Origin of the sequence: Bradyrhizobium sp. BTAi1, from assembly GCF_000015165.1 — a bacterium.
GTDB classification, from domain to species: domain Bacteria; phylum Pseudomonadota; class Alphaproteobacteria; order Rhizobiales; family Xanthobacteraceae; genus Bradyrhizobium; species Bradyrhizobium denitrificans.
This window is the reverse complement of record NC_009485.1, coordinates 7,005,606-7,120,948: the sequence shown is the minus strand read 5'-3', so window position 1 is coordinate 7,120,948 and position 115,343 is coordinate 7,005,606. Positions and strand designations below refer to the sequence as shown.

Genomic DNA, 115,343 nt, shown 5'->3' with positions numbered 1-115,343 from the left:
GGAGCGGACGCCGGATGCGGTGGCGGTGGTGCATGAGGAGCGCCGGCTGAGCTATGCGGAGCTGAACACCCAGGCGAACCGGTTGGCGCATCATCTGCGCGGACTTGGTGTCAAGCCCGATGACCGTGTTGCGATCTGCATCGCGCGCAGCCCGGAGATGATCGTGGGTCTGCTGGCGATCCTGAAGGCGGGCGGGGCCTATGTGCCGCTGGACCCGGCCTATCCGCCTGAGCGGCTGGCGTTCATGGTTCGGGACAGCGCGCCGGCGGCGCTGCTGGTGGGCGGCGGCGCGCAGGCGGCGCTGTCGGTTGTTAAGGCCGAGCTAGCGGCCGCCCGTATGCCGGTGGTCGATATCGGCGCGGATGCGGCGCAATGGGCGGAGGCGCCGGCGCGCAATCCGGCGCGGAGCGAGGTCGGTCTCACGCCGGACCATCTCGCTTATGTGATCCACACATCCGGATCGACCGGTCAGCCCAAGGGGGTCGCCGTTGAACATGGCAATGTCGTCAACTTCATCGCGTGGGCTGCACCGGCCTTTGTCGGTGAGGCCTTGGCGCGGACCTTGTCGTCGACCTCGCTGAATTTCGATATCTCGATCTGTGAATGGTTTGTCCCCCTGACGGTCGGCGGAGCGGTCGATGTCGTGCGGAACGTGCTTGAGCTGACGAAGCAGTCGAACGTGACATTTCTCAATACCGTTCCGTCCGCACTGGATGCGCTGTTGAAGAACGAGAGTTTTCCAGAGACGGTACGGACGGTCAATGTTGGGGGCGAGCCGCTAAAACGATCATTGGCAGAGCAACTGTTCGCAACGACGCAGGTGGAGCTGCTACGCAATCTATATGGTCCGACGGAGACGACGGTCTATTCAACCTCGGTGTTGATGCGTCGTGGCGAGCCATTCGCTGCGCATATCGGTCGACCGATTTCGAACACGCAGATCTACATCCTGGATGAGCATGGCGAGCCGGCACCGATCGGTGTTGCCGGCGAGATCTACATCGGCGGGGCGGGCGTTGCGCGGGGCTATCTGAACCGTCCCGCGCTGACGGCGGAGCGGTTCGTGGAGGACCGGTTCTCGGGCGAGGCGGGCGCGCTGCTGTACCGGACCGGGGATCTCGGGCGGTGGCTTGGCGACGGGACGATCGCCTATCTCGGGCGCAACGACTTCCAGGTGAAGATCCGCGGCTTTCGGATCGAGCTCGGGGAGATCGAGGCGCGGCTGTCGGAGCATGCGGATGTGCGCGATGCCGCGGTGATCGCGCGTGAGGATGTCGCGGGCGACAAGCGCCTGGTGGCCTACTATGTGAGCGACGCGGCGATCGGAGCCGAGGAGCTGCGGGGCCATCTTGCGGCGCGGCTGCCGGACTACATGGTGCCGTCGGCCTATGTGCATCTTCAGCGCCTGCCGCTGACGCTGAACGGCAAGCTGGACCGCAAGGCGCTGCCGGCGCCGGAGGGGGCTGCGTTTGCTGTGCAGGCCTACGAGCCGCCGCAGGGCAAGATCGAGGAAGAGTTGGCTCGTATATGGGAGGAGCTGCTGGGCGTGGCGCGCGTCGGGCGCCACGACAACTTCTTCGCGCTCGGCGGGCACTCGCTGCTGGCGGTGCAGTTAGTGTCGCGCCTGCGGCAGGCTCTGGGTGTGGAGCTAGCGCTGGCCGTATTGTTTGCACGCCCAGTGATCTCGGAGCTGGCGGCCAGCCTTGCGGGGGCGGCGCGCAGCACGCTGCCGGAGATCACGCCAGCGGGACGTGAGGGGGCGCTGCCATTATCGTTTGCGCAGCAGCGGCTGTGGTTCTTGTCTCGCTTCGAGGAAGCGAGCACGGCCTATCACATTGCCGGTGGATTGCGGCTGATCGGGCGGTTGGAGCGAGAGGCTCTGGTGCGGGCGCTGGACCGGATCGTGGCGCGGCACGAGGCGCTGCGAACGGTGTTCGTGCAAGGTGATGATGGCATGCCGGTGCAGCGGATTGCTGCGGCGGCGGGCTTTGCCTTGAGCGCGCACGACCTATGTGGCGCGGCGGAAGCGGCAGGCGAGTTGCAGCGACTGGTGGCTGTGGAAGCGACAGCGTCATTCCATCTTGAGCGTGGTCCGCTGATCCGAGGCCGGCTGGTGCGGCTGGCGTCGGACGAGCACGTGTTGCTGTTGACGATGCATCACATCGTCTCGGACGGCTGGTCGATGGGGGTGCTGACGCGCGAACTTGGTGCGCTGTATCGGGCGTTTGCGCACGGCGAGGCAGATCCTCTGCCGCCGCTCGCGATCCAATATGGGGACTATGCGGTCTGGCAGCGGCGCTGGCTGTCGAGCGAAGTTCTGGCGCGCCGGGGGGCGTATTGGAAGGAGGCGTTGTCGGGCGCGCCTGCGCTTCTGGAACTGCCCTGGGACCGGCCGCGTCCGGCGGAGCAGGACCATGCCGGGGCCGTGGTGCCGATCCGGTTGGATGCGAGGCTGACCGAGGCATTGAAGGCGCTGAGCCATCGTCACAGCACGACATTGTACATGACGCTGCTGGCAGGCTGGGCGGCGCTGCTGTCGCGGCTGTCGGGGCAGAAGGATGTGGTGATCGGTAGCCCGGTTGCGAACCGTGGACGAGCCGAGATCGACGGGCTGATCGGGTTCTTCGTGAACACGTTGGCGGTGCGCGTCGATCTGTCCGGCCCGCCGTCGGTGAGTGAGCTTCTGGCACGGGTGAAGGCGCAGACGGTGGCGGCGCAGGAGCACCAGGATCTGCCGTTCGAGCAGGTGGTTGAACTGGTGCAGCCGTCGCGGAGCCTGAGTCACGCGCCGCTGTTCCAGGCGGTGCTGGTCTGGCAGAACCTGCCGGCAGGACGTCTTGACCTTGGGGAGTTGCGGCTGGAAGCGGTGGAGGTGCCGCGTGTGAGCGCGCAGTTCGACCTGACGCTGAGCCTGGCTGAGACAGGTGGGACGATCAGCGGCGGGCTGGAATATGCGACCGCGCTGTTCGATCGCGGGACGATCGAGCGCTGGGTCGGGTACTTTGTCCGGCTGCTGGAAGGCATGGTGGCGGACGAGCATGCGGAGGTGGATCGTCTGCCGCTGCAGGGCGAGGCGGAGCGTCATCGCGTCCTGGTGGAGTGGAACGCGACGGCGGCGGATTATCCGCAGGATGTGTGCGTGCACGAGTTGTTCGAGGCGCAGGCGGAGCGGACGCCGGATGCGGTGGCGGTGGTGCATGAGGAGCGCCGGCTGAGCTATGCGGAGCTGAACACCCAGGCGAACCGGCTGGCGCATCATCTGCGCAAGCTCGGCGTCAAGCCGGATGACCGTGTTGCGATCTGCATCGCGCGCAGCCCGGAGATGATCGTAGGTCTGCTGGCGATCCTGAAGGCGGGCGGGGCCTATGTGCCGCTGGATCCGGCCTATCCGCCGGAGCGGCTGGCGTTCATGCTGCAGGACAGCGCGCCGGTGGCGCTGCTGGTGGGCGGCAGCGCGCAGGCAGCGTTGTCGGTGGTGGAGGCCGAGCTTGCGGCCAGCGGCGTGCCGGTGCTCGACATCGGCGCGGATGCGGCGCAGTGGGCGGAGGCGCCCGCGCGCAATCCGGCGCGGAGCGAGGTCGGTCTCACGCCGGACCATCTGGCTTATGTGATCTACACCTCTGGATCCACCGGCACGCCCAAGGGCGCGATGAACGGTCATCGCGCGGTGGTGAACCGCCTGCTGTGGATGCAGGACGCCTACGCTCTCGATGGTGGCGATGCGGTGCTACAGAAGACGCCGTTCAGCTTCGATGTGTCGGTGTGGGAGTTCTTCTGGCCGTTGCTCGCGGGAGCGCGGCTGGTGATGGCGCGGCCGGAGGGCCACAAGGATCCAGCCTATCTGGTGGAGGTGATCCGGCGGGAGCGGATCACGACGCTGCACTTCGTGCCATCGATGCTGCAGATATTCGTGGAGTATGCGGAGGCCGGTAGCTGCACGAGCGTGAAGCGGGTGATGTGCAGCGGCGAGGCGCTGTCCCCGGTCTTGGCGGCGAGGTTGCTGGAGCGGCTTGAAGGAACAGAGCTGCATAACCTTTACGGTCCGACGGAAGCTGCGGTGGACGTGACGGCGTGGCGCTGTGCAAAGGAAGCGTCGGATGCGAGCGTTCCAATCGGCCGTCCGATCTCGAACACGCAGATCTACATCCTGGATCAGCATGGCGATCCCGTGCCGATCGGTGTTGCGGGCGAGATCCATATCGGTGGCGTCCAGGTGGGGCGGGGCTATCTGAACCGTCCTGAGCTGACGGCGGAGCGGTTCGTGGAGGACCGGTTTTCGGGAGAAGCCGGAGCGCGGCTATATCGGACCGGGGATCTCGGGCGCTGGCTTGAAGACGGAACGATCGCGTATCTCGGGCGCAACGACTTCCAGGTGAAGATCCGCGGCTTCCGGATCGAGCTCGGAGAGATCGAGGCGCGGCTGTCGGAGCATGCGGATGTGCGCGATGCCGCGGTGATCGCGCGGGAGGATGTCGCGGGCGACAAGCGCCTGGTGGCCTACTATGTGAGCGACGCGGCGATCGGGGCGGAGGAGCTGCGGGGCCATCTTGCGGCGCGGCTGCCGGACTACATGGTGCCGTCGGCCTATGTGCATCTTCAGCGTCTGCCGCTGACGCCGAACGGCAAGCTGGACCGCAAGGCGCTGCCGGCGCCGGAGGGGGCTGCGTTTGCTGTGCAGGCCTACGAGCCGCCGCAGGGCGAGACCGAGATGGCGATCGCCCGGATCTGGGCGGAGCTGCTCGGTGTCGAGCGGATCGGGCGCCACGACAATTTCTTCGCGCTCGGTGGGCACTCGCTGCTGGCGGTGACCTTGGTGGAGCGGATGCGGCGGGCGGGGATCGCGGCTGATATCCGCACCCTGTTCGCGACGCCGAGCCTTGCGGCGCTGGCGGCGGCGGGCGGGGGTGGCGCGGTCATGGTGACCGTACCAGCCAACCTGATCCCTGCGGGCTGCGGGCGGATCACGCCGGAGATGCTGCCGCTGGTGACGCTGAGCCAGGCGGAGATCGATCGCATCGTGGCTGCGGTGCCGGGTGGCTGTGCCAACATCCAGGACATCTATCCGCTGGCGCCGCTGCAGGAAGGCATCCTGTTCCATCACCTGCTGGGGGGAGAGGGGGACGTCTATCTGTTGTCCGGCTTGCTCGGATTCGACAGCCGGGCGCGGCTGGACGGCTTCCTGGCGGCGTTCGATGCGGTGATCGGCCGTCACGACATCCTGCGGACGGCGGTGCTGTGGGAGGAGCTGCCGGAGCCGGTGCAGGTGGTGCTGCGGCATGCGCCGCTGCCGGTGGAAGAGGTCGAGCTCGATGTGGGCGGCGGGGACGGGGCGGCGCAGCTGCGCGCGCGTTTCGATGCGCGGCACGATCGGCTGGATGTGCGTCAGGCGCCGCTGCTGCGGGTCGTGATCGCGCATGATCCGCGGAGCGGAGGCTGGCTGCTGCTGCTGCAGTTCCATCATCTGGTGATGGACCATACCACGCTGGAGATCGTGCTGGAGGAGATCGCGTCGCATCTCCGTGGCGAGGCGGAGCGGCTTGCGGCACCGCTGCCGTTCCGGAGTTTTGTGGCGCAGGCGCGGCTGGGCGTGAGCCGTGAGCAGCACGAGACGTTCTTCCGCGAGATGCTGGGCAAGGTCGAGGAGCCGACCGCGCCGTTCGGGCTGCTGGACGTGCAGGGCGACGGGTCTGAGATCGCGGAGGCACATCTCGAACTGGCGCCTGAGCTTGCGGAGCGGCTGCGGTCGCAGGCGCGCGCGCTGGGTGTGAGCGCGGCGAGCCTGTTCCATGTGGCGTTTGCGCAACTGCTGGCGCGCAGCTGTGGACGCAGCGATGTGGTGTTCGGCACCGTGCTGTTCGGGCGGCTGCAGGGCGGCGAAGGGGTGGACCGTGCGCTCGGCCTGTTCATCAACACGCTGCCGCTGCGGGTGGAGGTCGGCGAGCAGGGTGTTGCAGCGAGCGTGCGCGAGGTGCAGCGGCATCTTGCGGAACTGCTGCGTCATGAGCATGCGCCGCTGGCGCTGGCACAGCGTTGCAGCGGGGTGGCGGCCCCGGCGCCGCTGTTCTCGGCACTGCTGAACTACCGGCACAGCGCGGTGGACGGATCTGCGGATCGCAGGGCGTGGGAGGGGATCGAGGTCCTGTACGCGGAGGAGCGGACGAACTATCCGCTGACGCTGTCGGTGGACGATCTGGGCGCGGGCTTTGCGCTGACGGCGCAGGTGGCGGCATCGGTCGCGGCGGCGCGGGTCTGTGCGTTCATGGCGACGGCGCTGGAGGGGCTGGTCGAGGCGCTGGAGCGGACACCGGAGCGGCCGCTGCGGCAGATCGACGTGCTGCCCGAAGCGGAGCGTCATCGCGTCCTGGTGGAGTGGAACGCGACGGCCGCGGACTATCCGCAGGATGTGTGCGTGCACGAGCTGTTCGAGGCGCAGGCCGAGCGGACGCCGGATGCGGTGGCGGTGGTGCATGAGGAGCGCCGGCTGAGCTATGCGGAGCTGAACACCCAGGCGAACCGGCTGGCGCATCATCTGCGCAAGCTCGGCGTCAGGCCGGATGACCGTGTTGCGATCTGCATCGCGCGCAGCCCGGAGATGATCGTGGGTCTGCTGGCGATCCTGAAGGCGGGCGGGGCCTATGTGCCGCTGGACCCGGCCTATCCGCCGGAGCGGCTGGCGTTCATGGTTCGGGACAGCGCGCCGGTGGCGCTGCTGGTGGGCGGCGGCGCGCTGGATGTGCTGCCGGTGGTGCAGGCCGAGCTTGCGGCCGCCCGTATGCCGGTGGTCGACATCGGCGCGGATGCGGCGCAATGGGCGGAGGCGCCCGCGTGCAATCCGGAGCGGAGCGAGGTAGGCCTCAAGGCGAGCCATCTCGCTTACGTGATCTACACCTCCGGATCCACCGGCCAGCCCAAGGGGGTGATGGTCGAGCATCGCAGTCTCGCCAATCTGGTTCATTGGCACTGCGCCGCGTTCAATCTCCAGGCAGAGACGCGCAGCTCCCTGGTGGCTGGTTCAGGATTTGATGCCGCGACTTGGGAAACCTGGCCTCCGCTTTGCTGCGGCGGAACGCTTGCCGTGCCACGGCCGGAGATCGCGCGGGACCCGGAAGCGCTGCTGGCCTGGTGGCAGACGCAGCCGCTGGACGTCAGCTTCCTGCCGACACCCATAGCGGAGTTCGCCTTCTCACAAGGAGCCACAAATCCACATCTTCGAGTTTTGCTCACGGGCGGCGACCGTTTGCGCAAATGTCCGAAAGACCTGCCATTCGCGCTGGTGAACAATTACGGTCCCACGGAAACGACGGTGGTGGCCACGTCCGGTTTGCTCGGGGCTGACGAGGCGGTGCTGCATATCGGCCGTCCGATCTCGAACACGCAGATCTACATTCTTGACGCGTATGGCGAGCCGGCGCCGATCGGTGTTGCCGGCGAGATCTACATCGGCGGGGCGGGCGTTGCGCGGGGCTATCTGAACCGTCCCGAGCTGACGGCGGAGCGGTTCGTGGAGGACCGGTTCTCCGGCGAGGCGGGAGCGCGGCTGTACCGGACCGGGGATCTCGGGCGGTGGCTTGGCGACGGAACGATCGCCTATCTCGGTCGCAACGACTTCCAGGTGAAGATCCGCGGCTTCCGGATCGAGCTCGGGGAGATCGAGGCGCGGCTGTCGGAGCATGCGGCTGTGCGCGATGTCGCGGTGATCGCGCGGGAGGACGGTCCGGGCGACAAGCGTCTTGTGGCCTATTATGTGAGCGACGCGGCGATCGGAGCGGAGGAGCTGCGGGGCCATCTTGCGGCGCGGCTGCCGGACTACATGGTGCCGTCGGCCTATGTGCATCTTCAGCGCTTGCCGCTGACGCCGAACGGCAAGCTGGACCGCAAGGCGCTGCCGGCGCCGGAGGGGGATGCGTTTGCGGTGCAGGCCTACGAGCCGCCGCAGGGCGAGACCGAGGCGGCGATCGCCCGGATCTGGTCGGAGCTGCTCGGTGTCGAGCGGATCGGTCGTCACGACAACTTCTTCGCGCTCGGCGGGCACTCACTGCTGGCGGTCATGTTGGTCGTCCGGCTCAGGAGAAGCCTTGATGTAGAGCTACCTCTGTCCGAAATCTTCTTAAACGACGGGCTAAGCCAATTGGCCGATAGAGTTGTGAATGCACAACTCGCTCAGTTCGACCAAACCGAACTGACAGTGCTCTTCCAGGATGAAGTGAGTTGCTAAGATGTCAGTCCACACGACAGAGCTATATCGGTCGAGCCTTTCGCAGCGCGAACAGTTGGTTCGGCTGGCACGGTCAAAAGGCTTAAAGAGTCGAAATGCACTGCCGCCGATAATTTCGACCGAACGAATTGGAGTTATCCCTCTGTCGTTTGCGCAGCAGCGGCTGTGGTTTCTGTCTCGTTTCGAGGAAGCGAGCACGGCCTATCACATAGCCGCTGGATTGCGGCTTATCGGGAGGCTTGAGCGAGAGCCGCTGGTGCGCGCGCTGGACCGGATCGTGGCGCGGCATGAGGCGCTGCGAACGGTGTTTGTGCAAGGTGATGATGGCGTGCCGGTGCAGCAGGTTGCTGCGGCGGAGGCGGGCTTTGCCTTGAGCGAGCACGACCTCCGGAGCATGGCGGATGCGGAAGGCGAGTTGCAGCGACTGGTGGCTGTGGAAGCGACCGCGCCGTTCGATCTTGAGCGTGGTCCGCCGATCCGGGGCCGGCTGGTGCGATTGGATGCCGACGAGCACGTGCTGCTGGTGACGATGCACCACATCGTGTCGGATGGCTGGTCGATGAGCGTGCTAACGCGTGAGCTGAGCCTGCTGTATGCGGCGTTCGCGCGTGGCGAGACCGATCCGCTGCCGGCGTTGGCGATCCAATACGGCGACTACGCGGTCTGGCAGCGGCGGTGGCTGTCGGGTGAGGGGCTGGCGCGCCAGGGCGCTTATTGGAAGGAGGCGCTTGCGGGCGCGCCTGCGCTTCTGGAACTGCCCTGGGATCGTCCGCGTCCGCCGGAGCAGGACCATGCCGGGGCCGTGGTGCCGGTGCGGCTGGATGCGAGGCTGACCAGCGCATTGAAGGCGCTGAGCCATCACCACGGCACGACGTTATACATGACGCTGCTGGCAGGTTGGGCAGCACTGCTGTCGCGGTTGTCGGGGCAGGAGGATGTGGTGATCGGCAGCCCGGTTGCGAACCGTGGACGAGCCGAGATCGAGGCGCTGATCGGATTCTTCGTGAACACGCTGGCGCTGCGTGTCGATCTGTCCGGCTCGCCGTCGGTGAGTGAGCTTCTGGCACGGGTGAAGGCGCGGACGGTGGCGGCGCAAGAGCATCAGGATCTGCCGTTCGAGCAGGTGGTGGAGCTGTTGCAGCCGTCGCGGAGCCTGAGCCACGCGCCGCTGTTCCAGGTGGCGCTGGCTTGGCAGGACATGTTGGCAGGACGTCTCGACCTCGGGGAACTGCGGCTGGAAGCGGTGGAGGTGCCGCGTGTGAGCGCGCAGTTCGACCTGACGCTGAGCTTGGCGGAGGCAGGTGGGACGATCAGCGGCGGGCTGGAATATGCGACCGCGCTGTTCGATCGCGAGACGATCGAGCGCTGGGTCGGGTACCTTGTCCGGCTGCTGGACGGGATGGTGACGGACGAGCATGCGGCGGTGGATCGTTTGCCGTTGCAGGATGACGCGGAGCGTCATCGTGTCGTGGTGGAGTGGAACGCGACGGCGGCGGATTATCCGCAGGATGTGTGCGTGCACGAGCTGTTCGAGGCGCAGGCCGAGCGGACGCCGGATGCGATTGCGTTGGTGCATGAGGACGAACGGCTGAGCTATGCGGAGCTGAACACCAAGGCGAACCGGCTGGCGCATCATCTGTGCAAGCTCGGCGTCAGGCCGGACGATCGTGTGGCGAGCTGCATCGCGCGCAGCCCGGAGATGATCGTGGGTCTGCTGGCGATCCTGAAGGCGGGCGGGGCCTATGTGCCGCTGGACCCGGCCTATCCGCCGGAGCGGCTGGCGTTCATGGTTCATGACAGTGCGCCGGCGGCGCTGCTGGTGGGTGGCGGCGCGCTGGATGTGCTGCCGGTCGTGGAGGCCGAGCTTGCGGCCAGCGGCGTGCCGGTGCTCGACATCGGCGCGGATGCGGCGCAGTGGGTCGATGCGCCCGCGCGCAATCCGGAGCGGAGCGAAGTGGGCCTTGCGCCTGATCATCTCGCTTATGTGATCTACACCTCCGGATCGACCGGTCAGCCCAAGGGGGTGATGGTCGAGCACCGCGGTCTCGCCAACCTAGTGCATTGGCACTGCGAGGCCTTCGCGCTGCATCCGGGGACGCACAGCTCCTTGGTAGCTGGTTTGAGCTTTGACGCTTCGAGCTGGGAAGTGTGGCCGGCGCTGTGTTGCGGCGGCGTGCTGGTGGTGCCGCGGCCTGAGACGGCGCGGGATCCCGAAGCGCTGATGGCCTGGTGGCAGACGCAGCCGCTGGACGTGAGCTTCCTGCCGACACCGATGGCGGAGTTTGTGCTGTCGCAGGGGCTCGTGAACCGGCATCTGCGTGTTCTGCTGACGGGGGGCGACCGTTTGCGGAAGCTGCCCAAGGCGCTGCCATTCGCGCTGGTCAACAATTACGGTCCCACGGAAACGACGGTGGTGGCCACGTCCGGTTTGCTCGGGGCTGATGAGGCGGTGCTGCATATCGGCCGTCCGATCTCGAACACGCAGATCTACATCCTGGATGGGCATGGCGAGCCGGTACCGATCGGTGTTGCCGGCGAGATCTACATCGGCGGAGCCGGCGTTGCGCGCGGCTATCTGAACCGTCCCGAGCTGACGGCGGAGCGGTTCGTGGAGGACCGGTTCTCGAGCGAGGCGGGCGCGCGGCTGTACCGGACCGGGGATCTCGGGCGCTGGCTTAGCGACGGGACGATCGCCTATCTCGGGCGCAATGACTTCCAGGTGAAGATCCGCGGCTTCCGGATCGAGCTCGGGGAGATCGAGGCGCGGCTGTCGGAGCATACGGGTGTGCGCGATGTCGCGGTGATCGCGCGTGAGGATGTCGCGGGCGACCAGCGTCTGGTGGCCTACTATGTGAGCGACGCGGCGATCGGAGCCGAGCAGCTGCGGGGCCATCTTGCGGCGCGGCTGCCGGACTACATGGTGCCGTCGGCCTATGTGCATCTGGCGCGTCTGCCGCTGACGCCGAACGGCAAGCTCGACCGCAAGGCGCTGCCGGCCCCGGAGGGCGCTGCGTTCGCGGTGCAGGTCTATGCGCCGCCGCAAGGAGAGACCGAGGCGGCGATCGCCCGGATCTGGTCGGAGCTGCTCGGTGTCGAGCGGATCGGTCGTCACGACAATTTCTTCGCGCTCGGCGGGCACTCGCTGCTGGCGGTGACCTTGGTGGAGCGGATGCGGCGGGCGGGGATCGCGGCAGATATCCGCACCTTGTTCGCGACGCCGAGCCTTGCGGCGCTGGCGGCCGCAGGCGGGGGTGGCGCGGTTACGGTTGCGGTGCCGGCCAACCTGATCCCCGCGGGCTGCGGCCAGATCACGCCGGAGATGCTGCCGCTGGTGACGCTGAGCCAGGCGGAGATCGATCGCATCGCAGCGGCTGTGCCGGGCGGCAGCGCCAACATCCAGGACATCTATCCGCTGGCGCCGCTGCAGGAGGGCATCCTGTTCCACCATCTGCTGGGGGGAGAGGGGGACGTCTATCTGTTGTCCGGCTTGCTCGGCTTCGACAGCCGGGCGCGGCTGGACGGTTTTCTGGCGGCGTTCGATGCGGTGATCGGCCGTCACGACATCCTGCGGACGGCGGTGCTGTGGGAGGATCTGCCGGAGCCGGTGCAGGTGGTGCTGCGGCATGCGCCGCTGCCGGTGGAAGAGGTCGAGCTCGATGTGGGCGGCGGGGACAGGGCGGCGCAGCTGCGCGCGCGGTTCGATGCGCGGCGTTGCCGGCTGGATGTGCGGCGAGCGCCGTTGCTGCGGGGCGTGATCGCGCGTGATCCGCGGAGCGAAGGCTGGCTGCTGCTGCTGCAGTTCCATCATCTGGTGATGGACCATACCGGACTGGAGATTTTGTCGGAGGAGATTGCGTCGCATCTGCGTGGCGAGGCGGAGCGGCTTGCGGCACCGCTGCCGTTCCGGAGTTTTGTGGCGCAGGCACGGCTGGGGATGAGCCGTGAGCAGCACGAGACGTTCTTCCGCGAGATGCTGGGCAAGGTCGAGGAGCCGACGGCCGCGTTCGGGCTGCTGAACGTTCAGGGCGACGGCTCGTCGGTGGAAGAGGCTCGTCAGGTCTTGTCGAGCGAGCTCGCGGAGCGGCTGCGGCGGCAGGCGCGGGTACTGGGCGTGAGCGCGGCGAGCCTGTTCCACGTGGCATTTGCGCAGCTGCTTGCGCGGAGCTGCGGGCGCAGCGAGGTGGTGTTCGGGACGGTGCTGTTCGGGCGGCTGCAGGGCGGAGAGGGTGCGGAGCGTACGCCCGGAGTGTTCATCAACACGTTGCCGGTGCGGATCTGCATCGACGAGACAGGAGCTGCGGATGCGACGCGAGCCGTGCAGATCCGGCTGGCGGAGCTGCTGCGTCACGAGCATGCGCCGCTGGCGCTGGCGCAGCGCTGCAGCAGGGTTACGCCGCCGGCGCCGTTGTTCTCGGCGCTGCTGAACTACCGGCACAGCGGATCGGGTTCGGGGACCGGATCGGGTGGTTTGGAAGGCATCAAGGGGCTCGGGGGTGAGGAGCGGACGAGCTACCCGCTGACGGTGTCGGTGGACGATCTGGGCGCGGGCTTTGCGTTGACGGCGCAGGTCGAGGCGGCGGTCGGTGCGCAGCGGGTCTGTGCGTTCATGGCGACGGCGCTGGAGGGACTGGTCGAAGCGCTGGAGCGGACACCGGAGCGGCCGTTGCGGCAGATCGATGTGCTGCCCGAGGCAGAGCGTCATCGTGTCCTGGTGGAATGGAACGCGACGGCTGCGGCTTATCCGCAGGATGTGTGCGTGCACGAGCTGTTCGAGGCGCAGGCGGAGCGGACGCCGGATGCGGTGGGGGTGGTGCATGAGGAGCGCCGGCTGAGCTATGCGGAGCTGAACATCCAGGCGAACCGGTTGGCGCATCATCTGCGCAAGCTCGGCGTGAAGCCGGATGACCGTGTGGCGATCTGCATCGCGCGCAGCCCGGAGATGATCGTAGGTCTGCTGGCGATCCTGAAGGCGGGCGGGGCCTATGTGCCGCTGGATCCGGCCTATCCGCCGGAGCGGCTGGCGTTCATGCTGCAGGACAGCGCGCCGGTGGCGCTGCTGGTGGGCGGCAGCGCGCAGGCAGCGTTGTCGGTGGTGGAGGCCGAGCTTGCGGCCAGCGGCGTGCCGGTGCTCGACATCGGCGCGGATGCGGCGCAGTGGGCGGAGGCGCCCGCGCGCAATCCGGAGCGGAGCGACATCGGGCTCGCGGCGAGTCACCTCGCTTATGTGATCTACACCTCCGGATCGACCGGTCAGCCCAAGGGGGTGATGGTCGAGCATCGGAACGTTGCCCGGCTCTTCCACGCGACGGAGCATTGGTACCAGTTCGGCCCGGCCGATGTCTGGACCTTGTTTCATTCCTATGCATTCGACTTCTCGGTGTGGGAGATCTGGGGAGCGCTGCTTTATGGCGGTCGGCTGGTGGTGGTGCCGCAGCTGACGGCGCGATCTCCGGACGATTTTTATCATCTCCTCTGCCGCGAGCGGGTGACGGTCCTGAACCAGACGCCGAGCGCGTTCCGGCAATTGATCGCCGCTCAAGCCGAGGCGGTGGAGACACATCATCTGCGCACTGTGATCTTTGGCGGTGAGGCGCTGGAGCCTGCGGCCCTGAAGCCTTGGTACCGCCGCGAGGCCAATCAGGCGACGAGCCTGATCAACATGTACGGGATCACCGAGACGACGGTCCATGTCACATACTATGCGCTCCAGGCAGCCGATGCGGACAGGTACGGCGCGAGCCCGATCGGGCAACCGATCCGGGATCTCAAGGTCTACATTCTTGATGCATATGGTCAGCCTGCGCCGATCGGTGTTGCGGGCGAGATCTGCGTCGGTGGCGCCGGCGTTGCGCGGGGCTATCTGAACCGTCCTGAGCTGACGGCGGAGCGGTTCGTGGAGGACCGGTTCTCTGGCGAGGCGGGCGCGCGGCTATATCGGACCGGGGATCTCGGGCGGTGGCTTGAAGACGGAACGATCGCGTATCTCGGGCGCAACGACTTCCAGGTGAAGATCCGCGGCTTCCGGATCGAGCTCGGCGAGATCGAGGCGCGGCTGTCGGAGCATGCGGCAGTGCGCGATGCCGCGGTGATCGCGCGGGAGGACGTCGCGGGCGACAAGCGTCTGGTGGCCTACTATGTGAGCGACGCGGCGATCGGGGCGGAGGAGCTGCGGGGCCATCTTGCGGCGCGGTTGCCGGACTACATGGTGCCGTCGGCCTATGTGCATCTTCAGCGCCTGCCGCTGACGCCGAACGGCAAGCTGGACCGCAAGGCGCTGCCGGCGCCGGAGGGCGCTGCGTTTGCGGTGCAGGCCTACGAGCCGCCGCACGGCGAGACCGAGGTGGCGATCGCCCGGATCTGGGCGGAGCTGCTCGGTGTCGAGCGGATCGGGCGCCACGACAATTTCTTCGCGCTCGGCGGACACTCGCTGCTGGCGGTGACCTTGGTGGAGCGGATGCGGCGGGCGGGGATCGCGGCTGATATCCGCACCCTGTTCGCGACGGCGAGCCTTGCGGCGCTGGCGGCAGCAGGCGGTGGTGGCGCGGTTACGGTTGCGGTGCCGGCCAACCTGATCCCGGCGGGCTGCGAGCGGATCACGCCGGAGATGCTGCCGCTGGTGGCGCTGAGCCAGGCGGAGATCGATCGCATCGCGGCGGCTGTGCCGGGCGGCAGCGCCAACATCCAGGACATCTATCCGCTGGCGCCGCTGCAGAAGGGCATCCTGTTCCACCATCTGCTGGGCGGGGAGGGGGACGTCTATCTGTTGTCCGGCTTACTCGGATTCGACAGCCGGGCGCGGCTGGACGGTTTCCTGGCGGCGTTCGATGCGGTGATCGGCCGTCACGACATCCTGCGGACGGCGGTGCTGTGGGAGGAGCTGCCGGAGCCGGTGCAGGTGGTGTTGCGGCATGCGCCGCTGCCGGTGGAAGAGGTCGAGCTGGATGCGGGCGGCGGGGACGGGGTAGCGCAACTGCAAGCGCGGTTCGATCCCCGGCATGACCGGCTGGATGTGCGTCAGGCGCCGCTGCTGCGGGTCGTGATCGCGCGTGATCCGCGGAGCGGAGGCTGGTTGCTGCTGCTGCAGTTCCATCATCTGGTGATGGACCATACCACGCTGGAGATCGTGCTGGAGGAGATCCAGGCGCATCTCGCGGGAGAGGAAGCGTCGCTTGCGGCGCCGCTGCCGTTCCGGAGTTTTGTGGCGCAGGCGCGGCTGGGCGTGAGCCGTGAGCAGCACGAGACGTTCTTCCGCGAGATGCTGGGCAAGGTCGAGGAGCCGACCGCGCCGTTCGGGCTGCTGGACGTGCAGGGCGACGGGTCTGAGATCGCGGAGGCACATCTCGAACTGGCGCCTGAGCTTGCGGAGCGGCTGCGGTCGCAGGCGCGCGCGCTGGGTGTGAGCGCGGCGAGCCTGTTCCATGTGGCGTTTGCGCAACTGCTGGCGCGCAGCTGTGGACGCAGCGATGTGGTGTTCGGCACCGTGCTGTTCGGGCGGCTGCAGGGCGGCGAAGGGGTGGACCGTGCGCTCGGCCTGTTCATCAACACGCTGCCGCTGCGGGTGGAGGTCGGCGAGCAGGGTGTTGCAGCGAGCGTGCGCGAGGTGCAGCGGCATCTTGCGGAACTGCTGCGTCATGAGCATGCGCCGCTGGCGCTGGCACAGCGTTGCAGCGGGGTGGCGGCCCCGGCGCCGCTGTTCTCGGCACTGCTGAACTACCGGCACAGCGCGGTGGACGGATCTGCGGATCGCAGGGCGTGGGAGGGGATCGAGGTCCTGTACGCGGAGGAGCGGACGAACTATCCGCTGACGCTGTCGGTGGACGATCTGGGCGCGGGCTTTGCGCTGACGGCGCAGGTGGCGGCATCGGTCGCGGCGGCGCGGGTCTGTGCGTTCATGGCGACGGCGCTGGAGGGGCTGGTCGAGGCGCTGGAGCGGACACCGGAGCGGCCGCTGCGGCAGATCGACGTGCTGCCCGAAGCGGAGCGTCATCGCGTCCTGGTGGAGTGGAACGCGACGGCGGCGGATTATCCGCAGGATGTGTGCGTGCACGAGTTGTTCGAGGCGCAGGCGGAGCGGACGCCGGATGCGGTGGCGGTGGTGCATGAGGAGCGCCGGCTGAGCTATGCGGAGCTGAACACCCAGGCGAACCGGCTGGCGCATCATCTGCGCAAGCTCGGCGTCAAGCCGGATGACCGTGTTGCGATCTGCATCGCGCGCAGCCCGGAGATGATCGTAGGTCTGCTGGCGATCCTGAAGGCGGGCGGGGCCTATGTGCCGCTGGACCCGGCCTATCCGCCGGAGCGGCTGGCGTTCATGCTTCAGGACAGCGCGCCGGTGGCGCTGCTGGTGGGCGGCGGCGCGCTGGATGTGCTGCCGGTCGTGGAGGCCGAGCTTGCGGCCAGCGGCGTGCCGGTGCTCGACATCGGCGCGGATGCGGCGCAGTGGGCGGAGGCGCCCGCGCGCAATCCGGCGCGGAGCGAGGTCGGTCTCACGCCGGACCATCTGGCTTATGTGATCTACACCTCTGGATCCACCGGCACGCCCAAGGGCGCGATGAACGGTCATCGCGCGGTGGTGAACCGCCTGCTGTGGATGCAGGACGCCTACGCTCTCGATGGTGGCGATGCGGTGCTACAGAAGACGCCGTTCAGCTTCGATGTGTCGGTGTGGGAGTTCTTCTGGCCGTTGCTCGCGGGAGCGCGGCTGGTGATGGCGCGGCCGGAGGGCCACAAGGATCCAGCCTATCTGGTGGAGGTGATCCGGCGGGAGCGGATCACGACGCTGCACTTCGTGCCATCGATGCTGCAGATATTCGTGGAGTATGCGGAGGCCGGTAGCTGCACGAGCGTGAAGCGGGTGATGTGCAGCGGCGAGGCGCTGTCCCCGGTCTTGGCGGCGAGGTTGCTGGAGCGGCTTGAAGGAACAGAGCTGCATAACCTTTACGGTCCGACGGAAGCTGCGGTGGACGTGACGGCGTGGCGCTGTGCAAAGGAAGCGTCGGATGCGAGCGTTCCAATCGGCCGTCCGATCTCGAACACGCAGATCTACATCCTGGATCAGCATGGCGATCCCGTGCCGATCGGTGTTGCGGGCGAGATCCATATCGGTGGCGTCCAGGTGGGGCGGGGCTATCTGAACCGTCCTGAGCTGACGGCGGAGCGGTTCGTGGAGGACCGGTTTTCGGGAGAAGCCGGAGCGCGGCTATATCGGACCGGGGATCTCGGGCGCTGGCTTGAAGACGGAACGATCGCGTATCTCGGGCGCAACGACTTCCAGGTGAAGATCCGCGGCTTCCGGATCGAGCTCGGAGAGATCGAGGCGCGGCTGTCGGAGCATGCGGATGTGCGCGATGCCGCGGTGATCGCGCGGGAGGATGTCGCGGGCGACAAGCGCCTGGTGGCCTACTATGTGAGCGACGCGGCGATCGGGGCGGAGGAGCTGCGGGGCCATCTTGCGGCGCGGCTGCCGGACTACATGGTGCCGTCGGCCTATGTGCATCTCGAGCGCCTGCCGCTGACGCCGAACGGCAAGCTGGACCGCAAGGCGCTGCCGGCCCCGGAGGGCGCTGCGTTTGCGGTGCAGGCCTACGAGCCGCCGCAGGGCGAGACCGAGGAGGCGATCGCCCGGATCTGGTCGGAGCTGCTCGGTGTCGAGCGGATCGGGCGCCACGACAATTTCTTCGCGCTCGGTGGGCACTCGCTGCTGGCGGTGACCTTGGTGGAGCGGATGCGGCGGGCGGGGATCGCGGCTGATATCCGCACCTTGTTCGCGACGCCGAGCCTTGCGGCGCTGGCGGCCGCAGGCGGGGGTGGCGCGGTTACGGTTGCGGTGCCGGCCAACCTGATCCCCGCGGGCTGCGAGCGGATCACGCCGGAGATGCTGCCGCTGGTGACGCTGAGCCAGGTGGAGATCGATCGCATCGCGGCTGCGGTGCCGGGCGGCTGTGCCAACATCCAGGACATCTATCCGCTGGCGCCGCTGCAGGAAGGCATCCTGTTCCACCATCTGCTGGGGGGAGAGGGCGACGTCTATCTGTTGTCCGGCTTACTCGGATTCGACAGCCGGGCGCGGCTGGACGGTTTTCTGGCGGCGTTCGATGCGGTGATCGGCCGTCACGACATCCTGCGGACGGCGGTGCTGTGGGAGGAGCTGCCGGAGCCGGTGCAGGTGGTGTTGCGGCATGCGCCGCTGCCGGTGGAAGAGGTCGAGCTCGATCCGGCTGGCGACGACGGGGTAGCGCAACTGCAAGCGCGGTTCGATCCCCGGCATGACCGGCTGGATGTGCGTCAGGCGCCGCTGCTGCGGGTCGTGATCGCGCGTGATCCGCGAAGCGGAGGCTGGCTGCTGCTGCTGCAGTTCCATCATCTGGTGATGGACCATACCACGCTGGAGATCGTGCTGGAGGAGATCGCGTCGCATCTCGCGGGAGAGGAAGCGTCGCTTGCGGCGCCGCTGCCGTTCCGGAATTTTGTGGCGCAGGCGCGGCTGGGCGTGAGCCGTGAGCAGCACGAGACGTTCTTCCGCGAGATGCTGGGCAAGGTCGAGGAGCCGACCGCGCCGTTCGGGCTGCTGGACGTGCAGGGCGACGGGTCTGAGATCGCGGAGGCACATCTCGAACTGGCGCCTGAGCTTGCGGAGCGGCTGCGGTCGCAGGCGCGCGCGCTGGGTGTGAGTGCGGCGAGCCTGTTCCATGTGGCGTTTGCGCAGCTGCTGGCACGCAGCTGTGGACGCAGCGAGGTGGTGTTCGGCACGGTGCTGTTCGGGCGGCTGCAGGGCGGCGAAGGGGTGGACCGTGCGCTCGGCCTGTTCATCAACACGCTGCCGCTGCGGGTGGAGGTTGGCGAGCAGGGCGTTGCGGCGGGCGTGCGCGAGGTGCAGCGGCATCTTGCGGAGTTGCTGCGTCACGAGCATGCGCCGCTGGCGCTGGCACAGCGCTGCAGCGGGGTGGCGGCCCCGGCGCCGCTGTTCTCGGCGCTGTTGAACTACCGGCACAGCGCGGTGGACGGATCTGCGGATCGCAGGGCGTGGGAGGGGATCGAGGTCCTGCACGCGGAGGAGCGGACGAACTATCCGCTGACGCTGTCGGTGGACGATCTGGGCGCGGGCTTCACGCTGACGGCGCAGGTGGCGGCATCGGTCGCGCCGGAGCGGATCTGTGCGTTCATGGCGACGGCGCTGGAGGGACTGGTCGAGGCGCTGGAGCGGACACCGGAGCGGCCGCTGCGGCAGATCGACGTGCTGCCCGAAGCGGAGCGTCATCGTGTCCTGGTGGAGTGGAACGCGACGGCGGCGGCGTATCCGCAGGATGTGTGCGTGCACGAGCTGTTCGAGACGCAGGCCGAGCGGACGCCGGATGCGGTGGCGGTGGTGCATGAAGACGAACGGCTGAGCTATGCGGAGCTGAACATCCAGGCGAACCGGTTGGCGCATCATCTGCGCGGACTTGGTGTCAGGCCCGATGACCGTGTTGCAATCTGCATCGCGCGCAGCCCGGAGATGATCGTGGGTCTGCTGGCGATCCTGAAGGCGGGCGGGGCCTATGTGCCGCTGGACCCGGCCTATCCGCCGGAGCGGCTGGCGTTCATGCTTCAGGACAGCGCGCCGGTGGCGCTGCTGGTGGGCGGCGGCGCGCTGGATGTGCTGCCGGTGGTGCAGGCCGAGCTTGCGGCCAGCGGTGTGCCGGTGCTCGACATCGGCGCGGATGCGGCGCAGTGGGCGGAGGCGCCGGCGCGCAATCCGGAGCGGAGCGAAGTGGGCCTTGCGCCGGACCATCTGGCTTATGTGATCTACACCTCTGGATCCACCGGCACGCCCAAGGGCGCGATGAACGGTCATCGCGCGGTGGTGAACCGCCTGCTGTGGATGCAGGACGCCTACGCTCTCGATGGTGGCGATGCGGTGCTACAGAAGACGCCGTTCAGCTTCGACGTGTCGGTGTGGGAGTTCTTCTGGCCGTTGCTCGCGGGAGCGCGCCTGGTGATGGCGCGGCCGGAGGGCCACAAGGATCCAGCCTATCTGGTGGAGGTGATCCGGCGGGAGCGGATCACGACGCTGCACTTCGTGCCATCGATGCTGCAGATATTCGTGAAGTATGCGGAGGCCGGTAGCTGCACGAGCGTGAAGCGGGTGATGTGCAGCGGCGAGGCGCTGTCCCCGGTCTTGGCGGCGAGGTTGCTGGAGCGGCTTGAAGGAACAGAGCTGCATAACCTTTACGGTCCGACGGAAGCTGCGGTGGACGTGACGGCGTGGCGCTGTGCAAAGGAAGCGTCGGATGCGAGCGTTCCAATCGGCCGTCCGATCTCGAACACGCAGATCTACATTCTGGATGAGCATGGCGAGCCGGCACCGATCGGTGTTGCGGGCGAGATCCATATCGGTGGCGTCCAGGTGGGGCGGGGCTATCTGAACCGTCCTGAGCTGACCGCGGAGCGGTTCGTGGAGGACCGGTTTTCGGGAGAAGCGGGAGCGCGGCTGTACCGGACCGGGGATCTCGGGCGCTGGCTTGGCGACGGGACGATCGCGTATCTCGGGCGCAATGACTTCCAGGTGAAGATCCGCGGCTTCCGGATCGAGCTCGGAGAGATCGAGGCGCGGCTGTCGGAGCATGCGGGTGTGCGCGATGCCGCGGTGATCGCGCGGGAGGATGTCGCGGGCGACAAGCGTCTTGTGGCCTATTATGTGAGCGACGGGGCGATCGGGGCGGAGGAGCTGCGGGGCCATCTTGCGGCGCGGCTGCCGGACTACATGGTGCCGTCGGCCTATGTGCATCTTCAGCGTCTGCCGCTGACGCCGAACGGCAAGCTGGACCGCAAGGCGCTGCCGGCCCCGGAGGGCGCTGCGTTTGCTGTGCAGGCCTACGAGCCGCCGCAGGGCAAGATCGAAGAAGAGTTGGCTCGTATATGGGAGGAGCTGCTGGGCGTGGCGCGCGTCGGGCGCCACGACAATTTCTTCGCGCTCGGCGGTCATTCGCTGCTGGCGGTGGCCTTGGTGGAGCGGATAGATCGACAATTCGATCTTCGCATAAGGCTGTCTGCGGTATTTTCGAATGAGAGGCTCCATCAGTTAGCAGAGCTGATTCTAAATAGTCAGTTGAGTCAGTTCGACGTTGCGGAACTGTTGGCGCTTAAAAAATTAGGCCGTGGCTCTTCGGAATGACCGAGCACTGAGATGAATCAGAGCGCAAATACCCTGGAACAGCTGAGCGTTGCCGAGCGACTCGAATTGATTGAGTTGGCGCGGTCTGGCGGCTTGAAAGCTAAGGGCGATCGAAGCCGGTTACCCTCAATCACGCCAGCGGGACGTGAGGGGGCGCTGCCATTATCGTTTGCGCAGCAGCGGCTGTGGTTTTTGTCTCGTTTCGAGGGAACGAGCACGGCGTATCACATCGCGGTCGGATTGCGGCTGATCGGGCGGCTGGAGCGAGAGGCGCTGGTGCGGGCGCTGGACCGGATCGTGGCGCGGCACGAGGCGCTGCGAACGGTGTTCGTGCAAGGTGATGATGGCATGCCGGTGCAGCGGATTGCTGCGGCGGCGGGCTTTGCCTTGAGCGCGCACGACCTATGTGGCGCGGCGGATGCGGCAGGCGAGTTGCAGCGACTGGTGGCTGTGGAAGCGACAGCGTCATTCGATCTTGAGCGTGGTCCGCTGATCCGAGGCCGGCTGGTGCGGCTGGCGGCGGACGAGCACGTGGTGCTGGTGACGATGCACCACATCGTGTCGGACGGCTGGTCGATGGGCGTGCTGACGCGCGAGCTGAGCCAGCTATATGCGGCGTTCGTGCGCGGCGAGGCAGATCCGCTGCCGCCGCTCGCGATCCAATATGGGGACTATGCGGTCTGGCAGCGGCGCTGGCTGTCGGGCGAAGTTCTGGCGCGCCGGGGTGCGTATTGGAAGGAGGCGTTGTCGGGCGCGCCTGCGCTTCTGGAACTGCCCTGGGACCGGCCGCGTCCGGCGGAGCAGGACCATGCCGGGGCCGTGGTGCCGATCCGGTTGGATGCGAGGCTGACCGAGGCATTGAAGGCGCTGAGCCATCGTCACGGCACGACATTGTACATGACGCTGCTGGCAGGCTGGGCGGCGCTGCTGTCGCGGCTGTCGGGGCAGAAGGATGTGGTGATCGGCAGCCCGGTTGCGAACCGTGGACGAGCCGAGATCGACGGGCTGATCGGGTTCTTCGTGAACACGTTGGCGGTGCGCGTCGATCTGTCCGGCCCGCCGTCGGTGAGTGAGCTTCTGGCACGGGTGAAGGCGCAGACGGTGGCGGCGCAGGAGCACCAGGATCTGCCGTTCGAGCAGGTGGTTGAACTGGTGCAGCCGTCGCGGAGCCTGAGTCACGCGCCGCTGTTCCAGGCGGTGCTGGTCTGGCAGAACCTGCCGGCAGGACGTCTTGACCTTGGGGAGTTGCGGCTGGAAGCGGTGGAGGTGCCGCGTGTGAGCGCGCAGTTCGACCTGACGCTGAGCCTGGCTGAGACAGGTGGGACGATCAGCGGCGGGCTGGAATATGCGACCGCGCTGTTCGATCGCGGGACGATCGAGCGCTGGGTCGGGTACTTTGTCCGGCTGCTGGAAGGCATGGTGGCGGACGAGCATGCGGAGGTGGATCGTCTGCCGCTGCAGGGCGAGGCGGAGCGTCATCGCGTCCTGGTGGAGTGGAACGCGACGGCGGCGGATTATCCGCAGGATGTGTGCGTGCACGAGTTGTTCGAGGCGCAGGCGGAGCGGACGCCGGATGCGGTGGCGGTGGTGCATGACGAGCGCCGGCTGAGCTATGCGGAGCTGAACACCCAGGCGAACCGGCTGGCGTATCATCTGCGCAAGCTCGGCGTCAGGCCGGATGACCGTGTTGCGATCTGCATCGAGCGTTCGATCGAACTTGTCGCTGCGGAGCTGGCGATCCTCAAATGCGGCGCAGCCTATGTGCCGCTGGATCGCGACGTCCCGGCGGAACGATTGGCGTTCATGATCAAGGATTGCGAAGCATCCCTCGTGTTGATGGCACGAGGCGCGGTGCTGCCGGAAGGGCTTGAGGCCCACAGGATCGATATCGAGGATATCCTGCGCGGTGCCGGAGACGCCCCCAATCCTGGCTTGTCGCGGGACAGCGGCAGTGATGCCTACATCATGTACACGTCGGGCTCCACGGGAACGCCCAAGGGAGTGGTGATTCCGCATCGAGCGATCGGGCGGCTGGTGATCAACAACGGCTATGCGGACTTCAATGCGTCGGATCGCGTTGCTTTTGCCGCCAATCCTGCGTTTGACGCGACGACGATGGAGGTATGGGGGCCGCTGTTGAACGGCGGATGCGTCGTGGTGATCGACCAGGCGTCGGTGCTGGAGCCCGAGCGGCTGGTCAGCGTCATGGAGCGGGATGGGGTCACGGTTCTGTGGCTCACGGCGGGTCTGTTCCAGCAGTATGCGGAGCTGCTCGGTGGCGTCTTCCGGCGACTGCGTTATCTGTTGGTGGGCGGCGACGTGCTGGATCCACGGAGCATCCGTCATGTTCTCCGGCACAGTCGTCCGCAATATCTGCTGAATGGCTACGGCCCGACGGAGACGACGACGTTTGCCATTACGCATGAGATCACCGAGGTCGACGAACGTGCGAGCAGCATTCCACTGGGCCGTCCGATCTCGAACACGCGGATCTACATTCTTGACGCGTATGGCGATCCTGTGCCGATCGGGGTTGCGGGCGAGATCTACATCGGCGGAGCCGGCGTTGCGCGGGGCTATCTGAACCGTCCCGAGCTGACGGCGGAGCGGTTCGTGGAGGACCGGTTCTCGGGCGAGGCGGGCGCGCGGCTATATCGGACCGGGGATCTCGGGCGGTGGCTTGGCGACGGGACGATCGCGTATCTCGGGCGCAACGACTTCCAGGTGAAGATCCGCGGCTTCCGGATCGAGCTCGGAGAGATCGAGGCGCGGCTGTCGGAGCATACGGGTGTGCGCGATGTCGCGGTGATCGCGCGGGAGGATGTCGCGGGCGACAAGCGTCTGGTGGCCTACTATGTGGGCGACGCGGCGATCGGGGCGGAGGAGCTGCGGGGCCGTCTTGCGGCGCGGCTGCCGGACTACATGGTGCCGTCGGCCTATGTGCATCTCGAGCGCCTGCCGCTGACGCCGAACGGCAAGCTGGACCGCAAGGCGCTGCCGGCGCCGGAGGGGGCTGCGTTTGCTGTGCAGGCCTACGAGCCGCCGCAGGGCGAGACCGAGGCGGCGATCGCCCGGATCTGGGCGGAACTGCTCGGTGTCGAGCGTGTCGGGCGCCACGACAACTTCTTCGCACTCGGCGGACACTCGCTGCTGGCGATGCAGGTGGTGTCACGTTTGCGGCAGGCGCTGGCATTGGAAGTGGCGTTGTCAGGGTTTTTTGCGCGTCCGACAGTGTCAGAACTGGCAAACGGTCTGAAGGATGCGGCCCCAAGCGGGTTGCCGTCGATCACGCCAGCGGGGCGTGAAGGGGCGCAGCCACTGTCGTTTGCGCAGCAGCGGCTGTGGTTTCTGTCACGTTTCGAGGGAGCGAGCGCGGCGTATCACATAGCCGGTGGATTGCGGCTGATCGGGAGGCTTGAGCGAGAGGCGCTGGTGTGCGCGCTGGACCGGATCGTGACGCGGCACGAGGCGCTGCGGACCGTATTTTATCAGGGTGACGACGGCTTGCCGGTGCAGCAGGTTGCTGCGGCGGAGGCGGGCTTTGCCTTGGTGCAGCACGACCTCCGGGGCATGGCGGATACGGCAGGCGAGTTGCAGCGACTGGTGGCTGTGGAAGCGACCGCGCCATTCGATCTTGAGCGTGGTCCGCCGATCCGGGGCCGGCTGGTGCGATTGGATGCCGACGAGCATGTGCTGCTGGTGACGATGCACCACATCGTGTCGGACGGCTGGTCGATGGGCGTGCTGACGCGCGAGCTGAGCCAGCTATATGCGGCGTTCGTGCGCGGCGAGGCTGATCCGCTGCCGGCGCTCGCGATCCAATATGGGGACTACGCGGTCTGGCAGCGGCGGTGGCTGTCGGGCGAGGGTCTGGCGCGCCAGGGCGCGTATTGGAAGGATGCGCTTGGGGGGGCGCCTGCGCTTTTGGAGCTGCCGTGGGACCGGCCGCGTCCGGCGGAGCAGAATTATGCCGGAGCGATGGTGCCGGTGCGGCTGGATGGAGACCTGACGGGGGCCCTGAGGGCACTGAGCCATCGTCACGGCACGACGTTGTACATGACGCTGCTGGCGGGCTGGGCGGCGCTGCTATCGCGGTTGTCGGGGCAGGAGGATGTGGTGATCGGCAGCCCGGTTGCGAACCGTGGACGAGCCGAGATCGAGGGGCTGATCGGGTTCTTCGTGAACATGCTGGCGCTGCGTGTCGATGTATCGGGCTCACCCTCGGTGAGTGAGCTTCTGGCACGGGTGAAGGCGCAGACGGTGGCGGCGCAGGAGCACCAGGATCTGCCGTTCGAGCAGGTTGTGGAGCTGGTGCAGCCGTCGCGGAGCCTGAGCCACGCGCCTCTGTTCCAGGTGGCGCTGGCCTGGCAGACCATGTCGGCAGAGAATTTGGATCTCGGGGAGCTGCGGCTGGCGCCGGTTGAGGTGCCGCGTGTGAGCGCGCAGTTCGACCTGACGCTGAGCCTGGCTGAGACAGGTGGGACGATCAGCGGCGGGCTGGAATATGCGACCGCGCTGTTCGATCGTGAGACGATCGAGCGTTGGGTCGGGTACTTTGTCCGGCTGCTGGAAGGCATGGTGGCGGACGCGCGCGCGCCAGTGGATCGTCTGCCGCTGCAGGGCGAGGCAGAGCGTCATCGTGTCCTGGTGGAATGGAACGCGACGGCTGCGGCTTATCCGCAGGATGTGTGCGTGCACGAGCTGTTCGAGGCGCAGGCCGAGCGGACGCCGGATGCGGTGGCGGTGGTGCATGAGGAGCGCCGGCTGAGCTATGCGGAGCTGAACACCCAGGCGAACCGGCTGGCGCATCATCTGCGCAAGCTCGGCGTCAGGCCGGATGACCGTGTTGCGATCTGCATCGCGCGCAGCCCGGAGATGATCGTGGGTCTGCTGGCGATCCTGAAGGCGGGCGGGGCCTATGTGCCGCTCGATCCGGCCTATCCGCCGGAGCGGCTGGCGTTCATGCTTCAGGACAGCGCGCCGGCGGCGCTGCTGGTGGGCGGCGGCGCGCTGGATGTGCTGCCGGTCGTGGAGGCCGAGCTTGCGGCCAGCGGCGTGCCGGTGCTCGACATCGGCGCGGATGCGGCGCAGTGGGCGGAGGCGCCCGCGCATAATCTGGAGCGGACCGAGACCGGACTTGCGCCTGATCATCTCGCTTATGTGATCTACACGTCCGGATCGACCGGTCAGCCCAAGGGGGTGATGGTCGAGCACCGCGGTCTCGCCAACCTGGTGCATTGGCACTGCGAGGCCTTCGCGCTGCGTCCGGGGACGCACAGCTCCTTAGTAGCTGGTTTGAGCTTTGATGCTTCGAGCTGGGAAGTGTGGCCGGCGCTGTGTTGCGGCGGCGTACTGGTGGTGCCGCGGCCTGAGACGGCGCGGGATCCCGAAGCGCTGATGGCCTGGTGGCAGACGCAGCCGCTGGACGTGAGCTTCCTGCCGACACCGATGGCGGAGTTTGTGCTGTCGCAGGGGCTCGTGAACCGGCATCTGCGTGTTCTGCTGACGGGGGGCGACCGTTTGCGGAAGCTGCCCAAGGCGCTGCCATTCGCGCTGGTGAACAATTACGGTCCCACGGAAACGACGGTGGTGGCCACGTCCGGTTTGCTCGGGGCTGATGAGGCGGTGCTGCATATCGGCCGTCCGATCTCGAACACGCATATCTACATATTGGATGCGTATGGGGAGCCGGCGCCGATCGGTGTCGCGGGCGAGATCTATATCGGCGGGGCCGGAGTTGCGCGGGGCTATCTGAACCGTCCCGAACTGACGGCGGCGCGGTTCGTGGAGGATCGCTTCTCGGGCGAGGCCGGGGCGCGGCTGTACCGGACCGGGGATCTCGGTCGGTGGCTTGGCGACGGGACGATCGCGTATCTCGGTCGTAACGACTTCCAGGTAAAGATCCGCGGCTTCCGGATCGAGCTCGGGGAGATCGAGGCGCGGCTGTCGGAGCATGCGGGTGTGCGCGATGTCGCAGTGGTCGCGCGGGAGGATGCTCCGGGCGACAAGCGCCTGGTGGCTTACTATGTGAGCGACGCGGCGATCGGGGCCGAGCAGCTGCGGGGCCATCTTGCGGCGCGGCTGCCGGACTACATGGTGCCTGCGGCGTATGTCCATCTGGATCGGCTGCCGTTGACGCCGAACGGCAAGCTCGACCGCAAGGCGTTGCCGGCGCCGGAAGGAACAGCGTTCGCGGCGCAGGCCTATGAGCCGCCGCAGGGCGAGACCGAGGAGGTCATCGCCCGGATCTGGTCGGAGCTGCTGGGCGTTGAGCGGATCGGGCGACACGACAATTTCTTCGCGCTCGGCGGACACTCGCTGCTTCTGGCCAAGATGCAGGTGAGATTAAGTCAAGCCGGTTTATCCCTATCGATCCCGCGAATTTTTGCAAATCCAACGATTGCCAGTCTCCTCCAGAACGACGGCAATTCACCCACTCTCGATTTCGAATCGCACGTGGTTGAGCTTCGCTCGCCCGCGGCTACGGAGGCGAAGCCACTCTTCATCATGAGCCAGGGCCAGGGAAGCGTGTTGTACGGAGCTAAGCTGGCAGCACGACTTCCCGATGGCTTTCCGATTTACGGTCTGACAAGCGACGGACAAAGACGGGATCATCTGCGAACTGTGGAAGATATCGCAGCCTGCTTTGTGGCCATCATCAAGCAAATCCAACCCGCCGGTCCTTACCGCCTGGCAGGGTGGTCGTTCGGGGGTAAGCTGGCCTACGAAGTCGCTCGTCAACTTCTGTCGGCCCATAACGACGTTCAATTCGTTGGCCTTATCGATACCTATTACAGGAGACCGACTTGGATTTCCGAAGAGGTGATGGATCGCTTTCTCTCATCGCTCAGTCCGGCGTTAAGGCAGACGACACGCCGGTTGATAAACGCCGATAATGTGTATGAAAGCGAATATATTCCGATCAAGATATGTCTATTTGTGGCAGAGGCCCCGAATGAAGATGCGCATAGAGGATGGAAAGAGGTGTTGCCTGAGCATCAGATTGTTACCATTCAGATACCCGGGGCACATGATGACGTCATGTCTGATGGCAACATTGAGGTGCTGGTGCAGAGTTTGAGCGAGCAATTGCTGACGTGCGATGAGACGGGGCAGATAGGCTGAGCCTTTGAGGAAACTGGCGCGCATCTGCACGAGATGACGCTGCGTTGGATCCGCAAAGAGATTTACGACCACGCCAGATGCTGTTCAATCGGCGCGACATGGCAGGATCAGCAGAGAGCCGTCACCGCTTTATCAAATAGCCGGCGCTTCTTCGTGTTTCGATAATGTGATGGCCGATCTTTCGACGCAAGCGGCTAATCGTGGCCTCGACCGCATTCGTCGTGCGTGACGATTCGTGGAATGTGCTTTCCGCGAGTTCGTGGCTGGATACGATTGTTCCTCGCTTATACATCAGTTGAGAGAGGACGGAGAACTCTCTTGCTGTGAGGTTGACCACCCGCCCGGAGACGGTCACGACCATTTTTCGCCGGTCGAGTTGAACTTCATTGGCTGTGAGCCGCGATGACAGATGCCCATAAGACCGCCGCACAATGGCTTCCAGCCGTGAAAGTAGTTCTTCCCGGACAAAGGGCAGCGGCAGAAAAGTGTCTGCGCCTCGATCAATGACGTCGATCCAAGTGTCCAAGTTGGTGTTTCGACCAAGAGCCAATATAGGAAAATATCGATGAGATCGTCGCCAGCGTTGCAACAGCTCGCGGTACGCTCCACCCGACCGGACACCGAGTATCGTCGCAGAATACTCTTCGGTATCGCCCAAGAACCATGCATCGTCTGGCGTGGAGGCGTTTTCGGCGACAAACCCCGCAGAGTGTAGCGCTGGCGCGAGCAGCCGAGTGGTTGCTGTATCGCAGTCCGCAATGAGAATGCGCATCTTTGGTGCTGGTGTTGGAGGGGAGTTGTTTGATCGTCAGGTCAGGAATGGCATGCTGCGCGAGGCTCGGCGGGGCAAGAGGATCCTGACTGGCGAGAATTCGATGAAATAGACGTGGGGTTCTCGACGACGTAGTAGCCGGAACCTCGTTGCGTCTTGATGAAGTCGTGTCCGACTTTTCGTCTGAGTCGGGCGACAAGCATTTCGGCTGCCCCCGGGGGAGTTCGTGAGTCTTCTCCATATATTTCCTTACGAAGCTCTTTGATCGACAGAACCGAATTTGGTCGCTGCATGAGTGCGAGGAGGAGGCGATATTCGAACGGAGTGACGTGAATATGAATTCCGCTGACGATAACCTGCATTTGATCCTCGTCCACGCTCACGTGGTCGATCGTGCGAATGAGTTTGCGGGCTGATCTGCACCGGCGCAACATTGCGCTCAAGCGCGTCGCCAACTCCATCAATCCGCATGGCAGCGATATGTAGTCGTCAGCGCCATGATCGATCGCATCAACAATCTGTTGCTTGGTGCATGATGTGCCCGCCGCAAGAACGGGATGGCCGATCGATGCGCCTCTCCAGTGATCGATCAGGGCGATACCGTCGGTCGTTTGGTGATCCAGCAGAATGATCAGAGCATCGATGCCTGTCAAAGCAGAGGGCTGGATCGTCCATCCGACGTCGTAGCAGGAGTGATGTATCATGCTGTAACGGAGTGAGTTCAGCTGATCGTGCATGAGGGACGATGTCGAGGTGCTGCTGGAGAGGACCATCACGGCTGGCATCGATTCATTCCATAATGTGGTGAGTCTCGTTGAGTCGGGAGAGCGCCGTGTGCTGAACGCCTTATTGTGAGTGGGGGCTAGTTGGCCAGAGAGCGGAGTGCTTCTGTTTGGGAACCGTTGAGCGGTTGCTGCGTATCTTTGTGCATCTGGTGCAGATCACACGGCGATGCATGTGTTTGGCCGAACGATGCCACTTATGGGACAGAGCATATCCGTCGGCAACCGGTGAAAATTCTATATTGACAGATCGGGCTAGCTGAAGATTGGCGTCTTGCCGCGAATGCAGGCCCTGCATTGCGGTAAGGGGACAGGCTGTTCGAGTGTGATCTTGTGCTAGTTTCGGGCGGTTGTCCGTGAAGATTGTCCTCTTTACGGTCGCGCGCTTGCGACGTTCTTCTACTTGCCCGATCGCGCCGTCTTGCCTCCCGGTGCGTCCGGGCGATGGGCTCGCTCGAACGCGAGCAAGTGCAAGGACATGCAGACCAGATAGAGGGCGAACAGTTGTATCTTCCGTGTTGGTCGAGGGGGTGCCGTTCTGCGTTTGTTGGGCAGGAGCGTCGTGGGGGCCACTATGACGAATAGTCGTTGCGAATAGCATGCGTATTTGGTCGGCTGCGTGCCTTACACAAGGCTTACGTCGATTGTGTGCTGTGGGTGATGAGAGTTCATCAGTAGAGGTTCGTGAATAAGCAGGTCAATGATCGGCGGGTGGCCTGCGTTGATCGAGCGGTGCGTGTTTCTGGCGGGGGCGTGTAGCTGCTGAGTCGACCAGCTCGACGCTGAAAGTCGGAGCTACAGCGGGGGCGATAGTTCAAAGAGGTTCCGGATGCCAAACATTGCCCGTGGCAATCTGCTCAATCATGTTTGTTGGGCGCGTCAAAGGACTTGATATCGACAGGTGATCGGATGGCGCTCGATACAGCGTTCGTCTTTGCGATTGCGCGGATCAGGTCGTCTTGCGACTTGAACCCAGTGCCTTAGGCGCGCGGCGTGTCATCCGCCACGAGCGTCATCCGCCAAGTCGTATCCGGAAGTCGTATTCGGGAGTCGTCCTTGTTGAGCTCGCATGCTTTCATCTGTCGCATCCAGCGCGGTGTACTGCCTCGGCCCCATGCGATCGAGATTGTCGTTAGGAACACCAAGGCGTTTCAGTGCGCGGTATCAAGATGCCGCAAACGTGATGTGCATCCGTATCACCTGGACGTCGTCATGGATCGGAGCGGGATCCCGGTGGTCGGGGTGGTGCTGGAGATCGCGGCGTTCCGGGCCGTTACGGCAACCTGGCACGAAGGCAGGCGCGTGGTCGCCGAAGCGACTTGGCGAGTTGCGTGGCTGGCCTGTCGCGACCATCCCAACGCGGCCATTGCGCCCACCCACGCAGCGCGCGAACCAGGGTCCGCATGTCCTTCGCTGCTCAACTCGCGTCGACGGTCACATGCAACCTCCACGAGATCCGACGGCATTCTGGCTGACATCCGGTGGGAACTCGCCCCGGTTCGGCAAGGCCACCCGATGCGGGGGGAGACCGGCATGCAACTGCATCGGAAAGCAGATGGAACGGATGTCGATGCGCGGACTCGTTCTGTTCACGCGCGATGCATCTTCAAAATGCAAAGACGATCACGGCAGACCTCATGTTGTCACGGCGCGCAGCCCCGGATCCGCTGGAGGGTTGCTCTCGGTGTGACTCAAAAACCAATCCGTTTCGGCAATCAGGAGTTACGCCTTAACAATCGCTAAATTTATCTTCCGCGAATCAGTCCGCTGATTCATTTTCGCTGCCGGGGTCAATCTGGAGGCCAAGGTATGAACGTTATTGTTTTCGCATCGCGTAAGGGCGGTTCAGGCAAGAGCACCCTGGCCGCCCATCTCGCTGCGCAGATCAAGGCGAGCAAGTCTTGTCTGCTCATCGATGCCGACCCTCAGGGGTCGCTGACGCTCTGGCACAAGCTGCGCGGCACCAACGAGCCGCCGATCAAGACGGCGGTAAACTCGGTCAGCGCGATCGTCGCCGCGGCCCGCCGCGACGGCGTCGAATGGGTGCTGATCGATACGCCTCCGACCGTATCGGCCGTCGTCGAAGATGCGATCAAGAACGCGACCATGGTGATCATCCCGGCTCGTCCCGGTGTGTTCGACGTCAATGCGGTCCAGGAAACCATTCAGACCTGCCGCTCGGCGCGCAAGCCCTATGCCGTCGTTCTCAACGGTGCGCCGGCGCGCCGCGACGACGCCGAGAGCCCGATCGTCACCATCGCCCGCGAGGCCCTGGCGAAGTTCAAGGCGCCGGTGTGGGGCGGGCAGATCACCAACCGTGCCGATCTGCTGATGGCGCTGGGGCAGGGTGAAGGCGTGCGCGAATACTACGCCGAAGGGCGGGCTGCTGCCGAGATCGCGCGTCTCTGGGCGGCGATCGAGCGTTCGGTGAAGGCGATTCGCGGCACCGTGTCGGCCAATGGCGCCATGCACAAGCAGGCGGCCTGATCGCGGCCTGTCATCACGCATCGACGCGCGGGCTTCCGCGCGTTTTTCGTTTCGGATGACTTTCGTCCCTTTCGGGGGAATCAGCCGTCTCGCGAGGGCCGACGATGGGCCGCTCAGCGCCGCGAAATGGCGCTCAGGCGATCATCAGCAGATAGAAGGCGATCGCCGGCGTCAGGGTCAGGATGACAGACCAGATCCCGACGGCCCAAAGAATGTCTTCGGTGCTGAACCCCTGCTGCTCAGGGTATGGATGATCCTGCAAAGCCACGACGCCCCCGCGTTCTCTGACGTTTTCAACATCCATAGCCGAACATCTTTAAACATCAGGTTGCCGGCGGCGCGGCATTTGATCGTGACCGTTAGTTCGGATTAACCACGCAAGTCGTCCCCGCTCGTTGTCCGCGGTAGCGCGCGGCTGCGGCCGAGCATCCGGGCCGCGTTCGGGGCAAAGCCGACGAACGCGGCGGAGACGCTTCAGGCGACGCGGCTTTGCGCCATCGCCGTGCGGTGCTGGATCTCCTGGTCCAGCCGGGCGGCGAGCTCGGGGCTCACCTCCACCATCGGCAGCCGCACTTCGGCGCTGGCGATCACGCCTGTCCGCGCCAGCCAGTACTTGGCAGGCGCAGGGCTCGGCTCGGTGAACAGCAGGCGTGTGAGATCCTCGACCTGCGCCCAGCCCGCCGCGGCGTGATCATGTCGACCGTCCTTCACGTGCCGCAGGATCGCAGCAAATGTCTCCGTCTCCAGATGGGCCGAGAGCAGGATGGCGCCGTCCGCGCCGGCCTGTAGCGCATCGAAGCTCTGAGCGTCCTCTCCGGTCAGGATCCGGAACTGCGCTGGCCGGCGCGCGATCAGGTCGCGCGTTTGCGCGCGGTTGGCGCAACAATCCTTCAGGCCCGCGATCATCGGATGTTCGGCGAGCCGCAGCATTGTGTCGTTGTCGATCCCGACCGCCGATCGATAGGGAATGTTGTAGAGGATGATCGGGTGCGCAGCATGATCAGCCAGCGCCGTGAAATGCGCCAGCAGTCCGCGCTGCGATGGGCGCACATAAGGCGGGCTCGAGATCAGATAGAAATCGATCGGCCATGAGGTGGTGCGATCGAGCGCCTCGATCAGATCGGACGTCGCCACCCCGCCAATTCCGAGGCAGAGCGGCAGCGGCCGGCCAGCCGCGGCGACCTCGTCATGGACCACGCTGACCACACACATGCGCTCGTCCCAAGACAGTGTCAGTCCTTCGCCCGAGGTCGCGCCCAGCACCACGCCGTCGATGGGCTTGGCGGCGTAGTGGCGGATCAGGTTGCGCAGCGATGCTTCATCGAGCGCGCCGTTGTGAAACGGCGTGATCAGTGGCAGCCAAAGTCCCTGCAATTGCGTTCGCGTCGTGGTCATGGTCCATCTCCCTGGGTCTGAGTGCCGGAGACGGGACATGAAAAAACCCCGTCTGAGCGGCGGGGCTTGGTGATGCGGCGGTGAAGTTTCGGACGATTCTAGCGCGCGCGTCCACATGTCCCCGGAAGGGGAGCTTTTTTCGACGACAAGGTGGCGCTCGAAAATGTGGACATGCCACCTACATGCGCGGAGCTGCCGATGCTGTCAATGCGGCATTGGCGGACACGCAGAAACAAACAGCAAAACAGCTCGGCAGAAAACCAGCTGAGCAAAAAAATAGCCGGGCCCAATGAGCCCGGCTGGAGGTATTGGCCAACGCGGCCGACACAATCACCTTCCAAGAGGGATTCTGAGCGCTCGCGCCACTGGAGGAGGGGGACAATGCGCAACGCCAACGCTCAGCACAGTTGCAGTATGGGCTTCGACACGGCGTTGCAGCAACCATGTAGGTCGCATGTCAGACATGCACAATTTCAGGCCGGCCAGCGCTGCGCTTTGCTCACGACGAAGTCACGGAACACTTGCACGCGCGCCACCGTTTTCAACTCCTCGGGATAGACGAAGTAGGTGTCGAGCTGGATTGAATCGGACTCGCCGAACAGCTGCACCAGCCGGCTGTTTTCTTCGACCAGATAGTCGGGCAGCGCGGCGATGCCGAGACCCTGTTGGCAGGCGCGCACCAGTCCGAGGATATTGTTGACCCTGAAATAGGCTTCGCGAGGACCAGAGCCGTTACGCCCGGCATCGACAAGCCAGCTGCGGTTCTGCAGATGCGGGGCGACCTGGCCGTCCGCAAGCATGATGATGCGGTGGTCGTCGAGTTCGTCGAGTGTCCTCGGCGTGCCGAACCGCTTCACATATTCCGGGGAGCAGTAAGCGTGGAAGCTGATCGCGAACAGCTTGCGCTGAATCAGGTCGGGCTGCGTCGGCTTGCGGGTACGAATCGCAACGTCGGCCTCGCGCATCGAGAGATCGAGCTCTTCGTCGGTGACGATCAGCGAGATCCGGATCTCCGGATAGAGCGAGGTGAATTCGCCGAGCCGTGGGATCAGCCAGTTGATGCCGACGCCCGGCGTGGTGGTGATCTTGAGATCGCCGCTCGGCCGCTCGCGGCTGTCGGTGAGCTTGGCCCGCGCCGCCTGCAACTGCATGAAGACGTCATGCGCGGTCCGGAACAAGAGGTCGCCTTGCTCGGTGAGGATCAGCCCGCGGGCGTGACGATGAAACAGCGACACCGCCAGTTCCTGCTCGAGCGCGCTGACCTGGCGTGACACTGCCGATTGCGACAGCCCGAGCTGCTCCCCGGCATGCGTGAAGCTGCCAGCTTCCGCCGCTGCGTGAAACACCTTCAGCTTGTCCCAATCCATATCCGTAAATCCATCCCGTGATCGTGGCATCTTCAGTTCATTCAGCAGCGGCGCGTTCGCTCGCGGCGTGGGCGAGGAAGCGTTCGGCCTCGAGCGCGGCCATGCATCCCATGCCGGCGGCGGTGATCGCCTGCCGATAGGTTTCGTCGGCGACGTCGCCGGCCGCGAACACCCCGGGGACGGAGGTCGCCGTCGTGCCTGGCACGACCTCGACATAGCCGGATGGCTTCAGCTTGAGCTGGCCGGCGACGAGCTCCGTCGCCGGTGCATGGCCGATGGCGACGAAGACGCCGTCGGCCGGCAGTTCGGAGACGGCGCCGGTCTTGACGTTTTTGAGCCGGACATGCGTGACCTTGGACGGATTGCTGGCGCCGCAGATCTCGTCCAGCGCGCTGTCCCAGACGACCTTGATCTTGGGATGCTTGAACAGGCGCTCCTGCAGGATCCGCTCGGCGCGGAAATGATCGCGGCGATGCACGACCGTGACGGTCGAGGCAAAGTTGGTCAGGAACAGCGCTTCTTCGACCGCCGTATTGCCGCCGCCGACGACGATGACTTCCTTGCCGCGATAGAAGAAGCCGTCGCAGGTGGCGCAGGCCGAGACGCCGAACCCCTTGAACGTTTCCTCGGAGGGGAGCCCCAGCCAGCGCGCCTGGGCGCCGGTGGCCAGGATGACCGTCTCGGCGAGATAGACGTCGCCGGAATCGCAGGTCAGGCGGAACGGGCGCTGCGCCAGCTCCAGCCTGGTCACGAGGTCGATCTTGATCTGCGCCCCGACATGGGTCGCCTGCTTTTCCATCTGCTCCATCAGCCAGGGGCCCTGGATGACGTCGGCAAATCCCGGATAGTTCTCGACGTCGGTCGTGATGGTCAGCTGACCGCCCGGCTGGATGCCCTGGATGAGCACCGGCTCCAGCATCGCCCGTGCCGCGTAAATCGCCGCCGTGTAGCCGGCAGGGCCGGACCCGATGATGACGACTTTGGCATGGATCGGAGCTTGCATGGGAACGATGACTCGCTGGAAAAAGGGGGAGATTGACGACGCAGCGAGCGGAATGCGCAAAGAACGCCCCCGAAGCCCCATCGAAAATGTCAAATCCAAGTCTAAGCCATCTGGCAAGCTATGCAAGAATTGCAACGCATCTCGGCGAATTTTCCCTTCACGAGCCGGTCAACAGGGGAAATCTAGAGTAATAAAATTGCGCAAATTGACCGGCTTGCGCTAAGAGAGTTGCCACCCACCCGCGGATCACGTCTCCCGCTTGTTCCCGCCAGCCCCCCGCGCCCCGTGTCCAAGAATCTTGACGAAATCGACCTCAAAATCCTGAGCGAGATCCAGGCCGATGGCAGGATCACCAATGTGGAACTGGCCAAGCGCGTCGGAATTTCGCCGCCGCCCTGTCTGCGGCGTGTGCGGACTCTGGAGGAAGAGGGCTACATCACCGGCTATCGAGGTCTGCTCGATCCGCGCAAGCTTGGCTTCGACGTCACCGTCTTCGCTTCGGTGCATCTGTCGAGTCAGGCTGATGCCGACCTGAAGGCCTTCGAGGAGTTCGTTCGCGCCGAGCCCCTGGTGCGGGAATGCTGGATGCTGTCCGGCGAGGTCGATTTCATCCTGAAATGCGTGGCACCTGACATGGCGACCTTTCAGGAGTTCGTAACGCACCTGACTGCGGCGCCGCACGTGCGCAACGTCCGGACCTCGCTGGTGCTGCACAATTCCAAATATGATGCCGCGGTGCCGCTCGAGGTGAAGGTGCGCAGCTAGAGCATGATCCAAAGATCATTCTCAAACAAAGAGATAAGGTCATGATGCGGTTCCGTGAAAACGCATCATGACCTGGACCGGTCTGGCATTCCGGGGACTGCTGTCGCGACGCCCCGGAATGATCATCGACGGAGCGGGAGCTCAGCTCTTCTTGCGCAGCAGCGCATCCAGGCTGATCGGGCCGCCGCCCGCGGTCGCAAGGTAGAGGCAGGAGAAGCAGAACGCGATCGCCGCGGTGCCGTTGTTCAGGAGTGGCAGCCAGACAGGCTCTCCGGTCTTGAACATGTGGCCCATGAAATAGGCGAAGGCCATCTCGCCCGAGAGGATGAACGCGACGGGCCTGGTGAACAGGCCGACGATGAGCAGCGCGCCAAGCACGAGTTCGAGCATGCCTGCCGTGTAAATCAGAGGCGGGATGTTGGCGAAGTACGGGATGACCGGAAACTTGAAGATCTTGGCCACGCCGTATTGAAACAACAGCAGGCCGGTGATGAAGCGAAACAGGCTGAGCACAGCCGGCTGCCATTTCGAGAGCATCTGCTCCATGTGTGATTGTCCCCCAACCAGAAAAATCATGATGTGGCGGCCGGACCGATCGTTGCGGCGGCCGTCTGCCATGAATTAGCCCATTAGCGGTACTGCGTCACGCGGGTGTGTCGCCACCTGCGATGAATTGAACGTGTACTGTCGAACTGACGGTCTCGGTCGTTGCCAGGGCTGAAACGACCCAGCGCCGAAACGACAAAGGGCTGAAACAACAAAGGGCTGAAACAACCAAGGGCCGCGCGATCCGCGCGGCCCTTGGTTTCGTGACCGCGATGCGGCCGCGCCTCAGCGCCATTCGACTTTGGCGATTTCGTAGGACTTGGCGCCGCCGGGCGCCATCACCTCGACCGTGGTGCCCATCTTCTTGCCGATGAGGGCGCGGGCGAGCGGGGAGGTGATGGAGATCTTGCCCTTCTTGGCGTCTGCTTCGACCTCGCCGACGATCTGCCAGACCGTCTTCTTCTCGGTGTCCTCGTCGATCAGGGTCACGGTCGCGCCGAACTTGATCGTCTCGCCGGAGAGCTTCGTGACGTCGATCACGTCGGCGCGCGCGAGCTTGTCCTCAAGCTCCGCAATGCGGCCTTCATTGTGCGACTGCTCTTCCTTGGCGGCGTGATATTCCGCGTTCTCCGACAGGTCGCCATGCGAGCGCGCCTCGGCGATGTGCTCGATGATGCGCGGGCGGTCCACCGATTGGCGCTGCTTCAGCTCGTTCTCAAGCGCGGCGTAGCCGCCCGAGGTCATGGGAACCTTTTCGACCATTTCTTCTCGTCCTTCAGTCGTGCGGGCAAGGGGCGCGCACGATCAGCATCTTCAGAATAGGCCTTTGCGGCCCAATGCAAAGCCCGAAACCCCGATCATACCGGACCACGAAAGGCCGGACCAACATCGAACGGGGCGGCGAGTTCCTGCCGTGAGGCTTTATTGCCGATTATTGCCAATCGCTTAGCCGGCGGTTGCCCGCGCGGCGCGATTAGTTTTCGGAAAAGTAACTCTGCAAGGTGCGGACCTCAAGGTCTCCCCCGAGATAGGCGCGGATGCCTTGCGCGGCCGCCACAGCACCCGAAAGAGTGGTGTAATACGGCACTTTATGCAAGAGGGCAGCGCGCCGCAGCGAGCGGCTGTCCGCGAGCGCCTGCGGGCCTTCCGTGGTGTTGAAGACCAGCTGGATGTCGCCATTGGTGATGGCGTCCACGATATGCGGACGGCCTTCCAGGACCTTGTTGATCTTCTCGGTCGGGACCCCCTGATCGACCAGGTAGCGCTGGGTGCCGGAGGTCGCGACGACCTTGAAGCCGAGTTCGTGCAGCATCCGCACGACCTCGGTGATTCGGGCCTTGTCGCTCTCGCGCACGGAGACGAACACCGTGCCTTTGCGCGGGACCCGCGTGCCTCCGCCAAGCTGGCTTTTGGCGAAGGCCACCTCGAAGGATCGGTCGATGCCCATGACCTCGCCGGTCGAACGCATCTCCGGGCCGAGCACGGTGTCGACGCCGGGGAAGCGGGCGAACGGAAACACCGATTCCTTGACGCCGACATGCTTGAGCGCGCGCTTGGTCAGGCCGAAATCGGCGAGCTTCTCGCCGGCCATGATTCGGGCCGCGATCTTGGCCACGGGCGTACCGACCACCTTGGCGACGAAGGGCACCGTGCGTGACGCGCGCGGGTTCACTTCGAGCACGTAGATCGTGCCGTCCTTGATGGCATACTGCACGTTCATCAGCCCGACCACGTCGAGCCCGAGTGCGAGTTCGCGCGTCTGGCGCTCCAACTCGGCGATCGTGGTCTCGTCGAGCGAATGCGGCGGCAGCGAGCAGGCGGAGTCGCCGGAATGGATGCCGGCCTCCTCGATGTGCTCCATGATGCCGACCACGAAGGTGTCCTTGCCGTCGGAGAGACAGTCGACATCCACTTCGGTGGCATCGGAGAGGTAGCGGTCGAACAGCAGCGGGTTCTTGCCGAGCACCGTGTTGATCTGGCCGGTCTTGTCGTTCGGATAGCGCGCCTTGACATCGGCCGGCACCAGCTCAGGCAGGGTGCCGAGCAGGTAATCGCTGAGCTGGTTGTCTTCGCGGATGATCTGCATCGCGCGGCCGCCGAGCACGTAGGACGGACGCACCACCAGCGGCAGGCCGAGATCGGCGGCGACGAGGCGGGCCTGCTCGACCGAATAGGCGATGCCGTTCTTCGGCTGTTTCAGATGCAGCTTGTCGAGGATGCGCTTGAAACGGTCGCGGTCCTCGGCGAGGTCGATTGCCTCGGGCGAGGTGCCGAGAATCGGCACCTCGGCCGCCTCCAGCGCGCGCGCCAGCTTGAGCGGCGTCTGGCCGCCGAACTGCACGATGACCCCGTGCAAGGTGCCGTTCTTGCGCTCGGTCGCGATGATTTCCAGCACGTCCTCGGCCGTCAGCGGCTCGAAATACAGACGATCGGCGGTGTCGTAGTCGGTCGACACGGTCTCCGGATTGCAGTTGACCATGATGGTCTCGTAGCCGGCGTCGGCCAGCGCGAAACAGGCATGGCAGCAGCAATAGTCGAACTCGATACCTTGGCCGATGCGGTTCGGTCCGCCGCCGAGAATGACAACCTTCTTCTTGTCGGACGGAGCGCTTTCGTCGGCGAGTTGGCCTGCGAACAGCGTCTCGTAGCTCGAATACATGTAGGCCGTCGGCGACGCGAACTCCGCCGCGCAGGTGTCGATGCGCTTGAACGCCGGACGCACGCCGAGCGCGTGCCGCTTGGCCGCGACCTCGGCTTCGGTCGTGTTGGCCAGCACGGCGAGCCGCGCGTCGGAGAAGCCCATCGCCTTCAGGGTGCGCATCCCGTTCGCGTTCGGCGGCAGGCCGTGCCGGCGCACTTTGTCTTCCATTTCGACGATGCCGCGCATCTGCGCCAGGAACCAGGGATCAATCTTGCAGGAGTTGAAGATCTCCTCGTCCGACCAGCCGAGGCGCATGGCCTGGGCCACCTGCAGGATCCGGTTCGGCGTCGGCGTGCCCAGGGCGGCGCGGATCGCGTTCTTGTCGTCGCCGCGGCCGAGCCCGTCGATCTCGATCTCGTCGAGGCCGGTCAGGCCCGTCTCCAGACCGCGGAGCGCCTTTTGCAGGCTCTCCTGGAAGGTCCGTCCGATCGCCATGACCTCGCCGACCGACTTCATCGAGGTGGTCAGCGTGGTCGAGGCGCCCGGGAATTTTTCGAAGGCAAAGCGCGGGATCTTGGTGACGACATAGTCGATGGTCGGCTCGAACGACGCCGGCGTCGCGCCGCCGGTGATGTCGTTGGCGATCTCGTCGAGCGTGTAGCCGACGGCGAGCTTGGCCGCGACCTTGGCGATCGGGAAGCCGGTCGCCTTTGAGGCCAGCGCCGAGGAGCGCGACACCCGCGGATTCATCTCGATCACGACCATGCGGCCGTCAGCCGGGTTGACGCCGAACTGCACGTTGGAGCCGCCGGTCTCGACGCCGATCTCGCGCAGCACCGCCAGCGAGGCGTCGCGCATGATCTGATATTCCTTGTCGGTCAAGGTCAGCGCTGGCGCAACCGTGATGCTGTCGCCGGTGTGCACGCCCATCGGATCGAGGTTCTCGATCGAGCAGATGATGATGCAGTTGTCCTTCTTGTCGCGGACCACCTCCATCTCATACTCCTTCCACCCGAGCACCGATTCTTCGATCAGCACTTCGTTGGTGGGGGACGCGTCGAGGCCACGCTCGATGATGTCGAGGAATTCTTCCTTGTTGTAGGCGATGCCGCCGCCGGTGCCGCCCATGGTGAAGGACGGACGGATGATCGCGGGCAGGCCGATCTCGGACAGCGCCATCATGGCTTCGCCGAGCGCGTATTCCTGATAGCGCTTGCGGCGCTCGTTCTCACCCAAGCTCCATTGCCGGTCGAGCTCGTCGCGCGCGGGTCCCGACAGCTTCTCGCGCTCGGCGAGATATTTGTCGCGAAACTGCTTCTTGAGCGCGGAGGCGTTGGCGAGTCGCGACTTCGGCGTCTGCAGCCCGATCTTCTCCATCGCGTTGCGGAACAGCTGGCGGTCTTCCGCCTTGTCGATCGCGTCAGCCGTGGCGCCGATCATCTCGACGTCGAACTTCTCCAGCGTGCCCTGCCGGCGCAGCGACAGCGCGCAGTTCAGCGCGGTCTGTCCGCCCATCGTGGGCAGCAGCGCAAAGCCGCCGGGGATGACGTGGCGCTCCTTCTCGATGATCCTGGCGACGATCTCGGGCGTGATCGGCTCGATATAGGTCGCATCGGCCAGTTCCGGATCGGTCATGATCGTGGCCGGGTTGGAGTTGACGAGGACGACGCGATAGCCCTCCTCCTTCAGCGCCTTCACCGCCTGCGTGCCCGAATAGTCGAACTCGCAGGCCTGGCCGATGACGATCGGGCCGGCGCCAATGATCAGGATTGTGGAGATGTCGGTGCGTTTCGGCATTCAAGCTCACGGGCAAGAAACGGGCAGGAATTGGGCACAAAAAAAGGGCGCGCGTATCGCGCGTCCCCGTAAGGCCAAGGCGCGACCTGTGCTCGCGCGCGAGCGGTCTTTAGACCAGTTTCCGCTGACCGAAAAGGGTTTTGGGTCGAAATCAACGGCCAATTTGGCGGGGCGGGGCCAAAACGGGCTCTGGGCAGAGGGCAGGATGACGGCTGCGAGATCTGGAGGCCCGGCCTGGACTTGAACCAGGTTCAAGAGCGTTGCACCGCTCTTCGCGTCGTAGCTTCCGCCACCGGGCCGAACGCGATCTTACCTCTCACGGGCCCGTGAGCCAGCCCGTGTTACAGTTAACCCTAACTGCATTGCCGAACTTGGCTGCGTCCCCGGCCGATCGCCGCCGGCGCCGCCAGGTCAGGCCTTGCCAGGGGCTGGTCTGGCCTCGAACGTCATGCGCCAGGGGTTGTAGCCGATATTCTTAGGCGCCCGGACGGCGCTGAGGCCGGCGTTCTTCAGCCGGGCCAGGATGTCGGCCTCGCTGTAGCGCTGCAGGCCGACCTTGGTGCGGAGTTGCCGGTAATCGGACAGCGCCGTTGCGACCAGCCCCACCAGCGCATCCTTCAGGAAACCATTGCGCGCGGCGAACATCAGCAGCGCCAGCACGTCGCGGAGCATGCCGACGTCCGGGCGCAGGACGTCGCCCAGCACGAATTTGCCCGAGGGCTTCAGCAGCCGACGGATCACGGCCAGCGCAGCGTCGAACTCGGCCTCGCTCATATATTGCGCCACCGAGTTCATGACGACGAGGTCGACCGAGCCCTCCTGCATGTTGCGCAGTTCGTCGAGCGAGCGCACGCGGATCTTGGTGTTCGGGGCAAAGCGCGCGATCAGCCGGCCCCGCACGCCCGGCGCCGGCTCTGCCAGGATCAGCGTCATGCAGGATTCGGCGACCTTTGCGGCCGACAGCGCCTCGCCGCAGGAATAATCGAGAACGACGGCGTCGGGCGAGGGGATGTAGCCGACGATATCGCGTGCAATCACCTGGAAATGCAGGTCGCGGTGGAGCTTGCTCGCATAGATCGTGTGCGTGGAATCGTAATAATCGATCCAATCGTCCATGGCGGGGTTCCGGCAAACACAGTTCCTTGAACGGAACTGCAGGGGTCAGCGAGCGTTAACGGGTCCGTTGACCCGTGTCCATTGCTGCTTCTAACAGGAAGGTTAAGCCGTGAGTAAAGCAAAGACCGACAAGACCGCCCCCGAACTCGATACGCCGACCGATCTGTCGCCGGATGCGGTGAACAAGATCTCCACGGCGCTGAACACGCTGCTGGCCGACGCCTTTGCGCTCTACCTCAAGACCAAGAACTTTCATTGGCATGTCAGTGGACGGCATTTTCATGACTATCACGAGATGCTGGACGAGCAATCGGACGCCATCTTCGCCACCACCGACCAGCTCGCCGAACGCGTGCGCAAGCTCGGTGGCACCACGCTGAAATCGATCAGCCAGATCAGCAAGCTGCAGACGATCAAGGACAACAACGAAGAGTATGTGCCGCCGCGCGAGATGCTGCGGGAGTTGATGGAAGACAACAAGCACATCGCCGCGGCGATGCGGAAGGCGCATGGACTGTGCGACGACAATGACGATCCGGCGACCGCGGGCCTGCTGGAGAATTTCATCGACGAGACCGAGCGCCGCACCTGGTTTCTGTTCGAGGCCAGCCGCCAGGAAGGCAGCAACGCCGCCTGAGCTGATCGCCTGGCACGGTCCGAGAGACGCGCTGCGACGACGTGGCGCGTTTCTCAGCTCTGGCCAGAGCCGCTCATCGCGAGCAGGCTGCGATAGATCATGTAGGCCGCCACCGCAAAGACCATCGTCGCGAACACCTTGTTCAAGGTGCCGCGCGTTGCGGACAGGCGCGCCGCGAGCCTGGCGCCGGCAAGACCACCGGCGATGCCGGCGATCAGGAAGATCCCCGCGAGGGTCCAATCCACCAGCCCCGACAGCGCATAATTGGCAGCAGTCGTCAGGCCGAAGGTAGTGACCGAGACCAGCGAAGACCCGATCGCCGAGAGGATCGGCATGCCCGTTGCGAACATCAGGGCCGGCACGATCAGAAAGCCGCCGCCGATGCCGAAGAAGCCCGACAGCGTTCCTGTGCCCAGCCCGAACGCCAGCAGTGGCAGCAGATTGCGGCGTGACAGTCTGACGTCCAATTGGCTGTCAGTGCCGCGCTTGCGCAGCATCAGCAGGCCGATGACGATCATGACCAGGGCGAACAGCAACAGCAGCTTCTGACCGTCGACCATCTTGCCCAGCGTCGAGCCGGCCAGCGCGCCGACCATGCCTGCGGCCGCGAAGATCAGCGCGCAGGGCCATTTGACGTGACCGGAGCGGGCGTGATTGACGAGGTTGGCAGCCGCATTGACGGCCACGGCCACCGCGCTGGTGCCGATCGCGACATGCGGATTGCCAACGCCCACCAGATAGACCATCAGCGGCACGGCCAGCACGGAGCCGCCGCCGCCGATCAGGCCGAGCGTGAATCCGACCAGCGAGCCGGAGAGCGAGCCGAGCGCGAGCTCGGCGGCGGGCAAATTCATCCTGCGATGCTCCGGATTGTCGTGAGGCGTTGCGGGCCGGGCGCCGCGGCGGGTGGCCACGCGGTCCGCGATCGTCTGTGCTTGTGGATCGGCCGGCCGTCGCTCAGAGCGCGTTGAGCGGGACCTTCAGGAAGCGCCGGCCGCTGGCATCCGGAGACGGCAGCTGCCCGGCCTTCATGTTGACCTGCAGTGAGGGAATGATCAGCCGTGGCATGTCCAGGGTGCGGTCGCGCGCTTCCCGCGCCATGACGAACTGGTCCTCGGTGATGCCGTCGCGCGCGTGGATGTTGTGGGCGCGCTGCTCGGCCACCGTCGTCTCCCAGCGAATATCGCGGCCGTTGGGACCGTAATCGTGGCACATCAGCAGCCGTGTCGTCTCCGGCAGCTGCAGGACGCGGCGGATCGAGCGATACAATGTGCGGGCATCGCCGCCGGGAAAATCGGCCCGCGCCGATCCGCCATCGGGCATGAACAGCGTGTCGCCGACGAAGGCGGCGTCGCCGATCACATGGGTCATGCAGGCCGGCGTATGGCCCGGCGTGTGCATCGCGAACGCGGTCATGCCGCCGATCTGGTAGCTGTCGCCGTCGTGAAACAGGCGATCGAACTGGCTGCCGTCACGCTGAAATTCCGTGCCTTCGTTGAAGATCTTGCCGAACGTCTCCTGCACGATCCGGATGCCTGCGCCGATGCCGATCCTGCCGCCCAGCCTGGACTGGATGTAGGGCGCCGCCGACAGATGATCGGCGTGGACATGGGTCTCGATCAGCCATTCCAGAGACCAGCCGCGATCCGCGATCAGGCGAATGATGGTGTCAGCGGAGGTCGGCGCGATCCGGCCGGACGCATAATCGATGTCCATGACGGAATCGATCACCGCGCAGGCCGCCGAGCTCGGATCTTTGACCACATAGCTGACGGTGTTGGTCGCCGGATCGAAGAACGGCGTGATGTCGGGCTTCACCGACAGGTCGACCGCGTGCGGAACGTTGGACATTTGCCCCTCTGGCGCAAGCTGTTTCTGGTTCATTCTGTCAGCGCAGACGCGAGTGATGGCTGTCGGTCCGCGACCCTGCGTGCCGCGGCCATTCCGACCATCATGGCGATCACGAACAGCAGGATCGCGGGCGAGCCGTAGCCGAGCGCCACGAAGGCCGGACCCGGACAGATGCCGGCGAGCCCCCAGCCGATGCCGAAGATCGCCGGTCCGGCCGCGATCCGCCAATCCAGGGTTTGCGACGGTGGCAAGTGAAAGCGCTCGCCAAGAACCGGACGCTGCCGCCGGCGGACGAGCTGGAAGCCCGCGAAGGTCACCCCCACGGCTCCGGCCATCACGAGTAGCAGGCTCGGGTCCCAGCCGCCGGAAGGGATGGCGGCGAGGTCGAGGAAGTTCAGCACCTTCTCCGGATTGGACATGCCGGACAGCAGCAGTCCGAATCCGAACACGAGCCCGACCACGAACTGGATCACGATGATCATCGGCTGCCTCACATCACATGCCGAACGAGAAAAGTGGTTGCGACAGCCGTGGCCATGAAGACGAGTGTGGCGACCATCGAGCGCGGCGACAGGCTGGCGATGCCGCAGACGCCGTGGCCCGAGGTGCAGCCATTGCCCCAGACCGCGCCGAAGCCGACCAGCAGCCCGGCGACGATCAGTGCGATGGGGCCGATGTCCAGCGTGAGCGGCGGCAGGCGTCCGGTCGTGAGACGAACCACCAGGGTCGCGACGATCAGCCCGGCGATGAACGCGATGCGCCCGGCGAGTGCGCCGTCCCAGGGCGGCAGCAGTCTTGCGGCAATCCCGCTCACCCCCGCGATCCGCCCGGTCAGGCCCATCATCATGACCGCCGCCGCGCCGATGAGAGCGCCACCAGCGAGCGCCGCAATGGCTGTATATTCGGTCGTCATGTGCTCCTGATTCCTCGAGGCATCGTTCGTTGCAATCGGCTATCATGTGCATTATTGCTTATGTACGAAAATAGAGAAGTAACGATCATGTCAAGTCGGACAGCGCGGAATCGGCGGGACGCTTCGGTGGCGGGGCTAGAGGACAAGGCGGAGGAGGCGGCCGGCCTGCTCGCGGCCATGGCCAATCCCAAGCGGCTGATGGTGCTTTGCAACCTTATCGATGGCGAGCGCGCCGTCGGCGATCTGGCCGAGCAGGTCGGACTGCGGCAGGCGGCCCTGTCGCAGCATCTCGGCAAGATGCGCGCGCTCGATCTGGTGGCGACGCGCCGCGACGGCCAGACCATCTATTACCGGCTGGCGAGCCACGAGGTTCGCGAGATCCTGCAGACCCTGTACCGGTTGTACTGCGCCTGATCAACTGTCCGGGCGCCACAGCCGGGTCAACGCTCCAGCTTCGCCGAAAACGGGCTTGGTCCGCAGCTCAAAAAAATGCCCGGGACCAGCCCGGGCATCTGCAATCAACTGGGCGGCGTCACGCCGCGCTGCGCTTGTTCTCGCGCATCAGTTCGGCAAAGCGCTGGAACAGATAATGCGAGTCGCGCGGGCCGGGAGAGGCTTCGGGATGGTACTGCACCGAAAACACCGGCTTGCCCTCGAGCGCAATGCCGCAGTTCGAGCCGTCGAACAGCGAGATGTGCGTCTGGGTCGCACCGGCCGGCAGGGTATCCTGGTCGACCGCGAAACCATGGTTCATCGAGGTGATCTCGACCTTGCCCGTGGTCTCGTCCTTGACCGGATGGTTGGCGCCGTGATGGCCCTGGTGCATCTTCTTGGTCTTGGCGCCGACGGCGAGGCCGAGCATCTGGTGACCGAGGCAGATGCCGAAGGTCGGCGTGCCCGAGGCGATCACCTGCTGGATGACAGGCACGGCATATTTGCCGGTCGCGGCCGGATCGCCGGGACCGTTCGACAGGAACACGCCGTCCGGCTTCATCGCCATGATGTCCTCGGCCGACGTCGTCGCCGGAACCACCGTCACCTTGCAGCCGACGCCGGCGAGCAGGCGCAGGATGTTGCGCTTGATGCCGTAATCGATCGCGACGACGTTGAATTCCGGCTTGGTCTGTTGGCCGAAGCCCTCGTTCCACACCCAGGGGGTCTCGTCCCAGGTGAAGCGCTGCGCCGAGGTGACCATCGGCACGAGGTCCATGCCTTCCAGCCCTGGCCACTCCCGCGCCTCCTTCTTCAACGCGTCGAGATCGAATTGGCCATCCTTGGAATAGGCGATCACCGCATTCGGCATGCCCTTGGAGCGGATCAGCGCGGTCAAGGCGCGGGTGTCGATGCCCGACAGGCCGATGATGCCGCGGGCACGCAGCCACTGGTCGAGATGCCGGGTGGCGCGGTAGTTCGACGGGTCCGAGATCGCGGTGCGCAGGATCACCCCACGGGCGCCCGGCGTCGCCGCCATGTTCACCGTCTCAATATCCTCGTCGTTGGTGCCGACATTGCCGATATGCGGGAAGGTGAAGGTGATGAGCTGGCCGGCATAGGACGGATCGGTCAGGATCTCCTCATAGCCGGTCATTGCGGTGTTGAAGCAGACCTCGCCCACGGCGTGGCCTTCGGCGCCGAGGCCGAAGCCTTCCAGCACCGTTCCATCGGCGAGCACGAGGAGCGCGGTCGGTTTATGGTCCGGCCAGGCGGCGTCAGTATCGATGTGTGTCATGAGGCCCCTACATAGAGGGGCGAGGGCTCGGCGTCAAAGCGGGAAGCGGGCGATTCACACGCCATTTCGGTCAATTTGCGCTGAAAATGGGCCAATTTCAGCCCGCAAGGCTGGAACAGATGCGGAACCGAGTTGTTTCGCGGGGACGAACCGCCTAGACCTGCCGCCAACCGAATTCGAAAGGGCGAGATCATGCTGCGCGACGACATCAACAATGCGGTGAAGGAGGCGATGAAGGCCAAGGACGAGCGCAAGCTGTCCACCCTTCGCATGGTGAATTCGACGCTCAAGAACGCCGACATTGCCGCGCGCGGTGAGGGCAAGCCGCCGCTCACCGATGCCGACGTGCTCGCGGTGCTGCAGAAGATGATCAAGCAGCGCCAGGAATCGGTCGAGCTGTATGAAAAGGGCGGCCGCGCCGAGCTCGCCGCCGGCGAGCGCGAGGAGATCGCAGTCATCTCGGCCTATCTGCCGAAGCAGATGAGCGAGGACGAGGTGAAATCGGCCATTTCCGCCGCGGTTTCTGAGACCAGCGCCGCCGGCATGAAGGACATGGGCAAGGTGATCGCCGTGCTGAAGGCCAAGTACACCGGCCAGATGGATTTCGCAAAGGCCAGCGCGCTGGTGAAGGCCGCGCTGTCGGGTTGACCGCTGCTTGTGGTGCGCATCGGCCGGTCGGCACGTCCGGTGAGCTCCCTCTCCCCGTTCTTGCGGGGAGAGGGTTGGGGTGAGGGGCAGCCACGCGCACCGGCCGTGCGGAGAGCCCCCCTCACCCGGATTGCATTTAATGATGCAATCCGAACTCTCCCCGCCCTAGCCGAGCTTCGCTTCGCCCTGGCGGGGCGAAGTGCACCGCGCAAGCGACGGACGCCGTCGCCGTCAGCAGGTGTGCAAGTGATGAACTAACAACCGAGAGGGAAACGCCTCCGCCATGCTCAAGGAAACGTCCGACTACGACCTGCTCTATAGCGACTTCCGCTGGGAGATCCCGGCGCAGTTCAACATTGCGGTTGCGACCTGCGATCGCCATGCGGACGGTTCGGGACGCCTCGCGCTGATCGTCGTCGAGGAAGACGGCACCGCCCGCCGCGTCTCGTTCGATGAATTGCGCGACTTCTCCTGCCGCTTCGCCAATGTGTTGAAGGCCGATGGCCTCGCCCAGGGCGATCGCGTCGCGGTGTTTCTCTCGCAGTCGCTGGAGCTGCCGATCGTCCATCTCGCGGCGTTCCGTGCCGGCCTCGTGTCCGTGCCGTTGTTCACTTTGTTCGGCGAGGACGCGCTGCAATTCCGGCTGCAGAATTCCGGCGCCAAGGTCGTGGTCACCGACGCTGTCGGCCTCGCCAAGCTCGCAACGATCCGCCACCACTTGCCGGAGCTGAAGACGGTCTACGTCATCGACGGCGATGGTGCCGGCGCCCGGCCATTCTGGCCGACGCTCGAGCGGGCCTCCGATCGCTTCCCAACCGTGGCCACGTCGAGCGATGATCCGGCCATCATCATCTACACCTCGGGCACAACGGGAAATCCGAAGGGCGCACTGCACGCCCATCGCGTGCTGCTCGGCCATCTGCCCAATGTCGAGATGGTGCATGGCTTCCTGCCGAAGCCCGGCGACGTGATGTGGACGCCGGCCGATTGGGCCTGGATCGGCGGACTGTTCGATGCGCTGTTTCCGGCCTGGTATCACGCGGTCCCGGTGGTGGGCTATCGCGCCAGGAAGTTCGTGCCGCAGGCCGCGATGCAGTTGATGGCCGACTATGCGATCCGTAACGTCTTTCTGCCGCCGACCGCGCTGAAGCTGATGCGCCAGGCCAATGTCAAACATGACGGCGTCAAGCTGCGCAGCATCCTGACCGGTGGCGAGTCGCTCGGCGCCGAACTGCTCGACTGGGTGCGCACAACCTTCGGCATCGACGCCCACGAGATCTATGGTCAGACCGAATGCAATCTCGTCGTCGGCAACAACGCAAAGCTGTTTCCGATCCGGCCGGGCTCGATGGGCAAGGCCACGCCGGGATTCGACGTTCTGATCGTCAACGACAAGGGCGAGGAGCTGCCGCGCGGCACGAGGGGCATCATCGGCGTGCGCCAGCCCAATCCCTGCACGATGATCGAATATTGGCGCAATCCCGAAGCAACACGGAAGAAGTTCGCCGGCGACGTGCTGCTGACCGGCGATCTTGGCGCCCAGGATGCCGACGGCTATTTCTGGTATGCGAGCCGCGAGGATGACGTCATCACCTCGGCCGGCTATCGCATCGGCCCGGCGGAGATCGAGGACACGCTGCTCAAGCATCCCGCCGTGGCGCTCGCCGCGGTCGTCGGCATTCCCGATCCGGTGCGCACCGAGGCGGTCAAGGCGTGGATCGTGCTGCGGCCGGGGGTCGTTGCGAATGACACGCTGTCGCGGGAGATCCAGGACTTCGTCAAGGTGAAGCTCGCCGCGCATGAATATCCGCGTCACGTGGAATTCACCGACAGCCTGCCGATGACGGCGACAGGCAAGGTGCTGCGGCGCGAGCTGCGGGCGCGGGGGTAGGGCTTTCGTTGGATTGAGCGCGATGGCGCGGCTTTCTGACAGACTGCGCATGTCGCGGCAGATTGTATCGCTCACTGAGGCATTTTGAGACCTCGCAATCGTCCTCTTGCCCACAAGTTGAAATTGAAATCGCGGGCCTCTCACTGTTAGCATCAGGCCAAAGACTAACAGTCAGGAGGGACCGCCGATGACCGCATCCGTATCGGGACGAACAGACCCCGTGGTGCGCCGCATCACCACGGCCGATATTGCCGAGGCCCTGACGCAGGGCCTGCGCGACTTTCAGGCGCAGCCGCTGTTCGGCCTCGCTTTCGGCCTGATCTATGTGCTTGGCGGTATCAGCATCGTGCTGTGTGTCACCGCCTTCGGCATGGTCTATCTCGCTTATCCCTTGGCCGCGGGCTTTGCGTTGATCGGCCCGTTCGTCGCCATCGGCCTCTACGAGGTCAGCCGCCGCCGCGAGCTTGGTCAGCCGATCTCCTATGGAGCGATCCTGCGCACCGTCACCTCGCGTGGCGAGATCGGGTGGATGGCGTTCGTCACGCTGTTCTTCTTCGTCATCTGGATGTACCAGGTGCGCCTCCTGATCGCGCTGCTGCTCGGGCTCAATGCCTCTTTCTCCAGCATCAAGGAGTTCATGACGGTGGTGCTGACGACCAATGAGGGCCTGCTGTTCCTCGTGATCGGCAATCTCGACGGCGCGGCGCTGTCGCTGGTGCTGTTCTCGCTCACCGTGGTGTCGTTTCCGCTCCTGCTCGATCGCGACGTCGATTTCGTCACCGCGATGATCACCAGCGTGCGGGCGGTGGTGGCCAGTCCCGGACCGATGATCGGCTGGGCCGCCATCATCACCGTGCTGCTGATCATCTCGGCGCTGCCTTATTTCCTCGGGCTGCTGGTGACCGTGCCCGTTCTGGGCCATGCGACCTGGCACCTCTATCGCCGCATCGTCGCGCCAGCCTGAGGGGAGATTGCGCCGAGCGGCTGGCTCGGCGCATGATGGTCTGGATCCAGCCGGGGGAAGGGCCGCGCCGGAGCCGTTCGGATCAGGAGGGGCCGCGTGCCGGACAACATCGCGCTGTTTGCCACGATCATCCTGCTGCTGCCGATGTTCTATTTGCTGCTGGCCGCGCCGGCCTTCCTGCTGGTGCGGCTCGACATCGTCCAGGTCACGCAGCTGCTGCGCGGCATGTTCGATTCCTACTTTGTGGCGCTGGCGATCGCCGGCGGCATCGGCACGATCGCCGTCCTGGCGGACGGCCGTCCCGTTCTCGGCCTGGGCATCGGCGCGATCGCCGCCTTCGCGCTGCTCTCGCGCCGCTGGCTTTTGTTGCGGATGGACGCACATATCCGCGAGAGGGATTCCGGTGATGCGGCAGCCGTGCGCCGGCTGCGCTGGCTGCACTGGGTCGGCATGCTCAGTAACGCGGTCCAGGTCGGTGGCGTGCTGGCGTGCATTCCCCAGATTGCGGCGGTGTCGTAAGGCTCGATTAACCGGGCAGCTTGACGCCCAGCGTCTTCAACGCCGCGAGCATGCGCGCCGGCGGCGGCATCTTCACCGCCAGCGGTTTGCCGGTCTCGAGCACGCTCTTGAGGCCGGACAGGATCGCTGGCCAGCCCTGGCGCCCGCCGGATAGGATGTCGTCCGACAGCGGCCGATCATGCGCTTCGGTCATCGTGAGCCGCACGGCGTCGCCGGCCGGTTCGATCTCATAGGTGACGAGCGTGCGCCCGAGCGCCTCGACAAGACCGGGCCAGTTGACGTCCCAGGTGATGGTCAGCCGCTGCGGCGGCTGGCAGACGATCACCTCGCCGCTGATGTGCTCGGAGCCGTCGGGGGCGCGCACGATGAAGGCGCCGCCCGCCCTGAGGTCCGCTTCGACGGCGAAGCCGAAGAAATACTGCCGGCTGAACTTGGCCGAGGTCAGTGCGCGCCAGACCTCGTCCGGTTGGGCCGCGATGTAGATCGTGTAGACGGTCTCCGGCGAGAAGCGCGAGATGTCGAGATCTCGGCTCTTGCTCTTATCAGTCATCGCCATCCTCCAATCGCTTCTTCAATTCGCTGAGCGCGGTCAGCTTGGCGCGCTCGAATTTCCTGATCCAGCGCTCGCCGATCTGGTGGATCGGCACTGGATTGAGGAAATGCAGCTTCTCGCGGCCGTGCCGGAGTGTCGTGACCAGGTTGGCGGTCTCGAGAATCGCCAGATGCTTGGTCACGGCCTGCCGCGTCATTGCGAGGCCGTCGCAGAGCTCGGTCAGGGTCTGGCCGTTGCGCGCATGGAGCCTGTCGAGCAGTGCACGCCGCGAGGCGTCCGCCAGCGCCTTGAAGACCTCGTCCATGCAGCGAAGCATAGGCAACCAAAAGGTTGCATGTCAAGCGGTCACGGTGGTGAGCCGAACACCGCTTCCCTCCGTAGAGATGCCGTGCATTAGTGAGCGCATCATCTGCACCGAGGCGTCTCATGTCCCTGCAAGTCTATCTCGCCTTCGTCGCCGCCTGCATCGCGCTGGCGCTGCTGCCCGGACCCGTCGTCACGCTGCTGATCGCCAACGGGCTGCGTCATGGAACCCGCGCCGCGCTGATCAACATCGCCGGCGTCCAGACCGGGCTGGCGATCGCGATCGGCATCGTCGCGATGGGTCTGACGACACTGATGGCGACGATGGGCTACTGGTTCGAATGGGTACGCCTGATCGGCGCCGCCTATCTGGTCTGGCTCGGCATCCAATTGATCCGCTCGCCGGTCGAGGGTATCGCCGAAGGCGAGGCGCCGCCCCCGCCGCCGCGCGGCGGCTTCTTCCTGCAGGGCCTGCTGGTGCTGCTGTCGAACCCGAAGGTCATGGTGTTCTTCGGGGCCTTCCTGCCGCAGTTCATGGACATGAGCCGCGATCACGTGCCGCAGGTCGCGCTGCTCGGCGTCACCTTCATGGTGGTCGCCGGCCTCACGGATGCGATCTACGCGTTGCTCGCCGGTCGTGCGCGAAAGCTGTTCTCGGCGCGGCGCACCCGGCTGGTCTCCCGCATCTCCGGCGGCTTCATGATCGGCGGTGGCGTGTGGCTGGCCCTGACGCGGGCACGATAGGTCCGCATCCGGTTCTCGGCTCGTCTCTCGCCGTGGCGTCCCGGGCCATTACTCGACGAGGCGTGGTCGTGGACGGAATTCCAGGCCGGCATAGACGTCGTGCAGGCGGAGCGTGACGTTCAGCGTGTCGAGCCGGATGATTGCGTCGAGCCCCTTCAGTACGGCGTCCGTCCAGGCGCTGTCCGGACCGCGCGAATAGAGGTGGACATTGGGGCTGTCAGTGTCGACGAACAGGATGTAGTCGAGGCACGGCAGCGCCTGATACTCGGCCAGTTTGACGGTGACGTCGAAGCCGCCTGTGGTCGGCGACAGCACCTCGACCAGCAGCGCCGGCCGGTCAGCCACCAGCGAGTCCTCGGCAGGCTTGCCGCAATCGACGCCCAGGTCCGGCATGCGGCGGGTCGACGGGGTGGTCACCACGTAGGTGCCGCCGGTGAAGGTCTGACACGGACCGCTCCGGGTTTGTGCGTGCAGCGCCGCCGTCAGGTTCACGACGATGGCATCGTGGCGCCGGCCGGCGCCGGCCATCATCACGACTTCGCCATCGACGAGCTCGTAGCGCCCGTCCTGTGTCGTCACCCAGGAAAAGAATTGCTCGGGCGTGACCGCCGCCGGATCGACCTTGATGTTCATGCAGGAACGCCTGTTCGGCCGAAGTATAGGCGAGCCGGCCAGCCGGCGGAAGCATGGCTCACGGCCGCACCACCGTCGGTCGGTCCGCGCCAGGCCGGGCCTACAGGCTGATCGTCCCTTTCACCACCGGCGCGACGTCGCCGCCGATCCAGATCGTCTCGCCCTCCTGGATGACATGGACACGGCCGGCGCGGCCGAGCACGGTGCCTTGCGCTGCGATGTATTGCTTCGGAGCAATTCCGGCGCCGATCAGCCATTGCGCCAGACTTGCATTGAGGCTGCCCGTGACCGGGTCCTCGGCTCCGCTCCACATGAAGGCGCGGACCTCGAACTGCGCGTCGCCGCCGTCGCGCGTGGGATCCCACGGCGCGACCACGCCGATGGGCTGTTGCGACAGGGCCTGGACGTCGAACTTGATGTTCAGCAGGTCCTGGCGCGAATCCAGGAGCACGCCGATCCAGCCCGGCCCGTTGTCGGCCCATTGCACGGCCCGCATCGCCTCTCGCTTGATGCCGAGCGCGGCTGCGATCTTGGTTGTGAGCTCGGCATCGACCGCGCCGGAGCGGCGCAGCGGCGGCGCGGTGAAGGCGAGACGAGCGCCGTCGCGCTTGATGCGCACGAGGCCCGCGCCGCACTCCTGCACGACATGCTCGCCCTGCGGCCGGCCACCGAGCGCGAGCCAGACATGGCATGAGCCGAGCGTCGGATGGCCCGCAAATGGCAGCTCGCGCTGCGGCGTGAAGATGCGCACGCGATAATCAGCGCCCGGATTCTGGGCACGCGACAGGAACGTCGTCTCGGACAGATTGGTCCAGTTGGCAATCGCCTGCATCGCCGCGTCGTCGAGACCGTCGGCCTCGGCGATCACGGCAAGCGGGTTGCCCTTGAACGGCGCCGTGGAGAACACGTCGACCTGATGAAACGGAAGCGTCGGCATTCGGTGTTCTCCTCGATCGTGATCAGTCGCGCCAGAACGGCTTGTCAGCCTCTTCCCGCACGATTGCCGGATCAAGGCCGCAGTCGCGCATCTGCTCGAGGTCCAGCATCGCGAGGTCGGACCGCCAGAACAGGCGCTGCAGCCACAGCTGCGGGACCTGGAGCAAATTGCTCTTCCGGTGGGCAACTTGCGGAGTTGCCCAACGCTGCGCCAGGGAATAAGCCATGTGTCACCTATTGCTCTTCAATTGCGTTGTTCGAAGAGCAATCGCGCAGTACATATCTCGGTGCAATTGAAACATTGCTCTCGGTGCAATATAGCATGAATGTTTCGTATACGACCCTGGTGGACGACATTGCCGAGGACATCGCCAACGGCAAGCTCAAGGCGGGCGACCGTCTGCCGCCGCAGCGCCAGTTCGCCTATGAGCGGGGAATTGCCGCATCCACGGCAGCCCGCGTCTATGCCGAATTATTGCGCAGGGGGCTTGTGGTGGGCGAGGTGGGGCGGGGCACGTTCGTCGCCGGAGAGGTGGCACCGGTGCTGCCCGCCTTGCGGCTCGAGCCGTTCGACGGGCGCATTGATCTCGAGTTCAATTTTCCGACGCTGCCCGACCAGGCGGCGCTGATTGCCAAGTCGCTGGCGGCCTGGTTGCGGCCGGAGAAGCTCGCGCCGGTGCTGGCGCCGACCACGCAGCGGCGGCTGGTCGAGGCCGGGCGCACCGCGGCTGCCTTCTTTGCGAGCGAGCGCTGGCGTCCACGCCCGGAGAACTTCGTCTTCGCCGGCAGCGGCCGGCAGTCGCTGGCGGCGGCGATTTCGACGCTGGTGCCGGTCGGCGGCCGCCTCGGCGTCGAGGCGGTCACCTATCCGATGATCAAGGGCATCGCGGCGCGGCTCGGCGTCACCCTGGTGCCGCTCGCGATGGACAGCGAAGGCATTCGTCCGGATGCGCTGACCAAGGCGCATCGCGCAAGCGCGCTGAACGCGATCTACATCCAGCCGGTGATGCAGAACCCGCTCGGGCTCACCATGAGCGAAGCCAGGCGTGACGAGATCGTGCGGCTCGTGCGCAAGCACGAACTGATGATCATCGAGGATCTCGTCTACGGTTTCCTCAGCGATCAGGTGTCGCTGGCGGCGCAGGCGGAGGAGCGCGTCGTCATCGTCGACAGCTTGGCCAAGCGCCTCGCGCCGGGCATCGCGGTCGGCTTCCTCTACGTGCCGTCAGCGATGCGTGAGAAATTCGCCGCGACGGTGCGCACCGGGGCCTGGTCGGTCACGTCGCTGGCGCTGGCGGCCGGCATGGGGCTGCTCGCCGATGGCACGGCGGCCGAGATCACGCGGCGCAAGCGCGCCGATGCGTTGGTGCGGCAGGCGATCGTCGCCGAGTGCCTCGCGGGGCTTCGGATCGACGCAGATCCGCGCTCCTATCATGTCTGGCTGCATCTGCCGGAGGGCTGGCGCGCCGAGGCCCTGACCGCGGCGGCGGCGCGGGCCGGCATCGCCATCACCCCGGCGAGTGCCTTTGCGGTGGCGCATGGCCATTCACCCAATGCGGTGCGGCTGGCGCTCGGCCTGCCGAGCCATGACGATCTCCGGACGGCGCTGTGGCGGCTGGCAGGCCTGCTGTCACACCATGATGCCTCGGACATGACGGAGTAGGGTTACACGAGGCCCTTGTTGCGCAGCTCGGCTTCGATGTCGCCGAGGATGCGGATCAGCCGCTCGGCCCAACGCTGCTGCCCCTCGGGGTCGGCAATCTCGTTCTGCCGGATCTCGATGCCGGATGTGATCAGGCCGCGGCCCTCGCCATGGACGGGAATGGTGTAGTCGGTGCCGTTGCCGACCGCGTAAGGCTGGTTGTCGCCGACCACGAGATCCGGCTCGGCGCGCAGCGCCTTCAAGAGCAGCGGCGGCAGCACGCGGTCGTGCTGATACAGCGTGCCGATGTGCCAGGGCCGCGCAATGCCGGCATAGACCGGCGTGAAGCTGTGCAGGGCGACCAGCACGGTCGGCCGCCCGGCGGCCTTGCGGGCATCGAGCACGGCGGTGATGCGGTCGTGGTAGGGATCGAAGATCGCGCGCCGCCGCAACGCGGCGTCCTCATGCGTCAGGCCCTCATTGCCCGGAATCGTGGTCCGCTCGCTGATCATCGGAATCGCGTTCGGTGCGCCGGGCGAGCGGTTGCAGTCGATCACCAGGCGCGAATAGCGTTGCGCCACCAGATGCGCATCCAGCGCGCGCGACACGGCTTCCGCCACCCCGGCGATGCCGATGTCCCAGGCGATGTGCCGCTCCAGCTCGCTCGCATCGAGGCCGAGATCGCCGAGCGCGCGCGGCAGCAGCCGGCCGTAATGGTCGCAGGTGAACAGGAAGGCCGACGTGCCGCCGGCATTCTGCTCGAGCACCGGGGGAACTTCGTCCGGCTGAAGGAGTAGAGGAAGGTCGATCATGCTCGAAACGCTCATACGGCCACTCGTTGCTTCATGAAGCAGCAGACCGATCTCCGATTGAGCACAAACAAATGGAGACGCGGCTACTGCAAATCACGATAATGACCGGGAACGATGCCGATCCCGGCGATCGACCACAAGACCGAATCTCGCGCTGGTCATGCCGTCCACCGCGATCGTTGGGCCAGCGCGCCATGCTGCGCGGAGAAGGCGAGAGGCTGTGATGTTGATCAAGGTCGGATTCGAGATTGTCTATTCGGCCCCCGCGGCCACGCCGATGGTCATCATGCTGTCGATCCACCCGTCGCGCTTTCCGGACATTGTCGGCACCGAGACCATCACGACCGAGCCCAATGTGCCGATCAAGTTCTATAATGACAGCTTCGGCAATCTGTGCGGGCGGCTGGTGGCGCCCGCCGGCGGCGTCACCTTCCACGGCAGTGCCATCGTCCGCGACAGCGGAAAGCCGGATGCAACCGATCCCGCCGCCCAGCAGCTGCCGATCGAGGAGCTGCCCGACGAGTTGCTGCTCTATCTGATGCCGAGCCGCTATTGCGAGACCGACAAGCTCACCGACATCGCCTGGTCGCTGTTCGGCAGCGCGCCGGCCGGGTGGGCGCGCGTGCAGGCGATCTGCGACTTCGTGCACCGTCACGTCACGTTCGGCTATGAGCACGCGCATGCGATGAAATCGGCGCATGACGTCTATCAGCAGCGCGCCGGCGTGTGCCGCGATTTTGCGCATCTGGCGCTGACCTTCTGCCGCTGCATGGGCATCCCGGCGCGCTATTGCACCGGCTATCTCGGCGATATCGGCGTGCCGCCGGACCCCGCGCCGATGGATTTCTCGGGCTGGTTCGAAGTCTATCTCTCCGGCCGCTGGTATACGTTCGACGCCCGCCACAACATCCCGCGGATCGGACGCATCCTGATGGCGACCGGACGCGACGCCGCCGACGTCGCGCTGTCGACCTCGTTCGGGCGCATGATCCTGACCAAATTCCAGGTCGTCAGCGACGAGATCGTGGCGGCCCGCGGCGCGGCGTGAGCCCGGGGGCGGCGCGACCGACGCGGCGCTGGCCTCGTGCGGCGCGCGGGGCTATGCAGGGGCCATGACCTCCGACCTGCTCTTCGTCTACGGCACGCTCATGCGCGGCTTCGACCATCCGATGGCGCGGCTGCTCGCCGCCAATGCCGATTTCGTCGGTGAAGCCAGCTGCCGCGGCCGGCTCTACCGCATCCAGCATTATCCCGGCCTGGTGCTGTCGGATGACGCGGCCGACCTCGTCCATGGCGAGCTGTTCCGGCTGCGTCAGCCTGCGCCGATGCTGCGCGAATTCGACATGTACGAGGCCTGCGGCGAGGGCTTTGCGCCGCCGACCGAATATCTGCGGCAGCGCCTCGAGGTCACGCTCGCCGACGGCACGGCCCGCGAGGCCTGGACCTATGTCTATAATTGGCCGGTCGACGCGGCCGCCCGCATCGCCTCGGGCCGCTTTCTGGCGCCGTGAGCCTGTGCATAGGGCGGATAAGCCCGGACCAAGGCAGCGATTGCCGGACAGGCCGGGCTCGCCCATATAAGCCTACCCGTTTGGCACAGGACGATCACCCCGCTGATGGCCCGCTTCACGCCGCAATTTCTCGATGAGCTGCGCGCCCGGCTTCCGGTCTCGGATGTCGTCGGCAAGCGCGTGAAGCTCAAAAAGGCCGGGCGCGAGTGGAAGGGGCTGTCGCCGTTCCAGCAGGAGAAGACGCCGTCCTTCTACGTCAACGACCAGAAGGGCTTCTACCACGACTTCTCCTCCGGCAAGCACGGCAACATCTTCGACTTCGTGATGGAGACCGAGGGCTGCTCGTTCCCCGAGGCCGTCGAGCGGCTCGCCTCGCTCGCCGGCCTGCCGCTGCCGGCGGTGACGCCAGACGCCGCGCGCCAGGAGCGGCAGCGCAAGACGCTGTATGACGTGATGGAGCTGGCGGCGAAGTTCTTCACCGACACCCTGGCCTCGCGCCACGGCGCGCGGGCGCGAGGCTATCTCGCCGATCGCGCGATCCTGCCCCAGACACAGCTGCAGTTCCGCCTCGGCTATGCGCCGCCGGACCGCTTCGGCCTGAAGGAATTTCTCGGCGCCCAGGGCGTGCCGGTGAACGACATGGTCGAAGCCGGGCTGCTGGTCGGCGGCGACGACATCCCGGTGCCCTATGACCGCTTCCGCGACCGCGTGATGTTCCCGATCGCCGATCTCCGCGGCCGCGTCATCGCCTTCGGTGGCCGCGCGCTGCAGAAGGACGTGCCGGCGAAATATCTGAACTCGCCGGAGACGCCGCTCTTTCACAAGGGCGACAATCTCTACAACCTGCAGAGCGCCCGCCAGGCCGCGCATAATGGCGCGCCGATGATCGTGGTCGAGGGCTATGTCGACGTCATCGCGCTGGTGGCGGCCGGCTTTGCCGGCGCCGTGGCGCCGCTCGGCACCGCGCTGACCGAGAGCCAATTGGCGCTGATCTGGAAAATGGTCGACGAGCCGATCCTGTGCTTCGACGGCGACCGCGCCGGCCAGAAGGCCGCCTATCGTGCCGCCGACCTCGCGCTGCCGCATCTGCAGCCCGGCAAGAGCCTGCGCTTCGCGCTGCTGCCGGAGGGCCAGGACCCCGACGACCTCGTCCGCACCGGCGGCCGTGGCGCGGTCGAGGAGGTGCTGGCGGTGGCCAAGCCGCTCGCCGAGGTGATCTGGTCGCGGGAGATCGAAGGCGGCAGTTTCACCACGCCGGAGCGCCGCGCCGCGCTGGAGGCGCGTATCGGCGAGCTCACCAACAGCATCCGCGACGAGGTGGTGCGCCGCTACTACAAGCAGGACCTCACCGAGCGGCTGTACCGGGCGTTCGCCCCCGAGGGCGGACGGGGCTTCGGCCGCGGCTATGGTGCCGAATCAGGACGCCGTTTCGGCGTCCGCAGTCCCGGTTCCGGACAGCCGGGCCGGTTATCCACAGGGGGCGGCGGCAAGGGCCGGCGCGGCGGAGCGCCATCCACAGGCCCTGCGATGGCCCGCGGCCCCTATATGGCGGCGAGCCCGCAGCTCGCCATGAGCCCGATCATGCGCGGCCAGCGCTCGGCGATCTCGCGCCGCGAGGCGCTGATCCTGCAATGCCTGATTAACCATCCCTGGCTGCTGCACGACCATCTCGAGGAGGTCGCCGCGCTGGAGCTCGCCCATCCCGAGGCGCACAAGCTGCGGGCTGCGATCATCGCCGCCTTCGCCCATGATCATCACCATTCGCCGGACCCGGACGAGCAGGCCGAGAAGATGCGCGCCGATCTGGAGAACTCCGGTTTTTCAGAGCTTCTTCAACGGGTTGAGCGGGCGATCACGACCGCTGCGGTGTGGGCGGCGCGGCCCGGCGCGGCGCGCGATGACGTTCTTGCGACATGGCATCAGCTCGTTACCTTGCATCGGCAATGGCACTCATTACTTAGGGAATTGAAGGATGCCGAGCTGGCGCTGGGCGAGGAGCCGAGCGAGCCGAATATGGGCTGGTTGAGGGACGTGAAGGCCAGGATGGCCGAGATCGACGGCACCGAGGCGCTGGTCGAGGGCTTCGGGGAGCTGTCCGGACGCACCAACCGCAACGTGTAGAGCTGGCGCGCAGCGCGCTCGCGTCGAGGAGCACATTCCGGTCCGGTCCGCGCGAGCGGGTTCCGGGCCATGCGAAAAGACTCGCCAAATCCATGGTTTGGCTGCAAAAACAGGGTTAATCGAAGTTTAAGAGGTCCAGGGCATTTTGTGCAAGTGAGGGGTCGGTTGGCCGTCGGACGCCGCGTCGTAAAGTTTACGCGCCGCATGCGATTGCAAAACCGGTATCGCTTTTGCAAGAAACGCGCGCCGGTCCAGAACGGGACGACACCAGCGACAGAGATAGGGGGTGGCGACTTCAAATGTGCGCCGCCCTTTCCGCGTCGAGAACAGTTTGAGTAGAGCAGGCGGGCGCCGCGATGCCAAGGGCGAAGATGCCACAGGCGGAGCGGGCGCGTTTCGGGAGCAATGAATGGCCACGAAGGCAAAGACGCTGCAGGTGAAGGACAAGGAAAAGGACGACAAGGCCGCGGATGCTCCCGAAAAGGACTCTGCCGACGCGCCCTCGCCGTTGCTCGACCTGTCGGACGCTGCCGTCAAGAAGATGATCAAGCAGGCCAAGAAGCGCGGCTTCGTGACCTTTGATCAGCTGAACGAAGTGCTGCCTTCCGACACCACCTCGCCGGAACAGATCGAAGACATCATGTCGATGCTGTCCGACATGGGGATCAACGTCACCGAGGCCGAAGAGGCCGACGAGTCCGAGGAGAAGGACGACGGCGACGACGAGACCGACAACGAGCTCGTCGAGATCACCCAGAAGGCCGTCACCGAGGTCAAGAAGTCCGAGCCCGGCGAGCGCACCGACGATCCCGTGCGCATGTATCTGCGCGAGATGGGCACCGTCGAACTGCTCTCGCGCGAGGGCGAGATCGCGATCGCCAAGCGCATCGAGGCCGGCCGCGAGGCGATGATCGCGGGCCTCTGCGAGAGCCCGCTGACCTTCCAGGCCATCATCATCTGGCGCGACGAGCTCAACGAAGGCAAGATCTTCCTTCGCGACATCATCGATCTCGAAGCGACCTATGCCGGCCCCGAGTCCAAGGGCGGCATGAACCCGCAGATCGCGGCCCCCGCCAATGGCGAGGGTGAGGCCGCCGATGGCGGCGAGATCCAGGCGGCGGTCGCGCCGCCGGCCGCGCCGCAGCAGCCGACCCCGTTCCGTGCCGCGCCCAACGGCGCGCCTGTCGAGGAGAAGGATCCCGGCGAGGCGGCGGCCGAAGCCGACATGGACGACGACGAGTTCGAGAACCAGATGTCGCTCGCCGCCATCGAGGCCGAGCTGAAGCCGAAGGTGGTCGAGACCTTCGACAAGATCGCGTCCGAGTACAAGAAGCTGCGCCGCCTGCAGGAGCAGGACATCGCCAACCAGCTGCAGAGCGAGTCGCTGTCGCCCTCGCAGGAGCGCAAGTACAAGAAGCTCAAGGACGAAATCATCGTCGAGGTGAAGTCGCTGCGCCTCAACCAGGCCCGCATCGACTCGCTGGTCGAGCAGCTCTACGACATCAACAAGAAGCTGGTCTCGTTCGAGAGCCGGCTGATGCGCCTCGCCGACTCCCACGGCGTCGCGCGCGAGGACTTCCTGCGCAACTACCAGGGCTCGGAGCTCGATCCGCGCTGGCTGAACCGCGTCTCCAAGCTGTCGGCCAAGGGCTGGAAGAACTTCGTCCACTACGAGAAGGACCGCATCAAGGATTTGCGCCAGGAGGTGCAGTCGCTCGCCGCCCTCACGGGTCTGGAGATCGGCGAATTCCGCAAGATCGTCCACTCGGTGCAGAAGGGCGAGCGCGAGGCCCGTCAGGCCAAGAAGGAGATGGTGGAAGCCAACCTCCGTCTCGTGATCTCGATCGCCAAGAAGTACACCAACCGCGGCCTGCAGTTCCTCGACCTGATCCAGGAAGGCAACATCGGCCTGATGAAGGCGGTCGACAAGTTCGAGTACCGCCGCGGCTACAAGTTCTCGACCTACGCCACGTGGTGGATCCGGCAGGCGATCACCCGCTCGATCGCCGACCAGGCCCGCACCATCCGCATCCCCGTGCACATGATCGAGACGATCAACAAGATCGTCCGCACCTCGCGCCAGATGCTGAACGAGATCGGCCGCGAGCCGACCCCGGAGGAACTCGCCGAAAAGCTCGGCATGCCCCTGGAGAAGGTGCGCAAGGTCCTCAAGATCGCCAAGGAGCCGCTCTCGCTCGAGACGCCCGTCGGCGACGAGGAGGATTCACACCTCGGCGACTTCATCGAGGACAAGAACGCCATCCTGCCGATCGACGCCGCGATCCAGTCCAACCTGCGCGAAACCACGACGCGCGTGTTGGCCTCGCTCACCCCGCGCGAAGAACGCGTGCTGCGCATGCGCTTCGGCATCGGCATGAACACCGACCACACGCTGGAAGAAGTCGGCCAGCAGTTCTCGGTGACCAGAGAGCGTATCCGTCAGATCGAGGCGAAGGCGCTGCGCAAGCTGAAGCACCCGTCGCGGTCGCGGAAGCTGCGGAGCTTCTTGGATAACTGATTGACGCGCGATCTTAGTCGTAATTCCTGGGCTTGACCCGGACCACCGTCAATATAAAGCAGCGGGCCGAAAGGTCCGCTTTTTTATTTCGGTGATTTTTTAATCGAGCCGCTTCAGCTGCTTCTATTTCGGAAACTAAGATCTGTCAGTTCAGGCAGCGGCTGATCTCCTTCCCTCATGGCTTTTAGTCGGGACCAAATTTCTTGAAGAGTTGAGTTGGCATCTACGACGTACTCTGAACGGATCTGTATCCCTTTGAACGAAAACAGATCTCCCTTTACATTATCGTATTCGAACAGCTCGGGTTCTTCATGTTGATTCAAGTCATTCAGTCCCCAGATAAATAGTGGTGACAAGCTCAGCGCCGTTCCCGCTTCTGGGTCAACAAGGAAAACATCTGCGTCTGCGAACGCTTCGTGTCCTTCGTATTCTAGAACATTGATAAATGTGCGTGAGGGCCCATTCAGTATCCGAAAAATTCCGTGAAACTGCCCTCGCGAAAATCGCTTCGGCGTAACTGATTCGAACACTCCAATGAATGAGTGTGAAAGCATTCGCTTGAGGATGTTGCCTAGATGTCCGAGGAGGGAGACAAAATCGATCTGAAAATCCTTGCCATGTTTCGCCTTCGCGATTTCATCGATCCAAGTGTTGAACTGGGAGTAATTTGGTCCGGAGAATAGATCGCGAATGGGAGTCGAGATTTTTAACTCGGTCTGGGAAAGGTTTCGGAGTAACCCCCAAAGCGGACCAGCAGAGCGGTGAGCAAAGCCCTTGAAGTGACCGGATCTCTGAGAAGAAACCGCGCAATATTCGGCGTATGCAGTATACGCGGCGACAGTAAGCAAGGCCTCCACGGCTTCCCGCCCTCGGTCGTTCCGCTTTTGATTGTCCATTTCTGAGAGATACTTCGCGAGAGGTGCTGCTGCGGCATAGGGAAGATCGTTGATTAGTTCGCTGAGCTCGCGCCAGCCAGAGTAGGTGCTCCGTTCCTCTATCTCAACTATCTCCTTGTTGCTTACATAGGAGAAAGAAGACGTACTTGTTCCAAAGTCAAATCCGAGATATGTCTCTCCGACTGCTTCATTAGCGGCGAATGTCATATCGAGAAAGAATGGACGTCCGGACACCGACGTTTCTGATGCAGCTCCCTTGTGGTATATAAATCGAGGTTCGGCTGTTCCATCTTCGCGGATCGTTAGCTCAACCTCTATGTTTTGCTGAAACGTTGTTTTATTGGGCGTGAAGACCTTCTTATTCTCGACGTTAAAGAGAGCGACGTGATCATCGATGTCAAACGATGATCGCAGGAAGTAGTATTCTAGGTGACGCTTGGGCGGTCTATCGAGGTGAACTTTCCATCTTATAGGCTGTCCAATTAAACCTCTCAGGCTGCTGGCTGAAGGTAGAAGGACGCCCTCGTCCGACAATTCTAGTCGGTTGGACAAGTGCCCGGCAGGGCGAAAACGCTTGATCTGCATTTCCGAGTCGTCCGGCCTCAGTACCAAGCATAATCGGTTGTAAGTGACTGCTCGGAAATCGCCTTGGCCGCCATTGTGAAATCGTCGCGCGCATTCTGTCGCAAGACCTTTGGCAACAATTTCCTGGAAGCTCTCGGTCAGTTCGAGAACTTGAGCGTCGGGCAGCTCTTTTATGAGATCTCGTTCAATTAGAGGGCGAAGCCACCTAATGTTGGATGAGCCGCCTGACAGCAGAACAATGTTGATTTCCTGTCCTTTCAACTCGGACCGTGCGCCAGCAATAGTGCTCGTTATTGCTTGTTTAAGCTTCGGAGACCAGATTTTCTCTTCGTACTTGCTTCTGAGGTCGCTGGCATCGAGTCTAAGCGTTGCAATCGGTCCGTCCCGAGTAAAAGGATCGGTAGGTACAGATATTGGGTATGTTCCAACACCGACTAGATTTGCATTGAGAGACCAGTTCGCGATGCTCTTGCAGATCGCGACCTTCGCCCGCTCGACATCTTGCAATAAAATCTTGTGGTTTCTAAAGAAGGCCCGTTGCCGCTCATTATATATCGAGAGGTGTTCATCGTCTGCATTTTTTATGTCGGAGTAAAGTGTAAGTGCCTTTGAAAGATCGGCCTTGTGGTTTTTATTAGCAAGAGCGCTGTATAAGAGATCGCTGGCAATTATTCTATTGATATAGAAGCCTCCAACGGGGATTGAGCGTGCCGCAAGCGGTCGAGCGTTTGTTCCGGTTTGGCTTATGTCTCCAGCCTTGGTGCTCTCGACCACTGAGACGTCGAAGGTTCCTCCGCCAAAATCGAGAACGAGAGCTACGTTCTTTCGTCTTTCTGCGACAACGGGGTGGCGACACCCGTACCGGTAATACTGATAGACCGCGAAGGGCTCTGGTAAGAAGTCGAGCTCTGTAAATCTGCTCTGCAGAACTTTTCGGATTGCGCGCCGATAATTCGAGAGCCATGCTTCGGTAGCTTTGTCGCTGTCCGCCAATGATAGGGGTTCGGCAATCAAGATCTTGGTAGGACGCTCGAGGCCTTGAAGGGCCAGAGCTCGCTCGACTTTCTTAAGAGTCTCTTCAAAAAAATCTTTGGCTAAGCCCAGTGCGGTGCGCCGAGGTGATTTATCGGCCGAGGCAGAGCGTTTGGTGGGGTTGTCGGGATCAATCTTTCCTAGTTCAACTTTGAAGTCTTCAATTAGTGCTTCGGGGGAGGTGCACCTTTCGATTGCCTCCCGACCAACCAATGCTCGACCATTGTCATAGAAAAGGGCAGTCGGGATCACTTCGCTTTCATCAATGTTTGCGAGCTTAACAGATTGAATGAATGGTAGTCGCTGTACAGGCATTGCAGCCTTTCAATTTGTCCGTTTGAGCAACTTAAAGTATGAGTCGATCAAAGATGCAAGAAAACTAAGACATGTATCCCTCGCTGCAGTGCAAACGTGATCCGGGCATGCAATCTGCGGCATCCTCACCTGCGGGTGGGGTTCGGGATTGTTCGCTTGGCCGCCCCTCCACCCCTTCATCGCTGCCGAGGCACGTCTCGCTGCCCGCGCCGCGCAAACGCCCTGGACCGCCTTCCTCTACGAATTCCTCCGCTTCGGTGTGAAGCAGGCTTGGGCCTGCCTTTTCGGCGGCATCGCGGTGGCGCTGATGCTGCTGACATGGCGGCTCTATCCGGCGAATGCGCCGCTCGCGCGCTATGACTTTCTCTTCCTCTGCATGCTCGCCGTCCAGGCCACGCTGCTGGCTGCGGGCCTGGAGACCTGGGAGGAGGCCAAGATCATCCTGATCTATCATCTCGTCGGCACGGCCATGGAGCTGTTCAAGACCGCGACCGGCTCGTGGATCTATCCCGAGCCGAGCCTGATCCGGATCAGTGGCGTGCCGCTGTTTTCCGGCTTCATGTATTCTTGCATCGGCAGCTATCTCTGCCGCGTCTGGCGGCTGTTCGATTTCCGCTTCACCGGCCATCCGTCGCGGCGCTGGCTGATCGGTTTGAGTGCAGCGATCTATCTCAACTTCTTCACCGACCACTATGGGCTCGACGGCAGGCTGCTGCTGTTCGGCTGGGCCGCGCTGCTGTTCGCGCTCGCCACGGTCCATTTCAAGGTCTGGCGCGTGCATCGCTCGATGCCGTTGCTGCTCGGGCTGATCCTGGTGTCGCTGTTCGTCTGGCTGTCGGAGAACGTCGGCACTTTCACACGGGTCTGGCTCTATCCGCAGCAGGCGCATGGCTGGACCATGGTGTCGCCGGCCAAGCTCGGCTCATGGTTCCTGCTGCTGATCATCAGCTACACGCTGGTCAGCCTGATCAACCGGCCGAGGGAGATGGGGCGAGGCAGGTCGGCCGCTCCGCCTGTCAGGGAGCCGGATCGTGAGGCGGCGTGATCGGCGGTAGGTGAAGATCTACCCACGTTGCCATGACCGGGCTCGTCCCGGGCATCCAAATCGTGCCGCGTCCGAAGACGTGGATGGCCGGGACAAGCCCGGCCATGACGCGTCACCCGATTGAGAGCATGCTTCGCGGAAGGCTGCTGCCGTAGGGTGGGCAAAGGCGCTGGCATGATGGCCGTGCTGGGGATGCTGTCGCGCGCCGTGCCCACCGCGCCTCGCGGCCGGCAGCTTATGGTGGGCACGCGCTGCGCGCTTTGCCCACCCTATGGCCGCTCGTGAAGTTACTTCTTCTTCGCCCCGACGCGCTCCAGCGACTTGATCTGCAGTGGCGGGCGGCCGGATTTTTCGGCGATGTCGCGGTCCTGCTCCATGATGAAGCCGCGCGCGGGCTCGTCGCCGTCGAGGCCGCCGAGCAGCTCGGCCGGGACGCGCCGGTTGGAGCGCTGCGAGCCGTCCTCATAGGTCACGTTGAAGAAGGCGAATTCGCCTTTGGGATTGGAGCCGGGTTTCTTTGCCATGGGGGGCTTTTCCAGGATCAGAAGCGCCGCGTCAACGTGAACGGACGCCGGTCTGCTCATCGATTTTGCGGAAGAGAATGGTTAAGGACGCAGCCGGCGACGGTCGCCGCCGTGGCGGCGATGCCTTGCCGCAACCGGCACCGTCACGAGAGCATCGCGCGGCGCGGTGCGGGCCCGCTGAGACCCCGTCGATATGGTGATCACGGGCCGGATTTTCGACCCTGCGGCCGCATGCGGACTCCTCGATTTTGCCGGATCGGCATGCCCCCATGCGCCCGATTCCATGTCAGCTTGATGAACGCCAACCTGAGATCCCCAAGCCTGAGAACGCCAAGCCTGGATCCTGCAAACCTTGGACCCCGATGTCGATGCCGCAACTCACCATCTGGTACAACACGCGCTGCCCGGTCTGCGACGCCGGCATCGACTGGCAGCGCAACAAGCTGCTGGCGCTGGTGAAGTCGGGACGGGTCGCGTTCAGGGACATTAACGCGGAGCCGGAGGCGCTGCGCGGCTTCGGCGCCGATGTCGACGACGTCCGCCGTCGGCTGCATGCGACCGACGAGGACGGCCAGCTGATCACCGGCGCCGACGTCGCGCTGCTGCTGTGGAAGCTGACGCCGGGTGAAGGCTGGCTGGCGACTCTGTTCGGCAACCCGCTGGTGCGCCCGCTGACCCGGTTCGGCTACGACCGCTTCGCCGACGTGCTGTTCGCCTGGAACAAGCGCAAGGGGCATTGGTGAGGCGCGTGCGCGCTTGAGCCAAGGCCGTCGCGGCGATGCAAGGGGGAGGGAGGCGCAGCGCCGTTGCGGCGACAGCTCGCCTCTATCGCCTCCGCACCTTCACCCGTGCTGGTACGCGCGGGCCGCCTTGCGGACCGTCATCCTCGTCGCTGCCGCCGAGCGCCATGATCGCCGTGCCCATCGCGGTCGAGCCGAAGGTGACGAAGAACGAGCCGAGCAGCAGGCCGATGGCGACGCCAGGCGAATGGTCGGCGAAGATCAGGTGACGCAGGCCCCAGGGATCGAGCGCCAGGAGGCCGCCGACCAGCACCACGGCCATGACGAGGCCGAGCGCGAGGTTGATCGCGAGCAGGCGGAACAGGGGGACCTGGAGCAATCGGCGCTGGCGGGGCGGCATCGGCGATCTCCCTTGGGATCGGAAACGACGGCGGAATCGTAGCACCGATCCCGGCGGGCTCAAGGCCGGAGCCGCCCGGAACAGGCATGGCTGAACCGACCTGGGCGTGCTTCCCTGGCCGTGCTTCGTTTTGGGACAAGCGCGGCATCAATCGCTGCGCCGTGCCGCCTCACGCCGCCTCGCCCTCGGCCACGCCATGCTGCTTGGCGATGACGCTCTGCCAGACGCTGGCAATCGCGCGCTGGGTTTCCGGGGCGATCAGGCAGTGGCCTTCATGGTCGAAGCCGCAGAACCGTGCTGACGGATCGTTCCTGGCGTCGATCAGCGCCTTGTTGATCATCTCCAGCGAGGCCATCACCTGGCCGATGTTCTGCAGCCGGGTATGATGCAGGATGTCGATCAGGCGGAACATCATGATCGGCGGCTGCCCGAGCGAGATGCCGGGACGGCTGAACTCGAAGAACACGTTGACCGCCGGCAGCACGCCCTCGATCTGCGCCAGGATCTTGGCCGCGTCATCGGCGGTGCAGGCGACGAGATGCGCACCCGGCACCGGCAGTGCGGGCGTCGCCGGCGCTGCCTCCGCGCCGAGCCCGAGGCTGGCGAGCACCTGATGCTCGATCCAGCGCCGCACCTCCGGCGGGGCCGAGCGGATCTGGTCGGCGGTCAGCGTAATCCCGATCATGGCGTCGTCTCCTTTTGCCGGTCAGCTTAGAAAGCGGACGGTGGCCGGATGTTGACGAGGATCAAGCGGGTATGGGGAAGCTGCAGACCGCGGGAGTCATTCATCGTGCCGCTCGCTCGGTCTGCGCCTCCGCCGCGTGCGGGGAAGGTCGCATCGCATTTGACCAATGGGACAAGCCGCAGCACGAACGCCTGCCAATCTGTTACTCCGTCATGCCGGGACAAGTCCGGCCATGACGACGTGGAAACAGACGGGCACACTCTGTCGAGCGCCATAGGCGATAGCGCTGCACACGCGGGGGAGAGGGCGCACCGGTTGTGGGGTGAGCGCCTTGTCTGAACCGCCGCAGTTTTGACGCCAGCATTTCGCTCATGCCATGATCGGGGCAATCTGGAATCAACAAGGATCCCGCATGCTCTTGCGTCGTCTTGCCGTGCTGCTCGCGGCCTCGCTCTCGGCCCTCTCGGCGGCCAGCTCCGCGCAGGCCGCGCGCTGCGGCGGTGATTTCAACACGTTCGTTGCCAGCTTCTCCGCAGAGGCGCAGAGCGCCGGCGTCTCGTCCGCAACGATCAGCCAGGCGCTGTCGGGCGTGACGCTCGATCCGGCCGTGCTCGCCTTCGACCGCCGCCAGCGTTACACCTTCAACAAGAGCTTCGAGCAGTATGTCGCGACCCGCGTCGGCCCCGGCCGCATCAATGGCGGCCGCGCGATGCTGCAGCGGCATGCGGCGCTGCTGTCGCGCATCGAGCAGCAATATGGCGTGCCGCGCCAGATCCTGATCGCGATCTGGGGGCTGGAAACCGATTTCGGCAAGGGCGACATGGGCAAGCTGCCGGTGATCCGTACGTTGGCGACCCTGGCGCATGATTGCCGCCGCACCGAGCTGTTCCAGACCGAGCTGATGGCGGCGCTGAAGATCGTCGAGCGCGGCGATCTCACTTTGCGCGATCTGATCGGTGCCTTCGCCGGCGAGATCGGCCAGACCCAGTTCCTGCCGTCCTCCTACATCAAATACGGCGTCGATTTCGATGGCGACGGCCGCGTCGATCTGCGTCACTCCACCGCCGACGTGCTGGCCTCGACCGCCAATCTGCTCCACAGCAACGGCTTCAAGATGGGCGCGCCCTATGACGAGGGCTCGGCGAATTTCGACGCGATGCGCGAGTGGAACAGGGCTGTGATCTATCGCAAGACCATCGGCTATTTCGCCGATCAGCTGGTGGGGCGATAGGGCAGGGGATCGCCTCCCCCTCGCTGTCATGCCCGCGAAGGCGGGCATCCAGTACGCCGTGACCTCTCAGCTCGACAATGATTGGCTGTGAATACGGGATCGCCCGGGCGAGCCGGGCGATGACAGCTTCGGGTCTGGCCACAGCGCTCAACCCCACCCACGCCGTCATTTTGGGGCGGCCCTCCGGGCTCGCGGCTCACGCACGTCCCGGAATGACACGCCGAGAGATCTCGGCACATGCTCGTCATGCGCAAACTGCCCGTCGTGTTGCTTTGTCGCACCAACACCTATTGTGTCGTCGGGCAAATCAGCCGCACATTTGCCGCCGTCCCGGCCCGCCGGAGGGGCGTTTCGCGATCGTCACGAGGCGCGGGCTGATAGGATGCGATGGGCGTAGAGCTCCGCAGCGTGGCTTGGCCGCGCCGACGAACGAAGCGCTGCGCACGCCGAAATCGTGGCGTCCCGATACCCCGATGCTGGTATCACGTTGGTCGCGATGCTCGAGCATCGCACTGACAATGGTGGCCAACACGCCGGCGCACCAGGGAGACCACGTATAACGCGTCAGACCATCGCGCAGGGAGGGCCGGGTCGTTCCGGCTGAACCTGTGGTAACCGCCGCGTGCATTTTCTTATCGCACGCGGGCCGCAGGCCTCAGCCGAGGCCTGGCTCTCCCTGCGCCCTCCATCCTGCTGAGGGCGGCGAATGCACAAGACTCGGACGCGTGACGCGCCGCGAGGCCTTATGCGTTCGACCGACGCATCAGCCTTGCTTCGCGGCCGCCTTCTCCAGGCGCTTGGCCATCACCTTCCAATAGGTGCCCGGCATGAACCGCTGCAGCAGATCCATGATTCGCGCGTCGCCGCCGATCAGGATGCGCGGCTCGTTGCGTTCGATGCCCTGGATGATGCGCTGGGCCGCCTCGCGCGGGGTGGTCCTGGCCAGCCGCTCGAAGCGCTCGATCGCCTGCACGCGGCGCGCATTGTCGGTCATGCCGTGGCCGGCGCGGGCATTGCGCGCGATCGCGGTGGCGACGCCGCCGGGATGCACGACCGACAGCCTGATTGGGCTGTTGGCGGTGGCAAGCTCATGACGCAGGCTCTCGGAGAAACCGCGCACCGCGAATTTGGCTGCCGCATAGGCCGACTGGCCGGGCGGGGCGATGATGCCGAAGATCGAGGACAGATTGACGATGTGCGCCGCGCGCTGCCGCGCAAGATGCGGCAGGAAGGCCCGGGTGCCGTGCACGACGCCCCAGAAATTGATGTTGAACAGCCACTCCATCTCGGCCTGGTCGATCTCGTTGAAACCGCCGAACAGCGCGACGCCGGCATTGTTGATGACGATGTTGAGGCTGGGATGCGCGCGCGTCGCATCCTCGGCGAACTGGCCGATCGCCTGGCCGTCACTGACATCGAGGCGATGCGTGGTGACCTTGCGGCCTGTCGTGGCGAGCTCGCTTGCAACGCTGGCCAGGCCCGCCTCATCGCGATCGGCCAGAGCGAGATCGCAGCCGCGCGCCGCGAGTTCCTGTGCCAAGGCGCGGCCGATGCCGCTGGATGCTCCCGTCACGGCCGCCGCCGCGCCGCTGATTGCCGTCATCGCCGCTGTCCCTCCCTCGCTCGTTCGCGTCGCCGTTCCAAAGCGGGCTGGATTTTCTGCCAGTTTTTCGCATTGGAACCGAACCATCCTGCTGTTCCGCTTTTAACTCACATTGCAATGGGCCGTGGCACATTTCGTGGAGGTACAGGCATGGGACAGTCGCAGCCGTTTCGCGCGACCGTACTGATCGTCGAGGACGATCCGACCCAGCGCGAGATGATCGCGCTGCTGCTGGAGGAGAGCGACTACGACGTGATCGCGTGCGAGAGCGCCGAGGCTGCGGAACTGGTGCTCAACAAGCCCGGTCACCGCATCGTACTGATGATGACGGACGTCAATCTCGCCGGTCGCATGAGCGGCGTGGAGCTCGCGCACATCGCGCGGGCGCGCCATCCCCATATCAACGTGGTCGTGACATCGGGACGGCCGCTGTCGCAGCCGCTGCCGGGCGGCACGAAGTTCTGGAGCAAGCCGTGGGCGCCGCTCGACGTGCTGCGCGAGGCCGAAGTGACGCTGGAGCGTGCGCCGGAGATGGCCCGCAGATGGGGGGAGTGAGCCGGCGGGCCGGATCGCCTTGACGGATCGGCTCGGGCGCACCATTTCTGGAAATGCGAAGGCGTAGGCCGGAGTGGCGAGGGAGATGAAGGCGGGCGATGAAGGATTGGCGATCGGCAGCGCGACGGCGGTGACACCGGGTGGAAGCCGCGCTCCCACCCGGGGGAGTACGACTACTTCTTCTTGGCGGCCTTCTTGGTCTTCTTCGCCGCTTTCTTGGTCGCCTTCGCGGCCTTCTTCGCTTTCTTCGCCATGGAATCCTCGTCAGGAGTGGATGGATTGCAACGCGACTTCGAGGCCTCGCTGGCGCAGAGGAGCCATGCATCAGCCTCGGGAGACGATCCCAGCAGATTCGCGAAGCTCTGCCTCACCCTGTCACCTGGGCAACTTGCCCTTATCCACAGCTCGATGGAGGCCGCAGCCCGTTGCGGCGTTCGCGCGGGCTTCGCGAGAGGGTTAACAGCGGACTAATCGTGTCTTCATTGTTTCAAAACCAAGGCGCAATCTTGGTTCCGGATTTGAGGAAACGTTAAGCGCATCGCGCTCATGGTGCCCGTAAAAGACAGGGATGGTCATGAGCGTGGCGTTGCGAGACAGTGAGGGCAGGATCGATCGCATCCGGCAATCGGGATGTTGAACGTTCCGACGCTGTGGACCGCCTTCGTGGTCAACTTCCTCGCACTGGGCCTGATCTGGGCCTATGTGATGCGGAGCTACCCCAATCTGGCATCGGCGCGCTACTGGACAGCCTCTGCGTTCATGTGCGCGCCGGCCGCCTTGTGCGCGCTGGGCCAATTCTATTTCGGCTCCTTCATGCCCCTGCTCGCCGGCGCCTCGCTGATGACGCTCGCGATCTGCCTCGCGGCGATGGGCGTGCAGCGCTTCTATGGCCGTGCAGCCTCGTGGCGACTGAGCCTCTCCGTGGTCGCGCTGACCTGCACGTCGATCGCCTTCTTTCTCTATGTCTACGACCACGGACCGCTACGGATCCTGTGCTACTCGCTCGGGCAGGCGGTCCCGATGGCGGTGATCGCGCGGCTGGTGCTGGACGCCAGAAACGGACCCATCAATCCAGGGGCGCGACTCGCCGGATTGCTGTCGGTCCTGATCATCGCCGTGTTCGCGGCGCGGACGATCGGCGCCTTTATTGGCGCGGACTTCAATTTCAGTCATTCCACCAGCGGCCAGGCCGCTGCGGTGCTGTTGCTGATCTTTCTGTCGATGTCGCTCAATTTCGGTTTTCTGCTGATGGCCGTCGACCGCCTGCGCAACGAGGTCGCCGATCTCGCGCTGCTCGACGATCTCACCGGCGTCGCCAATCGGCGCCATCTGATGCAGCGGCTCGGCGAGGAGTGCGCGCGCGCAGAGCGGTCGGGAAAACCGTTCGCGCTGCTGGTGATCGATCTCGACGGCTTCAAGCTCATCAACGACAATCACGGTCATGCGGCGGGCGATGCCTGCCTGCAGCACTTCACGCTGATGGCGCAGACCCGGCTCAGGCCGGGTGACATGCTTGCGCGCACCGGCGGCGACGAGTTCTGCATCCTGCTGCCGTCGTCCTCTTTGCGGGAGGGCGCGATGATCGCGCGACGGATCCTGCAGGTCTGCCGCGACGATGCAGAGGCCTGCGCCGGAGCCGACGTGCCGATCGAGGTGTCGATCGGCGTGGCCGAGTGGACGCGGGACCTCGGTGCATTCCCGGACCGGGTGATGGCGCGGGCGGACCAGGCGCTGTATGCGGCCAAGAAGGATGGCAAGAACCGTTATGCCGTTTACCAAAACGAGGTCGATGCGCCCAGCTTGGCCCCGGAGCAGATCGCCGCGTTGGCCCTGCATCACCCGCGCCAGGATGCTGCCGCCGAATAGCGGTGCTAATGTTCGGCCATGAGGCCGATCCTGTTCTCCCGCCACGCAGCGCTTGCGCTGCTCTTCCTCTCACGGCCGGCCGCGGCGGACGACCTCGCCGCAATGGCCCGCGCATCCGGCACGCCGGATATTCCGGGCCTCAGAATCGTCTGGCTGGCGCCGTGGGGCGACCCGGCCAAGGCGCATCCCTGGACCAACATCATCGTCCACCAGACCGAGGGGCCGGCGGGGTCGGCGCGGGCGGGGGCGCTGGCGCAGGCCAAGACCCCGAAACGGCGCGGCGTGACCCTGTGGGTGGAAACCGACGGCACGGTGTATTGGGCGGTGCCTGAAACCATGGTCACGCTGCATGGCGACGGCGCCAATCGCAACGACAACCGCTATATCGACAACGCATCCACCTATCGCAAGGTCGTGCGCGACAATTCCATCGGCGTGGAGTTCGCCGGCAACTATCCGGACGTCACCGCGCCGGCCACCGAAGCCCAGATCGCCGCATGGCGCGTGCTCTCCAAGCTGCTCCGGCTGCGCTACCGGATTCCGCGGGAGCGGATCTATGCGCATAATTGGATCGACTACAAGGACGCCCGCTATTGCGAGGGCTGCGCGCTCGCCGAGCTCGCCCGCGCCGCGCCTGACTAACGAGCCTCACCTAACAAGAAGCCGGCGTCTCCGCCGGCTCCGATCGCATCAAAACCACCTTAAGCTAGGAAGCCGCGCCGTTAATGCGCGGCCTCCAGGGCCGCCGCCTCCTGCTTGGCGATGGCGCCCTTGACGGCGGACTGCACCTTCTCGAATGCGCGCACCTCGATCTGGCGCACGCGCTCGCGCGACACGCCGAACTCGGCGGCGAGGTCCTCGAGCGTCATCGGCTCGTCGGCCAGACGCCGCGCCTCGAAGATGCGGCGCTCGCGCGCGTTGAGCACGCCGATCGCGCCGTTCAACGCCTGCCGGCGGTGGTCGTATTCCTCGTGCTCGGCCATGATGGCTTCCTGGTTGGGCGAGGTATCGACCAGCCAGTCCTGCCATTCGCCCGCTTCGCCGTCGTCGCGGATCGGCGCGTTCAGCGAGGCGTCGCCGCCGAGGCGGCGGTTCATGTCGACCACGTCCTGATCGGTCACGCCGAGGCGCTTTGCGATCAGCTTGACCTGATCCGGATGCAGATCGCCTTCATCCAGCGCGGAGATCCGGCTCTTCGCCTTGCGCAGGTTGAAGAACAGCTTCTTCTGGTTCGCGGTGGTGCCCATTTTCACGAGCGACCAGGAACGCAGGATGTACTCTTGTATCGACGCCTTGATCCACCACATGGCGTAGGTGGCGAGGCGGAAGCCCTTCTCGGGCTCGAACCTCTTCACCGCCTGCATCAGGCCGACATTGCCTTCCGACACGACTTCGGATATCGGCAAGCCGTAGCCGCGATAGCCCATGGCGATCTTGGCCACGAGCCTGAGATGGCTGGTGACGAGTTTCTGCGCTGCGTCGCTGTCGTCATGCTCACGCCAACGCTTGGCGAGCATGTACTCCTCCTGCGGTTCCAGCATCGGGAACTTGCGGATCTCAGCGAGGTAGCGTGCAAGTCCGGATTCTCCGTTGAGAACCGGTAGTGTAGCTGTACGGGCCATTGAGCGCCCTCCAGTTGGTTCAGGCCCCCGATAGCGGCGGGCCAGGCAAAGCGGTCGCTTGGTTAAAGCCAACCGGTTTGCGACGTTCCACGCGTCGACCATTCGACGCAGGCGCAACATACACCATTTTCAGCCCGAGGTGGAAGGATTCCGGGGGTCACGTCCCCGTGTCCCTGCTATAACCTCTTGGCATGCTTGCGCTTTTCTGAAGGTCCTGCGTCATAGCGCCGCTCGCAGCGCCTCCCGCAAGAGGGAAAGATCCTCCGGCAGCTCCGATTCCCAGCGCAGAATTTCTCCCGTCCGGGGGTGCTCGATCACCAGCAGATAGGCATGCAGCGCCTGCCGTCCGAGCGCCTCCAGCGCCGCCCGCGCGCCTGGCGCCAGCTGGTTCGCCTTGGTCTTGAAGTGCGGGCCATAGACGGCATCGCCGAGCAGGGTATGGCCGAGATGCGCCAGATGCACCCGGATCTGGTGGGTGCGCCCGGTCTCGAGATGGCAGGCGATCAGCGACGCCACCGGCTTGCCGTCGCGGCCGACAAAGCTCTCCTGCACCTCGTAATGGGTGATGGCCTCGCGGCCCCGTGGCCGCACCGCCATCTTGTCGCGGGCATGCGGATGCCGGTCAAGCGGGGCGTTGATGGTGCCATGCGGCCGGTGCGGCAGCCCCCAGGAAAACGCCAGATAGCCGCGCTCCATCGCGCCGGTGCGGCCGTGATCGGCGAACTGCGCGCTCAGCGAGGCGTGCGCGTGATCGTTCTTGGCGACCACCATCAGCCCGGTGGTATCCTTGTCCAGCCGGTGGACGATGCCGGGCCGCTTGACGCCGCCGATCCCGGACAGGCTGGCGCCGCAATGCGCGATCAGCGCGTTCACCAGGGTCCCGGTTTCGTGCCCGGCGGCGGGATGCACCACGAGGCCGGCCGGCTTGTCGAGGACGACGATATCGTCGTCCTCGTAGACGACGTGGAGCGGGATCGCCTCGGCCTTCGGCTCGGGCGGGGCCGCTTCGGGCACGTCGATTGTGATCGTGTCGCCGCTGGCGACGTGATAAGCGGGGTCGCGCACCGCCCCGGTGCTGAGGCTGACCTGGCCGGCCAGGATCAGCGCCTTCAGCCGGGACCGCGACAGCTCCGGCAGCCGGGCCGCGAGCACGCGATCGAGCCGCGGCGAGCCTTCGTCGCCGGCGACAATGACCGTCATCAGACCGTGGGAATGTGAAGTCGAGATGTCCATGAACTCTACCGTTGCGCCCGAGCCGTCCTCGCCCGAGCAGGCCCAGCTGATGGCGCGGCTGCGGCGCATGATGATGATCGCGGGCGTGACCACCTCGGTCGCGATCGCAGTGCTTCTGGTCGCCATCGGCTATCGCCTTTTCCGCGGCGATGGAAGCACAGCTTCAGGCCCGGACCTCACCGCGATGCTGCCCAAGGGCGCCCGCATCGTCGCAACCGGCACCGCCGGTGACCGCCTGGCGGTCACGCTCGACATCGCCGGCACCACCGAGATCCGTACTTTCGACGCCAAAACCCTGAAACCCACCGGCCGCCTCCGCTTCGCCGTGGAGCCGTAAGGGCAGGCGATGCGGACGCCTCCACGTCGAGCGGGACTCGTGGCCCCCACCCCCGACCCCTCCCCGCAAGAGGGGGAGGTGAGGGGTCGGGGGTGGGGGTCCCCGCGGGGACTCTCTCCTCCACCGCCCCCACAAAAATCCCATCCCCCGTCTTGCGGCGCGGCGATTTCGAGGCTATGCGGTTCACCTCACGCTCCCTTCGTCTAGCGGTTAGGACGCGGCCCTCTCAAGGCTGAAACAGGGGTTCGATTCCCCTAGGGAGCGCCAGCAGCTCTAGAAGCGCTGAGAATTCAAAAACATCACGCAAATCATGGCTTTGACTGCGCTCGGGTGGTAGCACTTGGACGTAGCTTTGATGCGTGTGCTGATGGGACTGATCAAAGACCGGCACGGTACGTACTATGCCCAGCGCAGGGTGCCCGAACGGCTGCAAGAAGCCGTCGCCCTTGTGCTCAACTCTGGCCGCCCCAGGCAGGTGTTCCTAAAGAAGTCGCTCGGGACCAAGAGCGTCAAGGAAGCCAACGTAGCCGCAACCCACGTTCTCGCAGATTTCAATCGGACCTTAGCCGCGGCGGAGGCGCTCCTTGAACAGCGGCCAACCGTGTCCGTGCTCACCGATGCGCAAATAAAGCGGATGGCGGAGAGCTACTACGCGAGCAAGCTGGCGGAGGACGAGGAGCAGCGTCGGGAAGGTACAGGGTCTGAGCCGCTGTTTCAAAGCATCGCTGCCCAGCTGGCCGCGGCAGGCGTGGAATTCAACACGCCGTTTGCAGTTGGCGAATTGCCTGAGGCGGGCCTCTCTGATCGTGAGATTTTCAAGCGGGCCGGCTCGTTGCAGTACGAACTCGCTGTCATCCCGCAGGCTTTGGCGCGGGGCGATGTCTCGGCGCTCCGCGAAGAACTGGACGAACTGCTCCTTGCTTTCCAGCTGGACACCCTGGACCGCAAGAGCGTCTCGTATCGAAAGTTAGGCATGGCTGTGCTGGCGGCCCACGTGAAAGTCCTCAAGGACATCGAGCGACGAAACGCAGGCGACGACGTGCCAACCCCGGCCTTGCAATGGCCTTCCAGTGTTGAGGGCTCTGGAAGCCTCCGTGAGGCGCTGGAAGGCTGGAAGAATGAACGGCAGCGGCCCGCGGATGGCGTCCACGAGTACACGCGCGCGGTCGACCTCTTCATCGAACTGCACGGAAACCTGTCTCTCGCAGACATCAAGCGCTCGCACGCCAGCCAATTCCGTGAGGCGCTGCGCCAAGTGCCCAGGACACGACGGGGACGGCTCCTGAAAGCGGGGCTCTCAGAGCTGCGACAGTGGGGGCAAGAGCGTCCGGCCGAGCCCAAGGTGTCCTCTGCTACCGTGAACAAGCAACTCGGGGCGGTGCAGGCCATTGTCGGTTGGGGTTATCGCAACGGGATGGTGCCAGATGAAGTCCCTTGGTCCGACCCGTTCAAAGATATGAGGGTGGAGCGCCAGCAGTCGACGCGGGACGCGTTTGACCCTCAAGGTCTGCAAGCTGTGTTCGATGCGCCGCTGTTCACGGAGCAGAAGATACCCGCGGGCGGCCAGGGAGCAGCCGCCGTGTGGCTTCCGCTGCTGGCGCTGTTCATGGGAGGCCGTCAAGGTGAGTTCGCCTCCCTGCGCACGTCTGACATTCGTGGTGACGTTGAGACACAAATCCCGCTGTTGTGGATCGTGCGCGACGTGGGTGCTGGGAAAAGCGTCAAGTCGGATGCTGGTGAGCGCGTCGTGCCAGTTCACCCGCAGATCATCCAACTCGGCTTTCTCGACTACGTGGGGCGCCGTAGGGTTGTCGATGGAGACAGGGCTTGGCTTTTCCCGCCCGTGGCGCCTGATCAGCCGGGAGGCCGCAAGGCGTGGGCAAAGTGGTGGGGGCGTTACCTGCGCAACCATATTGGCGTAGCGGACCCCAACCTAGTTTTCCATAGCTTCAGACACGGCTTTCAGGACGCGCTGCGCCGCGCGACACCTGACGAAGAGCTGAGAGACGCCCTGGCAGGCCGCAGCGCCGCTGGGAAGTCTGTGAGCCGTCAGTACGGCGCCAAGCAGATGCTCCAGCGTTGGGGCGTGCAGAAGCTGCACGAGACCATCTGCAATGTCACCTTTCCGGGATTGGACCTGTCGCGTGTCCGAGCCCCGATCAGTAGCGCGCTTACACGCGGCAAGAGGGATAACTGACCAACGCCTCCGGGCATGAGGCCCAAGGGGAAACAGGGGGAATCTCGATGTCGAATAGCATCACAAAGAAGCTCGCCACCTCCGCGCTCACAGAGACGATACGCGTTGCTTGGCAGCTGATCTACGGCGGCCGTGGGGTGATCGAAGCTTGGGCCACGGATCAAGGCGCCCTGGAGGATCGCACGGTGCCTCATTGGTTCGTGCTGCGGCTGATGGGCCTCTGTGAGCTGGCCGTGCATGCAGGCGAGTGCCTGGAGAAGATGGTAGATAAAGCAACCCAAAAGCTCGGCATCGATCTAGCGGACGTTTTGACCGGACGCGTAGACCCCCGCATGTCCTAATGCAATTAATCGAGGCTCCAGGGCGGCCCTCAGGGCGCTCTGGGAGCCCAGGTGGCGCGTGAGAGCCTGGAGTTATCCGGGACGTTCCGAGGGCTCCACGGGCCGCCTCAGAGGCGTGAAATCGTGAGGGGAGCGCAACCGTGAGACCTATGGTCACCATCCTTTTCTTGGCTGGCACCGCATATGCCGGTAGCCAGCTCTCCGGGCTATCCGAGTGGCAGTCCGCTGGGACGGCTGCAGTGGTCGCCTGCGTGGCATTGGTGCTGCTCTGCGATGCTCTCTCGCAGGCAGTCGACAGGCTGTCCGAGGAAGTCAGGCAGCTCAAGGCGCATGTGGAGCAGCGCCGATGAACACGGGGACTAGCGCGATGTGATCCACGGCGAAACAAAAGGCCGCACACGGTCCCGAGGGAAACCTATGTGCGGCTTCTAGTCTTTCGCAGCTAAGCCACCTTCACCAGCTCGCTCTTTGCGCCGCGGCCCTTGCCTGTCACGGCATAGGACACCCCCATAGCCTGGAGGGCCAAGGTAAGGGGATGGTTCTCGTTGCGGAGGTTCTTCTGCAGCTCTTTCTTGCCGCTAGGCGTGAGGCCGAACTCACGAGCCACCGCGCGCAGTGAGGTGCGACCTGGGGCACGGTTCTCCATATAGGTTAGCAGGCGTCCCTGGGGTGTACCGGCCTTGCTCTTTCGCACCTTAGGGCCGTCAAGCTCAAAGGGCCAATCGACGACTTGCAATCCCGGCATTTCCCGACGAATAGCGGCGAGGATGTCATCCCCGCGCTCGCCAGAAGGGAGGACGATGAAGATGTCCGCAGGCGGACACCCGCCGTGCTCGTCGGTCACGTGACGTATTCTGATCCTATTGACGGCTTGGATGATGGACGCGGATAACTGCCTTCGCACCATCAACTCCCTTAGGTTCAAGTGCCCTTTCCATGTTGGGTTGTCTAGCCAGTCATCACCGTGGACGCCTTGGAGGGCAAAGAACACGTTGGTTGGCCATGTCACCGCATCCCGGAACGGCAGGCCGAAAATCACTGCGGTATCGCAACCGGCAAAGGTGTTACTTCCGTCGACAGCGCCCCAATGGGCCGTTGCCACTTTGGCAAACGGGAGCGCCTCCGGTTCGGGAATCTCGTGCTCTACAGCCTTGTGCACGCAGAAGAACACCGAACGTTCGGGGCCGATGCGCTGCGTTAGGTCCTCAATTAGGCGGGGGAAGCGCGTCTTCGCCTTCTCAACCATAGCCCCTTTGCCGATACCCGCGGACGTCCGCGCGACGTGGAACGTCACGCTGCTGTAGTCTCGCACTCCTGGAGGCGTAGGTACGACGCGGGCGCGGTCCTCCATTAGCTGGTAGACGAAATCGGTGTGCGCGGTCGCGTCGAGAACAACAGGCCCAGGGGCGTCTAGGGGCATCACCAGGGCAGAGGAATTGAGCGTGGGCTGTGCCCCTTTGGTCGCAAAATATGCGTGTTGGTCGAGCACCGCCTCGGCAGCGGCTAGCGTCTTGTCGACTTGGGAAGCAATCCGAGCGCGATCATTTGCGTCAGACTTCCCCACGTACTGATCGTAAGGGAGCTTGAACATCGAGGCCCGTAGCGCGCTCAAGTCCACGGTTCCCGGTGAGCCCCCCGCGTGCCAAGCCATGCAGGCACCGCCTCCAAAGCCTTCACTGATGCCGCCGTGGTGCCCCATCGCCACGTAGAGGCCCTCAAGAGCGTCCACTGCGGGAGCATGAGCGATGCGCAACTCGTGGGGAATGTAGCCTATGACACGGCCGAGGCTGTCGAGCTTTACTTGGCTTTCCTCGATCACGTTGCACAGAGCTTCATCAACGATAGTGAGAAGCCGTTCGCCGTGCTTCCATTTCATCAAGAGCTGCCACTTCCCCTCGCGCGTGCTTGTGAGCCTCTGCGTTGCGCTCACGTAGGCCTGATGAGTGATGACAAGTACGTCGGTCTCGCCCAGTTGCTCGCGGGAAGTCCTGTGCTCCATATGGTCGGCAACGGCAACCTGCCGGCCAGAGAGCGTATTGATGGCCATCACCATTTCATCGGCTTGGTCGATCAGCCGGGTGACGATGAGGATGCCCACCGGTTTGGTGGGGGGCGCGGTAGCCGCGTTCTGTTGCGCTTGGAGCGCCGCATACACCTTGGCGCCTAAAGTCTTGCCTGAGCCCGTGGGTGGCCACAAAACGCGCCAATTCGGAGCAACACCAGTAGCGGTATCTGTGATGGCTTCTTGATAGGTGTTCGCCATAGTGCGCCAGAGCTTCCGCAGGGGCTCACTGGGAACGTTTTGGTATCTCATGGTCCACTCGTCGGCCATACGGTCGACAAAGGTCTGCGGCGACACGAGAGCGTAACCCTCGTGCAGGCCGATGAGGTCTTTCATTGCAGGTAGGTTCCCCATGGGGATTATTGGGGGGCAGACCTCTATAGAAGACACCTTATAGAGGTTGACCCTCCATTCTTCGGAGGAAGGACGACTGCGGAAGGGCAATGTCCAGTTTCAGTCTCTGTGATGCAAAAACCACAGACAGGAGAAGTTGATAACCGGATAGGAAGCACCAGCCTTATGGGGGGTGCCAGTCTTTGGCCCCATAGCGGGCCTCAGGAGTCTCGGAGCGCGATTGTGCTGCTCAGGCCTCTTCTACCACCAAAAAGGGCACCCCGAGCGCTCCAGCGGGCCCCAGAGGACCGGCATGAGCCCCACAATGCCCCTTGAACACGGAAGGCCCCCTGAGCCTCCACAAGGGAAACACAGGGAGCCTTCCGTACCGCGGCTGGCAGCATTGGCAGAGCAGATCAGCGCTGCTCTATGTCGCTTGGGTGCTGCCCGTGTTGCTCGTGAGAGCTTCGCGGTATTCCGGCCTTGTTCAACGTGTCGGTGTTCAATCCTGTTGAAGAGCCCCGGCACCTTTGCGGCGGCGTATCGACCGAGGTTGTGCCCGAGGCGTCAACGCCGGCTTCATGAGAGCGATCATTTGGCGAGCAAGCGCTAGTCCCGCTGGAGTGAGGGTCACGCGGTACTCCCTCCGGTCTCCGTGTGGTCTCTGTGTGAGCGCGACTAGGCCTAGGCTTTGGCGGCCTTCGCGGCTGACACAGCCGAGGTCCCGGAGAAATCGGGAGATGGTCCACGGCTTCACACCGACTCTGGCGGCCAACTCCGTAACCGTAAGGTCATCCTGAGCCATGACATGGAAGAACGTCACGGCTTGCAGAAGGCTCATGCGTTTGTGCAGCGGGCGCAACAAACTGAGCGGTGCGTACAGGGCGTACAGCTCGGCGCGTGTAAGAGATGCGAACTGCTGATGATCCACGAGAGGTGCTCCTTTCGCCCACTTTGGAATTAGAGCACACAATGGTCCCTCCGGACCCAATGGCTGCCAAAGGGCAAGCATTCTTCACAGCTTTCGGAGAGCGCCTTAGCCGATACGGATGATGTAGTTCACTACCCGAGCCGGCTGCACAATACTGTGTGGCGTACCTCCACCACTGTTGACGGAGACGCTGAGGCTCGGGATCGCTACGGGCAGGCTGATCTGCTTGTAAGCGCCGAGCAGGCCAGAGCCAGGCGAGTTCTGAATGAACCCCGAGTTCGTGAAGATGCCCGCGCCAGCTCCACCACCGTTGAAGTTGAAATCTCCAACGTAGAGGTTCGCAGAGGTCACGTGGGCGCCATCGGTGGCACCATTGAGCTGCGGGACCTCTGCTGCCGTTAGGGCGTGCGTGTCGGAGCCCATGATGGCCCCAAGGACGCCCTTGACGGCACCCGAGATGCTGCTGAGGAGGCCGGGCGAGGAGCCGCCACCCATGGTCGATTTGCCGACCGGGAGGGCTTCCTGCATGTTGATCACGTTGAACGTCGTCGAGCCATCGCCCGCACCGTACGTGGTGCCCCAAATGGCGAAGAGGGCCGCGCCGTTGCCAGTGCGGGAGAGCACGCCACCGTTGGCCCAGCACCACGAGCCCTCGGTGGGGAGCGTGTCGGTGAGCCACATGATCATGCCGCCGATCGGCACGACCCCAGGGCCCTTGAGGGACCCTCCGCTGGCGGTGAGGTTTCCGTAGGCTGTCGTGCCTGAGGCGGTGACGCTCAGTCGGGTCGAGGCCGCGGCCACAATGTCCACTTCGCCGGCCGCGTTGCTGGCGATGCCATCTTGCGAGTGTGTCGTGAAGAACGCGCCCGCGTCGGCGAGCACCTGGACGCCATTGGACACCGTGGTGACCGTCGTGTCGATCTGCGCGTTGGTCGAGTTGAGCGCCGCTGAGGTCCAGTTGGGGAACGTGGCCTTGAGGGCGCCCTTGATCAGACGAATGTGGTCGTCAGCGTTGCTCAGTGGGTCGGATGGCACAGGGTTGGCCGGGACAAGCTGGGAGATGAAGGAGGCAGTCTCTAAAGGCATTCGTCTTTGAAGTTGTTTTTGGAAATTTGAGGGTGATGAGCTGCTGGACTGGTAGGGGTGCTCAGCGCGAAGAGATAAGACGCCTATTCCCGATTGCTGCTTAGACCTGAGGCCTCGATGACGCTGTCCAGCGTGCCTCCCCGGATCAGGGCGAGCACGAACATAGGCAGAAGGCTTTGCGGCTCTTGGCTCAGCGCCCACTGGTGGGGCGCGAGAAGGCCTCCCATGTGATGGCGGCGGACGATCAAGGAGACGAACTGCCGATAGGCCACATACTCCGCCGCGGACCATCCGAGAGCTTCGTACTCCTTGAGCCGCTTGTGGTCCCACCGGCCCAACAAGCGGCGCTCGGGGAGGCTTTCGAAGCTAGAGGGCGTCGGGAGGGTTTGGCTGGTCACGAGCCTCTCCTAGCAGTTGGTGGCGCTCCGGCGCCCTTCGGCGTCCGTAGATCCTCAAGCGCCCGTGCCGCGCATGGGTGGTCGGCGCCCATTTCCATGGCCGCCCGGTAGTTCGCAGGGTGAGCATAAGGCTTTCTGAGTGCTCCGGAGATACGGCAAGCGAAGGCAGAGAGTTCGGAGGGTGTCCATCCGGCCTTGATGAAGCCTCCAAGGGCCTCTCGGTGCTGGATGGTGCGTAGGCTGTTGCGGACCTTCTTGAAATCCGGGGCCTGTGGCGGCCCTGATGGTTTGGATGTGTGTTTTGTCACTCGTGATTGTCGGTGGTGTACCTAAGCCTGTGACACCGCCCGTGTGGGTCGGCGCTCGATGCCTTAGACATCCGCGGTCGGGGAGCGTCCCGAGCGGTGCCCTTTGGTGTGTAAGTGGGGGTGAATTGGCCGTAACCCCTTGATGGCGACAGTAGTTCTTCAATGATTTCAATGGGGCTGGTGTGCAAAAAAGTACGTAGTTCAAATTCCGCCCGATCCGCTTGCAAGTCTGGCGGTTTGCACTCCCTGATAGCGACGTGTGGCTCTATGAGCGGCGTCCAATCGAGGGGAGAGAGACCGTGAGGCCTCTGGTAACGGCGCTGTTCCTATCGGGCACAGCTTATGCGGCCTTGCACTGGTCCGGCTTCCGACCGTCAATCCCTGGAGGGTGCCACGCTTGCGTTTGCGTCACCATCACCATGGCCTGCGATGCCCCCGCTCAGTCTGTCGGCACCCTGCAAGAGGAGGTCCGGCAGCTGAAACCTCGGGTCGACCATATGGGGTAGACGGGCACTGAAGCGGGCTTCTCCTCTGGAAGTGCGTGGGGCCGGCAGATAATCGCTTGCGATTCCAGGATTAGTGTATCGAATAGGCGCATTTGTTGCTTGTGCCGGCTTCGAGGTAGAAATGGCGCGCGGAAGCAGGGTCTAGGTCGTCTGCAGCGCGCCACTGGGATCAAGCACCGGCATGCGCCGCGGCAATCCTCAGCGAGGCTCCCACGGTCCCCTTGGGCTCTGAGCAGCCGTCGCGCTAGGTGCTCGGAGGGCAGACGTATGGGGGCGTTGGGCGGACTAACACACATCGGACACCGTACCCGACCGACCACACGGCACTCGCTACACCCAAGCTGAGCGTTGCGAAATGGTTTGTCTCCGCCAAACATTTGGCCGGGCGTTGTGGATGGCGCGGACGCTCGGGGCCGGTACGATGACGTGAGGCTCATTTGGGCCCCACCTTGCGTGCGCTGCAGCCGCGACCTGGGCGGCGGCCGTCGCCCTTTAGCCTCGATTTTTGAAGTTGGGGCGGGCCGGTTTTCCAACAGGGGCCCGGTGGCCCATATGGGACCCAAAGAATTTTGGCCGACTAGGCGCCGTGCGCGATGAGCCAGTATGCCGCGGCCCCGAGCACAGCGGCGGCTTTGGGGCACTCAATGGCAACCGCGAGGACCGCGATAACGCCGAAGGCAGTTCCTACGATGGTCAACATGGTGTCTCTCCCAGCCTCAGGCCCGCTCTAGAACGTTCGCAACGCTTTGGGCGTACCAATGGCCGCCTCGTGCCGTAGGGATGCCGCGGGCGTTCAGCGCCTCCGCAATCTGCCGTAGGGTGCTCGCGCCGGCCTTCTGAGCTTCGCGGATGATTGGCAAAACGTTCGCTGCGTATCGGTCCGCTTCCGCCTTCACGGCTTCCACCGCGTTCCTACGGGCCTCGTGAAGCCTTGGGTTGCCCAGGGTCACCCCGCGGGCCTTGGCGGCCGAAAGGGCTTGCCGTGTCCGCGTCGAGATCAGCGAGCGTTCCTTCTCGGCAAGCGCTGCGAATAGGTGCAGGACGAACGGGTCAACGTCAGAGCCAAGCTCAGCGACCACGAAGGGGACCTTGTGAGCCATCAGGCCGCTGATGAAATGGACGTCGCGGCTGAGGCGGTCCAGCTTCGCCACGCCCACCTGACATCGGAGCTTCTTCGCAGCAGCTAGGGCGGCCTTGAGCTGAGGCCTGCGGTCCAGAGCGTCTGCGCCCTTGCCCGTCTCGACTTCAACGAACTCCCGGACGACCTCAAAGCCCTCCGCCTTTACAAATTGGGACAGCACCTGCCGCTGGGCCTCTATGCCCAGCCCCGAGCGGCCTTGGCTTGAGGTGGATACACGGATGTAGGTGACGAGAGGTGCGGCTTGCATTGCGAAAGGCTCCCCAGGGCTGATCTGTAAAGAACCTTATTGACCGTTTAGATTATGGACAACGCGCGTCTTGGAATCCCAGCGATTCCAATTTGCATGGCTCGCGATCCGGAGCGCGGGCCTTTTACGAACCCACCTTAGTTGGAGTTCTCGGGCCAACGGCGACGCGTTTCGTCAAAGCGGGGATGAAGTCCAGAATGCGGGAGGCGTGAATACATATCCCGAGGTTGTTGGGGATTTGAGATACGGGCACCGGCAACGTTGCGGTCGGAATCGGGACGACCTTGATCTCTCCGACTGCGGTATGCATATGGCCCGCGAACAGCACGCCTATGAGCGTCAATCTGGTTCCAAGATGAAGTCCGCTAAAGCTGCCGCTGTTATAGATGAATACAGGGGAGCCGCTTGAGCCCGGAAAACATGCGGCATCTATTAGAAATTGCTTCTTTCCTCTGTACTCGCGCGCCGCCGACGTTGCGGTGATGCCGCGACGAACTATCGGAAGATTGTTGACGTCATCCCACAATCCATTGGGATAACCGATCATGGTAATTTCCTCGATAGCGTCCAGGGTAGAGAGCATCTCGGGTGAAGCAATAATGCCTTGGCTAAGATTGATGTAAAACGGTCGCCTACCAACCTTCTCCAGCTGTTCGAACAATGGTTGGGTCGGCAACAGCGCCAGGTCCACATCAGGGTCTGGGTGGTCGATCCACGCCTTGCCGAAATCGTAGATCGAAAACCGTTCGTGCCTTCCCGTTGAGCGCCCCTGCGCATCGGCCATCGTGTAGTGAAAATCAGACTGAATCGCGCCTTGAAAAACGTGCCGATTCGTAATGATCGCGGGGACAAGGAAATCATCAAACTCGAAGGAGAAGTTAAAGCCCGTCCCCGATGAGATTGCTCCCTGAGCATCCTTGCATTCGATTCGGACCGTCGAATGCAGTAGCTTGGTCGCGACGGAGAGTTCGTCTAGCGTGTCACTCATTTTTCACCTCAGAGAGACGTATCCAAACCATTCACGGCACGTCGAAACGAAACCAGCGGCTTCCTGTCCGGGGGCGAAAAATCTGCCGGCAAGGAGACGGCTAGCGTAGGATCAGAGCCGTCTACCAGCCCTCTGCCGCGCACTAACACATTAGCACTAATGCCAGGGTGCGTATTTGCCCACTGGGCCACCGCAGCGAGAATAATCGGATCAAAGAAAGAAACGAAATTCTCGATAGCAGAAAGTTGAATTTCGATTTGATCTAAGAGCGTATTGGCTTGTTTGAAGATTTCACGATATGTCGTGATAAGAGGGCTTCGGCCAAGCATCCCATTCGAAGCGTTCTGATTTCGATTCTGCCAAACGGCGTTCCTTAGTGTCGCGGTATCAATCTCAGCAGATAAGTTCTCAAAGGCGCGCAAGATACTGCTGAGCGTTTCATGTGGAAGAGTGGCATCAGAGAAAAACTCTCGTGCGCGAATGGTCATTACGACCTTTGGAATGTTCTTATAAAATGGCGGCTGTGGCGCAACGGGTTTGCGGCCTTCGCGCCTACGCTTCTTCTGTTCGGCTGGACTAAGCTTGTTCCAATCCGCTAGCTCCCGTTCATACCGCTCTTCAGCGCGCACCTCGGCATCAAAGTCACGAACTTTTTCGTCAATGTGGAGGGCACCACCGTAACGGGCCGACGCAATTGACAACCCGCCAAATAGTCGGGGATGAGCCTTTCGGAACGTTGCTCTTTTGTCACGAAACGCGCGCACCTCAGGACAACACTGCAGACGCTTCAGATAGTCGAAGAAGGCTGCAAACTCGCTTTGGAGCCCAAGCCAACGCCTTAGATCATCAGCATGGCTCCTAGCACTTTCATAATCGCTCCTAAGGCCCGCAAAGTCCGCCCCATAGATTTTATCGCCACAGTCGTGACCCACTAAAAAGCGAACTCGTTCGTCTACCTTGATGACATAGCCGGCTAGGTGGTTTGGGTATCCGCAATGAGCGCACCGAATATAGCTACGCTTGGAGCCTCTGAAATCGTAGCAAAGCTCTACGATTGGTGGGTAACCGTTGTCCGGAGGAACATCTAGCACCAATCCCTCCAAGCCTTCGGGATCGGTCGTCGTGAACGAAACGCGTAAGAGCTGCTCGTCGGTCAGTGACCTCCAGTAAGTGTTGATTTCGCCATCGCCCTTTCGGGCACGCCGGGCTCTTTGAGGCATATTGAATCTCCGCGAGGCCGCGAATCAGCTCTAGCCGTTGGAGATTTTACAGAGATTCGGTTTCTTGCTGCGTTTAACCGCGCAATTCTCACAGTGTTCGAATTGTAGCTCATGCAAAATACCCGTCTTGAGAATTCGGAAGTCGGGCCCCTTTGCGAGAAACGGATAGAAACACTTGCTTGGTGGTAGCATTCGATGGTAGCATCGCTGAGGTAGTCGAGCCGATTTGTTATTGTTTTACAACGTCATAGCGCCTCGCCCGCGCCCTCCCCTAGGGAGCGCCAGTTCTGCCTCACCCCCTCTGATTTCTTTGGCTTTTTAGTCGGTTTTCCCAAACCGGCAGATTGCGTTTGGGGAAAGTCGTTCGCCTTGTGTCCCTCAAGGCGCGCCACAGCATCGACCGCAAGGCTCGCCTGATCAGCCTCCTCAGTGTATCGCTCGGCCTCCGCAAGAGTGGTGTGGCCAAGGACGGACATGATCATCTTTGCCGTCGCTCCAGCCTCAGCTAGGCGACGGCCGGTTGCCTTGCGCAGGCCGTGCGGCTGACAACCGAGCGGCAGGCCAGCGTCAGTGATCGCGTCGCGCATCCATTGGCTGAAGCCGTCGACGCTGAAGGACTGGCCGTAGGCGGTCGTGATGATCGACATGTGGTCACGCTTTGCGACCGCCAAGGCCGAAAGCAGGTCACGGTGTAGCGGAATCAACAAGCGCCGTCCTGTCTCCTGCTGCGCGACGGCGATTCTGTTTTCGGGCGTGATGTGGGACCACGCCATGCGGACCACGTCCGATCGTCGTTGACCCGTGTTCAGGAACAGTTCGAAGGCCAGCCGCTGTTTGGTTTCCAGAGGCCACTTCTTGCGGAAAAGCTCGATCTCGTCCTCGGTCCAAGATCTGATGCGCTGAAGCTTGGGGCGCTTTATCCCGACCGACGGATCGTGCTTGATCCATCCGATGTTGATTGCGTGACGGATCAAAATGCGAAGTTTCTTGAGAGTATCGAGAGCCGCGCCGGGCCGGTCGGCGAACGGCTGAAGAATGCCGGTGATGATGCGCTCGCGAGAAAGTCCAGCGACTGTCCGATGCCCGTGCTCGATTCTGAGGGCCTCGAGGCGTCTGCCGTACCCCTCCTTGCTGGTCTTTCGAAGGCCGATATAATCCGAGCTTCGCATGTAAGACGCGATCAGCGCGGAAATTGTGCCGTGAACGGGAGAGCGAAGTTCGGGTCTCGATGATGTCGCCTGACCGAGAAGGGCGCTTTGATAGGCCGACATGAACTCAGAGCTGGTCGGGTCATCTGGCAGGCGAATGCGCGCACCCTTGCCGCGCCGAAATGACAGGTAGGTATGCCCCTTGACGTGATTGCGCTCAACGTATGGCGGCAACCTTCGAGGCATCGACATCACTCCACGTCTCGTCAACGCCAGGATCATTGCCATCCGAAGGCAGCAGATCAATGGCAGTATCCAGTTCTCGAACGTCCCATGCCTTCCGGCGCTCACCTAGGATTTTGGGCCTTGGCATAGTGCCTGCTCGCACCATTTGATCAAAGACATTGGCGGAAACGCAGATGTAGGCGGCTGCCGCCTCGCGAGTAATGAGCCGCGGCTTGAGTGATGACGGGAGAGCCGTCTGCCTTGGCATCGATCGGATACCCTTTCCGAAGCCCTGTGCACCTGCCGGAAAACGCCGGAGCACGTGTTTAGGCTTTGGATCAGGTAAGAGCGAAGGCCTTTCCGTCCTTCGGAAGTGTCATCGCACTATCGGAAGCAAAAGGGTCGGTTCAATGGCTCTATCGCGGGTGCTCATCGTCTGCTTGCGGGCCGCCATCCTGCTCGGACACAAGGAGCTCGGAGACGCGAGATACAGCGTCCGAGTGACTGCGAATCATCCCGCTCCACGTTCTGCTCTTCCGCATCTCGCCGCGAAGTGGACCTCCCAAAATCGTGGTGATGAAACCGCAGACCGGGGCGGCGGCTACGGTGCGCTCGCACGGTAAGCTTGCGACTGTAATGACCACGTTGCCATGTTCTATCGCGGTCACTGCCACGGCACGACCCTGCGAATTTGGTTCGGCGAAACGACCTTGCGACACAGAACCTCCTCTTAGGCCGATCAGGCGTTACATACTTTAGTGGATACATACTATAGTTGATAAAAACCATGCGCGCAATGGGCTGACTTCTGCCCATGGACATGCGTCGGTTGGTTGGCCGCAACGTTTTGCGGATCCGAAAGAGCAAAGAAATGACTCAGGAGCAGCTGGCGGAGATTTCTGGCTTCAGCCAGCAGTACATAAGCGGCCTGGAGAAGGGGCAGCGCAACCCAACTGTCGTGACGATTTACGAGCTGTCGGTCGCACTCGATGTGGATTATCTGGAGTTACTGAAGCCCGACGCTCAGTCGAGGAGAGCGAAGGAATAGCGCCCCCGGTAACAGCTCGCGGACGCCGATGTGCGACCCCTCACAGGCGCCGCAATGGACTAAGTTGCTTGGCCGCGGCAAGGAACAGGGGAGGGGTTGCTTCTAGAAAAGGGAATGCTGCATCGAGCGCGTGGCCGCCTGCGGCGGCGGCATGACGACCTACTCCTTCTTGACGTACGCGGTCGGCTCGCCTTTCAAAATGATCGCCTTTCCCGACCTATAAAATTCATCGGCCGCTCCGCAACCACTGTCAGAAAGCCCGACGATCGTGCACCGGGGCAGCTTCTTTGAAGACATCAATCAAAGTCGCCACGTGTGATCGCACTTTATTTAGATCTTAGCTTTCGGTCCTCCCTTCATTCGCTATCAAGGGCGCCTGGCTTGTTGGTTGGCCTGGTCTTTCCCTTCCGGAGGGAAACGATCGAAGGAGGCAAATAGCCCTTCGGATAGATCTCGATCCGCGCTGCTCGCCGGCGCCGACGCTTTCCTGTCGCGAACGCGTCCATATCGCGTTCCTGCGAAAGTAAAGAATTTCAGAAAGCTTATGCCCATAACTCGACACGACTGGAAAAGACTAAGTAACACCAGATACTCTGATAGACCTGCTGCTTTAATGCTTCGTCGAACGTTATCTCTGTAGGCGCCGACGTGTTTGATAGCATTCTCGGCCAAGTTGTTGATCCAGGAAACGCCATCATGGCGCAGGAATGTGAAGAGGCGTTCGCGTTTCGCAGGAGTCTTTGCTGTAAGGCCTTGGATGTCTCCGATTCGTAAATCCTCTCCCCAATCGCACGAAGAAATCCATCTGCGGCTTTTATATGCGTCTGCAGATGACGCTGTTTGAGACCGTGCTGGTCGATGGTCGTGACAATTGACCTCAAGGACACCGAATGGCGCCGTGATGGATTGAACCTCCTCGTCGAATGGATTGTCGAGAATGGCCCGGTTCAAATCCCGCATCAGGTGAATAAGGCAACGCTGCTGCAAGCAGGGGAGTCCGTCGTAGGCAGAAAAGAAGTCGGAGACCAGCACGCCTTTGAAATCTCGAAGCATCTGCCGCAGAAAGCCACCCTCGCGTGAGGGGCGGAATATGCATATCGTCGCTGAGTAGTTTGCGAGTACCCATACGTACCCTTCGCCGTCCTTCAGGACATCGCGCCCAACCTTTGTCACCGAAAGCACGTGCAACATATGTATACCGAAAAAGTTGGGCAAGTCCGCTGGGAGCGCTGGCGGCGATACGTCGTACTCGACGCGTTTCAATCGGAAGAACTTTCGGCGCTCCCATAGGAGTGCAATTCTGCGGCGGTGGTATGGGGAGAACGAGAGTAGTCTTGCTTGCCCGTTGCTATCCTTATTGGCCAAGTCGGCCTCGAACCTACAGTCAGGTCGTTATGAGCGGGAGGCTCGGTCGATCGCCTCCACAAGCGTGTCTCAACTGCAGCAACTTCGGCAGCACTGCCGCGCCTGGGCGGATCAGTCCGCACGCGACGTCATTAGCTGGTGCGCCTCGAAAGCAAGACCGCGTCTGGTATTGGACATAGTCTTGAACCTATGCGCCGCATGCGCCCGCTTCGTGGGAGCCATGCGAAAATACCATGATACCACAACCTGCGGGCGTGGCTTACGGCGTGTCGCGCCGCAGAAAAGTGTGTTTGTTCGCCTATCAAACGCCACATTTTGCGTCTCCCGGCATTCGAGCAGGCGAAGCGGGGGTTGCAATCTCAGGTAGTGTTGTTCGGGTCTGGGGCGGTAATCAGTTAAGCTTTTCATTACGGGCGGGTACGATGCTCCTCCTCAACCGGGATTGATGACAGCGGCGTCACAACTCGGGGGCGTGGGGACGATTAGCAATGCAAGACACAATCAAGTCGCGGCGATCGCTGCGGCTCCCGGCTGATTGCAGCATCGCGGCGATACGCGGCGTGCACGATCAGATCCGCGAAGCGTTCGGTGGGCAGCGCCCGTTCGAGATCGATTGCTCCGATGTCGTCAAAGCCGATGTGACGTCGATTCAGCTCCTGCTCTCCACCACGATGACCGGCGCGGCGCAAGGTCGATCGGTGATCCTGAAATCGTTCTCCCAGAACTTCCGGCTCATCCTGCAGCGCGCGGGCGTTCTGCGCGCGCCGCCGCCGAAACATGGCTCCAAAGATAAGGCTAGCAGCTGATGGCGATCGTCCTGACAGTCGACGACTCCCCGAGCATCCGGCAGATGGTCAAGGTGACGCTTGAGCCGGCCGGACATCAGGTCATCGAGGCCGGCGACGGCGTCCAGGGACTGGCGAAGGCGCAGACCAGCCGTCCCGACATCGTCATCACCGACCTCAACATGCCGGTGATGAATGGACTCGAACTGATCCGCGCGCTGCGCAAGGAGCGCACCCTGACCGGGATGCCGATCCTGTTCCTCACCACCGAGTCCAACGACGCGGTGAAGCAGGAGGCCAAGAGCGCCGGGGCCACCGGCTGGATCACAAAGCCCTTCAAGCCCGAGCAGCTGCTCACCGTGGTTGGCAAACTGGTGCGGGCATGAACAGCGTGGACCCTGTCGAGGTCTTCCGGCAGGAAGCCTCCGAATTGTTCGAGACCCTCGAAGGTGCGCTGCTCGATCTCTGCCAGCGCCCCGACGACCGCGAGCTGATCGACGCCGCCTTTCGCGCCCTGCACACGATCAAGGGCTCGGGTGCCATGTTCGGCTTCGACAAGGTCGCTGCGTTCACCCACGAGTTCGAAACGGCCTTCGAGCTGATCCGCCGAGGTGAGGTCAAGCCGACCCAGGAACTCATCTCGGTGGGGCTCGCGGCCAAGGACTACATCCGCGCTTTGATCCACGCGCCGGAGACTGTCGATTCCATCATCGGCGACGCCATTCTGGACGAATTGAAGCAGCTCGTCGCGCCCGGCATCCCGGCCTTCGAATCCTCGCCGGACAGGCCCGGGGCGGTGCCGTCCGAGCACCATGCGGCGGGGTGGCTGCTGCAGCTGGAATTCGATGCGCAGATCCTGCGCAACGGCTCCAATCCGCTCGACATGCTCGAAGATCTGGCCAAGCTCGGGCCTTGCTTCGCCGTGCCGATCACCACCGACATTCCCCTGCTCGACGCCCTCGAGCCCGAGGACTGTTACCTCAAATGGGAGGTGACGCTGTCCTCCGATTGCGACAAGGCCGCGATCGAGGATGTCTTCATGTTCGTGCTCGACGAAATGAAGCTCGGCATCACGCCGCTGGCCCGCGTCGAACTTCCGGAGTTTGCCCCCTTGCTGCAGGAGGCGGACAGCGAGCCCCCTCCGTCTGCGACTGTGCCCGTGTCTGCCGCGCCGGATGCTGCGGCCGCCGAGCGGCCTGCTCTACCCGCTGAGCCCCGGCGCGAGGAGCCGAAGCGCAACGAAGAGCGCGGCATCGCGACAGTCCGGGTGCAGGCCGAGCGTCTCGACGAACTGATGGACCGGGTTGGCGAGCTCGTGATCGCGCAGGCACGGCTCAGCCAGCTTGCGGCGACGGGCTCCGACCTCTCGATCAAGCTGATTGCCGAGGAGATCGAGCGTCTCGCGGCAAGCCTGCGCGACACCACGATGGGCGCGCGCATGGTGCCGATCGGCTCGTTGTTCGGGCGCTTCCGGCGCCTCGTGCACGATCTGTCGCGCGAGCTCGCCAAGCCGGTGGAGTTCGTGACCACCGGCGAGGACACTGAACTCGACAAGACCATGATCGAGTGCCTCGCCGATCCACTCGTGCATCTGATCCGCAACGCGATCGATCACGGCATCGAGGATGCCGGACGGCGTGCCGCGGCCGGCAAGCCCGCTCAGGGCCGCATCGAACTGTCCGCCGTTCATGCCGGGGCGCAGGTTCTGGTGACCGTGAGCGACAATGGCGGCGGCCTCGATACCCGTCGCATTCGGGCCAAGGCAGAGGAACAGGGACTGGTCGCGCCGGGTGCGGCGCTGACCGATCATGAAATCCATCAGCTGCTGTTTCATCCTGGCTTCTCGACCGCGCAGACGGTGTCCGCCCTGTCCGGGCGTGGTGTCGGCATGGATGTGGTCAAGAAGACCATCGAGAACATGCGCGGCTCGATCGATCTGATCACGAGGCCCGGCGAGGGGACGACGGTCACGCTGCGGCTGCCGCTGACGCTGGCGATCATTGAGGGACTTCTGATTCGGGTCGGCGCCGGCCGCTACATCATTCCGCTGTCGGCGGTCGAGGAATGCGTGGAACTGACGGCGGCCGATCAGCGGTCGCGCGGCCGCAGCTTCCTCAATGTGCGCGGCGGACTGGTGCCGTTCCTGCGGCTCCGGGAGGTGCTGCAGATGGACGGCGCGGCCGAGGAGCATCAGAAGACCATCATCATCTCGACCGGCGAGACCTGCGTCGGCCTGGTCGCCGATCAGATCATCGGCAACCACCAGACCGTCATCAAGTCGCTGTCCAAGCTGCATTCCGACGTGACCATCTTCTCCGGTGCAACCATCCTGGGGGATGGCACCGCGGCGCTGATCCTCGACGTCGGACAGCTTGTCGCGCTTGCGCAGTCGCAGGCCGAGAAACTGCAAATGAACGAGGCCGCCTGATGACTGCATCACCGACGCAGCCAGCCGGAGCCCACGCCGACGGCGCCATGCAGGTCGTCATGATCGGTCTCGGCGAGGAGAAGTTCGCACTGGATGCCGGCCTGGTGCGCGAGATCATCGATCCCGTACCGGAGACCAAGGTCGCCGGCGCCAAGGCTTACGTGCCGAGCCTGATCAACGTCCGCGGCAACGTGATTCCGCTGGCCGACCTGCGGATCCGCTTCGGGATGCCGCCGACCGAGCATTCCGTCGACAGCCGGATCGTCGTGATCGAAGTCATGCTTGACGGCGAGCCGGTTCTGGTCGGCGTGACTGCGGACAAGGTCTACGAGGTCACCGAGATCTCGCAGACCGACGTGCAGCAGACGCCGCGTGTCGGCATGCATTGGAAGCCGGAGTTCATCCGCTTCATCACCAAATGGCGTGAAGAGTTCGTCATCGTTCCGAACATGGAACGCATTCTGAATTGAAATACGTCTCTGGGGCGAGACGCGAGGGGCTGAAGATGAGATTCACCGTAAAGGCAAAGCTGGCGGTCGCGTTCGGACTGATTATCGTGTTGTCCGTCACCGCGAGCGTCATCGCCTACATGAAATTGGCCGACCTGACCGCCACGTCGGAGGCCATTGTCCTTCGCGCCGGGCGCATGGAAAAGGCTGCGGAGATCGAGATCGAAATCCTGCGCCAGGTCCGCGCCGAGAAGAATGCGCTGTTGACGACCGGCGCCGAGTCCGAGCAGTTCATCGCCGACATCGGCCCGGCGCGCGAGCTCGTGTTCAAGTCGAAGGACGCCGTCTACGCGATGGCCAGCGAGGGCGGCAAGAAGCTGCTCGAGGCTTTCGCCGCGACCTACGCCAAGATGAATGCGTTCGAGGACGAGACCATCAAGCTGTCGAGGGTCGACAGGGCGGCGGCAACGGATCGATCGGTCCGTGAAGGCAAGAAGCTCGTCACCGATACGCTGGACGCGGCGGACGCCTATATCGCCTACACCAGAAAGGGCATGGCGGACCAAGCCGCTCAGGCACGCGAGGAGGGCGCCCGTGCGCAGTTCCTGCTGACGGTTCTGGCTGCGGTCTCCACACTCATTGCCGTCGCTGCGGCGCTCTGGATGTCGCTTACGATCAGCCGCGCCCTTGGCCGCGCCGTCGGCCTTGCCGGCGCCGTCGCCAACGGTGATCTCAGCCAGACCATCAGCATCTCCAGCAATGATGAGATCGGCGATCTGGTGAAATCTTTGAATGCGATGGTCGAGAAGCTCCGGCAGATCGTTGCCGATGCGCTCTCCGCCGCGCACAACGTGTCGGCGGGCAGCCAGGAGCTGTCGGCGAGCGCCGAGCAGCTGTCGCAGGGCGCGACCGAGCAGGCGTCGTCGGCCGAGGAGGCCTCCTCGTCGATGGAGGAGATGGCGGCGAACGTAAAGCAGAACGCCGAGAACGCCAGCCAGACCGAGAAGATCGCGGCGCAATCGGCCAAAGATGCGGAAATGAGCGGCGCAGCGGTCGGCCGCGCGGTGGAGGCGATGCAGACGATCGCCGAGAAGATCACGATCGTGCAGGAGATCGCCCGCCAGACCGACCTGCTGGCGCTGAACGCGGCGGTCGAGGCGGCGCGGGCCGGCGAGCACGGCAAGGGCTTTGCGGTGGTCGCCTCCGAGGTGCGCAAGCTCGCCGAGCGCAGCCAGGCGGCGGCAGCCGAGATCGGCACGCTGTCCTCGGAGTCGGTGAAGGTCGCCCGCGAGGCCGGCGGGATGCTGTCCAAGCTGGTGCCTGACATCAAGAAGACGGCGGAGCTGGTGGTGGAGATCACCGCCGCGTGCCGCGAACAGGACATCGGGTCGGCCCAGATCAACCAGGCCATTCAGCAACTCGACAAGGTCGGGCAGCAGAATGCGAGTGCATCCGAGCAGGTGTCCTCGACCTCGGAGGAGCTCGCCTCACAGGCCGAGCAGCTGCAGTCCACCATCGCCTTCTTCCGCATCGGATCCGCGGATGACCTCGGGGCCCGCCAAATGGATGATGCGGTCACGCGGCTGCGTGCCAAGGCAGCAACGATGAAGGCGGCTGACCGAGGCGCGAAGAGGCTGTCCGCCGCAAGGCCCGCGACTGCGGCTCGTCGACCGCTCAAGGCAGCGGCTGGCGGCGGTGGCTTTGCCTTCGTGATGGACGACGGCAGAGACGAGCGAGACGCCGATTTTCAAGCCTGAGGGCTGTCGGCAGAACGGCGCGTTGCAATTTTCCGGTTCGGCACGAGAGCGCCGCCCAGATCATGAAGGAACGAAGATGCGATTCACGATCAAGGCCAAACTGGCCTCCACGTTCGGCGCCGTGATCCTGCTGTCCGCGATCACGGGTGGCATCGGTTATATGAAGCTGAGCGATACGGCCACGGCGACCGAGAGCATCGTGTCAGCCGCAGGCCGGCTCGACAAGGCTGCGCGCCTGAAGGAGAACGTGCTGCTGCAGATCCGCGCCGAGAAGAACGCGCTGCTGGCCGCGTCGGACGCCGAGATGGATCGCTATATCGCCGAGGCGATCTCCATTCGGGCTGCGGCGGTGAAGACCCGGGATGAGATCTACGCAGTTGCCACAGAGGCCGGCAAGAAGATCCTCGACAGGATCGAGACCAGCTACGCCAATACGAACGCGCTCGAGGATCATACCTTGAAGCTGCTGAAATCCGATCGGACCAAAGCGATCGAGCATTCTTCGACCGACGAGCGCAAGGCGGTGGCGGAAACGCTCGAGCGCCTCGGTGAATACGACACGTTCCTGAAGAAGCTGATGGTGGACAAATCCGAGCAGGCTCGGCAGGAGGGCAGCCATGCCCAGATGCTGATGCTTGGTCTGGTTCTGGTGTCGCTGATGTTCGCCGCGGCCGCCGCGTTCTGGATGTCTCTCAGCATCGGCCGGACGCTGGCGCGCGCAGTCGGGCTGGCCGATGCGGTGGCGATCGGCGATCTCAGCCAGAAGATCGACAAGGTTCATGATGACGAGGTTGGCGACCTCATCAAGTCGCTGAACACGATGACCGCGAACCTCAATGCCACCGCGCTGATCGCCGCCGAGGTCGCACAGGGCAATCTGGACGTTGCGGCCAAGCCGCTGTCCCACAAGGACACCCTCGGTCTTGCGCTTCAGCGCATGCTGGAGAGTCTCAACGCCACTGCGGCGGTTGCCCAGGAGATCGCGCGTGGCAACCTGACCGTGGAAGCCAAACGTATCTCCGACAAGGACAAGCTCGGCATCGCGCTCGAGCACATGGTGGACAAGCTCCGGCAGATCGTCGCCGAAGCCCTGACGGCCGCGCACAACGTGTCGGCGGGTAGCCAGGAGCTGTCGGCGAGCGCCGAGCAGCTGTCGCAGGGCGCGACCGAACAGGCCTCGTCGGCCGAGGAGGCCTCCTCGTCGATGGAGGAGATGGCGGCGAACGTAAAGCAGAACGCCGAGAACGCCAGCCAGACCGAGAAGATCGCGGCGCAATCGGCCAAAGATGCGGAAATGAGCGGCGCAGCGGTCGGCCGCGCGGTGGAGGCGATGCAGACGATCGCCGAGAAGATCACGATCGTGCAGGAGATCGCCCGCCAGACCGACCTGCTGGCGCTGAACGCGGCGGTCGAGGCGGCGCGGGCCGGCGAGCACGGCAAGGGCTTTGCGGTGGTCGCCTCCGAGGTGCGCAAGCTCGCCGAGCGCAGCCAGGCGGCGGCAGCCGAGATCGGCACGCTGTCCTCGGAGTCGGTGAAGGTCGCCCGCGAGGCCGGCGGGATGCTGTCCAAGCTGGTGCCTGACATCAAGAAGACGGCGGAGCTGGTGGTGGAGATCACCGCCGCGTGCCGCGAACAGGACATCGGGTCGGCCCAGATCAACCAGGCCATTCAGCAACTCGACAAGGTCGGGCAGCAGAATGCGAGTGCATCCGAGCAGGTGTCCTCGACCTCGGAGGAACTCGCCTCACAGGCCGAGCAGCTGCAGTCGACAATCGCCTTCTTTCGCATCGATCGGTCCTCCGACGCTGGCATTGCTGCGCCGGCGGTCCCCACGATTGATCGCGCTGTTGGCCAGCTCAGGGCCAAGGCCGCCAGCATGGCCGCCGCAAACCGGGACGCCCACAATGCGCCGCGGAAGCCGGTTGCAAGGCCCGTGACTGGGCGCGGCGTCATGGCCTCGAGCGGCGGCGGCTTCGCCTTCGACATGAGCGAGGCCAGCGATGCCCGCGACCGCGAATTTCAACGTTAGTAGCACGCGGGGTCGTCTGCGGACGGCTTCCTGCAATGGAAATTGGAAGTCTGGACATGAGATTCACGATCAAGGCCAAGCTGGCCGGCGCTTTCGGTGTCGTCGTTACGCTCTCGATGATCATGGGCGGGATCGCCTACATGAACCTCTCCTCGCTGAGTGAGGCGGAGCAGCGCACGGTCGCGCAGGCCGGCCGCCTCAAGATGGCGGGCGATCTCATGAACGGCATCCAGGGCCAGCAGCGGTCCGAGACCCGTATGATCAACGCGATCACGGACAAGGATGTCCAGGACTACTACAACGCGATGACGGCGCGCCGCGACAAGGTGCTCAAGCTGCGCGACGAGCTCTATGGCCGCGCGAGCGAGTCCGGCCGGCGCATCCTCGACCAAGCCACCAGCTCCATCAAGCGCATGAACGAACTCGAGGATCAGGCCAGTAAATTCGCGCTCCTCAATTCGAACAACAAGGCCGCCGAGGTATGGCGCGGCGAGGGGCAGCCGGCGACGCGCGAGCTCGACGCGACACTCGATTCGATCGTTGGTGAGCTGAACAAGGATGCGTCCGACAGCCAGCGCATGGTCACGGCGCTGTTGACCGTAAGGCTCGATGCCGCGCGGCTGTCGCGCGCCATCATCTCCGCCTATACGAGCGCGAACGTCCAGGATATCGACGCTGACTTGAAGGAGGCCCAGCAAAGGCTCGCCGCCGTCAAGGCGGATCTGGTGAAGATCGTCGGCGAGCAGGCCGGGCCTTCCAGCGGCGCGATCAAGGGCGAGCTCGAGCGGTTGAGCAAGGCCGTCGAAAAGGCTGCCAACTTTGCTGCGGAAGCCGGCAACGTCAAAGCGATAGCGATCGCCAACGGGGATGGCCGCAAGGCGTTCAACGATAGCCTTGATATGATCGAGCAATACGTTCAGCAGAACGAACGACAGATGGCCGAGGTTGCCGAAGACGGAGCGCGCGGGGCAAGCTTCGCCAAGACGCTGATGGTCAGCATCATCATCGGCGCGCTGGTGATTGCTGTCGTCTCGGCGACCTGGATCGCACTCAGCATCAGCAGGGCGCTGGCTCGCGCCGTCGGCCTTGCCGACGCCGTGGCCATCGGCGACCTGAGCCAGACGATCGAGGTACGTAGCGACGACGAGATCAGCGATCTGGTCAAATCGCTCAACGCCATGACGCAGAATCTCAACGTGATGGCAGGCATCGCCGACGAGATCGCCCACGGCAATCTCACCGTCGAGACCAGGCGCGCCTCCGACAAGGACAAGCTCGGCATCGCGCTCGAGCACATGGTGGACAAGCTCCGGCAGATCGTCGCCGAAGCCCTGACGGCCGCGCACAACGTGTCGGCGGGTAGCCAGGAGCTGTCGGCGAGCGCCGAGCAGCTGTCGCAGGGCGCGACCGAGCAGGCGTCGTCGGCCGAGGAGGCCTCCTCGTCGATGGAGGAGATGGCGGCGAACGTAAAGCAGAACGCCGAGAACGCCAGCCAGACCGAGAAGATCGCGGCGCAATCGGCCAAAGATGCGGAAATGAGCGGCGCAGCGGTCGGCCGCGCGGTGGAGGCGATGCAGACGATCGCCGAGAAGATCACGATCGTGCAGGAGATCGCCCGCCAGACCGACCTGCTGGCGCTGAACGCGGCGGTCGAGGCGGCGCGGGCCGGCGAGCACGGCAAGGGCTTTGCGGTGGTCGCCTCCGAGGTGCGCAAGCTCGCCGAGCGCAGCCAGGCGGCGGCAGCCGAGATCGGCACGCTGTCCTCGGAGTCGGTGAAGGTCGCCCGCGAGGCCGGCGGGATGCTGTCCAAGCTGGTGCCTGACATCAAGAAGACGGCGGAGCTGGTGGTGGAGATCACCGCCGCGTGCCGCGAACAGGACATCGGGTCGGCCCAGATCAACCAGGCCATTCAGCAACTCGACAAGGTCGGGCAGCAGAATGCGAGTGCATCCGAGCAGGTGTCCTCGACCTCGGAGGAACTCGCCTCGCAGGCCGAGCAGCTGCAGTCCACCATCGCCTATTTCAGGATCGATGACGGAGCCAGGGCGCATGGCAGCGCGCCGGCGCCGATCGAGCGGGCCGTCAGCCAGCTCAAGGCCAAGGCCGCGACGATGGCGGCCGTGGACCGGGTCGGCAGAAAGGCGGTCGCGGCCAAGCCGGCGCGCGCCGTCAAGGCTGCCTCCGGCGGCTTCGCCTTCGATCTGGCCGATGGCGGAGACCACCACGACGCCGAATTTCAACGCAGGGCGTGACACGCGGGCGGCCGCGGGACGGCCGCGCCGGACGACGAACCCTTACTGCTCGGAAAGAACGACATGGCCGAATCGACGCAATATCTGACGCTCGGTCTCGACGGCGAGACATTCGGCATCAGCATTCGCAACGTACGCGAGATCCTGGACATGCGGCCGATCTGCCGTCTGCCGCATGCGCCCGCATTCCTGCTCGGGATGATCGACGTGCGCGGCAGCGGCTATCCCATCGTCGATCTGCGCCTGAAGCTCGACTTGCCCAGCGCGCCCGCCACCGATGCCACGCGGATCATCATTCTCGATGTGGCGTTCGAGAACCGCATCGTCGGTGTCGGGTTTGTCGCGGATTGCGTCTATGAAGTCACCGATATCGACGATCGCACAATGGAAGCGGTGCCCGATGTCGGCGGACGCTGGAAGTCCGACTACATCGCAGGCATCGGACGTAAAGGCGAAAAGTTCGTCATCATTTTCGATCTCATCCGTCTGATGGCCCATGAGGGGATGCCCTCGGGGATGCCGTCAGCCGCGGCGGCGCCGGCCGCCGCTGCTGCGGCTTGAGCGTCCGGAGCTCGGCTGTGCCGGAGAGTGCGTTGCATCTTTCAGAACGTCATTTCAAAACCATCTCAAAGCTGATCGAGGGACAGGTCGGAATCAAGCTGCCGGCGGCCAAGCGGCTGATGGTCGAGGGGCGGCTGCACAAGCGTGTTCGCGCGCTGAACTACTCCTGTCTGAACGAATATGTCGATAATCTGTTTCATGACGGCCGGTTCGAGGACGAGATCGCGCATCTCATCGATGTCGTGACCACCAACAAGACGGATTTCTTTCGAGAGCCGTCACATTTCAATTTCATGCGCGAGGTCGCCGTTCCGGAGCTCCTGAATTCTCGCGGTCGCGCCGATCTGAAGATCTGGAGCTCGGCCTGCTCCACCGGCATGGAGGCGTACACCGCCGCCATGGTGCTCGACGACATGAACCGGAGAGGATCGCGATTCGGCTTCCGGATCCTGGGCACCGACATCTCCAACGTCGTGCTGCATGCAGCGAGGACCGCGATCTATACGACCGACGTGCTGGCACCGGTGCCGCCGGATTTCATCAAGCGGTACTTCATGATGTCGCGAAACCGCGAGAGCGATCAGGTGCGTGTCGTGCCCGAGCTGCGCCGCCTCACCGGGTTCATGCGCATGAATCTCATGGAGCCCAGCTACCCGGTCGACCGCGACGTCGACATGATCTTTTGCCGCAACGTGCTGATCTATTTCGAGCGCGAAACGCAGCGGAAGGTCATCGAGCGTCTGTGCACGCACCTCCGGCCGGGTGGCTATCTCATGGTTGGACACTCCGAATCGATGATTCACAGCGTTGTACCCGGCTTGAAGCAGGTGCAGCCGACGATCTTCAAAGTCTAGCAGCGGAACTCGGCACGATGGCAAGGCAGAAAGTTCGCGTGCTGATCGTGGACGACTCGGCGTCGGTCCGCCAGATTCTGACGGCGATCCTGGGAGAGGATCCCGAGATTGAGATCATGGCTACGGCCTCCGACCCGTATGCGGCCGCGCGGCGCCTGGAGGCTCAATTGCCTGACGTGATCCTGCTCGACATCAACATGCCGCGCATGGACGGCATCACGTTCCTTCGCAAGATCATGGCGCAGCATCCGATTCCCGTCATCATCTGCTCGTCGCTGACCGACGAAGGCTCGGAACTGATGTTCGAGGCATTCGAGGCCGGCGCGGTCGACATCATTCCCAAGCCGCGCATCGACACGCGTCAGGCGTTGCTCGAATGCTCCACCCGGCTGCGCGATGCTGTCAAGTCGGCAGCCGGCGCGAAGGTGCGATGGCGACCGCAGCGAAAGACCGTCGTCGAGAAGAGGCTGACGGCGGATGCCATCATCCCGCCGCCCATCGAGGGACGCGGGCATCGTAAGACGGAACGCATCGTTTGCATCGGCGTCTCGACCGGAGGGACAGAGGCGCTGAATGAGGTGCTCGAGGTGCTGCCGCCGAATTGCCCCGGCGTCTTGATCGTGCAGCACATGCCGCCGGGTTTCACGGCCGCGTTTGCGCGGCGGCTGAACGGCATCTGCCGGATCCAGGTCAAGGAGGCAGAAGATGGCGAGCCGGTGCAACAGGGGTGTGCCTATATCGCGCCGGGTGCTCGTCACATGCTGCTGCAGCGCATGGGGGCGCGCTATGTCATTGCGATCAAGGACGGTCCGCCTGTGTCGCGGCATCGTCCATCGGCCGACGTGCTGTTCCGCTCAGCCGCGCAACATGCCGGCAGTAACGCACTGGGCATCATCATGACAGGCATGGGTGACGATGGGGCGCGGGGACTTCTGGAGATGCGCAAGCTGGGCGCGGCAACGCGGGCGCAGGATGAGGAAAGCTGCGTCGTGTTCGGTATGCCTAAGGAGGCGATCGCCCGTGGCGCCGTTGAGAAAGTGGTCTCGTTGAACCAGATCCCGCGCGAGATCATGCTCTGGTCTCAGGCGGGACAGCCGCTCTTGGCGGATTAGGTCCGTGATGGCCGAAACTTGCCTACGGGAAGCGATCAGAACGTCCCTCGCCGCGATCGATGACATCTCGTCGTACATCGAAGAAACCTTCTTGCAGGCGGGACAGCGGCTCGGCCGCGGACAAGCGATCTTTCAGGAGCTGAATCACGATCTGGCAGCGCTGGCCAACGGAATGTCGGGCACCGAGATCGAGCAGGCGTCGAGTGCCGTTCGTGACATCGCCAACCGACTCGATCGTCTCGCGCAGGCGTTGCCAGCTGAGACGGCGCTGCTCGGCCGCCTCCGGCAAAGCGCGGCCGAGGCGGCGGGCCAACTCAAGACTCTGTTCAAGCATGTCCAGACTATCTCGATCATCGCGCGGAGCGCGCGCATCGAGGCCGCATCGCTGGAGGGAGACCGGGACAACTTCCTTGCCTTTACGCGGCAGGCGCATGAGATCGCGGGCTCGGTGAAGCAATTGCTCGACGCCTGCGCGCGGGATCAAGACCTGCTCGCAAAGGCGGTCGAGGCCGCTCTCGATCGGCAGAGTGATTTCGACCAGCGCTACCGCACCCAGCTTCTCGCGACCGGGGAAGAGCTGATCGCCGCTTACTCCGTCATGCACGAGCGGCGGGGCAACAGCCTTAAGCTTACGGAGTCGGCAGGCGGGAGTACGCAGAAGATCGCCCAGGCCGTCGCTCGTTCGATCGTCTCGCTTCAGGCCGGAGACAGCACGCGGCAACGGCTGGAGCACATCCGTTGGGGACTCGAACTTGCCGGCCGTGAACGAGGAGTTACGGATCCGGAATCGCGCCGCGACCTGGCGACGCTGCCAACCCTTCTGTGCCGTCTGCAATCGATGCAGCTGGATGACGCGAAGCGCGAGCTGCAGAACGATACCGCGGCGATCTTGCACGCGCTGTCGAGCATTCTGAGCGATGCGACCGGCGTGATTGGCCAAGGCAGGTCGCTCTATGGTGATCAGGGCGATGATGCCGTATCCGTTCTTGCCCGTACCAAACAGGTGCTGGCGCAGGCCTCGACCCTCATTGCCACTTGCGAACGAGCGGGCACATCGGTCGACGACGCACTCCTCATGGTCGAGGAGCTGCTGGGCCGCTTTCGCGTCGCCGTTGCAGCTCTGCTGGAGGCCGTCCTCGATATTACCTTGATCGGTATGAATGCGAGCCTCAAGGCGGGTCACCTTGGTAGCAGAGGTAGTGCTTTCGTCGTGATCGCAAACGAACTCAGGGCTACGGCCGATTTGGTTGCCGCTGGCGCCGGCCGGCTCAAGATGGCCCTCGAAGTCATCGAAACCCTGGCACTCGAGCTCCGAGCGCTTCGCCTCGAAGGCGAGCCTGCCCAACTCGCCGGGCTGGAGCCGGCGATCCTCGATGCGATAAATGGGGTCGAGTCCGGAAATGCACGTCTCGGGATGATAGTCGACCGCCTGATCCGCGAGGGCGCCGAATTCGAGGAGCTCATGGGATCGGTTCGGCAGCTGATATCCCATCTCGACGAGAGCACGGCCAAATTGTCCAGTGTTGCCGCGCAATTGAACGCAAGCAGTGTGAGCGCGCAAGGCGCCTTGCCTACGGCGAGCGACCAGGCAGCCTTCGACGATGCCGTTGGCCGTTATACGATGGAGCGGGAGCGCGAAGTTCACCGGAGGTTCCTGAGCAGCTTCGGCCTAGTTACGAGTGCGCCCTCGCAAGACGTCGATGAGGTCGAAGCAGACGATGGCGTGTTGCTGTTCTGACGCCAGGTTGCGCAGGTCGAACCTTTCCGGTTGCACCATCCAAGTCGCCACCCAGGCGGATCGAGGTATTCAGCGGCGAGAGCCGGGCTGGTCAGGCGACGGTGGCCGGAACGCTTGCGCTGGATTATGCATCATCACTCAATATGATACGATCGTATCTCGAAGCAGCGCGAGCCGGTGGTCGCTGAGCTTTGCGGCCCCACACGACGAAAATTGGACGCATCTGGTGCGACGAGGCGGCCGCGCCAAATTAAAAGCCAGCAAGCCGTTGAAATCGCTGGCGGGCCTGCAGGGACTCGAACTTGAAACCAGACCGTTATGAGCGGGCCTGCTTGCTCGAAGGTCTCGGAGAACATTGACGTTTTTCGTGGCGTTGACTAACGAGCTTCCACGTTCGTTCACGGTGTAGCGGTGGTCAATCGGTGGTTCGAACATTCAAGAGATTAGACGCATAATCCAGTGATCTTCGGCGGACGTCGCTGCCGCGCTGCAGCCGGGAGCGACAATCCTGGGTGTGGCGCGGGCGTTCGGTGTGCATTCCAGCCAGGTGTTCCGCTGGCGCCAGCAGCTTTGCGGCAAGGAGGCTGCTGCCCTCGGCTTCGCCGCTGTGAAGATTGCAGCCGATCCTCACGCTGCGGCCGCTCCGACGCAGGGGCTTATCGAAGTCGAGATCGGGACTGAGACCAAGATCCGCGTCAGCGGCGCGGCGGATGCTGCGACGGTGACGGCGGTGATCACGGCACTCCGAGCGGGCTCGCGATGACGATCCCGATCCCCTCCGGGACCCAGGTCTGGTTGGCGACCGGCCATACCGACATGCGCAAGGGCCTCGACGGCCTGGCGCTGCTGGTGCAGGAGACCTTGAAGCGCGATCCGCATGGCGGTCATCTGTTCGTGTTCCGCGGCCGCAGCGGCGGCCTGATCAAGGTGCTGTGGCACGACGGTCAGGGCATGTGCCTGTTCGCCAAGCGGCTGGAGCGCGGCCGCTTCATCTGGCCACAGGCTGTGGACGGAGCGGTGACGATCACGCCGGCCCAGCTCGGCTATCTGCTTGAAGGCATCGACTGGCGGCATCCGCAGCGGACGTGGCGCCCGGAAGCTGTTGGTTGAGCGCTCGAACGTAACGGCACTGATGCGTGCCGGGCGGAGCTGTGATTCCATCCCTGTCGATGATCACAGCCGATTCGCTCCCCGATGATGTCGCGACGCTGAAGGCGCTGGTGCTCGCTGGCCAGGCGGCGCTCACCGAGGCGACGGCAGCCCAGCTCGCGGCAGAAGCCAAGGCGCGCAATCTCGAAGCCGAGGTCCGCTCCCGCACGCTGCTGATCGAGCAGATGAAGTTCACGATCGCCAAGCTCAAGCACGAGCAGTTCGGGCCCTCGTCAGAACGTGCATCGGTGCTTGAGCAGCTCGAACTCGAACTTGCCGATCTCGAAGAGGATGCGGCCGAGGCAGAAGCTGCGGCGCAAATGGCAGCCGAACGAGCCAAGGCCGAGAAGATCGACGTGCGCCCGTTCGAGCGCCGGCAGCCGGCGCGGCGGCCGCTGCCCGAGCACTTACCGCGCGAGCGCATCGTGCATCCTGCACCGGCCCATTGCCCGTGCTGCGGTGGCGACAGGCTGCGCAAGATCGGCGAGGACGTCACGGAGACGCTGGAGCTCGTTCCACGACAGTGGAAGGTGATCCAGCACGTCCGAGAGAAGTTCTCCTGTCGTGCCTGCGAGGCGATCACGCAGCCTCCGGCGCCGTTCCACCCGATCTCACGTGGACGCGCGGGGCCGCGCCTGCTGGCGCACATCCTATTCGCCAAATACGGACTGCACCTGCCGCTCAATCGGCAGAGCACGACCTATGCGCATGAGGGCGTGGCGCTCGATGTCTCCACGCTGGCCGACTGGGTCGGCGCGGCAGCTGCGACCTTGATGCCGCTGGTCGAGGCGATCAAGACGCACGTACTTGCAGGCGAGCGTCTCCACGTCGACGACACCACGGTGCCGGTTCTGGCCAAGGGCAAAACGCGCACGGGGCGCGTTTGGACCTATGTCCGCGACGATCGTCCCTTTGCCGGGCACGCGCCGCCGGCAGCCTTGTTCTTCTACTCGCCTGACCGCTCCGGTGCGCATCCCGAGACGCATCTTGCCGGCTATGCCGGACCGATGCAGGCGGACGCCTATGCCGGCTTCAACCGCCTCTACGAGGCCTCGCGCAAGCCGGGCCCGATCATCGAGGTCGGCTGCTGGGCGCATGCACGGCGCAAGTTCTTCGAGATCGCGCGGCTGAAGAAAGCGCCGATCGCGATCGAGGCGATCGCGAAGATCGACGCGCTGTTTGCGATCGAACGCGAGATCAACGGTCTGCCAGCCCACGAGCGCAAAGCCGTGCGCGACGCACGCAGCCGCCCGCTAGTCGATGAGCTTCACGCCTTCCTGCGCGACCGCCGCGCCAAGCTCTCCGGCAAGAGCGAGACCGCCAAGGCGATCGACTACAGTCTCAAGCGCTGGCAGGTGTTCACACGCTTCATCGACGATGGTCGCCTGTGCATGACCAACAATGCCGCCGAACGCGAACTGCGCGCCGTAGCCGTCGGCCGCAAGAACTGGACCTTCGCCGGCTCCGACGATGGCGGCCGCCGTGCCGCCGCCATCTACACCCTGATCCAGACCGCCAAGCTCAACGATCTCGATCCGCTGGCCTGGTTGACCGACGTGCTGCTGCGGATCAATGATCATCCGGCGTCGAGGCTCGACGAGCTGCTGCCGTGGAATTGGTCAAAACCCAGAACCCTTGTCGCCGCTGCCCGCTCAGATGAAGATCACGTTTAACGGAACTGACTTGTCGATTGCCTCTGTCGAGCATCTGAGCCTTGCTCTGGATCGCTTCGACAAGCAACCGCAGTTCGAACTCTGGATCTCGGTACCGAACGGTCAGTCCTTAGCCATGCTGCGCAATGGTAGCCACGCCTGGCTTATGTATCTGCGGTTCAATGGTGATAGCGGCGTCGTGACAAAGGGTAACCAAGACCGTCAGGGAACCTGCGCTTACACACTCTCCAACGGGGAGGTCGACGAACATCCCCTATCCTGGTGCATAGTTCTAGAAGAATGCTACAAAGCGATTGCGTACTTCTTCGTCAATGATGGAGCACGATACGATCACGTCGCGTGGCAAATCGCGTAACAGATCTGCCGCGGTCTCGGCCGGATGCATACGCAGCTTGGTCCGTGCAACCACGACAAGTGGCCGATCATCACGGTTGACGGATCGAAGCGCGAGGGCTGCGAGTCTCACCGATCGCAAAGATGGGTCTTCGCGCAAGGATGGATCGTCCGCCGGCGGCGCGACGTTCGTTGTTCGGCGTCAACGGATCGCTGCCGTCGACGAGTGCGCGCGCCGGTTCAACCCGACCGAATAGGGCAAGGCCCGGGGTGGCCCGGGCCCTTTCCGGCACGTTACTTCTGCTGTTGGCTCTTTGCGTGCGCCTGCTCACTGTGCTGGCTGGCCGTCTGCGAGTGCTGCTTCGCGCTGCTGGCGTGCTCCTTGCCCTTCGCGTGATCCCCCTTGCCGTGCAACTCGGCGGCGGAACGATGGGCCTTGGCCGCGTTGTCGTGGTGCTCGGCCGCCTTGTTGTGCTCGTCTCTTGCCATGGTGAACTCCTTGGTTGTCGTTTCCCCAGCCAGGACGAACCGCGGGATGCCAAGAATGTTCCGCGCCCGCATGACATTGCGGTCATGCTCTCTATCGAGCCGCGCTGCACCATTTGATGTAGCGCAAAACGAGAGGCGGTTTCCCCCGTAAGACCTTGGCATGTCCATCAACCAGGATGGGTGCTGTGCCGAGTTCGAACCTCGCCAGATTTGATCCAAAGGCCTTTCTCGACAAGATCTGTGCCGGCCAGAAGGTCCTGAGGGTTCCCAGGGGGCAAAGCGTCTTCGTCCAGGGGGATCCGGCCGACACGCTGTTCTTTCTCCAGCAGGGAAAGATCAAGCTCGCCGTCGTCAACGACGTCGGGAAGGAAGCTGTCGTCGGCATCGTCGCTGCCGGGCAGTTCTTTGGCGAAGGCTGCCTGACGCGGCAGGCGCTGCACAACGGATCGGCCTGCGCCCTGCAGGATTGCGTGGTCATCGCCATCGCCAGGAATACCATAATCACGGCGCTTCGCCGCCACGCTGAGCTCGCGGAGATGTTCATCGCGTTCCTGCTCGCCAGGATCGGCCGGTTCGAAGCGGACCTGATCGACCAGCTCTTCCACAGCAGCGAGCAGCGGCTGGCGCGGCTGCTCCTGACCATGGCCAATTATGGCCGCGGCGGAACGCCGCAGCCGATCATTCCGAAGATCAGCCAGGAGACCATGGCGGAAATGATCGGCACGACGCGGTCGCGCGTGAGTCATTTCATGAACAAGTTCAGGAAGGCGGGCCTGATCGAATATGACGGGGAAATCGTGGTCTATCCCGCGCTGCTGCAGGCGGTCCTCAACGACAATCTGCAGGCCGAGCAGCAGGTCTGATGTTCGACCTCCGATCACGATTCAGCGCCAGGCCGTGGTCTGTTTTGCACAGACGGAACTCCGGCGAGTTCTGGATGTCGTTTCGCCGCAGGCGAGAGGCTCGACGCGCTCGTGACGGGCTGGGGGTGTTGAGTAGGAGGGGACGATGTTCAAGCAGCAGTTCTCCAACGCGTCTGACGCGTGTGCACTTGCCGAAGCCATCGTGGATACCGTGCGGGAGCCGCTGCTCGTCCTGGACCATGATCTGCGCGTGATTGCCGCCAGCCGTTCGTTCTATCTCACCTTCGCCGCGTCCTCGGAGGCGGTGCTGGGAAAACCATTCTATGAGCTGGGTGACGGCGCCTGGAACATTCCGGCACTGAGGTCGTGGCTGGGCCAGATGGTCTGCAACACCACGGCGCTGAACGATTTCGAGGTGGAGCACACGTTCCCCGGCGTCGGACCGCGCGTCATGCGCCTGAACGCCCGGCAGGTGTCCTACACGGTGGGCGCCCACACCACCATCCTGCTCGGCCTCGAGGACGTGACCCGACAGCGCGATCTGGCGCGGCAGAACGAGGAACTGCTGCGTCAGAAGGACGTGCTGCTCGAAGAGTTCCAGCACCGCGTCGGCAACAGCCTGGCGATCATCGCCAGCATCATCTCGTTGAAGGCACGGTCCGTCAGCTCGGAGGAGGCGCGACGTCATCTCGACGACGCCCGCGATCGGGTCATCTCGTTCGCCAACATCCAGCAGAGTCTCCACGCCTCCGCGCGTAGCGGGGTGGTCGCGCTGGGCCCGCATTTCGCAAGGCTCTGCCAGGCGATCGCGCAATCGATGATCGCCGACCACCAGCGGATCAGGATCGAGACCCGTGGCGGCGGCAAGGCGACGACAAGCGAAGCCGAAAGCCTCGGACTGATCGTCACCGAGCTCGTCATCAACTCTCTCAAGCATGCCTTTCCCGAGGACGCCGCGAATGGGCTGATCGTCGTGTCCTACGAGTCCTGCGGCGCCGGCTGGACGCTGTCCGTCTCAGACAATGGAACGGGCAAGGCGCAGGTGAACGGCCGGGTCAAGGGCGGGCTCGGCACCGGCATCATCGCGGCCCTGGCCAAGCAGCTCGGCGCCGACGTCACGACCGTGGCCGGCCGGCCTGGCACGATCGTCACGGTTCGGCGCGCCGCTGCGGCGACACGCACCGTCTCGGCTGGAGCGAGCCCGCCGGCCGCTTCCCGGACCAGGGAGCATGCCGAATGACGCCATGAGGCGGCGTGATCGCCGTGCCGTGGGGATCATGATCCTCACTAAGCCGCGGCCGGATCTGGCGAACTCAGGCCCACGAAGCGCCAGCCTCTGGCGCCGATCCTATTGTAGCCTCACCGGCAAATTGAGCGGCCCACGGAATCCAAACCCATGCCACCGCACGCTCGCCGGATCGGGCAGCGTCATCTTGGGAAACCGCTCGAACAGCATTGGCAACAGAATCGCGCCGACGGTGCGGCGGGAGAGGTGGGCGCCGGCGCAGTGGTGGGGGCCGTTGCCGAAGGATTGGTGCGGGTTGGGGTCGCGCAGGGCGTTGTAGGTCTCGCCGTCCTCGAACAGGTCCTCGTCGCGGTTGGCGGAGGCCTGGATGGTCATCATGGTGTCGCCCTTCGGGATCAGGCAGCCGCGGATCTCGGTGTCCTCCATCACCAGGCGTGAGCTTGCCTGGATCGGCGCCACCCAGCGCACGCCTTCCTCGAAGGCGGAGCGCCATTTGTCCTGCGCGCGCACGGCTTCGAGTTGCTCCGGATTGGTGAGCAGGCCGTAGAGGATCGTCAGCAGCGCGTCGCGCGGCTCGTTGATGCCGCCGCCGATCGCGATCTTGATGTTGGCGATGATCTGGCTCTCGGGGATGGGTTTCTTCGCGTTCACCATGAAGGACAGCGCGGAGGAGTCCGGTTCATTGCGCACGCGCGCCATGTTGGCGCGGATACAGCGGTCCATCTCCGCATTGGCGATGTCGGTCGCGTCGAACGGCCCCGGCGTCCAGCCGAAATTGCCGGCGCCGTCGATCAGAGTCTGCGACCAGCGCTGCATGTCCGCGTCGCTGGCGTCCGGAATGCCCATCACATGCGCCAGGATGCGCGCGGCCAGCGGGCCGGCGAGCGCAGGGAAGAGATCGACCACCTCGCCGCGCGGCAGGCGGTCGAGATAGTCAGCGGCGAATGTCGTGTAGAGCGGCCCCCACTCCTGCTCGATCGTCTTCGGCATCAAGGCCGGCATCATCGCCATGCGCTCGGCGCGGTGCTCATCATGGTCCTTGCGCATCAAGGTATGCGCGAGAAAGGCGCGCTTCATCGGCGTGTTCGGATCGTCGGACGAGAACAGTGCCGCGTTGTCCTTCACATATTTGGTGTCGGCCGCCTTGGTGAGGAACGTCCGGCCCACCGACTTGACCCGCAGCACCGGCGCGTCGCGCCGCAGGCGCTGATAGATCGGATAGGGATCGCGCGTCAGCTCCGCGATGGTGATGGTCTCGTCCAGGGGAGCCAGGCTCGCGATCGGCATGGGGCGCTCCTGTGGGATGCGGGTCAGCGCGTGTCG

83 protein-coding genes and 2 tRNA genes (1 of these 85 only partly in view) are annotated in these 115,343 nt (G+C 64.1%); 45 read left to right on the top strand and 40 right to left on the bottom strand.

Translation table 11 applies throughout. From position 1 onward, the window contains the following. The 3 genes in view from BBTA_RS41480 to BBTA_RS38330 are tightly spaced (at most 12 nt apart) and all read left to right on the top strand, a layout consistent with a single transcriptional unit that may run on beyond the window. Positions 1–8,215, top strand: the final stretch of a protein-coding gene (locus BBTA_RS41480) for a non-ribosomal peptide synthetase (RefSeq protein WP_012046639.1). 17,726 nt of this gene lie to the left of the window's left edge; the window shows 8,215 of its 25,941 coding nt (coding positions 17,727–25,941); the start codon falls outside the window, past its left edge; it ends in the stop codon at positions 8,213–8,215. Between the two features lies 1 nt (position 8,216). Next, on the top strand, positions 8,217–21,368 hold the full coding sequence (locus BBTA_RS31885; RefSeq protein ID WP_012046638.1) for a non-ribosomal peptide synthetase: 13,152 nt from the start codon (positions 8,217–8,219) through the stop codon (positions 21,366–21,368). A gap of 12 nt (positions 21,369–21,380) precedes the next feature. Continuing rightward, complete coding sequence (locus BBTA_RS38330) at positions 21,381–28,493, top strand: non-ribosomal peptide synthetase (RefSeq protein WP_012046637.1); 7,113 nt, start codon at positions 21,381–21,383, stop codon at positions 28,491–28,493. 121 nt (positions 28,494–28,614) lie between these two features. Here BBTA_RS38330 and BBTA_RS39265 read toward each other — a convergent pair whose 3' ends face one another. Both BBTA_RS39265 and BBTA_RS38325 read right to left on the bottom strand, forming a co-directional pair. Then, positions 28,615–29,265, bottom strand: a complete 651-nt coding sequence (locus BBTA_RS39265; protein ID WP_083780726.1) for a response regulator transcription factor — start codon at positions 29,263–29,265, stop codon at positions 28,615–28,617. Between the two features lie 41 nt (positions 29,266–29,306). Then, complete coding sequence (locus BBTA_RS38325) at positions 29,307–30,050, bottom strand: response regulator transcription factor (RefSeq protein WP_012046635.1); 744 nt, start codon at positions 30,048–30,050, stop codon at positions 29,307–29,309. 1,806 nt (positions 30,051–31,856) lie between these two features. On the opposite strand from BBTA_RS38325, the gene BBTA_RS31870 reads away from it, so the two are divergent. Beyond that, positions 31,857–32,534, top strand: a complete 678-nt coding sequence (locus BBTA_RS31870; RefSeq protein WP_012046633.1) for a ParA family protein — start codon at positions 31,857–31,859, stop codon at positions 32,532–32,534. Positions 32,535–32,667: 133 nt separating this feature from the next. On the opposite strand, the gene BBTA_RS40995 is transcribed toward BBTA_RS31870, so the two are convergent. The 4 genes from BBTA_RS40995 to trxB all read right to left on the bottom strand — a co-directional run bounded on the left by BBTA_RS40995 (position 32,668) and on the right by trxB (position 36,299). Then, positions 32,668–32,838, bottom strand: coding sequence for a hypothetical protein (locus tag BBTA_RS40995; RefSeq protein ID WP_168167853.1), 171 nt, complete (start codon positions 32,836–32,838; stop codon positions 32,668–32,670). 170 nt (positions 32,839–33,008) lie between these two features. Next, positions 33,009–33,929 (bottom strand): 4-hydroxy-tetrahydrodipicolinate synthase, encoded by a 921-nt coding sequence (gene dapA / locus BBTA_RS31865; RefSeq protein WP_012046631.1) that lies wholly within the window; start codon positions 33,927–33,929, stop codon positions 33,009–33,011. Positions 33,930–34,402: 473 nt separating this feature from the next. Then, positions 34,403–35,326, bottom strand: a complete 924-nt coding sequence (locus BBTA_RS31860) for a LysR family transcriptional regulator (protein ID WP_012046630.1) — start codon at positions 35,324–35,326, stop codon at positions 34,403–34,405. Between the two features lie 7 nt (positions 35,327–35,333). Then, complete coding sequence (gene trxB / locus BBTA_RS31855) at positions 35,334–36,299, bottom strand: thioredoxin-disulfide reductase (protein ID WP_012046629.1); 966 nt, start codon at positions 36,297–36,299, stop codon at positions 35,334–35,336. A 285-nt stretch (positions 36,300–36,584) separates the two neighbouring features. Here trxB and BBTA_RS31850 point away from each other — a divergent pair, with 285 nt between their 5' ends. Continuing rightward, positions 36,585–37,064, top strand: a complete 480-nt coding sequence (locus BBTA_RS31850) for an Lrp/AsnC family transcriptional regulator (protein WP_012046628.1) — start codon at positions 36,585–36,587, stop codon at positions 37,062–37,064. A gap of 141 nt (positions 37,065–37,205) precedes the next feature. Here BBTA_RS31850 and BBTA_RS31845 read toward each other — a convergent pair whose 3' ends face one another. From BBTA_RS31845 to BBTA_RS31830, 5 genes are all read right to left on the bottom strand, one after another. Next, positions 37,206–37,610: a DoxX family protein gene (locus tag BBTA_RS31845; protein WP_012046627.1), complete on the bottom strand. Its 405-nt coding sequence runs from the start codon at positions 37,608–37,610 to the stop codon at positions 37,206–37,208. A gap of 285 nt (positions 37,611–37,895) precedes the next feature. Then, positions 37,896–38,372, bottom strand: a complete 477-nt coding sequence (greA, locus tag BBTA_RS31840; protein WP_012046626.1) for a transcription elongation factor GreA — start codon at positions 38,370–38,372, stop codon at positions 37,896–37,898. Between the two features lie 211 nt (positions 38,373–38,583). Continuing rightward, a complete protein-coding gene (gene carB, locus BBTA_RS31835; RefSeq protein ID WP_012046625.1) occupies positions 38,584–42,048 on the bottom strand; it encodes a carbamoyl-phosphate synthase large subunit in 3,465 nt (1,154 codons plus the stop codon). A 222-nt stretch (positions 42,049–42,270) separates the two neighbouring features. Beyond that, positions 42,271–42,347: transfer RNA gene (locus BBTA_RS40400), tRNA-OTHER, on the bottom strand. Positions 42,348–42,459: 112 nt separating this feature from the next. Next, entirely contained in the window at positions 42,460–43,164 is a 705-nt protein-coding gene (locus tag BBTA_RS31830; RefSeq protein ID WP_012046624.1) for a class I SAM-dependent methyltransferase, read from the bottom strand. 109 nt (positions 43,165–43,273) lie between these two features. On the opposite strand from BBTA_RS31830, the gene BBTA_RS31825 reads away from it, so the two are divergent. Next, on the top strand, positions 43,274–43,801 hold the full coding sequence (locus BBTA_RS31825) for a Dps family protein (RefSeq protein WP_012046623.1): 528 nt from the start codon (positions 43,274–43,276) through the stop codon (positions 43,799–43,801). 53 nt (positions 43,802–43,854) lie between these two features. Here BBTA_RS31825 and BBTA_RS31820 read toward each other — a convergent pair whose 3' ends face one another. The 4 genes from BBTA_RS31820 to BBTA_RS31805 form a co-directional block, all read right to left on the bottom strand. Then, positions 43,855–44,655 carry a sulfite exporter TauE/SafE family protein gene (locus tag BBTA_RS31820; RefSeq protein ID WP_041751026.1) on the bottom strand — a complete coding sequence of 267 codons (801 nt, stop codon included), beginning with the start codon at positions 44,653–44,655 and terminating at the stop codon, positions 43,855–43,857. 103 nt (positions 44,656–44,758) lie between these two features. Then, positions 44,759–45,652: an MBL fold metallo-hydrolase gene (locus tag BBTA_RS31815; protein WP_012046621.1), complete on the bottom strand. Its 894-nt coding sequence runs from the start codon at positions 45,650–45,652 to the stop codon at positions 44,759–44,761. Between the two features lie 29 nt (positions 45,653–45,681). Next, positions 45,682–46,134 (bottom strand): DUF6691 family protein, encoded by a 453-nt coding sequence (locus tag BBTA_RS31810; protein ID WP_012046620.1) that lies wholly within the window; start codon positions 46,132–46,134, stop codon positions 45,682–45,684. Between the two features lie 8 nt (positions 46,135–46,142). Continuing rightward, positions 46,143–46,601, bottom strand: a complete 459-nt coding sequence (locus tag BBTA_RS31805) for a YeeE/YedE family protein (RefSeq protein WP_335341769.1) — start codon at positions 46,599–46,601, stop codon at positions 46,143–46,145. Positions 46,602–46,652: 51 nt separating this feature from the next. Here BBTA_RS31805 and BBTA_RS31800 point away from each other — a divergent pair, with 51 nt between their 5' ends. Continuing rightward, positions 46,653–46,979 (top strand): metalloregulator ArsR/SmtB family transcription factor, encoded by a 327-nt coding sequence (locus tag BBTA_RS31800; RefSeq protein WP_012046618.1) that lies wholly within the window; start codon positions 46,653–46,655, stop codon positions 46,977–46,979. A 118-nt stretch (positions 46,980–47,097) separates the two neighbouring features. On the opposite strand, the gene carA is transcribed toward BBTA_RS31800, so the two are convergent. Further along, complete coding sequence (gene carA / locus BBTA_RS31795) at positions 47,098–48,294, bottom strand: glutamine-hydrolyzing carbamoyl-phosphate synthase small subunit (RefSeq protein WP_012046617.1); 1,197 nt, start codon at positions 48,292–48,294, stop codon at positions 47,098–47,100. 192 nt (positions 48,295–48,486) lie between these two features. Here carA and BBTA_RS31790 point away from each other — a divergent pair, with 192 nt between their 5' ends. The 4 genes from BBTA_RS31790 (at position 48,487) to BBTA_RS31775 (ending at position 52,316) form a co-directional block, all read left to right on the top strand. Next, positions 48,487–48,942, top strand: a complete 456-nt coding sequence (locus BBTA_RS31790) for a GatB/YqeY domain-containing protein (RefSeq protein WP_012046616.1) — start codon at positions 48,487–48,489, stop codon at positions 48,940–48,942. Between the two features lie 283 nt (positions 48,943–49,225). Beyond that, positions 49,226–50,833, top strand: a complete 1,608-nt coding sequence (locus BBTA_RS31785) for an acyl-CoA synthetase (protein ID WP_012046615.1) — start codon at positions 49,226–49,228, stop codon at positions 50,831–50,833. A gap of 187 nt (positions 50,834–51,020) precedes the next feature. Further along, positions 51,021–51,797 carry a DUF2189 domain-containing protein gene (locus tag BBTA_RS31780; protein ID WP_041751025.1) on the top strand — a complete coding sequence of 259 codons (777 nt, stop codon included), beginning with the start codon at positions 51,021–51,023 and terminating at the stop codon, positions 51,795–51,797. Between the two features lie 96 nt (positions 51,798–51,893). Continuing rightward, positions 51,894–52,316, top strand: coding sequence for a hypothetical protein (locus tag BBTA_RS31775; RefSeq protein WP_012046613.1), 423 nt, complete (start codon positions 51,894–51,896; stop codon positions 52,314–52,316). 7 nt (positions 52,317–52,323) lie between these two features. On the opposite strand, the gene BBTA_RS31770 is transcribed toward BBTA_RS31775, so the two are convergent. Further along, entirely contained in the window at positions 52,324–52,872 is a 549-nt protein-coding gene (locus BBTA_RS31770; protein WP_012046612.1) for an SRPBCC family protein, read from the bottom strand. After that, the gene (locus BBTA_RS31765) at positions 52,859–53,173 is read right to left on the bottom strand and encodes a helix-turn-helix transcriptional regulator (RefSeq protein ID WP_012046611.1); all 315 of its coding nucleotides are present in this window, start codon (positions 53,171–53,173) and stop codon (positions 52,859–52,861) included. Before BBTA_RS31765 ends, BBTA_RS31770 begins: the two co-directional genes overlap by 14 nt. A gap of 122 nt (positions 53,174–53,295) precedes the next feature. Between BBTA_RS31765 and BBTA_RS31760 the strand changes: the two genes are divergently transcribed. Next, on the top strand, positions 53,296–53,916 hold the full coding sequence (locus tag BBTA_RS31760; protein ID WP_012046610.1) for a LysE family translocator: 621 nt from the start codon (positions 53,296–53,298) through the stop codon (positions 53,914–53,916). A gap of 48 nt (positions 53,917–53,964) precedes the next feature. On the opposite strand, the gene BBTA_RS31755 is transcribed toward BBTA_RS31760, so the two are convergent. From BBTA_RS31755 to BBTA_RS40990, 3 genes are all read right to left on the bottom strand, one after another. After that, positions 53,965–54,549, bottom strand: a complete 585-nt coding sequence (locus tag BBTA_RS31755; RefSeq protein ID WP_012046609.1) for a Uma2 family endonuclease — start codon at positions 54,547–54,549, stop codon at positions 53,965–53,967. A gap of 100 nt (positions 54,550–54,649) precedes the next feature. Beyond that, the gene (locus BBTA_RS31750; protein WP_012046608.1) at positions 54,650–55,486 is read right to left on the bottom strand and encodes a PhzF family phenazine biosynthesis protein; all 837 of its coding nucleotides are present in this window, start codon (positions 55,484–55,486) and stop codon (positions 54,650–54,652) included. A 22-nt stretch (positions 55,487–55,508) separates the two neighbouring features. Beyond that, a complete protein-coding gene (locus BBTA_RS40990) occupies positions 55,509–55,652 on the bottom strand; it encodes a hypothetical protein (RefSeq protein ID WP_012046607.1) in 144 nt (47 codons plus the stop codon). Positions 55,653–55,738: 86 nt separating this feature from the next. On the opposite strand from BBTA_RS40990, the gene BBTA_RS31740 reads away from it, so the two are divergent. Further along, positions 55,739–57,148 (top strand): PLP-dependent aminotransferase family protein, encoded by a 1,410-nt coding sequence (locus BBTA_RS31740; RefSeq protein WP_012046606.1) that lies wholly within the window; start codon positions 55,739–55,741, stop codon positions 57,146–57,148. Positions 57,149–57,150: 2 nt separating this feature from the next. Here the strand turns inward: BBTA_RS31740 and BBTA_RS31735 are convergent, their stop codons facing one another. Then, a complete protein-coding gene (locus BBTA_RS31735; protein ID WP_012046605.1) occupies positions 57,151–57,954 on the bottom strand; it encodes an N-formylglutamate amidohydrolase in 804 nt (267 codons plus the stop codon). Positions 57,955–58,162: 208 nt separating this feature from the next. Here BBTA_RS31735 and BBTA_RS31730 point away from each other — a divergent pair, with 208 nt between their 5' ends. The 4 genes from BBTA_RS31730 (at position 58,163) to rpoD (ending at position 64,089) form a co-directional block, all read left to right on the top strand. Further along, a complete protein-coding gene (locus BBTA_RS31730; protein ID WP_041751021.1) occupies positions 58,163–58,987 on the top strand; it encodes a transglutaminase family protein in 825 nt (274 codons plus the stop codon). Positions 58,988–59,051: 64 nt separating this feature from the next. Then, a complete protein-coding gene (locus BBTA_RS31725; protein WP_012046603.1) occupies positions 59,052–59,450 on the top strand; it encodes a gamma-glutamylcyclotransferase in 399 nt (132 codons plus the stop codon). Positions 59,451–59,555: 105 nt separating this feature from the next. Beyond that, entirely contained in the window at positions 59,556–61,571 is a 2,016-nt protein-coding gene (gene dnaG / locus BBTA_RS31720) for a DNA primase (protein ID WP_012046602.1), read from the top strand. 409 nt (positions 61,572–61,980) lie between these two features. Next, a complete protein-coding gene (gene rpoD, locus BBTA_RS31715; protein ID WP_012046601.1) occupies positions 61,981–64,089 on the top strand; it encodes an RNA polymerase sigma factor RpoD in 2,109 nt (702 codons plus the stop codon). Positions 64,090–64,202: 113 nt separating this feature from the next. Here rpoD and BBTA_RS39260 read toward each other — a convergent pair whose 3' ends face one another. Further along, entirely contained in the window at positions 64,203–66,917 is a 2,715-nt protein-coding gene (locus BBTA_RS39260) for a molecular chaperone (RefSeq protein ID WP_012046600.1), read from the bottom strand. 148 nt (positions 66,918–67,065) lie between these two features. On the opposite strand from BBTA_RS39260, the gene BBTA_RS31710 reads away from it, so the two are divergent. Further along, a complete protein-coding gene (locus tag BBTA_RS31710; protein ID WP_012046599.1) occupies positions 67,066–67,962 on the top strand; it encodes a DUF817 domain-containing protein in 897 nt (298 codons plus the stop codon). 287 nt (positions 67,963–68,249) lie between these two features. Here BBTA_RS31710 and BBTA_RS31705 read toward each other — a convergent pair whose 3' ends face one another. Further along, a complete protein-coding gene (locus BBTA_RS31705) occupies positions 68,250–68,486 on the bottom strand; it encodes a hypothetical protein (RefSeq protein ID WP_008963614.1) in 237 nt (78 codons plus the stop codon). Between the two features lie 368 nt (positions 68,487–68,854). Between BBTA_RS31705 and BBTA_RS31700 the strand changes: the two genes are divergently transcribed. Next, positions 68,855–69,229: a thiol-disulfide oxidoreductase DCC family protein gene (locus BBTA_RS31700; protein WP_012046598.1), complete on the top strand. Its 375-nt coding sequence runs from the start codon at positions 68,855–68,857 to the stop codon at positions 69,227–69,229. A gap of 82 nt (positions 69,230–69,311) precedes the next feature. Here BBTA_RS31700 and BBTA_RS31695 read toward each other — a convergent pair whose 3' ends face one another. Together BBTA_RS31695 and BBTA_RS31690 are read right to left on the bottom strand one after the other, a co-directional pair. Then, positions 69,312–69,626 (bottom strand): hypothetical protein, encoded by a 315-nt coding sequence (locus BBTA_RS31695; protein WP_041751020.1) that lies wholly within the window; start codon positions 69,624–69,626, stop codon positions 69,312–69,314. A gap of 169 nt (positions 69,627–69,795) precedes the next feature. Next, positions 69,796–70,311 (bottom strand): hypothetical protein, encoded by a 516-nt coding sequence (locus tag BBTA_RS31690; protein WP_012046596.1) that lies wholly within the window; start codon positions 70,309–70,311, stop codon positions 69,796–69,798. Between the two features lie 412 nt (positions 70,312–70,723). Here BBTA_RS31690 and BBTA_RS31685 point away from each other — a divergent pair, with 412 nt between their 5' ends. Further along, entirely contained in the window at positions 70,724–71,542 is an 819-nt protein-coding gene (locus BBTA_RS31685; RefSeq protein WP_012046595.1) for a lytic murein transglycosylase, read from the top strand. A gap of 763 nt (positions 71,543–72,305) precedes the next feature. Here BBTA_RS31685 and BBTA_RS31680 read toward each other — a convergent pair. Next, the gene (locus tag BBTA_RS31680) at positions 72,306–73,145 is read right to left on the bottom strand and encodes an SDR family oxidoreductase (RefSeq protein WP_012046593.1); all 840 of its coding nucleotides are present in this window, start codon (positions 73,143–73,145) and stop codon (positions 72,306–72,308) included. 150 nt (positions 73,146–73,295) lie between these two features. On the opposite strand from BBTA_RS31680, the gene BBTA_RS31675 reads away from it, so the two are divergent. Next, entirely contained in the window at positions 73,296–73,700 is a 405-nt protein-coding gene (locus BBTA_RS31675) for a response regulator (RefSeq protein WP_012046592.1), read from the top strand. Positions 73,701–73,873: 173 nt separating this feature from the next. Here BBTA_RS31675 and BBTA_RS41475 read toward each other — a convergent pair whose 3' ends face one another. Next, complete coding sequence (locus BBTA_RS41475; protein WP_041751019.1) at positions 73,874–74,071, bottom strand: hypothetical protein; 198 nt, start codon at positions 74,069–74,071, stop codon at positions 73,874–73,876. Positions 74,072–74,330: 259 nt separating this feature from the next. Between BBTA_RS41475 and BBTA_RS31665 the strand changes: the two genes are divergently transcribed. Next, positions 74,331–75,566 (top strand): GGDEF domain-containing protein, encoded by a 1,236-nt coding sequence (locus BBTA_RS31665; protein ID WP_012046591.1) that lies wholly within the window; start codon positions 74,331–74,333, stop codon positions 75,564–75,566. An 18-nt stretch (positions 75,567–75,584) separates the two neighbouring features. Continuing rightward, on the top strand, positions 75,585–76,208 hold the full coding sequence (locus tag BBTA_RS31660) for an N-acetylmuramoyl-L-alanine amidase (RefSeq protein ID WP_012046590.1): 624 nt from the start codon (positions 75,585–75,587) through the stop codon (positions 76,206–76,208). Positions 76,209–76,288: 80 nt separating this feature from the next. Here the strand turns inward: BBTA_RS31660 and rpoH are convergent, their stop codons facing one another. Together rpoH and BBTA_RS31650 are read right to left on the bottom strand one after the other, a co-directional pair. After that, positions 76,289–77,188 (bottom strand): RNA polymerase sigma factor RpoH, encoded by a 900-nt coding sequence (gene rpoH, locus BBTA_RS31655; RefSeq protein WP_012046589.1) that lies wholly within the window; start codon positions 77,186–77,188, stop codon positions 76,289–76,291. A gap of 219 nt (positions 77,189–77,407) precedes the next feature. Further along, a complete protein-coding gene (locus BBTA_RS31650) occupies positions 77,408–78,388 on the bottom strand; it encodes an RluA family pseudouridine synthase (RefSeq protein WP_012046588.1) in 981 nt (326 codons plus the stop codon). A 31-nt stretch (positions 78,389–78,419) separates the two neighbouring features. Here BBTA_RS31650 and BBTA_RS31645 point away from each other — a divergent pair, with 31 nt between their 5' ends. The 4 genes from BBTA_RS31645 (at position 78,420) to BBTA_RS31630 (ending at position 81,296) form a co-directional block, all read left to right on the top strand. Then, positions 78,420–78,758, top strand: coding sequence for a hypothetical protein (locus tag BBTA_RS31645; protein WP_012046587.1), 339 nt, complete (start codon positions 78,420–78,422; stop codon positions 78,756–78,758). Positions 78,759–78,950: 192 nt separating this feature from the next. After that, positions 78,951–79,025, top strand: a tRNA-Glu gene (locus BBTA_RS31640). Between the two features lie 88 nt (positions 79,026–79,113). Next, positions 79,114–80,955: a site-specific integrase gene (locus tag BBTA_RS31635; RefSeq protein WP_148221546.1), complete on the top strand. Its 1,842-nt coding sequence runs from the start codon at positions 79,114–79,116 to the stop codon at positions 80,953–80,955. Positions 80,956–81,002: 47 nt separating this feature from the next. Next, the gene (locus tag BBTA_RS31630; protein ID WP_012046585.1) at positions 81,003–81,296 is read left to right on the top strand and encodes a hypothetical protein; all 294 of its coding nucleotides are present in this window, start codon (positions 81,003–81,005) and stop codon (positions 81,294–81,296) included. Positions 81,297–81,738: 442 nt separating this feature from the next. Here the strand turns inward: BBTA_RS31630 and BBTA_RS31620 are convergent, their stop codons facing one another. The 7 genes from BBTA_RS31620 to BBTA_RS31590 form a co-directional block, all read right to left on the bottom strand. Then, entirely contained in the window at positions 81,739–83,694 is a 1,956-nt protein-coding gene (locus tag BBTA_RS31620; RefSeq protein WP_148221545.1) for a hypothetical protein, read from the bottom strand. Between the two features lie 1,033 nt (positions 83,695–84,727). After that, the gene (locus BBTA_RS40385; protein WP_148221544.1) at positions 84,728–85,657 is read right to left on the bottom strand and encodes a phage tail protein; all 930 of its coding nucleotides are present in this window, start codon (positions 85,655–85,657) and stop codon (positions 84,728–84,730) included. Positions 85,658–85,791: 134 nt separating this feature from the next. Beyond that, positions 85,792–86,106, bottom strand: coding sequence for a hypothetical protein (locus BBTA_RS31605; RefSeq protein ID WP_041751016.1), 315 nt, complete (start codon positions 86,104–86,106; stop codon positions 85,792–85,794). A gap of 1,530 nt (positions 86,107–87,636) precedes the next feature. Next, positions 87,637–88,308 carry a recombinase family protein gene (locus BBTA_RS31600; protein ID WP_012046578.1) on the bottom strand — a complete coding sequence of 224 codons (672 nt, stop codon included), beginning with the start codon at positions 88,306–88,308 and terminating at the stop codon, positions 87,637–87,639. Between the two features lie 124 nt (positions 88,309–88,432). Beyond that, complete coding sequence (locus BBTA_RS31595; protein ID WP_012046577.1) at positions 88,433–89,296, bottom strand: serine protease; 864 nt, start codon at positions 89,294–89,296, stop codon at positions 88,433–88,435. Positions 89,297–89,304: 8 nt separating this feature from the next. Then, a complete protein-coding gene (locus BBTA_RS40380) occupies positions 89,305–90,516 on the bottom strand; it encodes a hypothetical protein (protein ID WP_012046576.1) in 1,212 nt (403 codons plus the stop codon). Positions 90,517–90,761: 245 nt separating this feature from the next. Beyond that, positions 90,762–91,916, bottom strand: coding sequence for a tyrosine-type recombinase/integrase (locus tag BBTA_RS31590; protein WP_244424496.1), 1,155 nt, complete (start codon positions 91,914–91,916; stop codon positions 90,762–90,764). 787 nt (positions 91,917–92,703) lie between these two features. On the opposite strand from BBTA_RS31590, the gene BBTA_RS31585 reads away from it, so the two are divergent. Next, positions 92,704–92,937 carry a helix-turn-helix domain-containing protein gene (locus tag BBTA_RS31585; protein WP_041751015.1) on the top strand — a complete coding sequence of 78 codons (234 nt, stop codon included), beginning with the start codon at positions 92,704–92,706 and terminating at the stop codon, positions 92,935–92,937. 366 nt (positions 92,938–93,303) lie between these two features. Here BBTA_RS31585 and BBTA_RS41910 read toward each other — a convergent pair whose 3' ends face one another. Beyond that, positions 93,304–94,128 carry a transposase gene (locus BBTA_RS41910; RefSeq protein ID WP_371260217.1) on the bottom strand — a complete coding sequence of 275 codons (825 nt, stop codon included), beginning with the start codon at positions 94,126–94,128 and terminating at the stop codon, positions 93,304–93,306. Positions 94,129–94,790: 662 nt separating this feature from the next. Here BBTA_RS41910 and BBTA_RS31575 point away from each other — a divergent pair. From BBTA_RS31575 to BBTA_RS31505, 15 genes are all read left to right on the top strand, one after another. Further along, positions 94,791–95,108, top strand: a complete 318-nt coding sequence (locus BBTA_RS31575; RefSeq protein ID WP_049795422.1) for a lipid asymmetry maintenance protein MlaB — start codon at positions 94,791–94,793, stop codon at positions 95,106–95,108. Further along, positions 95,108–95,473, top strand: coding sequence for a response regulator (locus BBTA_RS31570; RefSeq protein WP_012046572.1), 366 nt, complete (start codon positions 95,108–95,110; stop codon positions 95,471–95,473). The genes BBTA_RS31575 and BBTA_RS31570 overlap by 1 nt, the downstream gene beginning before the upstream one ends. After that, the gene (locus tag BBTA_RS31565) at positions 95,470–97,515 is read left to right on the top strand and encodes a chemotaxis protein CheA (RefSeq protein WP_012046571.1); all 2,046 of its coding nucleotides are present in this window, start codon (positions 95,470–95,472) and stop codon (positions 97,513–97,515) included. Before BBTA_RS31570 ends, BBTA_RS31565 begins: the two co-directional genes overlap by 4 nt. Continuing rightward, the gene (locus tag BBTA_RS31560) at positions 97,515–97,985 is read left to right on the top strand and encodes a chemotaxis protein CheW (RefSeq protein ID WP_012046570.1); all 471 of its coding nucleotides are present in this window, start codon (positions 97,515–97,517) and stop codon (positions 97,983–97,985) included. The genes BBTA_RS31565 and BBTA_RS31560 overlap by 1 nt, the downstream gene beginning before the upstream one ends. A 35-nt stretch (positions 97,986–98,020) precedes the next feature. Then, complete coding sequence (locus BBTA_RS31555) at positions 98,021–99,721, top strand: methyl-accepting chemotaxis protein (protein ID WP_012046569.1); 1,701 nt, start codon at positions 98,021–98,023, stop codon at positions 99,719–99,721. Positions 99,722–99,797: 76 nt separating this feature from the next. Then, positions 99,798–101,750 (top strand): methyl-accepting chemotaxis protein, encoded by a 1,953-nt coding sequence (locus BBTA_RS31550; RefSeq protein ID WP_012046568.1) that lies wholly within the window; start codon positions 99,798–99,800, stop codon positions 101,748–101,750. Positions 101,751–101,806: 56 nt separating this feature from the next. Beyond that, positions 101,807–104,002, top strand: coding sequence for a methyl-accepting chemotaxis protein (locus tag BBTA_RS31545; RefSeq protein WP_041751013.1), 2,196 nt, complete (start codon positions 101,807–101,809; stop codon positions 104,000–104,002). 63 nt (positions 104,003–104,065) lie between these two features. Beyond that, a complete protein-coding gene (locus BBTA_RS31540) occupies positions 104,066–104,563 on the top strand; it encodes a chemotaxis protein CheW (RefSeq protein WP_012046566.1) in 498 nt (165 codons plus the stop codon). A gap of 32 nt (positions 104,564–104,595) precedes the next feature. After that, positions 104,596–105,417, top strand: coding sequence for a protein-glutamate O-methyltransferase CheR (locus tag BBTA_RS31535; RefSeq protein ID WP_012046565.1), 822 nt, complete (start codon positions 104,596–104,598; stop codon positions 105,415–105,417). Positions 105,418–105,434: 17 nt separating this feature from the next. Then, on the top strand, positions 105,435–106,529 hold the full coding sequence (locus tag BBTA_RS31530; RefSeq protein WP_012046564.1) for a chemotaxis response regulator protein-glutamate methylesterase: 1,095 nt from the start codon (positions 105,435–105,437) through the stop codon (positions 106,527–106,529). A 7-nt stretch (positions 106,530–106,536) separates the two neighbouring features. Then, complete coding sequence (locus tag BBTA_RS31525) at positions 106,537–108,267, top strand: hypothetical protein (RefSeq protein ID WP_041751011.1); 1,731 nt, start codon at positions 106,537–106,539, stop codon at positions 108,265–108,267. 487 nt (positions 108,268–108,754) lie between these two features. Then, the gene (locus BBTA_RS31520) at positions 108,755–109,030 is read left to right on the top strand and encodes a transposase (RefSeq protein ID WP_049795419.1); all 276 of its coding nucleotides are present in this window, start codon (positions 108,755–108,757) and stop codon (positions 109,028–109,030) included. Then, the gene (tnpB, locus tag BBTA_RS31515; RefSeq protein WP_012046561.1) at positions 109,027–109,377 is read left to right on the top strand and encodes an IS66 family insertion sequence element accessory protein TnpB; all 351 of its coding nucleotides are present in this window, start codon (positions 109,027–109,029) and stop codon (positions 109,375–109,377) included. Before BBTA_RS31520 ends, tnpB begins: the two co-directional genes overlap by 4 nt. Before the next feature lie 59 nt (positions 109,378–109,436). Then, a complete protein-coding gene (locus BBTA_RS31510) occupies positions 109,437–111,089 on the top strand; it encodes an IS66 family transposase (RefSeq protein ID WP_041751010.1) in 1,653 nt (550 codons plus the stop codon). After that, positions 111,073–111,444: a hypothetical protein gene (locus BBTA_RS31505; protein WP_012046559.1), complete on the top strand. Its 372-nt coding sequence runs from the start codon at positions 111,073–111,075 to the stop codon at positions 111,442–111,444. The genes BBTA_RS31510 and BBTA_RS31505 overlap by 17 nt, the downstream gene beginning before the upstream one ends. 272 nt (positions 111,445–111,716) lie before the next feature. Here the strand turns inward: BBTA_RS31505 and BBTA_RS31500 are convergent, their stop codons facing one another. Next, positions 111,717–111,911 (bottom strand): hypothetical protein, encoded by a 195-nt coding sequence (locus BBTA_RS31500; protein ID WP_041751710.1) that lies wholly within the window; start codon positions 111,909–111,911, stop codon positions 111,717–111,719. Positions 111,912–112,087: 176 nt separating this feature from the next. Here BBTA_RS31500 and BBTA_RS31495 point away from each other — a divergent pair, with 176 nt between their 5' ends. Together BBTA_RS31495 and BBTA_RS31490 are read left to right on the top strand one after the other, a co-directional pair. After that, on the top strand, positions 112,088–112,774 hold the full coding sequence (locus BBTA_RS31495) for a Crp/Fnr family transcriptional regulator (protein ID WP_041751009.1): 687 nt from the start codon (positions 112,088–112,090) through the stop codon (positions 112,772–112,774). A 145-nt stretch (positions 112,775–112,919) separates the two neighbouring features. Then, on the top strand, positions 112,920–114,014 hold the full coding sequence (locus BBTA_RS31490; RefSeq protein WP_012046556.1) for a sensor histidine kinase: 1,095 nt from the start codon (positions 112,920–112,922) through the stop codon (positions 114,012–114,014). Between the two features lie 108 nt (positions 114,015–114,122). Here BBTA_RS31490 and BBTA_RS31485 read toward each other — a convergent pair whose 3' ends face one another. After that, complete coding sequence (locus BBTA_RS31485; RefSeq protein ID WP_012046555.1) at positions 114,123–115,307, bottom strand: cytochrome P450; 1,185 nt, start codon at positions 115,305–115,307, stop codon at positions 114,123–114,125. Positions 115,308–115,343 lie beyond the last annotated feature (36 nt).

What these genes read in the sequence shown, in the direction of transcription:
- BBTA_RS31885 (WP_012046638.1), top strand. Translation starts at nt 8,217, where the DNA reads ATGTCAGTCCACACGACAGAGCTATATCGGTCGAGCCTTTCGCAGCGC.
- BBTA_RS38330 (WP_012046637.1), top strand. Translation starts at nt 21,381, where the DNA reads ATGAATCAGAGCGCAAATACCCTGGAACAGCTGAGCGTTGCCGAGCGA.
- BBTA_RS39265 (WP_083780726.1), bottom strand. Translation starts at nt 29,265, where the DNA reads ATGCGCATTCTCATTGCGGACTGCGATACAGCAACCACTCGGCTGCTC.
- BBTA_RS38325 (WP_012046635.1), bottom strand. Translation starts at nt 30,050, where the DNA reads ATGCCAGCCGTGATGGTCCTCTCCAGCAGCACCTCGACATCGTCCCTC.
- BBTA_RS31870 (WP_012046633.1), top strand. Translation starts at nt 31,857, where the DNA reads ATGAACGTTATTGTTTTCGCATCGCGTAAGGGCGGTTCAGGCAAGAGC.
- BBTA_RS40995 (WP_168167853.1), bottom strand. Translation starts at nt 32,838, where the DNA reads ATGGATGTTGAAAACGTCAGAGAACGCGGGGGCGTCGTGGCTTTGCAG.
- dapA (WP_012046631.1), bottom strand. Translation starts at nt 33,929, where the DNA reads ATGACCACGACGCGAACGCAATTGCAGGGACTTTGGCTGCCACTGATC.
- BBTA_RS31860 (WP_012046630.1), bottom strand. Translation starts at nt 35,326, where the DNA reads ATGCCACGATCACGGGATGGATTTACGGATATGGATTGGGACAAGCTG.
- trxB (WP_012046629.1), bottom strand. Translation starts at nt 36,299, where the DNA reads ATGCAAGCTCCGATCCATGCCAAAGTCGTCATCATCGGGTCCGGCCCT.
- BBTA_RS31845 (WP_012046627.1), bottom strand. Translation starts at nt 37,610, where the DNA reads ATGGAGCAGATGCTCTCGAAATGGCAGCCGGCTGTGCTCAGCCTGTTT.
- greA (WP_012046626.1), bottom strand. Translation starts at nt 38,372, where the DNA reads ATGGTCGAAAAGGTTCCCATGACCTCGGGCGGCTACGCCGCGCTTGAG.
- carB (WP_012046625.1), bottom strand. Translation starts at nt 42,048, where the DNA reads ATGCCGAAACGCACCGACATCTCCACAATCCTGATCATTGGCGCCGGC.
- BBTA_RS31830 (WP_012046624.1), bottom strand. Translation starts at nt 43,164, where the DNA reads ATGGACGATTGGATCGATTATTACGATTCCACGCACACGATCTATGCG.
- BBTA_RS31820 (WP_041751026.1), bottom strand. Translation starts at nt 44,655, where the DNA reads ATGAATTTGCCCGCCGCCGAGCTCGCGCTCGGCTCGCTCTCCGGCTCG.
- BBTA_RS31815 (WP_012046621.1), bottom strand. Translation starts at nt 45,652, where the DNA reads ATGTCCAACGTTCCGCACGCGGTCGACCTGTCGGTGAAGCCCGACATC.
- BBTA_RS31810 (WP_012046620.1), bottom strand. Translation starts at nt 46,134, where the DNA reads ATGATCATCGTGATCCAGTTCGTGGTCGGGCTCGTGTTCGGATTCGGA.
- BBTA_RS31800 (WP_012046618.1), top strand. Translation starts at nt 46,653, where the DNA reads ATGTCAAGTCGGACAGCGCGGAATCGGCGGGACGCTTCGGTGGCGGGG.
- carA (WP_012046617.1), bottom strand. Translation starts at nt 48,294, where the DNA reads ATGACACACATCGATACTGACGCCGCCTGGCCGGACCATAAACCGACC.
- BBTA_RS31790 (WP_012046616.1), top strand. Translation starts at nt 48,487, where the DNA reads ATGCTGCGCGACGACATCAACAATGCGGTGAAGGAGGCGATGAAGGCC.
- BBTA_RS31785 (WP_012046615.1), top strand. Translation starts at nt 49,226, where the DNA reads ATGCTCAAGGAAACGTCCGACTACGACCTGCTCTATAGCGACTTCCGC.
- BBTA_RS31780 (WP_041751025.1), top strand. Translation starts at nt 51,021, where the DNA reads ATGACCGCATCCGTATCGGGACGAACAGACCCCGTGGTGCGCCGCATC.
- BBTA_RS31770 (WP_012046612.1), bottom strand. Translation starts at nt 52,872, where the DNA reads ATGGCGATGACTGATAAGAGCAAGAGCCGAGATCTCGACATCTCGCGC.
- BBTA_RS31765 (WP_012046611.1), bottom strand. Translation starts at nt 53,173, where the DNA reads ATGGACGAGGTCTTCAAGGCGCTGGCGGACGCCTCGCGGCGTGCACTG.
- BBTA_RS31760 (WP_012046610.1), top strand. Translation starts at nt 53,296, where the DNA reads ATGTCCCTGCAAGTCTATCTCGCCTTCGTCGCCGCCTGCATCGCGCTG.
- BBTA_RS31755 (WP_012046609.1), bottom strand. Translation starts at nt 54,549, where the DNA reads ATGAACATCAAGGTCGATCCGGCGGCGGTCACGCCCGAGCAATTCTTT.
- BBTA_RS31750 (WP_012046608.1), bottom strand. Translation starts at nt 55,486, where the DNA reads ATGCCGACGCTTCCGTTTCATCAGGTCGACGTGTTCTCCACGGCGCCG.
- BBTA_RS31735 (WP_012046605.1), bottom strand. Translation starts at nt 57,954, where the DNA reads ATGAGCGTTTCGAGCATGATCGACCTTCCTCTACTCCTTCAGCCGGAC.
- BBTA_RS31730 (WP_041751021.1), top strand. Translation starts at nt 58,163, where the DNA reads ATGTTGATCAAGGTCGGATTCGAGATTGTCTATTCGGCCCCCGCGGCC.
- BBTA_RS31725 (WP_012046603.1), top strand. Translation starts at nt 59,052, where the DNA reads ATGACCTCCGACCTGCTCTTCGTCTACGGCACGCTCATGCGCGGCTTC.
- dnaG (WP_012046602.1), top strand. Translation starts at nt 59,556, where the DNA reads ATGGCCCGCTTCACGCCGCAATTTCTCGATGAGCTGCGCGCCCGGCTT.
- rpoD (WP_012046601.1), top strand. Translation starts at nt 61,981, where the DNA reads ATGGCCACGAAGGCAAAGACGCTGCAGGTGAAGGACAAGGAAAAGGAC.
- BBTA_RS39260 (WP_012046600.1), bottom strand. Translation starts at nt 66,917, where the DNA reads ATGCCTGTACAGCGACTACCATTCATTCAATCTGTTAAGCTCGCAAAC.
- BBTA_RS31705 (WP_008963614.1), bottom strand. Translation starts at nt 68,486, where the DNA reads ATGGCAAAGAAACCCGGCTCCAATCCCAAAGGCGAATTCGCCTTCTTC.
- BBTA_RS31700 (WP_012046598.1), top strand. Translation starts at nt 68,855, where the DNA reads ATGCCGCAACTCACCATCTGGTACAACACGCGCTGCCCGGTCTGCGAC.
- BBTA_RS31695 (WP_041751020.1), bottom strand. Translation starts at nt 69,626, where the DNA reads ATGCCGCCCCGCCAGCGCCGATTGCTCCAGGTCCCCCTGTTCCGCCTG.
- BBTA_RS31690 (WP_012046596.1), bottom strand. Translation starts at nt 70,311, where the DNA reads ATGATCGGGATTACGCTGACCGCCGACCAGATCCGCTCGGCCCCGCCG.
- BBTA_RS31685 (WP_012046595.1), top strand. Translation starts at nt 70,724, where the DNA reads ATGCTCTTGCGTCGTCTTGCCGTGCTGCTCGCGGCCTCGCTCTCGGCC.
- BBTA_RS31680 (WP_012046593.1), bottom strand. Translation starts at nt 73,145, where the DNA reads ATGACGGCAATCAGCGGCGCGGCGGCGGCCGTGACGGGAGCATCCAGC.
- BBTA_RS31675 (WP_012046592.1), top strand. Translation starts at nt 73,296, where the DNA reads ATGGGACAGTCGCAGCCGTTTCGCGCGACCGTACTGATCGTCGAGGAC.
- BBTA_RS31665 (WP_012046591.1), top strand. Translation starts at nt 74,331, where the DNA reads ATGTTGAACGTTCCGACGCTGTGGACCGCCTTCGTGGTCAACTTCCTC.
- BBTA_RS31660 (WP_012046590.1), top strand. Translation starts at nt 75,585, where the DNA reads ATGAGGCCGATCCTGTTCTCCCGCCACGCAGCGCTTGCGCTGCTCTTC.
- rpoH (WP_012046589.1), bottom strand. Translation starts at nt 77,188, where the DNA reads ATGGCCCGTACAGCTACACTACCGGTTCTCAACGGAGAATCCGGACTT.
- BBTA_RS31650 (WP_012046588.1), bottom strand. Translation starts at nt 78,388, where the DNA reads ATGACGGTCATTGTCGCCGGCGACGAAGGCTCGCCGCGGCTCGATCGC.
- BBTA_RS31645 (WP_012046587.1), top strand. Translation starts at nt 78,420, where the DNA reads ATGAACTCTACCGTTGCGCCCGAGCCGTCCTCGCCCGAGCAGGCCCAG.
- BBTA_RS31635 (WP_148221546.1), top strand. Translation starts at nt 79,114, where the DNA reads ATGCGTGTGCTGATGGGACTGATCAAAGACCGGCACGGTACGTACTAT.
- BBTA_RS31630 (WP_012046585.1), top strand. Translation starts at nt 81,003, where the DNA reads ATGTCGAATAGCATCACAAAGAAGCTCGCCACCTCCGCGCTCACAGAG.
- BBTA_RS31620 (WP_148221545.1), bottom strand. Translation starts at nt 83,694, where the DNA reads ATGAAAGACCTCATCGGCCTGCACGAGGGTTACGCTCTCGTGTCGCCG.
- BBTA_RS31600 (WP_012046578.1), bottom strand. Translation starts at nt 88,308, where the DNA reads ATGCAAGCCGCACCTCTCGTCACCTACATCCGTGTATCCACCTCAAGC.
- BBTA_RS31595 (WP_012046577.1), bottom strand. Translation starts at nt 89,296, where the DNA reads ATGAGTGACACGCTAGACGAACTCTCCGTCGCGACCAAGCTACTGCAT.
- BBTA_RS40380 (WP_012046576.1), bottom strand. Translation starts at nt 90,516, where the DNA reads ATGCCTCAAAGAGCCCGGCGTGCCCGAAAGGGCGATGGCGAAATCAAC.
- BBTA_RS31590 (WP_244424496.1), bottom strand. Translation starts at nt 91,916, where the DNA reads ATGTCGATGCCTCGAAGGTTGCCGCCATACGTTGAGCGCAATCACGTC.
- BBTA_RS31585 (WP_041751015.1), top strand. Translation starts at nt 92,704, where the DNA reads ATGGACATGCGTCGGTTGGTTGGCCGCAACGTTTTGCGGATCCGAAAG.
- BBTA_RS41910 (WP_371260217.1), bottom strand. Translation starts at nt 94,128, where the DNA reads ATGTTGCACGTGCTTTCGGTGACAAAGGTTGGGCGCGATGTCCTGAAG.
- BBTA_RS31575 (WP_049795422.1), top strand. Translation starts at nt 94,791, where the DNA reads ATGCAAGACACAATCAAGTCGCGGCGATCGCTGCGGCTCCCGGCTGAT.
- BBTA_RS31570 (WP_012046572.1), top strand. Translation starts at nt 95,108, where the DNA reads ATGGCGATCGTCCTGACAGTCGACGACTCCCCGAGCATCCGGCAGATG.
- BBTA_RS31565 (WP_012046571.1), top strand. Translation starts at nt 95,470, where the DNA reads ATGAACAGCGTGGACCCTGTCGAGGTCTTCCGGCAGGAAGCCTCCGAA.
- BBTA_RS31560 (WP_012046570.1), top strand. Translation starts at nt 97,515, where the DNA reads ATGACTGCATCACCGACGCAGCCAGCCGGAGCCCACGCCGACGGCGCC.
- BBTA_RS31555 (WP_012046569.1), top strand. Translation starts at nt 98,021, where the DNA reads ATGAGATTCACCGTAAAGGCAAAGCTGGCGGTCGCGTTCGGACTGATT.
- BBTA_RS31550 (WP_012046568.1), top strand. Translation starts at nt 99,798, where the DNA reads ATGCGATTCACGATCAAGGCCAAACTGGCCTCCACGTTCGGCGCCGTG.
- BBTA_RS31545 (WP_041751013.1), top strand. Translation starts at nt 101,807, where the DNA reads ATGAGATTCACGATCAAGGCCAAGCTGGCCGGCGCTTTCGGTGTCGTC.
- BBTA_RS31540 (WP_012046566.1), top strand. Translation starts at nt 104,066, where the DNA reads ATGGCCGAATCGACGCAATATCTGACGCTCGGTCTCGACGGCGAGACA.
- BBTA_RS31530 (WP_012046564.1), top strand. Translation starts at nt 105,435, where the DNA reads ATGGCAAGGCAGAAAGTTCGCGTGCTGATCGTGGACGACTCGGCGTCG.
- BBTA_RS31525 (WP_041751011.1), top strand. Translation starts at nt 106,537, where the DNA reads ATGGCCGAAACTTGCCTACGGGAAGCGATCAGAACGTCCCTCGCCGCG.
- tnpB (WP_012046561.1), top strand. Translation starts at nt 109,027, where the DNA reads ATGACGATCCCGATCCCCTCCGGGACCCAGGTCTGGTTGGCGACCGGC.
- BBTA_RS31510 (WP_041751010.1), top strand. Translation starts at nt 109,437, where the DNA reads ATGATCACAGCCGATTCGCTCCCCGATGATGTCGCGACGCTGAAGGCG.
- BBTA_RS31505 (WP_012046559.1), top strand. Translation starts at nt 111,073, where the DNA reads ATGAAGATCACGTTTAACGGAACTGACTTGTCGATTGCCTCTGTCGAG.
- BBTA_RS31500 (WP_041751710.1), bottom strand. Translation starts at nt 111,911, where the DNA reads ATGGCAAGAGACGAGCACAACAAGGCGGCCGAGCACCACGACAACGCG.
- BBTA_RS31495 (WP_041751009.1), top strand. Translation starts at nt 112,088, where the DNA reads ATGGGTGCTGTGCCGAGTTCGAACCTCGCCAGATTTGATCCAAAGGCC.
- BBTA_RS31490 (WP_012046556.1), top strand. Translation starts at nt 112,920, where the DNA reads ATGTTCAAGCAGCAGTTCTCCAACGCGTCTGACGCGTGTGCACTTGCC.
- BBTA_RS31485 (WP_012046555.1), bottom strand. Translation starts at nt 115,307, where the DNA reads ATGCCGATCGCGAGCCTGGCTCCCCTGGACGAGACCATCACCATCGCG.